Origin of the sequence: Caproicibacter sp. BJN0012, assembly GCF_035986805.1 — a bacterium.
GTDB lineage: Bacteria > Bacillota > Clostridia > Oscillospirales > Acutalibacteraceae > Caproicibacter.
The window spans coordinates 226,057-337,980 of the sequence record NZ_CP142518.1; the positions used below are offsets into that span (position 1 = coordinate 226,057).

A 111,924-nucleotide genomic window follows, 5' to 3' on the forward strand; every position below is an offset into this window, starting at 1 on the left:
GTGATCTGCTCCGACAAAACGGGCACGCTGACGCAGAACCGCATGACGGTCGTGGAGCTGCAGAGTGCAGCGGGCAGGCTCGCGGCGGATTCGGCGGAAGGCCGGCTGCTGCTGGAAACAGCTTCACTTTGCACGAACTGCGTCAGTTCCGGCGGCAAGCTCCGGGGGGATCCCACCGAGACCGCCCTAGTCCGCGCGGCGTCCGCCGATCCCGGCAGGCTGGAGCAGCGGTTTCCCCGCGTCAGGGAGTTCCCGTTTTCCAGCGAGCGCAAGCGGATGACCACCGTGCACCGTCTGCCGGGCGGGCGCTGCCGGATCGTCACTAAGGGCGCGCCGGACGTCCTGCTGCGGTACTGCTCGTCCGGAACCGAGGGGATGGAGCGCAGAAACGAGGAGATGGCGTCGCGGGCGCTGCGGGTGCTCGGCGTTGCCTGCCGTGACGCGGACCGCCCCCCGCAGAGTGCCGAGGAGGCCGAACAGGGCCTTGTTTTTCTGGGGCTGGTCGGAATGATCGACCCGCCCCGCCCGGAGGCGGAGCGGGCCGTCAGGATGTGCAAACAGGCCGGGATCCGCCCGGTCATGATCACCGGAGACCATGCGGCGACGGCTGCGGCGATCGCCGTCCGCCTCGGGATCGCGGAGAGCGCCGGAAATGTTGTGACCGGTCCGGAGCTGGACCGCATGTCCGACGCGGAACTGAGTGGAAAGGTCAGCCGTCTCTCCGTGTTTGCCCGTGTTTCTCCGGAGCATAAAGTGCGCATTGTCCGGGCGTTCCAGTCCCGCGGCGAGGTTGTGGCGATGACCGGCGACGGCGTCAACGACGCCCCGGCCCTGCGGGCGGCGGACATCGGCTGCGCGATGGGGATTTCCGGGACGGACGTGGCCAAGGCCGCTTCCGACATGATCCTGACCGACGACAACTTTGCCACGATCGTCGCGGCCGTCCGGGAGGGGCGCGGGATTTATCAGAATATCCGCAAAACCGTGCATTTTCTGATCAGCTGCAATATCGGGGAGCTTCTGACGGTGTTCGTCGGATTTTTGCTGAGGCTGCCCAGCCCTCTTCTCGCGATCCAGCTTCTCTGGGTGAACCTGGTCACCGATTCCCTGCCGGCACTCGCGCTCGGCGTGGAACCGATCGGCGGCGACGTGATGAACCAAAAACCCGTGCGCCGCGGCGAAAGCGTTTTTTCCGGGGGAATGGGTTACAATATTCTGGTGGAGGGCTGCTTGATCGGCTCGCTTTCCCTGCTGGCGTACAGCATCGGGCGCGCGTTTTTCGACGTGGACCCGGCGTCCCCGTTTATCGGGCGGACCATGGCGTTTGCCGTTCTGAGCCTTTCACAGGTGGTACATACGTTCAATATGCGCTCCGACAGCTCCGTGTTCCGCGCCGGTCTGTTTGCCAACCCAAAGCTGGTTCTGGCGGCCGTCGCCTGCGTCTTTCTTCAGGCGGCTGTCATCGCGGTGCCGCCGCTCGCGGCGGTTTTTAAAACGGCGGTGCTGACGGGCCGGCAGTGGGCGGTTGTGGCGGCGCTGTCGCTTGCGCCGCTCTTTGTGGTGGAGGCGGAAAAAGCCGCCCGGCAGCGTGCCGCTGCACCCGCGCCCCGCCGTTTTACCCGGAGAGAACCGAAAGTTTAGGCTGGCGGGAGAGTTGACAAATGCTCCCGAAACGGCAAAGTTGGGAACAGTCTGGAGAATTGTCCGGTGCTGCGGATTTTCCCTCTCAGAGAAAGCGCGGTCTCACTGGGCGGTTCGGAGAATTTGTTCGGCACTGCGGGTCCGCCCTCTCAGGAAAGCATGCCTCATTGGGCGGGACGGGGGATAAAAGCTCCCCTTACAGGACCCAAAAACGAACGGACCCCGCTGAAAGGGACATTGTCCCTTTCAGCGGGGTCCGCAACCATGAATGCCTCAGCGCTTGCGGTTGATATCCGCGGGTTCTTCAAATCCTCCGCAGCTGCCGCAGTCACCGCCGCAGCCGCCGTGACTCAGGGAATCCACCGAATGGAATCCCAGGAACGCGAGCGCGGCAACGATCAGACTGATCAGAATCCAGGCCGCCATTCGATCACCTCCCACGACAGAATCTGTATGATGAATTTTTCAGGGCGTTCCACGCGGGAACGCCCGCTGGTTAGCTTGAACTTACTGTCTGGATCCAGTGTATCACGGTTTCGTCCGGCTGTCAAGCGGAGGCTGTTTGGCGCCGGAGGAACTTTCGCGGTGCTCGAACAGGGTGGGAAGCTTTCCGGATTTTGTCAGCGTCTGGTACAGAATCATCAGCAGCGGAATATAGATCAGAATCCAGAAATTTTTGGCGACCAGGGCGAAATAGATGGCGGCCAGCATCGAAAGAGGGTGGATATCGATGGAGGACGAGACGATTTTCGGCTCGATGATCTGCCGGATGGCGGTGATGATCAGCCAGCACACAAGAAGGGCGCCGGCCGTGAAATAGTTGCCTGTGAAAAGGTAGAAGCAGGAAATTGGAATGTAGATCGTCCCAGGGCCGAGGACCGGCAGGATATCCGCGATGCCGGTGATTAGGCTGAATACGAGGGGATACGGCACGCCGAGCACGATAAAAACAATGAGTGTCTCCACAAACGTGATAAAATAGATCAGGAGATAGGAACCGATGTATTTTCCGCTGAGGCTGCGCCCGTTGCGGGAGTAATTGCGAAGGTCGTCCGCGCCGCCGGCCGTGAAAAGCCCAAGCAGCGAATTCTTGATTTTCCGCATGTCTTTGGAAAAAAAGTAAGTGGAAAAGATCATGACGATGAACATGGTGAAAATGGCGGGAAGGGAGGTTAGAAAGCCGAGGACGGCGCTGAGCGTTTTGGTCGCGAGGGAAAGGCCCGTCTGCGCCAGGTTCAGCATCTTCTCCTGGTTCTGCTGAAGGAATCCCGCGTCAAAATGATTGATGGCGTCGTTGAACTGCTGGATCAGGGAGCTGAACGGCGAGGTCAGAGGGCCCAGGTCCGACGGTTTCAGGGTGGAGATATAGGCGATCAGATTGCTGATTTCACGGATCAGCCACAATCCGATCAGGAACAGCAGGCCGAACAGGACCGCGTAGACCGCGAGAGTCGCCACCGCCGCGGCCGCGGTCTGGTGGAAATGAAGCCTGCGGCGCAGGCACTCGATCAGCGGCTGGGCCAGCAGGGCCAGCAGAAAGCCGGCGAGAAACGGAAAGGTGTATTTCAGTGTTGCCGCGAACAGAAGAAACCCGGCGGTATAACAGACCAGAAACACCAAAAGAGGCCTGATCCGGATCAGCTGGTGCTTGTCGAACAACGAAAAACCCCCTTGTCAATTGAATCGGAATAGAGTATATTCATTATAACGTACAAAAGCGGAAAAAGAAAGAAAAAAAGGGCGTTCCGCACCGGGCTGCGGAACGCTCTCACACCGGAACTTATTTTTCCCTGCCCAAAAGCCAATCCACAGAAACATTGAGGATATTGGCAAGCGCCGAAAGCTCGAAATCCGTCACATAACGAATCTGTCCTTCCAGTTTGGACAGGCCGGAAGCATTCATGTCGACTCCGTTGACCTGAAGCTGAGCCAAAAGCTCTTTTTGCTTCATACCCTGATTTTTGCGTGCCATTTCGACGCGCGCACCCACCAAGTTGCGGGTTCCAAGTGCTTGTTTGCGCAATCTCAATTCGTTCATCTCCTCGTAGCATATTTTGGTTTTGCATACACTTCTTTTTCACAAGACTGTGTTTGCCGGCAGGATTCGGCAAAACAGTTCTTTTCCGGGACCGAATCTACCAATTTTACCGACAGTGCTTAGTATAATATCTTTTTGTTATTATTGCAATAAAAAATGGATTTTTTTCACCTGATTCGCCATATTATTAGAAAAAGTTTATAATTTAGACTAAGTGCCAAAATACAATATTATTTTACCAGGGCATGATAAAATTATTCTTTATTAGGAACTTAAATTTGAGCTTTGCTTTGACTGGCCGGACACCGCAGAACGAACGGCCGTAAGTTCCGGCCATTTCCTGCTTACTGTCCTGCGGACGGCAGCCGGCCCGGCCGCAGGGGACCGGACGGACCCATGCCGCCGCTAAGCCTGTGACACGCCGCTGTGCGATTGTCTCAAGCTTTCGTGTCAATCTATAATATGTCGGCCTGAGGATTGGAAGTCACAGTAATTTTTGAATCATAATTTCGGGGGATGTTTTTTTGGAAAAGAACAGTGAAAAAAGTAAGAACCTGACCATGCTGACCGATTTTTACGAGATCACCATGGCGAACGGGTATTTCACGAACGGGTACCGGAACACCATTGTCTATTTTGACATGTTCTTCCGTGAAATACCGGACAGCGGAGGGTACGCCATTATGGCGGGCGTTCAGCAGCTTGTGGATTACCTGAAGAACCTGAAATTCACGCCGGAGGATATCGACTATCTCCACAACTGCAAAATCTTTAATGAGGAGTTTATCCGCTACCTGGAGAATTTCCGCTTCTGCTGCGACGTCTGGTCGGTGCCCGAGGGAATGCCGATCTTCCCCGGCGAGCCGATCCTCACCGTGCGCGGGCCGGTGATCCAGGCCCAGTTCATTGAGACCATGATCCTGCTGACCATCAATCACCAGAGCCTGATCGCGACAAAGGCGAACCGCATCTGCCGCGCGGCGGAGGGCAGGCCGGTCATGGAGTTCGGGTCCCGGCGCGCGCAGGGCGCCGACGGCGCGATCCTGGGGGCGCGCGCCGCTTACATCGGCGGCTGCTGCGGCACGGCCTGCACCATCTGCGACCGGGAATACAGCGTTCCGGCCCTCGGCACGATGGCGCACAGCTGGATCCAGCTCTTTGACACGGAGCTCGACGCGTTCCGCGCCTATGCGCGGGAATACCCGCAGAGCTGCACGCTGCTGGTCGACACCTACAATGTTCTCAAATCGGGCGTTCCCCACGCGATCCAGGTGTTCCGGGAGGAGATTCTGCCGCGCGGCTTCCGGCCCGCCGGCATCCGCATCGACAGCGGCGACATCACCTATCTTTCCAAGCGGGCCAGAAAGATGCTGGACGAAGCCGGCTTTCCGGACTGCAAAATCTGCGCCTCCAACTCGCTGGACGAATATATCATCCGGGATATGCTGATCCAGGGGGCGAAGGTGGACAGCTTCGGCGTCGGCGAACGCATGATCACTTCGTCCAGCCATCCGGTGTTCGGCGGGGTGTACAAGCTCAGCGGGGTGGAAAACAGGGACGGCGGCGTCACGCCGAAAATCAAAATCAGTGAAAATGTGTCGAAAATCACCACCCCGGGTTTCAAAAGGCTCTGGCGCCTTTACGACCGCGCGAGCGGCAAGGCGCTCGCGGATGTCATCACTCTTTCCGACGAGGTGATCGACGACACGCGCCCCTATGAAATTTTCGACCCGGATTTTGTCTGGAAGCGCAAGACTCTCCGGAATTTCAGGGCGGAGGACATCCGCGTTCAGCTGTTCCGGAACGGGAACAGCCTCACGGAAAAGCAGTCCCTGAAGGCTCTCCAGTCCTTCTGCTCCCGGCAGGTGGATACGCTCTGGGACGAGGTCAAGCGGTTTGAAAATCCCCACCGCTATTACGTCGATCTGTCCCGCAAGCTGTGGGATGTGAAGAGCAGGCTGATTTCCGAATATTCCTTCGAGCCGGACGCTTGACATTTTCAGCGGAATCGTTTAAAATACACAGTACTATGCGAGCAGGCCGGGCAGCCGCGGGCGCAGCGCGAAAGCGCGCGTGCGAGGAAAGTCCGAGCTCCACAGGGCGGAATAACGGCTAACGGCCGCCGGGGGCGACCCCAGGGAAAGTGCAACAGAAAGAAACCGCCGCATTTGCGGTAAGGATGGAAAGGCGGGGCAAGAGCCCACCAGCGCGCGGGAGACCGCGCGGCTCTGCAAACCCTATTCGGAGCAACACCGCAGAGGGACGTTGCGCGCCGGCCCGGCGCGTCCCGAGAAGGTGGCATCGAGCCGCGGTGGCGACACCCGGCCAAGATAGATGGCTGCTTAAGACAGAACTCGGCTTACAGGCCTGGTCGCATTCTTAAACACTGAAACCCCGCTGTTTTAGCGGGGTTTTTGTTGCTTCGGCGGTCTTCGGCCCGCGGCGTCGGGAAAAATACCGCCTTTTTATTGACACATATGTTCGATTGTGATATCATATCGCGTAGGATGGATGGAACGGAAAGGGGGATTGCGGCATGACGCGCTGCGGCTGGTGCGAATCGGACGATCTGTACCGCGCCTATCACGACGAGGAATGGGGAGTTCCCGTCCACGACGACCGGAAGCACTTTGAATTTCTGGTGCTGGAATCCGCTCAGGCGGGGCTGAGCTGGATCACCATCCTGCGCAAGCGGGAGGCTTACCGGACTGCGTTCGACGGGTTCGACCCGGAAAAGATCGCCGCCTACGGCGAGGATAAACTATTGGAACTGATGAAGAATCCCGGCATCATCCGGAACCGCAGAAAAATAGAATCTGCGGTGAACAACGCCCGCCGGTTTCTGGAAGTACAGAGGGAATTCGGAAGCTTCGACCGGTACATCTGGAATTTTGTCGGGGGAAAGCCGGTGGTCGGGCACTACGGGACGCTCGATGAAATTCCGGCGAAAACGGAGCTTTCAGAGGCCGTCAGCCGGGATCTGAAAAAAAGGGGGTTCCAGTTTCTCGGTCCGGTTATCGTCTATTCCCACCTGCAGGCGACCGGGCTGGTCAACGACCACCTGGATTCCTGCTTTCGGAAAAACTGTTCGGAACCGGCGGCAAAGCCGGGATGAACCGCGCGGGAGGCCTCTGCGGCGGAATATTAAGAAGGGGCGCGGGAGAGTTTCTCCCGCGCCCCTATTTTTCTGCGAGCCTCTTTTACCAGTCGGTCCGGTCCGGCGCGTCCGTTCCCCGGTCAGCCGGAAGAGGGGACAGCGGCATCTCCCAAAGCTGATGGTCCGTATGCAGCAGTTCGTGAGCCCGGTGCGACAGCGGTTTTTCCATGTAATCCCGGTACAGGCGCAGAACGGCCGGATTCTCATGGGAAAAACGGACCGCGTTGTTCCGGTCGAGACCGTAAAGGTTCTTCGCGCGCTCGCCGGCGGGTTCTTCCCCCTCCCGGATCGGCTGCCCGCCGCCGCCGGAACAGCCTCCGGGACAGGCCATGACCTCTACAAAGTCATAGCGGGCCCTGCCGCGCAGGACCGCTTCCACCAGCCGCCTCGTGTTCCCGAGACCGCTGACGACCGCGACCCGGAGCGGCGTGCCGTTCAGCTCGAAGGAGGCTTCCTTCCAGCCGTCCATCCCCCGAACCCCGCGGAACGCGTCCGGGTCCGGATTTTCCCCGGTGACCAGATAATACGCGCTGCGGAGCGCGGCTTCCATCACCCCGCCGGTCGCGCCGAAGATCACGCCCGCGCCGGAACCGGCTCCGAGCGGAGCGTCGAATTCCTCTTCTTCGAGCTCGTTTGCCCGGATGTGTTCCGCGCGGATCATGCGGTCCACCTCGCGCGTGGTCAGGACCACGTCCACATCCCGCTCCGTCCCCGCGCTGTTCATGGAGGGAAGGGCGGCCTCGTGTTTCTTTGCGATGCAGGGCATGATGGAGACGCAGCAGATGCGCTCCGGTTCCACATTCAGAAGCTTCGCGTAATAGCTTTTCGCAACCGCCCCAAACATCTGCTGCGGGGATTTCGCCGTCGAAAGCTGCCGGACAAGCTCCGGATACTGCGACTTGACAAACCGGACCCAGCCGGGGCAGCAGGAGGTAAACATCGGCAGGGGATTGTCCCCGCGCGTTTTCAGCCGTTCCAGAAATTCGCTGCCTTCCTCCATGATGGTCAGGTCGGCGCTGAAGGTGGTGTCGAAAATATAGTCGAAGCCCATATTCCGCAACGCGGCGACGAGCCGTTTGACGGTCGCCCGTTCCCGCGGCAGGCCCAGCGACTCGCCCCATGCCGTCCGCACGGCCGGGGCGATCTGCACGACCGTGACCATGTCCGGGTCCGCCAGCGCGGCGAACGCCTTCTCCGTATCGTCCCGCTCCCGCAGCGCGCCGACCGGGCAGTGCGTGATGCACTGTCCGCACAGCGCGCAGTCAGAATCCTCGATGCGGCGGTTGTAGGAAACGTCGACCGTCGTGCGGGACCCGGTGTTCGCGACGTCCCAGATCCCCATGCTCTGGATCCGGTCGCACACCTGGATGCAGCGCATGCATTTGATGCATTTGGAGAAATCCCGGATGAGGGGGAAATCCTTGTTCCACGGGGAATAAGGCAGCTCGCGCCGGTACGGCAGCTCCAGAATTCCCAGGTCGTTCGCCATGGCCTGCAGACTGCAGTTGCCGCTGCGCGCGCAGGTGGCGCAGTAGCAGTCGTGCTGGGAGAGGATCAGCTCCACATTGGTACGGCGCGCCTCCCGCACGCGGGGGCTGTTGGTGCGGATGACCATGCCCTCTTTTACCCTGTTGTTGCAGGCGGTCACCAGGCGGTCGGTTCCCTCCAGCTCCACCACGCAGACGCGGCAGGCCCCGATTTCGTTGATTCCCTTCAGATAGCACAGGGTGGGGATCGCAGCTCCGGCCGCGGAGGCGGCCGTCAGAATCGTGGCCCCTTCCTCCGCCTGAAAGGGAGTTCCGTTGATTGTGATATTTACCATTTCGCGATTCTTCCTCCCTTGAAAATCCCGTAGCCGAAGTGGTCGCAGCGCAGGCAGCGCGACGCTTCCTGCATGGCTTCCTCACTGGTCATGCCGTGTTCGATCGGCTCAAAGTCGCACGTCCTCTCCCCGGCGGGACGGAGCGTCATGTTCACCCTGCCGCAGGGGGGCCGGTCGCTGAGGTTCGGCTGGGGGATCTCCACCCCCGCCGTGATTTCGTGGTTGAATCCGAGATAGTTGTCGATGTTCGCCGCGGCGACCTTTCCGGCGGCAATCGCGCGGATCACGGTGGCGGGTCCGCTGGCGCAGTCGCCGCCCGCGAACAGATTGGCGACGTTTTCCACCTTGGCGCTGTTCTTTGCCTGGATGGCTCCGCGGCTGACCGGAACGCCGAACTCCGCGAACGGTTCGTACTCAATGCTCTGCCCGATGGCGACCACGATCAGGTCGCAGGGAAAGCGCAGCTCTCCAACGTCCGCGTTCCTCGGGGACGGGCGTCCGGCGGAATCCACTTTGCCGATGATCTGCGGCTTGAGCCACAGCGCGCAGGCGTTTCCGTTTTCATCCGCCTCTATGCGCGACGGGGCGTGCAGGCTCAGCACCTCGCATCCTTCCGCAAGGGCTCCCTCGACCTCCTCGGGCAGGGCGGTCATATCCTCCTGCCGGCGGCGGTACATGATCCCCACGCGGGAGGCCCCCAGACGCACGGCGGACCGGGCCACGTCCATCGCCACGTTTCCGCCGCCGATGACGGCGACGTTCCGGCCGCTGAAATCAGGATTGCGGCCGTTGCCGATTTCGCGCAGCATTTCGACAGCGGAAACGACCCCTCGGCTTTCCTCGCCCGGAATGCCCAGCTTTTTGTCGGAATGCGCGCCGATGGCGATGTAAACCGCGTCATATTGGCGCGTCAGCTCGGCGATCGGCAGACCGCGGCCCACTTCCACGCCTGTTTTCAGTTTCACGCCCGCCGACAGGATCGCGCCGATGTCCTGCTGAAGCATTTCGCGCGGCAGCCGGTAGCTGGGGATGCCGTAGCGGAGCATGCCGCCAGGCAGCGGCTGCTTTTCATAGACCGTGACGGAGTGACCCATCAGGGAAAGGTAATATGCCGCGCTGAGTCCGCCCGGCCCGGCGCCGACGACGGCGACCCGCTTTCCGGTGGAGTCGGCGCGCGCCGGCACGGGGACTTCTCCCGCATGGTCGGCCGCGTAGCGTTTCAGCCCCCGGATGTTGATGGAATCGTCGATCATGTTTCTGCGGCAGCGCGCCTCGCACGGATGCTCGCAGACGTATCCGCAGGATGCCGGAAACGGATTGTCCTTTCGGATCAGGCGGATTGCGTCCGCGCTTCTTCCTTCCGCCACCAGCGCGATATAGCCCGGGATATCCACCCCGGCCGGGCACAGCGCGACGCACGGCACGGGCTGGTTCAGGCTGCAGGTGCACCGGCCGTTCACGATATGCTCCACATAGTCCTCGCGAAAGCCGCGGACGCCGCGCAGCACCATTCCCGCCGCCTCCCAGCCGATCGCGCAGTCGGCGGTAGAGACGATCACGCGGGCGGTTTTTTCAATCAGGTCCAGCGTCCGCAGCGTTGCCCGGTGTTCCAGCACGTCTTCCAGAAGGGTTTCCAGCTGCGCCAGCCCAACGCGGCAGGGAACGCATTTTCCGCACGTCTGCGCCCGGCACAGTTTCAGAAAGGAAGCCGCCAGATCCACCGGGCAAAGCCCGGGCGGGCTTGCCACGATCCGGCGCTCCAGATCGCGGTAAAGTCCCTCCACCGCCGTCTGGGCTTTATCCGGCGTCGCTATCACCAGTCTGCTCAAAATTATTTCCCTCCAATTTTCCCCATCAATCCAAAAGCTCTAATTTGTTAAAAATGTAACGATTAATCCCGCGAATTTTTGTCAAAAAAATATCAAAGAATGTTTTAATTATAACGAATATCCCCAAAGATGTAAAGTATCGCAAAGAATTTTGTAACAAATCCAGGCATGCTAATTCTTCCATTTTCCCTGCGCGGACACGCGCCTGATGATTTTAAATCCGGGACATGATATAATTAAGGATCAGAAAGGGACAGGAGGAGATCGGAATGGCGGGAACAAGAAGAATGCCGGCGGAATGGGAACCGCACGAAAGGACGCTGATCCAGTGGCCGGTGCGCCGGTCGCTGATTCATCCGGAGAACAATGAGGAGGTCTGCGCCGGTTATGCGGCCGCGGCGCGGGCAGTCGCGGAGTTCGAACCGGTCACGGTCGTCGCGGCGGAGGACACCGCAGGGCGGGCCGAACGTCTCTGCGGCGGCAGGGCGGAAATCTTTACCGCGCCCCACAGCGACGCCTGGGTGCGGGACAGCGGCCCGACCGTCGTACTGGAAGAGGACGGCGCGCGGCTCGGCGTCCGCTGGCGCTTTAACGCCTGGGGCGGAAAATACGCTCCCTGCGAACCGGACCATGAGGCGGCGCGCGCCGTGCTGAAGCATTTGGGAATCCCGCGCGCGGACGCCCCGATCGTCCTGGAGGGCGGTTCGATCCACACGGACGGCGAGCGGACTCTTCTGACCACCGAACAATGCCTGCTCAATCCGAACCGGAACCCGGACCTCAGCCGCGAAATGATCGGGGAAACGCTGCGGGAATTTCTCGGCGTAAAGAAAGTGATCTGGCTGAATCGGGGCCTCGCGGGCGATGAGACGGACGGGCACGTGGACAATATCGCTTGCTTTGCCCGGCCCGGCACAGTCCTTTTACAGGTCTGCGACGATCCGGAAGACGAAAACTGTGAAATCACGGGGGAAAACCGTAAAATTTTAAATACCGCGCGGGATGCGGCGGGGCGCCCTCTGCAAGTGATCGAGATTCCCCAGCCGCCTGTGCGCTGCTTTGACGGGACCCGCCTGACGCTCAGCTACCTCAACTTCTATCTGGTCAACGGAGGGGTGGTTCTGCCCGTGTTCGGCGGGGATGCCAGGAAAACGGACGAGGCCGCGGTAAAGATCCTTCAGGAGGTTTTTCCGGATCGCAGAATCCGGACGGTGGACGGGATCCCGCTTGTGCGGGAAGGCGGGAATATCCACTGCATTACGCAGCAGATCCCGGCGGCGGGATCTGGCGGAGAGGAGAAGGCGGAATGAGAAATGTGACGGTGGCTGCGGTGCAGATGAGTTGCGGCGAATCCCCGGAAGAAAACCGGGACAGGGCGGAACGGATGGTGCGCCGCGCCGCGGAGCGGGGCGCGAACATCGTCTTGCTGCAGGAACTGTTTGAAACGCCCTATTTCTGTCAGTGCGAGGACGCGGCGGTGTACGGCTGGGCTGCGGAAACGGAGCGGAACCCCGCCGTGCGGCGTTTCCGCGCGGTTGCAAAGGAGCTTGGCGTGGTGCTTCCGGTCAGCTTCTATGAAAAGAAAAACAATGCCCGGTTCAACTCCGCCGCGATGATCGACGCGGACGGGAGCCTGCTCGGCGTCTACCGGAAAAGCCACATCCCGGATGGGCCGGGTTATGAGGAAAAGTTCTATTTCAGCCCCGGAGACACGGGATTTAAAGTCTGGGATACAAAATTTGGGCGCATCGGCGTCGGCATCTGCTGGGACCAGTGGTTCCCGGAGGCCGCCCGGTGCATGGCCCTTCTCGGCGCGGAGCTGCTTCTTTACCCGACCGCGATCGGTTCGGAACCGGAGGCCCCGGAGGTCGATTCCAAAGATCACTGGCAGCGGTGCATGGTCGGGCACGCGGCCTGTAATCTGGTGCCGGTCGCCGCCGCGAACCGGATCGGGAGGGAAACCTTCGGGTCCTCTTCCATCGAATTTTACGGCTCCTCTTTCATCGCCGGGCCGACCGGGGAAATCCTTGCGCAGGCTGGCCGCACGGAAGAGGCGGTTCTGACCGCAAAATTCGACCTGGACGCGCTCGAGGCGCAGCGGGCCGAGTGGGGCGTGTTCCGCGACCGCAGGCCGGAGCTTTACCGCCCGCTTCTGACGCTGGACGGCACGGGCGGAAGGGAATAATAAAAAACAGGGGGCGCGGCGAAAGCCGCGCCCCCTGTTGAAAATAATCGCGCCCTATTTTGCTTCCGAATATCCGAGAATGCCGGAAATCTCGTCGGCGGCCGCCTTGATGGCCGGCGCGTAATGCCGCACGAATTCGTCGCTGATGTGGAACACGGTGCCCGTCACGCTCAGCCCCGCCGCGATCTTCCCGGTGAAATCGCGCACGGGGAACGCGACGCACCGCGCCCCGATCTCGCATTCCTCGTTGTCGAACGTATAGCCCCTGCTGCGGGCCTGTCCCAGCGCGTCCAGGACGGCCTTAGGTTCCGTCAGCGTGTTTTTTGTGAAGCGCGTGAGCGTCTGTTCCCGAAAAAAGCGGTCGAGCTCTTCCGGCGAGCGGTTGAGCAGCAGCAGCTTGCCGACCCCGGTGCAGTGCAGCGGCGAACTGCTCCCGATCCTCTGGAGCGAGCGGACCAGATGGTCCGGCCCGTCCACCACCTCGACGTAAACCGCGCGGTTTTCCTGCTCGACGGCAAGACATACGGATTCCCCGCACCGCCGCGCCAGAGTTTCCATTACCGGCCTGGCGATCCGGTTGAGGGGACTCGCGTCGCGGATCTGCCCGGCCAGGCGGCACAGCCGGAAAGTGAGAAAATATTTCTGGCTCTCCGGGTCCTGCCGGACATAGCCCAGCTTCATCAGCGTGCGCAAAAAGCGGATCGCCGTGCTGGGAGGACAGCCGGTCAGTTCCGCCAGCCGCCTCAGCTGCACAGGCTCGCGGCAGGACGCCATCGTCTCCAGAATGAGGAAGACCTTTTCCACGGACTGGTTTTTTCCCGATGAGCCGTTGCGCTCAGAGAGTTCCTTTTTCATCAGATTTTGCAGAGATTTTCCGGTCTGCCGGCGAGGAAGGCCGTCACGTTGCCGAATTCGATCTTCGCTCGGCGCAGCATCGATTCCTCCGAGGCGAACGCGACGTGGGGCGTGAGAAGGACGTTCTTCGCGTGCAGCAGCGGGTAATCCTCCGGGATCGGCGGCTCCATGTCGAAGACGTCGATGCCCGCGCCCGCGATTTTTCCGCTGTTCAGCGCTTCGGCCAGCGCCTCGTTGTCCACGATCGCGCCGCGCGCGCAGTTGAGAAAGACGGCCCCCGGCCTCATTTGGCTGAACTGCTCTTTTCCGAAGGATTTTCTGGTTTCGGCGTTCAGCGGAAGATGAAGCGATACGATATCGCTGTTCCGCAGCAGTTCGCCGAGCCCGACAAACCGGATGCCGGCGGCTTTCGCCTCCTCCGACTCGTGGCGCGCACAGCCGAGCAGCTTTGCGCCGAACGCCCCGAACAACTGGGCCGTGCGGATCCCGATGCGTCCGGTGCCGACGATGCCTACCGTGCGTCCGCAGATTTCACGCCCGGTCAGCCCGGCCGAGGTTTTGCCGGTTCTGGCCGCCTGGTCCGCCGGGAGGATGTGGCGCAGGACGCCGACCGCCAGGCCGACCGCCAGTTCCGCAACGGTCTCGTTCGAGTATCCGGCGCAGTTGCAGACGGCGACGCCCTTCTTTTTGCAGGCCGCGAGGCCCACATGGTCGATTCCCGTGAAGGCTACGGCAAGCATCTTCAGCCTTTCGGCGGATTCCACCACTTCGTCGGGATACGGGTTGTTCGCGATCATCACGATGTCGGAGTCTTTGGACCGCTCCGCCAGCTCTTTTTTGTCGGTCGTCTTTTTGTCGTAGCAGACGAATTCATGTCCGGCCTTCGTCAGCTCCGAGGACAGCCCGCGGATTACGCTCTCCGGCACGCCAAGGGGTTCCAGCAAACTGATTTTCATGGTAGTCTCTTCCTTTTCATCCTTATTCGCCTTTGCAGTCAGACGTTTTAAGACCCCGCCGGTCTGATTGGATTCTGTTCCGCATACTGAAATTACATTCTGATATCTGCAATCATTGTAGCATGGCAGATTGATCCTGTCAATTTCCTTTCAGATCCGCGGTGCATATTTTCAAAAATCCTTCATAGAATACCAACGGGTGATGAAAATGGATTACTCTGGATACCATGAATTTCCTTTTCCCTCGAAACTGAGTGAAAACGAAGAGAAGCTGAAGACGTACTTTATGTCCCTGCCGGATGCGGAACAGCTGCGGCTGTTAAACGGGAGCCATTCCTATGAAGATTTTCGCGGCCGCGTCCAGAAAAGCATGCCCGCCGTATAAACGGTCCCCGGCCGCTTTTTGTTTTCTTCGTCCGAATCGGAACAGTCTTCGGCAAAAACCGCCGCCCCGGCCGTGCCGGGGAATTTTTTTTATCTTTTTTCCGGCAGCCGGCCCTATACCAGCGCGAAACGCCGGGGCGGATTTTCGGCGCTTCTGTTCAGGTAATCCGCCAGGATTCCGTCGAGGTTCATGGCGTCTTTCATTTCGTAAATCCCGGTTTTGTCCTGAATGAATTCCGCCGCATACAGCGCTCCCTCCGCGAACGCATCCCGCGAAAAACTCTGGTGCGAAATCTCGACCATGTCGTTCTTGCCGACCAGCATGACTTTGTGGCAGCCGACGATCCCGCCGGCACGCACGGAAGCGATGGGGACTTCGAGTTTTTCGCCGGGGGGCGAGGTTTCGCGAAGGCGGTCCGCAAGCTTTGCGGCGGTCCCCGATGGGATATCCGCCTTGCGGTTGTGGTGCATCTCAATGATTTCGACGTCGTAGCCGGTCAGGATCCGCGATGCAAGCTCGGTCAGGAACATCAGCGTGCTGACGCCGCGCGTGATGTTCGGTGCGTAGATCAGTCCGGCGCCGTACCGGTCCGCGAGCGCATAAAGCTCCGCTTCCTCCGCCTTGGAAAATCCCGTGGTCCCCATCACGACGCGGACGTTCAGGGAAAAGAATGCTTCCGCGTTCGCCAGCGCGGCGGACGGCGTGGAGAAATCAAGAACAAGATCCGGCCGGGTATTAAAAACGCAGGATTCGATCCGGTCGGAGGGGTAAACCTGAATGCCGGCGCTGCGGCAGCCGACGACTTCTCCGAGGTCCCGCCCGGCTTTGACGCTTCCGGGACTGCAGATCGCGGAGACGGGCTTTGCCTGATCTCCGGCAAGCAGATATCTGGCGATTTGGCTGCCGGCCCGCCCCAGCCCGGAGATACATACCTTCATCATTCCAAACGCTCCTTTCAAATTCAACAATTCCATTAAAAGTTGCAGGTTGTCTGAAAAAATCCAACAGTTCTCTCTTTTTGAAGCGATCGGGAAGAGAAGCCTGTTATTAACATGAATTACAAAAATTTACAAACAACTTTTTTATGAATGGTAAGTTGTCAATTGATATTATACGGGGATTGGTTTGAATTGTCAAATGAAAAAATTTCCATGATTTTGAAAAAACATTAAGATAGTCAAAATACATAGAAGCGGAGCGGGTAAATTTACCGCGCTCCGCCAGGATTGAACTCAAAAAATTACTCCGGAGTACCGGTCATCGTAATCCGTTTGTTTTTCGCAAAAGTGAGATCGTCAAATGTAAGATATGTTCCAATAACGTCATAATTTGATGAAAATGTTACGCTGTATTTATCTGACGACACAGACGATTCCGTCGAAATATTATCTGTCCTGACGTTTAACTCGGTAAGGTTTTCAAAGTCCATCGTATCATAATCAAACGACAAGGTTGGATCAGAGCATCCTGTAATTTTACCGGTAGTGAAATTATAGGTAAATGATGCGCTTAATGTTACAAAGCATTTTATTTTTATTTTGTCATCGTATACGGAAGACTTTGCAGACGCAATATAACTGTCTTCTTTTGAAATATGTCTGGTTGTAAATGCGTTAGGAACCCCCAAATTTGCTGCTTTGGTAATTGTGGTTTTAGAGAAACAGGATACGTTTTTTAAGGTATAAGATTCAATAGAATTATAATCTGAGGATTGATAGCTTTTGATGTTGTCGAGATAAAATGCATTACTGATGTCATCGCCGTTTTTATTGATAACAGCGTAAGAATTAGTTTCAGCAAAATAATCATTCATTAAAGATCCAAAGTTCTTTGTAGTTGACTTTGGTATTGCCGCAAAGACGGAAGTTCGTACAACTATTAAAGTGAAAAGACAAAAAATTGTAGATATCAATATTTTTTTCATTATAAATCCTCCAAATTCTAAATTGGTCGAATCTTTCTCCATATAATTTGAGAACCTTCCAGGAGGAAAAGCCAAATTACCGTGAAAGCAAGGCGAGCAGCGTAATCCAATAGAACAACAGACAGGTAGGGTTGAAAGGCAAAATGGATTAGCATGGAAAATATCAATGGACAGAATGTTCCGAGGGCGGCGTAGTGAAAGGCAATGAATTCGTGGACAATCAGCCAGCCGATATAACAGAGGAAAAGGAAGAAGAGTACCCGCCATCCCACTTCGCCGATTTGGTTGAGCCTTCCAAGCAAATGCATTTTTTGATAAATGCTTTTTGGCATGGATTTGTCGGCATATGGTTGCCCCATCGCAATAGACCACGTGCGGACCCACTGTGTCATGAATTCAACCAAAGCAAGTAAAATGGCGGCGACTGAAAACACAACGATTTGTTTCTTTTTCATTTGTTCTTCCCCCTTCAATTCAAGATAGTTATTCAGGAGTTCCTTCCAACTCGTCATAAACATGGCCGTAATCGTAAATTACCCCGTATGAAGTTCCTTTGACATCGAAACTACCTGTAAAGGTAACTGTGTATTTATCTGAAGATAAATGAGCTCCAGTAGACGTATTCTCGGTATACACACTCCATAACCGGTATTTTGAAAATCAACATGGAGCTTTGGGCTTGAGTATTCGGAGATTTTTCCGGTATTAGCATTGTAAACATAAGTACCAGTAATTGTATCCCAAACTTCAACAAATCGGTCACCTATATCAGCTGTTAGGGGGTGATAAAAGATATCAGAAATCGTTTTCTTCACAAATGATGAATTTGGTGAGGCACTACTATCGAATTTTTTAATTTCAGTATGCTTGCAAACAGAACTTACTTTATCACAAACAAATATTTCTATTGCTTTGAAATCTGATGAATGATAGTAATTTAAATTATTCTTATAGAAACTTTCGTTGATATCATTTCCTGTTCTATCCAAAACGCTAAAAGAGCTGTGATTCTTGAAATAATCTGTAAAAAAATCAATAAACCTTGTCGAAGGATTTGGGATTTTTATATTATCTATGGAAATTCTATTTTTTTCCGCAGCAAATGCCGGGGCGCAGGCCGTTATGGACAACGCGAAAACCAGAAGCAAACTGATTGATTTCTTCCAAGTCCTTAGCATTTTTCTACCTCCTAAGTTTTTAAGTAAATAGGTGTACAAAAAGGTGGTTGCTAGGGGAATAGTGTCATCTTTTTTTATGACCCATCGGTGTCATCCTCTTTCATATATGCACATTGAAATCGGTATGTATGGGATATGTAAATTTCCCCTTCTGCTTACATACCGTTTAAGAAGCCTGATTTGTTACACTTTTTTAAAAATTTTTATAAAATAATTTTTATAACCAAAATGGCACCGGCGGTTTTTAAGCCGCCGGTGCATGAGTGTATGTAAGAGAAATGAACGACTCTTATAATCAGATAAAAGATGGAAGGATAAAGATTATCCGCAATAGTCGCTGTCGGATTCAGTGATGTATTCCACGGTCCCGTTCCGGTACACCTGTGCGTTGATTTCGAAAATATAAGTGTATCCGCTGGAGACGTAATATGATTTATCAAAGTAGAAATTTGCTCCGCTTGCGCTCAGGCCCGTCCAGGCTTTGACCGTCGTCGTCCCGTTGCTGTTGACCCGTTTCAGCAGCGCGGTGGCGGTGATCTTGGATGTGCCGTCCTTTCCATGAATCGTAGATGTGCACTCAGCACGGTCGCCGTAGAAATTGACATTTGCAGTCGCAATATCTGTGTTCGTCCACATAATATGGATTCCCGAATCCGTTGTAGATGTGGTTGCTTTTGTTTTTTCCGAAGCGAATGCCGGAACTCCCGCCGAGAATACCATGGAAACAGCCAGAATCAGCGCGAAGATTTTCTTTTTCATAATGATTCTCCTTTTCTTTTATTTTTGGCTTCCTATAGTATTACCGTTTGAGACCCCCGATTTGTTACACTTTTTTCTAAAAAATTTTTAAAAATTTTTCCTATTCCATGCTTTCCGCTATTTTGACCAGTTCTTCAGGAGCAATTTTGGAACTTAATAAAAAACTTCTGGAATCATAGCTCCAGATCAAATAGGATTTATCATCAGGGGAATTGGCGATAAACAAAGATGCATTTTCGCCTTGAATTTTAATTTCTTTCCGTGTGGTATGTTCCGTATCGATCCCGGTATTTCCCCCTTCCGGCATTGGATATTGCCGCAAAAGGATGGTGTCGCCCTGAGTGTTTTGGTAGGTGACTTCGGTTTCAGAGCCGGTTTCCACCGTCCCCGCTTCAAAAAAGCCCTCCGGCAAATATTTGGGCTTTACGGCGGCAACGCCGGAAGACGGCTCGGAAGAGGAGTTTCCACCCTCCTGATAATGGATGTCGATATGGTCGGATTTCCAGTCCATGAAAGCGTTGAAAATGGCGTTCCGCGTGGCTTCGACGCTCAGAAGGCTCCCGAGGGCGACCGGGATGATGACGGCGAGAAGGACGGCGACCCGCTTTGCCGTTTTCCCGGCACGCCGGGCGATGGAACGGCGATAACTTTGATGGATTGCCTTTTCGATTTTGCTTTTGGCGGCGGGGGAAAGCTCGCAGCCGTCCGTCAAATCCTTTTCCGAAGGCAGGTCCCGCAGTTCCCTTTCAAAATCCTCGTTGACTGCCGCTTTCAGCATGGCTTCGAAAATCTGACGATTCAGTTCTGATCTATTCATGGCGGTTCCCACCTTCCTTCAGCGCGCGCAGCAGGGCCGTCTTTGCCCTGTGGACCCGGACCCTGACATTCTCCTTTGAGATGTTCAGAAGCCGGGCGATTTCGTCGTCGGAATATTCATAAACATATTTCAGCTTTAAAATATGACTCGATTTTTCGTTCAGCCCGGAAAGAGCCTCCACCAGCGTTTTGTAATTTTCCGCCGACAGCAGGGATTCATAAGGAAAATCTTCGGAGCCCGAGGGCAAATCGAATTCTTCCAGGTCGACCGGCCTCTGGCGCGCATCGGCCCGGAGCATGTCATAGCAGATGTCTTTCACTAATATACCGATGAGACCCCTCGTTTTGTTACAGTCTTCGAAAGAAAATTTCTGAAGTTTGTCAATAATCCTGAGAAAAGCCTGCGAAACGGCGTCCTCGGCTTTGCTCTGATCTTTCAAAATTCCGATGGCTATGTACATCATTGTTTTGTAATTTTGCCGATATAGCCGCTCCACCGCATCGCGGTCCGTTTCATTCTGGATTGTCATGCATAACAACATGGCTTTCTCTGCCTTTCTTCGGCATTATTATACCATCTTCGCGAAATATTTTTAAAAATTCTGATAAAAATCCCCGCGTCACGGAAATGCGGGACGCGGGGGAAAAACCGTATTGAACAAAAAAAAGAACGCTTCTCAGGAAATGCCGTTGACGAAAGCGTTGAACCGTTCGATCACGTTTTCATCGCCGACGATCAGCACCCGGTCCGACTCGCAGAATTCGTAATAGGGACCCGGCGAAAGGATGATGTCCTTCTGCTGCACCACGCCGATGATCGTCGCGCCGGTATTATGCCAGATCTCCAATTCCCCGATGCTTTTCCCGATGAGCGGGGATTGGCGGGGAAGGGGGATTTCCACCGGCGTGATCAGATCGGACCGCTTGTAGCGGTACATGTCGATGATCTGTTTGGTCAGGGTCAGAATTTCCTCGTCCATGCTGTTGCGCTTTTCCATCAGCTGGGCGAGCTTCAGGCGCAGATCGGCGACGCGCTCGTCATCCTTGAAGCTTTTGACGAACTTGATCGCGTTTTCCTTGGATAAGATCACGATTCCGCTGCCCAGCAGAATTTTCAGCACGCTTTTATCGGATAGGATGGACGTGGACCGCCGGATTGTTTCGGGCGAAACGTTATATTCCGTCGCCAGTGTGGACCGCCCCTTCAGGCGGGAGCCTTCCGGAATTTCACCCGACGCGATCCGGGCCGCCAGGTCCATTGCAATTTTCAAATATCTCGGTATGGTGTAGCTTTCCCAACCCGCCATGTTTCTCAGTCCTCCGTTTGGGTCCGGTTGATCCGCGATCCGGCTGTGCAACTGGAACCAAGACCGATTATAGCATGATTCCGCCCGGCGGGCAAATGATTTTTCATATTGCCGGAAAAACAGTCCGTTCTTGAATGGGCGGGGCCTTTATTGAGAGACGGTCGGCAGGCTTCCAAGGTTGTTGTCCTCCGAGCCGTCCGGAAGGGAACGCAGGTATTCGGTGCCTTTTTTCACGGCGACCGCGACGCCGCGGATCTGGTTCTCCCTGGTCATCCGCACGCCTTCCTCCCGGGTGATCTTTCGCCCGTCGGAAAGCTGGTACCCGGTGATTTTGCCGGAAGACTTGACCAACCCCGTAATGGAGAGCGCGTCCGCCTTCGGGTCCGGCGTGAATTCATTGATGGATTTCGGCAGCGGCCCGCCGCCTTCCATGTGGTCCTGTGCCATATGCAAACCTCCTTTTTTGGTACTGCTATTTTGTGCGGAAGCGGTGCGGTTTATTCCCGGCGGCGGAATTGCGTGCGGGCCGTTTCGGAGGGCATCTTGAAATTGCGGAGGAAAACCTTTACAATTGGGATATAATATCTATATAAAGAAAAGCAGCATCGCTGCGGTCCTGTCCGCTTTGAAAAGCCGTTCAAAGCGGCGCGTTCAGAATGAGAAGGAGGTATTTTCAATGTCCGATTTTCAGGAAATCCCGGTTTCACAGCTTTCGTTCAACCCGTTCACCATGATCGACAAGGAATGGATGCTGGTTTCCGCCGGCAGCGAGGAAAAGTGCAACACCATGACCGCCAGCTGGGGCGGGCTCGGCATCCTGTGGAACAAGCCGGTTTCCACCATTTATATCCGCCCGACCCGCTATACGCTGGAGTTTTTGGACCGGGAGCCCCGCTATTCGCTCTGCGTGCTCGACGAATCCCACCGCGCGGCGCTCAACTACTGCGGCAGCCACTCCGGGCGCGACGGCGACAAGATCAAGGCGGCGGGACTGACCCCGCTGTTCCAGGAAGCAGCCCCGTATTTCGCCGAGGCAAAGCTGGTCTTTCTCTGCCGCAAGCTCTATCAGCAGAATATGGACCCCGCTTGTTTCCTCGATCCGGCGATCGACAAGGCCAATTATCCGAAAAAAGACTACCACAGAATGTTCATCGGCGAAATTGAAAAAGTCCTGAAAAGGGTGTGACCTTGTCCGCCCTGAAAAAAGGTTTCCCGCTGAAACGGCTCTGGACGGCGCTGCTTTGCGCCGCGCTGGCGGTCCTTTCCCCGGCGGAGGCTTCCGCAAACTCCGGGCCCGTCCGGATGCAGGCTTCCCCGTCCTTTGCCGTTACCCCGCTTTCGGATTGCCCTGTGGCCGTGACGGGGGAAGACCTTTCTTTCGATTTTTCCTCACAGGAGAGAAGCGATTACAGCCCGCTGGCAAAAGCCTCCGCCCGCTATGAGATGAAGAATCCGTCTTCCGGCGCGCTGAACGTGCAGATGGCGTTCCCGATGATCGCAAGCCTTTCCGATCTGTCCCGGATGCAGGGAATCGGGATCCGGTCGGACGGCAAAGACCTGCCGTTCCGATTTTCCATCGGAGAGGAGCAGTCGGTCGATTCGCGCCCCCGCGCGTACTTTTCGGACGACGGGACGCTGGATTCGGCGGTTCTGCCCTCTTTCGGGGAGATTTTAAAAAGCGCGTCCAAGCCTTCCGGGACTCCGGAAGCGTTAAAGGGTCAGGGAACGCTGTACCGCTTTTCCTGCGCCGGTCTCGTCCGCCTGAAAGTCGGCCTGAAGGAGATGGGACAGAACGCCGCGGTCCTGACGACAGGCGTGAACGGTTATTCCCGGACGGATTCCGGCATCCTGCTGGACGGCATGTGCGAACCGGGGGCCGGCATGTCCGTTCTCGCGGTGGGGGATGTTTCCAGGCCGGACGTGAAAACCTACACGGAAAACGGGGAAAAGGAACTCGACGCCGAGGTGCGGACCACGGCGACAGAGCAGGACGCGGCCTCTTTCCTGCGGGAAAAGCTGAAAAACACCGAAGCCTATCGGGCGTATCCGACGGAGGAATTCCTATCCGAGCTGACCGCCGCGGCGCTGCGGGCCGCGGGAGACATCGCAAAGCAGGGAATCGCGTTCGGGGACGGGGAGCTGTACGACTTTCTGGCGAAGCAGCGGATTCTTCTGCTGACCTATGAGGTCCCGTTCCCCGCCGGAGGCGCGCGGCAGGTCTCTGTCCAATATCCGGTGAGCGGCGAAATGAACGCGGAAAAGACCGCTTCTCCGGTTTATTCCTACGGATACCTGCTTGATCCGGCGAAGAACTGGGCCAGATTCCAAAACCTGTCCGTCCGGGTCGTTCCGCCGAAGGAAGCGCCTTACGTGGTGAGGAGCAGCCTCCCCATGACCCGCTCGCAGGACGGCTCCTACACGGCAAAGTTCAATTCCCTGCCGGACGGCGACCTGACTTTTTCGCTTTATCCATCGGAAAAGCTCACGCCGAAGAACGGAGGATACCACACGGGACGCCATGTTCTTTTCCGGGCTTTCACGCTCGCGGCCGTGTGCCTTCTGTCATTCCTCTATTTCCGCTTCTTCCGCAGGCGAAAGAGAAAAACATAGAAAACCGGACGGCGTTTTCGCCGTCCGGTTTTCTGCGGTCCCGCTCCGATTTTTACGCCGCCTTTTGCTGCCGCACCTGTTCGGCCAGCCATTTTGCGCCGTCGATGACGGTATCGCCGTCCGAACCCGTTCTCTTTGCCGAAAGGAACGCCTCCGGCATTTTGGCTTTGAATTCGCTCTCCGTCAGGCGGTTGCCGCTGAAATCCACCCGATACGTTCCGTCGTCCTTCTCCGGGGAAAGATTGGTCCAGCCCCAGCTTTTGAAATCCGGCAGGGAGGAGAGCCGGTTGCCGGAAGCGTCCAGGCAGACCAGCCCCTTCCCGTTCGTCCCGTCTCCCTTGATTCCCTTGATAAAGTTCAGATCCGTCAGATCGTTGTCCGACAGATACAGCTGCGTGAGGAACGTTCCCGAAAGGCTTTGAACGCTTTCGATCCGGTTGTGGGAAAGGTCGAGGTAGAACACGCCGGTGTCGCAGCTTCCGATCTTTGCGATCCGGTTGTAGGAAAGATCGAGGACCTCGAACATGGTCCCGTTCAGCAGCGCGTCGACGTTCTCGACTTTGTTGTGGCTCAGGTTCAGATTTTTGATTCCCGCGTCTTTCAGCAGGCCGAGCGGCGAGACATCCGTGATCTCATTCCCCGAAAGGTCGAGCTGGTCGATCTGGATGCCCATTTTGCTCGAAAGCAGGATCGGGGCGGTCAGGGAGTACAGGTTATTCACCTTGTTTCCGTTCAGATACGCGCAGACCGGGTCCTCGCCGGTTTTTACCTTCAGGGCGCGCTTCACCAGCGGGGAAAGATCGGTGATCCGGTTGTTTTCCAGATGGATTTCGACGGCGTTCAGCCGGTCGATCCCCTGGACCGACCCGATCCCCTTTTTCTCCCAATGCGCGATGTAGGGCACGGACTGTGCCTCTTTGACCTGCAGCTTTCCATCCCCGTTTTCGTCCACGGGTGTCTTTCCATTTTCTTGGGGCGTTTTCAGAACCGCCTGGTAAAAGGCCTTGTCGGGGATTCCGTTCGCGTCGTTCGAGATGACCGAATCGGGGGATCCGGAGGAGGATGCCCCTCCGCTCTGCTGGCCGGAGGAAACAGGGACGGACGAGGACGATTCCTGCGCCGATGCGCTCGTGGAAATGGGCTGCTTGCCGCAGCCTGACGCCAAAACAAGAAAAAGAGCCGAAAAAACCATGGAAAAGCTGACGCGGACGATTGCTTTCATGGCGTGCGCCTCCTTGCAAAATCAGAAAAAGGCAGCGGTCCGGGCGCTCCGAAGCACCCGCCCGATGCCGGTTCGCCGGCCGGAACGCGGCTTGCTGCACCGATCTTTTAGATTACAACTGTTATCGCTTTTATCTGAAAACTTCCTCTCACATATACTTCGCACGTCCCGACCGGCGGGGGCGGCGTGATGCCGCACCCAACGGCCCGCCGTTCGGCGAACAGCAGAACAGTCGGCTGAGACGGGCGGGACGGAGGGAAGACACTCCCGTTTTTGGGAGATTCCTAGACCGTCCTGCGCCAAACTGAGCCTCCGGTTTTCGCCGTTCCGTATGGCAGGTCGAAGATGCGGCGGCACGCTGCCGCCCGCAAGGTTCAAAAAAGCGCCGGTACGGAATTGTGTCCCAATCCATACCCGGCGCCGACGTGCGAAGCAGGCTTTTCTCTCCCCTGTACAAAGATGAAAAAAGGAAGTATAATAACCTTGCATCGCGCGGTATTACCGCTGCGTATGGAGGGTGGCTCTCCGTATGCAGGGGACAGGGTGTTCCCGCACCCTGTTCCTGCTTTGCACTTTTTATTTTGCCTTGCAGGTACATTATACCTCCGTTTCCAAAATATTGCAAGGAGGCAAAGCCTCTTTCGCGGCTCCGCCGGGCACGGTTTGAGAAATTTTTGATTTTTTGAGCGTATCGCTGTCCCGCGGGGGAGGCGGACGGATAACAGGGCGGGCTCCGCCGGGCGGAACGGTGCGGGGAATCTCCCAAAGGCGCGCCGAAAATTTGGCTGACAGGCCGCTGTTCCAAGGAGGAATCAATGGATGACCGAAAAAATGACTCTGAATAAATTACGGGAAAATTTGGACTTTTTTAACAAAATGTATGACGCGGTGCGCCTCGTGGACCCGATTCGGAAGCGGGTAATGGAATGCCGCGGCAACAGCACGGGAGAAACCTGCGAGGTGTGTTACGACTATTGGGGAAACGGACGCATCTGCGAAAACTGCGTCTCGGTAAGGGCTCACCGCGAGCAGAAGAGCTTTATGAAGTTGGAGCACAGTCCCGGCGCGGTCATGCTACTGACCGCCCTGCCGGTTGAATCCGCCGAGCCGCCCGTGGTACTGGAGCTTTTGAAGAACGCGACGGACACCATGCTGATCGGTTCGGGCGAGTACAACAAGGGAGAGAAATTCTTCGACGCGGTCCGGGACATCAACAATATGGCGATCCGGGATGAACTGACATCCCTGTACAACCGCAGGTTTCTGGATGACCGCCTGCCGGTCGACATTGTAAGCGCCGTGGCGGAACAAAAGCCGCTGTCAGTGATTTTCGCTGACATTGATAACATGAAAACCGTGAACGATACGTATGGCCACGCGGCGGGAGACAAGCTGCTGCGGCGTGCGGCGGACACCATTCGGACCTGCATCCGGACCGGCGCGGATTGGGCGGCCCGCTACGGCGGAGACGAATTCGTGATCTGCCTGAAAAACACCGGCGGTGACGGCGCCCGCCGCATTTCAGAACGGATCTATCGTGATTTGGAAAAAACCATGATGTCTATAGGGGACTGTGATATTACGGTTATGGTTTCGCTGGGCGTTGTAACCATGCCGGCTTCCGGCCTGACCGCGAAAGAGCTTGTAGAGATGGCGGACAGGGAGATGTATCGGACAAAAGAGCAACATAAAAAGTCATCGTCCTGATCCGGGCGACGGCCGAATTGCCTGTTGCGGCGGAACGGTGCGGGAATCTCCCGGAGAACGGAAAAAACAGAGGAATATGCAGATGCAGAAAAATCGCCCGGCGCCGCCGAGGGCGATTTTTTATATAGTTATACATAATTAGAATTATTTATCTGAATTATTTTGTGAAAATTGATTCTTGATTGTCATTATAATAGGTGTATGATAATTCTTAGTTGATATTCGAATATCAAACAAAAAGCAGAGGGGACGTTAAAGAAGGTATTTGCTTAAAAAAGAATAAGCCATATGTGCCATTCATCTCCGATTCAAAATAACGAATTCAAGGGAGAGTAGTCTCATGATCACTTTTTTCGTATCTCTCATATTGCTGATCGTCGGATATTTTACATACAGCAAAGTAGTCGATAAGGTGTTTCAGCCTTATCAATCCCCGACCCCATGTGTTGCGCATCCCGACGGGGTGGACTTTGTGCCGATCAGCACGCCGAAGGCGTTTCTGGTCGAACTGCTCAATATCGCCGGCCTGGGGCCGATATTCGGCGCCCTTCTGGGCGCGCTTTGGGGACCCGTCGTCTATTTTTGGATTGTGCTCGGCACCATTTTCGCCGGCGGCGTGCACGATTTTGCGAGCGGAACGCTTTCCATGCGGCAGGACGGCGCTTCCATTTCCGAGGTTACCGGCAGGAACCTTGGCAAGGTGATGCTGCAGATCATGCGTGTCTTTTCCGTCATTCTGCTTGTCCTGATCGGCGCCACCTTCACCACGGGGCCCGCCGGTCTCTTTGCGCAGCTTACCCCGGCTTCCCTGACGAAGAACTTCTGGGTCGTGATTCTGCTGATCTATTATTTCCTGGCGACGCTTTTCCCGATCGATAAGATCATCGGTAAGCTGTACCCGATTTTCGGGGCGCTGCTTATTTTGATGTGCCTTGGCGTCATGGGCGGCATCCTGTTTACGGGGAATTATACCGTGCAGGAGATATCGATTGCCAACCAGCACCCCGCGAAGACGCCGATCTGGTCCATGATGTTTATCACGGTGGCGTGCGGCGCCTGTTCCGGCTTCCATTCCACGCAGGCCCCTCTCATCGCGCGCTGCGTGGATGACGAGCGCAAGAACCGCAAGATTTTCTACGGCGCGATGGTGGCCGAGGGCGTCATCGCCCTGATCTGGGCGACGGTCGGAATTGCCTATTACGGCGGGACGCAGGGCCTTTACGACGCGGGCAACGCGATTCACAACAATCAGTCCGCGATGGTTTACAATATCGGCAAAGGGCTGCTCGGCCCGGTCGGCGCCGTGCTTACCGTTCTTGGGGTCGGCGTGTGCCCGGTCACTTCGGCGGATACCGCGTTCCGCAGCGCGAGGCTGACGATCGCCGACTGGTTCCATATCGACCAGAAAAAGGTTTCCTACCGCCTTGCGATTTCGATTCCCCTGTTTGCGGTGGGAGCGCTGCTGACGCAGCTGGACTTCAGCGTCGTCTGGCGCTATTTTTCATATTCCAACCAGACCCTGGCCATGATTGTCCTCTGGTCCGCCGCCGCCTATCTCTGCAAATGGAAAAAGAATTCCATGGCTTCGCTCGTCGCGGCCGTGCCTGCGACCTTTATGTCGGCGGTGACCTGCACTTATTTCTTCATGGCGCCCGAATGTTTGCACCTTTCCACCGCGATCGCCTATCCGGTCGGAATCATCTTTGCCGTAGTCTGCGCGGGCATTTATGTCGTCAAAGGCGTGATTCCGAACTGGAACGGAAAGGAGACGCCTGCCGGCAGCGCCGAGGCCACCTGACAAAATTTATTTTCTTAACAGCTTGGGCCTGCTGAAAGACGAGCGGAGCGTGCCCTCACGGGACACGGGATTCGCCTCCGTCTTTCGGCAGGTTCCTTCTGCTTTCGGAGGGATTCCGACGGGGACATGCTCCGACTCGTATTTTTTTATTTTTTCGGTCAAGATCTGTGGACCTCGGTGGTATTACAGGTGAAAGGAGGGTGAGGGAATGGCGTTTTTGATGGAGCCGGAAATGGCGCTGGAGCGGTATGGAAGCATGGTGTACCGGCTCGCGCTTGCGCGGACGAGAAATTCGGCGGATGCGGAGGATGTCTTTCAGGAGGTCTTTCTGCGGCTGGTCCGTTCCGAGCCCCGGTTCGAGAATGAAGAACATCTGAAAGCCTGGCTGATTCACACGGCGGTCAACTGCGGCCGCAGCCTGTGGAAATCCATCGCGCGGCGCCGGGAGGAACCCCTTCCGCCGGATGGGGAGCTTCCGGCGCGGGAGGCGGAGGAAAACGCCGGGGTCTATTACAGCGTCATGCGCCTGCCGCCCAGGTACCGCACCGTGATTCATCTGTTTTATTACGAGGACATGCCGATCGAAGAAATCGGCCGCGCGCTGCGCATCAGCTATTCGGCGGCGGCAAAGCGGCTGAGCCGGGCCAGAGAGCTTTTGAAGCGCGACCTGATGAAAGGAGAAGAATATGAGGAGTTTTCGGAGCGAATACAAGACGGAGGCCAATCTCCGGCCCATTCCAAATGATCTGTTCAGCCGGACGGGAAAAGCGATGCGCCAGGCTCCGCGCCGCGGGAAAATCCGCTGGGGCATTCTGATCCCGGCCTGCGCGCTGGTCGCGTTCGGCTCCGTCACCGCCGTCGCTTACGGCATCCGGCAGTTCGCAAAGTTTCCGGAACCGATCTATCAAAAGAAAATCACTTCGTCTGTCCCGGCGGAGGTGGAGAACGCGGTGGGGAAAAGCATTCAAATGACGGCACAGGCGGACGGCCTCACGATCACCGTGAACCGGACGGCCTGCGACAACCAGAGGATGTATATCGCCTTCACGGTAAAAAGCACGGATTCGACGCCGCTTCAAGAGTCCACCGCGACCCGCAGGTCGCGGCTGCAGGAATTTGCCGAAGCGAGCGTTGGCGCCGGAGAAAAACAGTATAACTGCTTTACCTTCCGCACGGATGACGCCTCCGTTCCGGACACCGCGCAGTTTGAAGCGATTGCGGAAGGGGATTTTTCAGGACAAAACGGCAAGCAGGTGACTCTGTCGCTCAAGGATTTTACCGATGAGGTGAATTCCTGCGAAGACGCCGGGTTCCTGTTCAAGAATCTCGGCGAGCTGTACCGGAAAATGTCGCCGGAGCAGCCGGAGCATTTTCTCAAGACGGGACTGTTCGACGTTTACGCGGACAAATCACTGGTTGCGCCCAGCTGGACCATTCCGGCGGGGAAGCAGCATGTCGGATTTTCCAGCCTTTACCCCGGATCCTATCTTGACAACATCGGGTTCCACGAAACCGGGGAGTACGGCTGCCAGCAGAATCTGCTCTATCTCAGCATCACGCCCGGAAACAGCACGGAAGCATCCGGGCTGAAAGAGCTCTGCTTCCAGAACACGGAGACGGGAAACCCGGTCAATTTCGAGGATGAAATTATCACCGGGAACGGCGTGGAGCATGTGGGCTTTGACAGCGAGGAAGCCTATCAGAACGCGGTAAAAAAGGATAAGGACCAGAAACTTGCCCTGAACAGAGGGAGAATCGTCCTCGCGCTGAATCCGAGGCTGGACGACAACCGTCTGACCGGCGACTGCACGGTGAACGACCTGGACCATTACAGGATCGCCCGAAATTTCAAATCGAAAAGGCTGACGCGTTTTCCCGGCAAATGGGAAATTCCGTTCACACTTTCCTTTGCCGACACGTCGCGGACCTTCCATCCGGCTCAAAGCGGCACGACCCCGAACGGGCTGCATCTCACGGTCCAAAGCATCACGATTTCCGACCTGTCGATCTCTTTCTCCGGAACCTGCGCGGAGGGAGGGCAAAAAGCACTTTTTCCGAACACGCCCATCAAACTCTTCCTGAAAGACGGCTCGACCGTGACGGAGAGTGAAAATAAAATCGGCGGAAGCGTGGATCCCGACGGAGATTTTGAATTTTCCGGCAGCCTCGAAACGCTGGTCGACGCGAAGCAGATCGAGTCGGTCGAACTGTTCGGAGTCCGCGTGCCGCTCACAAAATAACAGCAAAGCCGTACAGAAAGCAAAACGAACTCCCGGAATTTTGTTCCGGAAGTTCGTTTTTTCATTTGGGCCGGCCTCTATGATTCAATTTTGAATTTGCCGACCAGCGATTTCAGTTCCCCGGCCTGGCCGCTCAGCTCCTCGCTGGAGGCCGCCGCCTCCTCCGCGGTCGCGGAAGTGGTCTGCACCGCGGAGGAAATCTGGTCCAGTCCCTGCCGGATCTGCCGGATGGAGCCGGTCTGCTGCGCGGTGATTTCCGCGACTCCCGCCATCAGCTCCGAGGTCCTGTGTACGCTGTCGCCCGCTTTGGAAAAGGCTTTCCCCGTTTCCTCCGCGACGGACGCGCCGTTGTTCACGCTGCGCAGGGAGGCTTCGATCAGAGCCGAAGTGCTCTTTGCCGCCTCGGAACTTTTCGCGGCAAGGCTGCGGACTTCATCCGCCACAACGGAGAATCCCTTTCCGGCCTCCCCGGCGCGCGCCGCTTCCACCGCCGCGTTCAGGGCGAGAATGTTGGTCTGGAAGGCGATGTCGTCGATGGTTTTCAGAATCTGGCCGATCTGCCCGGAAGAATTCCTGATCTCCTCCATCGCCTTCGTCAGTTCCGCCATCCGTTCGTTTCCGGTCCTCATTTGTTCGGAAGCGGCATCCGAAAGCAGCTTTGCTTCTTCCGCGCTGCCTGCGCTGCGCTCCACGCGCTCCTCCACTTCCGTGACGGAGGCGGAAAGCTCCTCCACGGAAGCAGCCTGCCCGGCGGCCCCCTGCGAAAGGGACTGGGAGCCGCCCGCCAGCTGCGCCGAACCCGCCGCGACTTCGTCGGCCGCTTCCGCAATGCCGGCGAAGGTATCCGAAAGCGTGCCGCGGATGTGCAGCAGAGACTGCCTGATTTTGGAAAATTCACCCTCGTAATCGCATTTCAGGTCGTAAATCAGATTTCCTTCGGCGATCCGGTCCAGCACGGAGGAAATTTCGTCGATATAACGGATGTACTCCCGGAGCCTGCCGACAATGTTGGAAATGGCGGAACCGACCTGTCCGACTTCGTCGGAAGCGTGAAGCTCCACGGAGACGTCCAGGTCTCCGTCGGCAATTTTCTGCGCCGCGCTTTGCAGCTTTTTCAGCGGCCTGACGATGGTGAGCGAAAGGAAAACCAGCAGGATGAGAAGCAGGAGAAGCGAAATCCCATATACGGCGGCCATGGTTGTCTGAACGGAGGAAACCGAGCTGTTGTACTCGTTTTCCGGCAGCCCCGTCGTAACCGCCCAGCCGGTTTTTCCGACCGCCGCGACATACCCGTAATTTTTGCCGCCCAAAGCGTCGTATTGGACGATTTCCGAAGTCCCGCCCAAGATGGCGGAGATCAGATTAGCGGGAAGCCCGGTTTTCGATATGCTTTTGTTATTCCAGTCCTGATTAGGCGAGCTGACAACCGTTCCGTTTTTGGAGGTCAGAATCAGAAATCCGTTCCGGCCCAGCTTGTATCCGCTCACAAGGTCGTTGAGCCTGTCCAGGGTGACGTCAAGTCCCGCAGCGCCGATGACCTTGTCGGTATCTTTCTGATAAACCGGGCATACGACGCTGACAATCTGCCGGTTTGTCGCCGCGTTCTGGTAAGGCTCAGTCAGGACTTCCCCTTTTTCGCTGGTCATTTCCCGGTACCACGATGCCTGTTCCAGATCAAACCCGGATGAGACCACCTGCCCGGTGGATTCCATCATCTGGTTCGAGTCGGCGTCGGCCACCCACGCCGCCACGATGTTATCCTGGTCCGTGTCCTGAATGTTCTGCAGCGTCTGCAGAACCGCCATGTATTCTTCGCTCTGCATGACGGAGGTCCCCTCCACCGTGTCGAGAAACAGAGACTTTACCTGCGTGCTTGCCGCAAGGCTTTCCGCCGATTTCATGTAGCCGGTGAAAAATTCGCTGATTTCACTGGAAACCGACTTTGACTGCGCGGAAAGCTGGACGCCGATGATCTGTGCAACGGATTGCCGCACGCTGTTCAGCACGAGCAAAGCGGCGGCGCAGAAAAAGCACAGTACGGGAATTCCGATCCAGGCCAGCATTTTAACCGTCAGACTTTTTCCGCCCCCAAAGTGGAATCTTCTCTTTTGCTTCAATTTTGAGTTCCGCTTTTTTTCCCTCTTCCATTTTCCCTTCATGGCTGGTTCTACTCCTTTTAGACTGAAATCAAGTTCTGCTCTTTCTTGAATTCTGTTACGGCAATTTTAAATGGATAATTATTTATCGGTTGAAGGGGAGAAAAATTTGATAATTTATCCAAAATAAGTGCTTTATTATAAGCCGGACACGCTTAAAAGGTGGGGGGCCTGCGGAAAAAAACACTCCCGCGAAGGGGAAAAAGGACCGATTTTCGTCGATATAAAATGGAATTCTGCTTGGCTTCAAAGCTGTTCTATGCAGGATGCTGAATTTTAAGAAAAACAAAAAAATCAGAAAAACCTCCGCGAGAAATCGCGGAGGTCACATTGAAATTCTTTATTCAATTAAAAACCGGCTCAAGACCCCGGAAAGCCCGGGCGGAATGCTCGCGGTCAGCATAAAGCCGTTTTCGGTGTATTCCTCGCTTTCCACGTTGCCGCTCTTTCGGATTTCGGCTTCCAGGCCGGATTCGGTGAAGGGAAGCAGCAGCCGGACCCTTAAAGACGGTTTCGGGAGCTTCTCCTCCATTGTGGCGAGGAGCTGATCCAACCCCTCGCCCGTCCGTGCGCTGACGCGCACCGCCTGACCGATCATCGGGATATCTCCGATGTCCGGGATCAGGTCGCATTTGTTCAGGACCGGGATGATGGGGCGATCCCCGCAGCCGAGTTCCGCGAGAAGCTTTCTTGTCACTTCCAGGTGGGCGGGAGCCTCCGGACTGGAGGCATCGCAGACGTTCAGGATGATGTCCGCTTCCACAGCCTGCTCCAGCGTGGAGCGAAACGCCTGCACCAGGTGATGGGGCAGGCGGCGGACAAAGCCGACGGTGTCGATCAGCATCACCGTTTCGCCGCCCGGCAGCCGTAAGGTGCGTGCCGTGGGGTCGAGCGTGCAGAACAGCATGTCTTCCGCCGGTACCCCCGCGCCGGTCAGCGCGTTCATCAGCGTCGATTTTCCCGCGTTTGTGTAGCCGACCAGCGCCGCGGTGACAAAGCCATCCTTTTTTCTTCGCCGGCTGATCTGTCTGCGGTGCAGTTCCACGTCGTGAATCTGCCGCGTCAGGGAATCGATCCGGCGGCGGATGTGCCGGCGGTCGGTTTCCAGCTGGCTTTCTCCGGGGCCCCGCGTTCCGATTCCGCCTCCCAGGCGGGAAAGCTCACTGCCGTGCCCCCCGAGGCGCGGCAGCAGATATTTCAACTGGGCGAGTTCCACCTGAAGCTTGCCTTCCCGGCTTTTTGCCCGCGCCGCGAAGATGTCCAGAATCAGCATGGTCCGGTCGATCACGCGCACTCCGCTCAGCCGCTCGGTGTTGCGGATCTGGGTGGGGGACAGCTCGCGGTCAAAGATGATAAGGTTCAGTTCGTATTTTTGTACAAAATCGGCGATCTGGCTCATCATTCCGCTTCCCACGCAGGTGGCGGCGTCCGGCGACGGCCTTTTCTGCGTCATCGCGCCGAATGGCTGCGCGCCCGCGCTGCGGGTCAATTCGTACAGCTCCGCCAGAGAGGACTGCGCGTCGTATTCCCCCGTGTCCACTTCAACCAAAAGGGCGCGTTCCTGTTTCTCCTTGTTTTCGTGCATTTTCGATCAGCCGCTCCTTTTCTGCGGTTTCTTCGTCCGTTTCCCTTGTCTTTTCTTCTGTGTCTTTATCAAAATACCGCAGTTTTGGGGAAATTGCAACCAATTTCTGTCGAAGCGGACGCTTCCCCGGGAATACGGTTATTGTTTCACGAAACGCCGGTGAAATCCGATTCGGCCGTCAAATGCGCGGGAAAAAATATTTCCAGCTTTTTTTGTGCCTCCGCTTCCCCGCAGGCTGGCAAAGAGAGAAAATGCGCGATGATTTTTGAATCCGCCGGGTCTTCCTCCAGACGGACCGAAAGGCCGAACGCGGAAAGCGCGGCTTCCAGACCTTCCTTCGTGCAGGTTCCGGGGAACACCGCGCAAAGCTTGAGCAGCGCCCCGCGCCGCGCCTCCGCGTCTCCGGAGGGCGGCAGCGCGAACGCGCGCTCCTTTTCCCGAAGTCCGTAATCGGAGGCCGTCGCGGCGTAGCTTTCGGCCTGCAGACTCAGAAGCTCCGCACACAGCGGGTTCAGCCCTTCGGCGTAGGCAGCGAGTTCAAAATCCACCGTCGTCGTCCCGTCCAGCCGGTAAAGCCCGGTTGGGGCGAGCTGGTTTTTCATCGATTCCAGAGTATCCAAAAAGCTATCCCCCCTGCGTCACGGTCACCGTTATGGTCCCGCAGACGGCCATCTGATTCTGTGAAACGGATGCCGTACCCACGCTGAGCGTGCAGTTGCGGATCATGCCGGTGGAAAACAGCGCGGCGTTCAGCGCGGCGGGGACGACCGGCTCCGAAACGCCGAGGCCGTCAAAATAATTTCGGACCGCCGTTTCGCACGCCGCGCTTACTTCGGAGGAGTCCAGCCCGGCTGCCGCGGTCACCGAGGCCGTCACATTGACCGGAAGCATTTGCGCCGCCGCCACGGTCACCTGCGTGCAGATTTCCCTCGCGGCGTTCAGGTCCCCCGAAATTTTGGCGACGACGGCGTCCGACGGGGCGCATCCCCTGCCGCCCAGATACAGCGCGACCGTCCCGGCGCCGTTTGCGCGCGGCACGACGCTGGCGGAATCGACCCCGTCGCAGGAGAGCGCGTAATCCCGGTAGTACGCCGCGTTCGCTCCGTTGGAAGCGGAGGCGCTGCTTTGCAGCAGGCGGGACCGCAGCGCGCTGTCACTCTCCTCATCCTCTCCGCCCGCAAAGGCGGAGGCATTGTTCACGGCCTGGATGCCGGTGGGGATCGTGACGGCGACCGTAATGCTTCCGGCCTCGGCGTTTCCCGCGCTGCCGCCTTCCTCCGCCTGGGCGGGCACGTCCACGCTCAGCGTGTTCGCTTTCAGGACGGCGGCCCCGGTCGTCACATACCGCACCGGGTTTGCCCCTGCTGTGGAGCAGACTGTTCCGGCCGCGACCGGCACGTCGAACCAGATCGCCGAGTCGCGGGAAAAGGTCAGGATGCCGTGCGCCTGCACCGGGTTTTTGCGCGAAAGCCCGCGCTCCTGCGCGCGGTATTCCAGCTCCTGCCCGTTCGCGGTCTGCGCGAAGGACTGGCGCTTGAGCCAATCGACCGCGGTCCCGATCGAGTAGATCTCTCCCGCCAATAACCGGATTCGGATTCCGATATCCGACGCGTCGTCGGGAGAGTACCCGGCGAGGTCCGTGAATTTTTTCTTCATGCGGGACAGAATCGCATCGTAGCTGTCCGTCAGAGCTTCACCTCCACATCGCGGCTGTCGCCGCCGTAAATCAGCGTGATTTTAACCTTGGAAGGGTCGTCCTCCGGAAAGGACGCCTCCGCCACGGCGAGCTGCGGCAGCCCCCGCAGCGCTTCCTGTGCCATGGAAAGAGCTTTTTCCTCCCGCAGCGGCGTGTCGGCCGTCAGCGTATGCAGACGGCTGCCGAGCGCGGGGTTGCAGGCAAACGACCCGAGCGGCACGGACAGCCGGATCCCGGCGCGCTGGAACAGCTCCTCCGCCCCGGTGACCGTTTTGGGCCTTCCGCTTTCGTCCGCGGCGAAATCGCCGCCGGAAAGTTCAAGATCCATCTTCCGCCTCCTTCTGAAAGACCTGCCCGTTGATGACAATGTCTCCGTTGTTCTTTAAATACAACTCCGCGCCGCCGGAGGAATACAGCAGCAGTTCCCCCGGCTTTAAGTCCCGGCCGGCAGCCATCGTCCCGATGCAGGCGTCCCCCGCGCTGGTCGAGACAATCACGGCCTGAGCCGCGTTCGGCGGCTGATAGGCGATTCCCCACGGCCCGGCGAACGGCAGACCGCGGTATTCATTCACGCCCTGGGCCGCGGCGCTTCCGGTCATTTTCGCCAGTTCGGCGGAGGGCTTCGCCGACTGCGCGGCGATGATTTTCTGCGAGATCCACATGGTCATTCCCTCCTCAGGGTAATTCTGGTGTGTTCTCCCTCCGCGTCGAGCAGGTAGCGAAGGGCAGAAACGCACAGGCTTTTTTCAAAACCGGACGGGGGTTCGGTGATCCGCGCCGGAGAAAGCAGCGGCGCGGAAACGGCGCCGGGGCAGTCCAGAACGCAGGTGAACGCGCTTTGCCCCGCCTTTTTCAACACGGCGGAGACGTCCGTTCCTGCGCTCAGGAAACGTCTGCGCGCTACGCTGAGCGCCGCCGCGTCATCGCTCCTTGCGGACAGCGTATAGGTTCCGCCGTCCGGGTCCATCATATACAGCTCCGAATACAGTTCGCAGTACCGGCCTCGTGCCAGCCCGGAGCTGAACCGGATTCCGCTTTTTCCGAAAACAAATTCATACTCCGGGGCGGAGCCGGAGGCGTCGAATATTCCGTTTGCGATTCTCGGCTCCGTTTTTAAAAAGCGGGAGCAGAAAGCCGCGGCCGCGGCCCATTCGCTCATTCCTTTGGTCACGGCCAGCGTTCCCGTAAAGGACTTTTCGTCCCCCAGGAATCGGGTGAAGCCGTAGGGGCGGATATGCCGGTCAAAAACGGTCGCGAGCGACGGATTGACATAATTCTGCGGCAACGCCTCGTTATCCAGCAGCAGCGCCGCGCGGCTGCGGCCGGACAGGGAGAGAGTGCCGCCCGTCAGATCCTCTTCCTGTTCGTCGACGATCCCGTCGAAGAAGATATTCCCCGTCTCGTCGTAAACCGTCAGCCCGGTCATTTGACCGCCGCCGGCAGGCAGCGGAAAGGTCCCCTCAAAACCGTCGGCCGGCGCGTCCGCGTCCCGGTCCAGCCGGATGCGGACAGGCGAGGGGAGAGTGATTTCTCCCGCGGGTCCGGTTGCAAGATAGATCACGGCACGATCACCGCCGTTCCCTCCCCGGGAGCGTTCGGCCACTGAATGTCCGGGTTGCACGCCTGAAGGGCATCCACGCTGATTCCGAAGGAAGCCGCGATGGAGAACAGGGTGTCCCCCGCTTTGCAGAGGTAGGTCTTCGGGTCGCTGACGACCGATTCCGACTCCGGGGCCGAGCCGTCCTCCCAGAATTCAAATTCGTAGCCGATGCGGTCCGGGCGCGGGTCCCCCTTCCGCGTCAGCGAGGAGAACACCGCCGAGAACGGCGCCATGCCCGGCAGAAGAAGCTGTCCCACGCCCTCTTCGGCGAAAACGGCGGAAAGCTTCTGAAATTCCTCCGCGCACCCGGAACCGGAGAAAGCGCCGCTTCCCCTGACGGTGCGGCTTCCCATCCCCAGATCCTGCAGCACATTCCCGGCGCGGGGAATCGGATATTTGCCGATGTTTTTCGCGCGAGCCACCGTCACGGTCTCCGGGTTGCGCGGCCAGATATAGTCCTTATAGCTCATCGGTGTCAGCCGCATTTTCACCCTCCTCCAGACTCAGATTTCGCGGAAACCTCAGACAGTCGCGCTCGATGGCCCTTGAAATTTCTTCCGCCGCGTTTTCCGTCACGATACCGCCTCCTCTGTTTTTTCTGCCGCCAGAATCAGAAGAGAGCGATGCGGCGGAAGAAGCCGTCCTCCTTTTTCCGTTTCGTCCTTCACCCGGCAGCCGGAATAGGCTTCCGTGCGCGCGGTCCCCCTGATCTCCACCAGAAATTCCCCCAGGCTTGAAAAAGAAATCCCGTTCTCCGGCAAAACATCGTACAGCGTCAGTTCATAGGAGGTTTCCCCTTCTCCGATCTCCGCCGGGCTTCCCTCGCCCCAGGAGCGGATTTCACATCCGTCCCTCAGAATTTTTGATTCGTAGCCCTTCGCGTGCGCCAGCGCGGTCCCGTCCGTGGAAAGCAGGACGATCTCCGTGTCCGCCGAGACGGGCAGCTCCTTCAGTACCGCCCATTCGTACAGCGCTTCTCCTCCCAGCACCGCGGTGCCCGACCGGCGCACGCTGTACGTCAGGCCGTCGGACACCAGGGTATCCCCGCTCGAAAGCCGGCAGCCCGCCGGCCCGGTGTAACGGTAGCAGAGCCCTGAATCTCCGCCGGTCAGGCTGCTGTCGGCACCGGACTGAATCTGAAGGGGACGGATGACCGCCTTGACCTGCGTCCCGTTCAGACTTGCCGTGGAACCGTACTTTTTCAGCATGGTTTCCACAGCCGAGTGCCTGCTCACGGCCGGATCCTTCCAAACAGAAAACATCCCGTGTCCGTAAGATAAGGGGCGGCTGCGGCCGCCGCCCCTTCCCATAGTCTCCGTGCGGATTCGGTGTTCCCGGTCCCCGAGGTCACCTTGACGTCCCCCGCGGAGAAAGACTCCACCCCGGTTCCCGCGTATGCCAGAATATACCGGTAAAACGCGAGAGCCGCGGCTGCCGCGGTGAGAACGTCGCGGCTTTCCTCTCCGCAGGATGCGCGCTCGCCGGCCCTGATTTCGGAAGCGGCGTCGGAACACAGCGCCTGATACGCGCCGGTGTCCTCTCTGCCGCACAGCATGGAGAACCGGGCAAACACATCCTCAGTGCGAATTTCAATCACAGTCAGGCTCCATAGGTCAGAATGCGGACCGCGCCGTCAAACAGCCTGGCGAAACCGGCCGTCACGCTGATGGCGGTACGTTCAAGCTGACGGTCGATCAGCCGGTCGGAATCGGTTGTCACGCCGCCCGCCTGCACCATTTCGAGCGCGCAGGTTTTGTCAAGGCCAATGACTTTACCGGATTCCATCTGCGGCGCGTGCAGCAGCTTTGCCCCCAGAGGGCTGATCAGTTTGCCGGTGCCCTGGAAGTTCAGCCCCGCGACCGCGTCCTTGAATTCGGATATGGACAGCAGGTCCTTTGTCGCGGCGGTCGACACGAGCAGCGTGTTCAGAGTATAGGGGGAAAGGCTGCTCCACAGGTTCACCAAGTCCCCGTAATCCGGAGCCGCGCCAGAGGCGGCTACCGTACCGGCGGGTTCGTTTCCGTCGTCGCCGTTGAGCAAAACGCCGATCGCGTCGGAAAGCTGGCTGCGCGCGATGGCCGACCCGATCTGCCGCAGCGTCACGGTGAACAGGTCCAGACGCTGGAAGCGCAGCGCCTCGTAACTCGCCGTCAACATCCTGCCGCGCTTGTTCAGGCGCACGAGCTGGCTTTTGATTTTGATATTGGTCTGCGGCAGCTGTGCGCCTTCCGCGACGGGCTTCAGGCTTTTGTCGTCCTCGGAGGGGTCCGACTCGATCGTCCGGTAATCCATCGAGTCGATCTGCGTCGTGGCCGCGACCAGTTCGGGCAGCAGGTTTGCCTGCTCCATGCCCTGACTCACCGCGCGGGAGATATATTCGGGGAACAGCGCGGAGGAGTCACCGGTCTGAAAGAACTTTTCGATTTTATCGGAGGCGGGGCCGCCCACCCTGATATCGAAGCGCTTGAGCTGGCGCTGGTAGGCGTCCAGACCCTCCAGCGGGGTGCCCGCGTAGTCGGCGGAGGGGTCCAGACCCTCCAGAGTCTGTGTAAAGGATTTTCCCGGTACGCCGTACATGCCTTTTTCCAGACGGATGGATTCGTATTTCACTTCACATTCCTCCTTTTAAAGAATAATGCCGCAGGTTTGGGCGGCTTCGTCCACGTCGGTGACGAGCAGGTTTCTTCCGCCGGTTTCCGCTGTCTTGATTTTGCCGCCCGCCGCGGCGCACAGGTTCTGGTACCCGACCGCCGGAGCCGTCCCGTCATAGGGCAGGCAGGCGTAGCCGGCGAGCTGAACCGCCGCGAAGCCGCAGCGTTCGTTTGCCGCCACGCCGCAGAATACGTCCCCATCCGCGCACGGGCCGGCGGTTCCGTTTGCCGTCAGTTTGACCGGAACGCCGGCCGTAAGGCCGTCTTCCGCTTCAAAGGTCACCATGGATTCCCGGAATCCGTTTAAAGACACGTTCATTTTTGTATCCTCCTTTATATTTTAAAAGCCGAGTTGCCGTCTGCCGGAATCTGTCTTTCCGCCCCGGCCAGTTGGGGCGTCAGCGGCACCAGACGCTCCGCGTCCCGGCGGAATGCCGCCGCAAAGCATTTCAGGTCGTCAAGGTCCATTCCGTCCGCCGCGCGCCGGAGGGCGCCGGTCGGAATTCCGGGCTTGGACAGCGCCGCGCTGCGCACAAAATCCTTCGTCAGCTCCTCCCGGTAAACGCGCCCGCAGGCGGCTTCCCGTTCCAGAACCGCGATTTTTTCCGTCAGCGCCTCTGCTTCTTCCCGCGTCAGCGAGACGGGCCCGCCGCGGCGCAGGGCCTTAAAAAGATCCTCCGATCCGGTCCCGGCCGCGTCGGAATAACTCTTGACGACGCCCGCTTCCCGCTGGGCGGGCACGGCGACGAACGACCATTCGTAGGCGTCGGTCGGGTCGTCCAGTATCGTGCAGCAGAGGGAGCCGCCGTAAGAGCGCCCGCGCTCGTGTTCACAGGAACCGGTTTTCAGGTCGGCGCCGCAGATGCTGCATGTCGCGCTTCGGACGGCGCACCCGACGCTGACCTCCTTTTTGATGCCGCTTTCAAGCCCGGCGATCAGGTCCGCGTTTTTTTCCGTGCGGGGCAGGTAAGCGCTTGCCTTCAGGTAAGTATAGGGCTCGCCCGCCGAGGTCCTGCGCGAGGGGTCGTTCTCCACGAGGCAGTCGAAGATACGCGCCGCCTGGTCCTCTGCCTTGCCGCTGTGGTTAAAGATTCCCGTCTTGCCTACGAACAGCCGAGAGAGCTTTTCAAGCGCGGGAATGGAAAAGCGCTCGCCGTCCCGGTCGATCTCGTTGTCGCACAGAACGATTGGAAAGATGTAGAGCTCATCCGCCGAGAAATCCCGGCGTGTAAAGCGATTGACCTTTTCAAGCGCGTCCGCGTCCGGAACCGATTTGTTTCCGGGCGTTTCCGAATTTTGCGCATAAGATTTTGTCAGAATACGAATTCCTCCTTTTCATAAAATAGAGTGAGTTTTAATAACCTGTCGTTGTTGAGATTTAACCCTTCAATTATTGTTGTTTTCTTTTTCGCCCTCAAGCCTTGACGACGAGGGCTGGATGGGATTTTTGCCGCTTTTGGTCGTGCTTTTTCAAATTCCGTTAAAGAAAGGCGTTCCTGTCGGGAGTGTCCCAAGACAGTCCCGTCAAACACAGAGAAGGCTTTGCGATGTTCTAAATGACGGGCCGTTCCGGCCGGATGGTCCGCTCAAGCTGGGCGGCGCGGGCGTTCTGATAGCGCGCCGCGGCGAGCTCGGTTGTGTCCTGGAGCGTGATGTCGTCCCACTCGACGGAAAATTTCGGCGGAAACCCGTTCAGCCGCAGCCACATGCTGCAGATTCTGTAAATAACGGGATTCAGAAGCCGCCGGTACGATTCCAGCTCGCTTGTCAGGATATCCGCCTGCTGGCTGGACATCCTTTCTGTGGAAGACCACGTCAGGCCGAGCAGGAACGGCGGAATCCCGAGCTTGGCGATAATCTGCTCCAGAATCTGCCGAACCGGGACCTCGCTGTCCGGAATCTTCACATCCGAGCCGATCGCCCGGATACTCACGTCGCCGACCGCGATAAAGTCGCTCACACTGTCTCCGCGCATCGCCCGCCCCCATTCCGTGGCGATCTGCTCCGCCCGCTCCCTGGCGAACGCCTGGTCCGCCGCGTCGGAATCCGGCTTGTAGGTCACCGCGAAGCGGACTGCGCCCAGACGTTCCCAGTTCACCCCGACGGTGTGGAAAATCTGGACCAGGATCCGGCTGACGAACGGCAGCCCCCGCAGAAGAGAGACCCCCTGCGCGCTGCCCGGCGGGGGGTTCAGCGCGGAGCAGAAAACCAGTTCCGGAAATTTCACCGGCACGCCGACTCCGTTTTCCCGTCGGCGCACCTCTACGGCGAGCGGCGACGCGGCGCGTAGCTCCACGTCGTCCAGAGAAGCGTTGTACAAAGCGCGCAGTTCCCCACCCTGCACCACCATCTCCCCGACCGCGTTCCCGTAGGTCAGAAGCTGGTCGAGATAAGTGGACAGAAAGCTCGAAATCCCCTGCCGGGCCCCGCCGGCCTGCACGGATTCAAGAAACCGGTTCAGTTCGCGCTGCGCTGTGCCGTCCGGGCAGAGGACCGTAAAATTGCCGACCAGGCGGAGGATCTTTTCAATCGCCGCGTCGATGATCGGCACCGCCTCGCGCAGCGCGTCGTACAGGCGGCGCTCCCCGGCGCACAGAGGCACATAGCTGGTCAGATCCGAGAACGGAGCGTTCCGCTCCGCCGTTTGGACCGCGCGAACCGCCGCGCCGTTTTTCTTATGGGAAAACAGCATGTTTTCCCTCCTTTTCTCTCGGTGCCGCGACGGCGAAAAATCCGTTGTCCGCGCGTGGAAGAGACGTGACAAAATAGCGTATGTCGTCCATCGCGTGGTCGTTTTCCTTCACCGGCACGTCCCCGTTTTTTCTTTCATCCCAGCGGTACAGCCCGAATTCCCGCTCCGCGTCCGCGCAGCAGCGGCAAACCCTGATTTTTCCCTGCTTGAGCGCGGCGGCGGTCCTGCGGATGCCGTCCAGCACGGCGTTGTCCGCCTTCCGCGCGCGGTATTTCCCGTGCCGTCGGATGACCTCCAGAAAGCTCGCGGCGGAAGGGTCGACTACCACGCGTTCGATGGTTCGGTTTCCGCAAAGCCGTTCCAGAGCGGCGTAATGCTCTTCGTCGGTGCGCTGCTCTCCGGTTTTTCGGGAGTCGTAATAGGACTCTTCGATGCGGTACCAGACGCCGTCCCGCAGCCCCCAAAGTCCCATGGAACAGGGGTTCGAGGTTCCGTAATCGCACGAGACGGCATAGCGCGAAAAGCCGCCGTCCGGCACGCCGTAGAACATGTTTTGCGTCATAAAGGGATAGATCAGCCCCTCTGCCGCAACCCATTTTCCAAGGACAAACCGCTCGTAAAAGGTGCCGGTGTAAAGAGACCGGTACCGCGAAAGAATTTTTCGGCTGAGGGACGGGTTGTCCTCCATTGTGAAATGCAGGCGCAGCGCGTTTTTTTCTTCCGCCTTTAAAATCCATTCCCTGTAGAACCAGTGCCGGGGGCTTTCCGGGTTGCAGCTGAACCAGAATTTGGAACCATCCACCGAGCAGCGCGCCAGCGCCTGCTCCACAAATGAACGGGGCATCAGCGCGACTTCGTCGAACAGCACGCCCGCGAGCGTCACCCCCTGAATCAGCGCCGCCGAGCCCTCGTCTTTTCCGCCGAACAGGTAGAACCGGTTTCTGCTTTTCCCAAAGGAAATGTCGATTCGATTTTCTCCCGCGTGGAGGACGCAGGAGAACCCGGCTTCCGTCAGCGCCGGCAGCAGGGTCGTCACCAGGTTCCTCCGCAGCGAGCGGATGGTCTTTCCGCAGAGCGCGAACGACCGCCCGTCGAACCGGGCGGATGCCCACAGCACGAACGAAAGGCCCAGGCAAAGCGTTTTTCCGCTGCGCACCGCGCCGTCGCAGATCACCGCGTCCCGCCCGGCGTGCGGCGATCCCGGGCACCACCAGCAGAGCGCTTCCCGCTGGCGCGTGGAAAAGGAGTTAAATTCCATCCTTTTTTTCCTCCCGCGTCTCCTGCGCGCATTTCTGCAGCGCGCGGTACAGTGGGGAATCCCCCGCGCCCTTTTCGCTCAGGCTGCGCAGACAGTCCAGCGCCCGGATTCGGTCGTAAAACTTGATTTCCAGACCGCCGTCCTTCAGGCGCCGGATCTCCGCGATGTTGCTGAAATCCATGGACTCCAGCTCCTGCGGGTCCGGCTCTTCTCCAAACAGCAGACGCACCGCGTCGTTGACGCTGCCGAACGCGAGCTTTTCGTACCCGCTTTTCAGGCTCGCGTGTTTTTTCCCGTTCCGAGTCAAAGATCAGGCCTCCTTTCATTCCACCGCCGCATCTCCTCCGACTTTTCGCTGAAAAGGCCAAATCGAAAAAAATTTCTTGACTTTTTCAATTACAGATGATACTGTGTATATATGATATATACAGTTAAAATACGCGGGCGGTGATGCGCACTGGACATCGTAATCAGCAATTCCGATGCAAGGCCAATCTATGAGCAGATCACCGCGCAGGTCAAAAACCAGATTCTTTCGGGCTCGCTGCGCCCGGGGGATCCTTTGCCGTCCATGCGGCTGCTCGCGCGCCGGCTTCACGTCAGCGTCATCACAACGCGCCGGGCCTATTCCGACCTAGAGGCGGAAGGATTTGTCGAGACGGTCGCGGGAAAGGGCTGTTTCATTGCTCCGAGGGACGTCGAATCCATCCGCGCCGAACAATGCCGCCGGGTGGAAGAATTGCTTCGCCGGGCGGTGGAGCAGGCGAGGCAGAGCGGAATTTCGGCGGAAGAACTGCGCGGGATTTTGGACCGCCTGTACGGCGGAGAAGATTAAAAGGAGATTTTTTATGGAACCGTTGCTGGAACTGAAGGGCGTGTGCAAAAGCTATCCATCGTTTTCGCTTCAGAATGTCGGTTTTACCGTTCCGGAAGGCAGCATTATGGGTCTGATCGGGGAAAACGGCGCGGGCAAAACCACGACCATCCTCCTGATTTTAAACGAGATTCGGCGCGGGGGCGGAACCATCCGGATTTTCGGGAAGGATAATATCGAGGACGAAACCGCCGTCAAGGAGCAGATCGGCGTCGTGCTGGACGAAAACTGCTTTTCCGGGGAATTCCGCGCCAGGGATGTCAATCTGATTCTGAGCAGAATATTCAGAACCTGGGACCGCGATCTGTTTTACCGGTATTTATCCGACTTTTCGCTTCCGGACGACAAAAAGATCAAGGATTATTCCCGAGGAATGCGGATGAAGCTGAATATTGCGGCGGCGCTCGCGCACCGGCCCCGCCTTCTGATTCTGGACGAGGCGACCAGCGGGCTGGACCCGGTCATGCGGAGCGACATTCTCGACCTTCTGCTCGACTTCATTCAGGATGAACGCTGCGGAGTCTTGTTTTCGTCCCATATCACCTCCGATCTGGAGCGTGTGGCGGATTCCATCACCTTTCTTCATGAAGGGAAAATTGTATTCAGCCGCGCGAAGGATGAGTTGGAAGAGCATATGGGTCTCCTGAAATGCGGCGCCTCCCAGTTTGAGCGGCTGGACCCGGCCGATTTTCTGCGCGTGCGCCGGGGAGCTTTTCAATGCGAGGCGCTGGTGGCCGACCGGGCCGCCGCCGGGAAAAAATACCCGGACCTTTTGATCGAGGCCGCGCCGCTCGATGAGATTATGCTTTTATATGCGAAGGGGGAAACGGCATGACCGGACTGATTCTGAAAGACCTGCTGTACTTGAAACAAACGGCGAAAGTGCTGATTTCCCTTCTCGTCTTTTATCTGGCTCTTTTTACCGCGACCGGATCGAAGGACTCCGCGTCCGGCATTCTTTCCGGCGTGGTTATCATGCTCACCATCATCCTGTCCTCCAACGCATTTGCTTACGACGAGGCCGCCAAGTGGAGGGTTTACGAGCTCAGCCTCCCCGTCGCGAAAAGCCGCATTGTTCTGGCGCGCTATCTGATCACGCTGATTTTTTCCACGGCTCTGGCTTTGCTTTCCCTGTTTTTGGAGCTGATTGTTTTCCGCGGCGTCACCATGGAAACCGCCGCCGCGCTGTTGGCCCCGTGGAGCCTGTCCCTGCTGTTCTGCGCCATCCTGTTTCCGGCGATGTACAAGTACGGCACTCAGAAGGCGCGCCTGCTCTTAATGGCGATCGTTCTTCTGCCGGTTCTGGGCCTGATGCTGCTTTCGAAGGCGAACCTGCCCGTGCCGAGTGAATCCGTTCTGCTGCTCGGAATCCGCCTGATTCCGTTTCTGTCTGTCGCGGCGTATTTTATTTCTTACTGGATTTCCTGCCGCGTCTTCGCCCGAAAAAAGGAGGGCTAAGGCATTCCTGGCTTTCCGGCAGAACATGCCGAAAATCGCGCGGATCAAGATTTTCCCACGGCGGGATCAAGCCGCGCCGGCTGCAAAGGAGGAAACGACGTGACCGGACTCATTCTGAAAGACCTGCTGTACCTGAAACGGACCGGCAGAGTGCTGATCGCCGTGACCGCGTTCTATCTGATCGTGTTCCTGGCCACAAGTTCGGGAAATGCGGCCTCCGCCATCCTGTCCGGCTTCATCGTGATGTTGCCGGTCATCCTCTCCGTCAACGTGTTCGCCTGCGACGAGTTTGCCAGATGGCGGCGGTACGAAGGGAGCCTCCCCGTCTCCGGGAGCCGGGTCGTCCTCGCGCGCTACCTGTTTGCGCTGATCTTTTCCACCAGCCTCACGCTGCTGTCGTTTGCGCTGGAGCTGTTCGTCGGCCTCACGCAGAAAGCCGCCCTGGCTTTTCTGGTTTCGTGGGGCGCTGCTCTGCTGTTCTACGCCGTCCTGTTTCCGATCTTTTATCGGTTTGGAACGCAGAAGGCCCGGCTGGTTCTGATCGGCGTCGTTCTGCTGCCGACCTTCGGCGTCGCCCTGCTCAGGCAGATGAACCTGCCCTTGCCGGGCGGGGCCGATCCGGAGCGTTGGCTGCCCCTGCTCCCGCTGCTCGCCGCCGCCCTGTTCCTGCTCTCCTTCCGGTTTTCCTGCCGCGTCTTTGCCCGAAGGGAAGACTGAACGGAAGCATCCCGGCTGCCGCCCGATTGCTATTTTATTAGACGTCACATCGTCTTGAACATAATATTTTCTGATTTTAAAGACTATTATTTCCAACGAAATAAGACAACAATTGCATAATCCGTCAAGCGGTGATAGAATAATAAAGATATCATATTTTAGATAACAGAGGAGAAAACAATGGCGGATTATGTGATTGTTACGGACTCTTCCTGCGATTTGCCGGACAAGCTCGCCAAGGAGCTTGAAGTGGTCGTCCTGCCCCTTTCCTTTCATATGGACGGAAAGGACTACCGCAATTACCTGGATGAGCGTGAAATGCCGATTTGTGAATTTTATTCACGCATCCGCGCCGGCGGGATGTGCACCACTTCCGCCGTGAATGTCGATGCCTATAAAAGCGCGATGGAGCCCCTGCTTCAGCAGGGGAAGGACATTCTGGATATCGCGTTTTCCTCCGGCCTTTCCGCGACGTATGGGTCCGCGAAGATCGCCTGCGAGGAGCTCGCCGAAAAATATCCGGACCGAAAGGTTTTCGCCGTGGACACCCTCGCCGCTTCGCTTGGCCAAGGTCTGCTGATCTCCCTCGCCGTGGAGCAGAAGCGCGCGGGCAAAAGCGTCGGGGAACTTCGGGACTGGGTGGAGCAGAACAAGCTGCATATCTGCCACTGGTTTACCGTGGATGACCTGAATCATCTCAAACGGGGCGGGCGCATCTCCGGCGCGACGGCGCTGTTGGGAACCGTGCTGAGCATCAAGCCGGTCATGCACGTTGACGACGAGGGCCACCTGATCCCGATGGGGAAAGTCCGCGGCCGCCGCGCCTCGCTGGACGCGCTTGCCGACCACATGGAGGAAACCGCGGTCGATCCTGCCTCCCAGACGGTTTTTATCAGCCACGGCGACTGCCGCGAGGACGCGGATTACCTCGCGGGGGAAATCAAGCGGCGCATGGGAGTCAAAAATTTTGTAATAGGAAACTGCGGCCCCGTCATCGGGGCGCATTCCGGCCCCGGAACCATGGCGCTCTTTTTCTTCGGCACCAGGCGCTGACCTCTCCCCCCTCTGCGGCGGTCTTTGGCCGTGCCTTTCCAAAGCCGTTTTTTCCCCGGAAGCGCAGCGCGCGCTTCCGGGGAATTTTTGTAATACGAAAACTCCCGGCTGTGCCGGGAGTTCCCAAAAAGCTTTAGCGGTGATAATAGTAAAAAACCTCCTTTTGATATAATAAAAGCTGCGGTCTGCCAACTGCAACAAAACATATCAAAAGGAGGCACATTCGACATGAAGACGAATGACATAGATAGTTTAAACCATACGAGCTGGAATTGCAAATACCACATAGTGTTTGCACCCAAGTATCGTAGAAAAGTAGCGTACGGAAATATGCGGGCTGAGATAGGAAAAATACTGCGGGAGTTATGTAACTGGAAACAGGTGGAAATCATGGAAGCAGAGGTGTGTCCGGATCATATACACATGTTGGTAAAAATACCACCGAAGATGAGCGTTTCCGGATTCGTAGGATTTATCAAAGGAAAGAGCACTTTGCTGATATTTGAGCGGCACGCGAATTTGAAGTACAAATATGGGAACCGGACATTTTGGTGTAGAGGCTATTTTGTAGATACGGCAGGGAAAAATGACAAAGCAATAGCTGAGTACATTAAAAAATCAATTGGAAGAAGATCAGGTTGAAGACCAGATGACGCTTAAGGAGTATGCAGACCCGTTTACGGGTAGCAAGTAACAAACTTTTGCAATTGGCAGACCGTACCAGCGCCTTGAGGCGCAGCCAGTAATACAGGGCTTTGCCCGCATATGAAGAACCCCCGGCTTTGCCGGGGGGTAACTATTTGCCGTCTGAGAAGATTCCTCGGCGTAAAGCCGGAGACCGGGTGAAACTGTAAAATTCATCCCACATTTACCCTGTATTTTTATACAAATCGCAGAAGTGAATAAATATGCAAAAATCACTTGATTTCTTGTATAATCGGCGTATAATAAAACACAGGAACGAACAGACGATGACGAGAGAAAAGGTGGCTGTGCACAATGAAACATAAAATCAAAAAAGTGGTGCTCGCGTATTCTGGCGGGCTGGATACCTCGATTATTATCCCGTGGCTGAAGGAGAATTTCGACGGATGCGAAGTAATCGCCGTCGCGGCCGATGTGGGGCAGGGCGCGGAGCTTTCCGGCCTAGAGGAAAAGGCGAAAAAGACGGGAGCCTCCAAGCTGTATATCGCGGACTTAAAAAAGCAGCTGGTGGAGGATTACATCTGGCCGACGCTGAAAGCGGACGCGAAATATGAGGAAGAATATCTTCTGGGCACGTCGTTCGCCAGGCCGCTGATTGCCAAGCGCCTGGTGGAAATCGCCAAGGCCGAAGGCGCGGACGCCATCGCGCACGGCTGCACCGGCAAAGGCAACGACCAGGTCCGGTTTGAGCTTGCCATCAAGGTGTTTGCGCCGGACATGAAGATCATCGCGCCGTGGAGAATCTGGAACATCAAATCCCGCGACGAAGAGATCGACTACGCGGAAGCGCACGATATCCCGCTGAATATCACGAGAGCGACCAACTATTCCAAGGACAAAAACCTGTGGCACCTGTCCCATGAGGGCCTTGACCTGGAGGACCCGGCAAATGAGCCGCAGTACGACCGGATTCTGGAGCTCGGCGTTTCGCCGGAACAAGCTCCCGATCATCCGGCCTATGTGACGGTCACGTTTGAAAAGGGAGTTCCGGTCAAGGTGAACGGCGAAAAGCTGTGCGGCGTCGATCTGATCGCAAAGCTGAACAAGGTCGGCGGGGAAAACGGAATCGGCATCATCGACCTTCTGGAAAACCGCCTGGTCGGCATGAAGTCGCGGGGCGTGTATGAGACTCCCGGCGGCACCATCCTGTACCATGCGCACCGCAAGCTGGAGGAGCTGTGTCTCGATAAGGACACGTTCCATTTCAAGCAGATTGTCGGTCAGAAATTTTCCGAGCTGGTCTATGACGGAAAATGGTTCACCCCTCTGCGCGAGGCGCTCTCCGCCTTCGTGGATTCCACGCAGGAACAGGTGACGGGAGAAGTCAAGCTGAAGCTGTACAAGGGCAACATCATCGACGCGGGAGCAACTTCCCCGTATTCGCTGTATGACGAGGAGATCGCCACATTCAGCGAGGACCACGTCTACAATCAGGCGGACGCGGAGGGCTTCATCAATTTGTTCGGCCTGCCGATCGCGGTTCAGGCGATGAAAAAGCAGCAGCGGTGACGCTGCACCCAATGGCCCGCTGTCTGGCTCAGAAAAATAAAATTAGCTGAGTTTGGCGGTACGGGGACGCTCCCGGAGCATCGCTCCGCCGAGCGGGCATATAAAAAATTTTCCGGCGCTTCCGGGGAGGGGCTGTTCCCCCTCCGGCTGCGCCGGACATGATTCTTACACCGGGGAGGCAAATCCATTGAAGCTTTGGGCGGGCCGGTTCCACAAGGAACTCGACGGCAAGGTCAACGATTTCAACTCCTCGATTTCTTTCGACAGCCGCATGGCCGAGGAGGATATCGAGGGGAGCATCGCGCACGCGGCGATGCTCGGCGAATGCGGCGTGATTGAACGGAGCGAAGCGGAAAAAATTCAGGCGGGCCTGAAGGGAATCCTCGCCGACCTGAAAAGCGGGGCGCTTTCGGTCGATCCGGCGGCGGAGGACATCCACACGTTTGTGGAAGGGGAGCTGACCGCCCGCCTCGGCGACACGGGCAGGCGGCTGCACACCGCGCGCAGCCGGAACGACCAGGTTGCGGTGGATCTGCGGCTCCACCTGAAAAAGCAGTGCGCCGGGCTGAAAAAGCAGATTGACGGCCTTGTTGCGGTCCTCTGCAAAAAGGCGCTGGAGCACAGCGGAGACGTGATGCCCGGTTACACCCACATGCAGCGCGCGCAGCCCGTCACGTTCGGGCATCATCTGCTCGCCTACGCGGAGATGTTCCTGCGCGACGCCGGCCGCCTTCAGGACGCGGCAAAGCGCATGGACTTCTGCCCGCTCGGCTCCTGTGCGCTGGCGGGAACCACTTACCCGATCGACCGGGAGCGCACCGCCTCTCTGCTCGGCTTTTCCGGTCCGACGCAGAACAGCCTGGACGGCGTTTCCGACCGGGATTTCTGCCTGGAGCTCGCCTCCTGCATCGCGATCGCGATGGTACACCTCTCCCGCTTTTCGGAGGAGATCGTTCTCTGGTGTTCGTGGGAATTCAAATTCATCGAACTGGACGACGCGTTTTCGACGGGGTCCAGCATCATGCCGCAGAAGAAGAACCCGGATATCGCGGAGCTGGTGCGCGGCAAGAGCGGACGCGCCATCGGCGATATGACCACGCTGTTCGCCATGATGAAGGGCCTGCCGCTTGCCTACAACAAAGATTTGCAGGAAGACAAGGAAGCGATTTTCGACGCGGTCGACACGCTTCGGATGTGCCTGACGGCGTTCACTCCGATGATCGAAACCATGAAGGTCCTTCCGCAGAATATGCGCGCCGCCGCCGCGAAGGGCTTCATCAATGCGACGGACTGCGCGGATTATCTGGTCGGCAGAGGGATGCCGTTCCGCACCGCGTACAAGATCACGGGGGAGCTGGTTGCCCTGTGCATCGAAAAGGGCCTGACGCTGGAAACGCTTCCGCTGGAGGAATACCAAAAGCAAAGCGGTTTATTTGAAGATTCGATTTACGGCGCGATTTCTTTGGAGCGCTGCGTGAACGGCCGAAAGGTCCTCGGCGGTCCCGCTCCTCAGAACGTGGAAGCGCAGGCGAACCGGATTTTGAAACTGCTGGAGGCGAACGGGGATGATTAAGGCGGGAATCGTCGGTGCAACCGGCTACGCGGGCGCGGAGCTGGCGCGGCTCCTCACGCAGCACCCGCAGGCAGAGCTTGCGGCGGCAAGCTCGGTCAGCTTTACGGGGAAGTGCCTCAGTGAAATCTATCCTGCGTATACCCGGCTCTGCGACATTGTCTGCGGCAATCAGGAAGAAGTCATTGAAAAAAGTGACGTTGTTTTCGCGGCCCTGCCGCACGGGCTTTCACAGGAGCTTGCGGCGGACTGTTTTGAAAAAGAAAAGGCGTTCATCGACCTCGGCGCGGACTTCCGGTTAAAAGACGAAGAGGGTTACAAAAAGTGGTATAAAGGGACATTCACACACCCGGAGCTGCACGAACAGGCGGTTTACGGATTGCCGGAGCTGTTCCGCGAGCAGATCAAAGGGAAAAAAATCATCGCGAATCCGGGCTGCTTCACCACAGCGGTCCCGCTCGCGCTGGCTCCGGCTCTCCTGGCCGGTTTCATCGAGCCGGACGGCATCGTCGCGGACTGTAAGAGCGGCGTGACCGGCGCGGGGCGCGGCCTCACGCAGAACACACATTTCGCGGAGCTGAACGAGGGTTTTTCGGCCTACAAGGTTGCAAATCACCGGCACAATCCGGAGATGGAACAAACCCTGCGCCTGATCTCCGGCAAAGACGTGGCGATCACGTTCGTGCCTCACCTTCTTCCCGTGAACCGCGGTATCCTCGCGACGTGCTACGCGCGCATCAGACCCGGCGTGACGGCGGAACAAATCCGCGCGGCATATGAGGCGCGGTATGCGCACGAATATTTTATCCGTCTGCTGCCCGATGGAAAGGTCGCGGATATCAAAAACGTCCGGTTGTCGAACTTCTGCGATATTTCTCTCCATTTTGACCCGCACGATTCCATGCTGATCGCAATTTCGGCGATCGACAATATGGTCAAGGGCGCGGCGGGGCAAGCGGTGCAGAACATGAACCTGCTCTTCGGTTTGGATGAGACAACGGGCCTCACGGCCCTTCCCCCCGCTTTTTAGGCGGGAAGACTCCTGAACGCAGAACGTGTGTCCCGGTTATTTCGCCAGACGCCGAATTAACATACTTAATGGTAGATACAATCATAGATTTATACAGATATTAATATATTCAGTCGGTTTCTGGGACGTCGGTGAGCCTTTCCGTGCGGTCAGGGATCGTACGGGAGGCAGTAAAAATGGCAGTACAGTTTGTGGAGGGCGGCGTCGCCGCCGCGCAGGGATTTACCGCAGGCGGAGTCCACTGCGGCATCCGGAAAAACACATTGAAACCGGACCTTGCGATGATTTTTTCTTCAGTTCCGTGTTCGGCCGCGGCGGTTTACACGCAGAACCTGGTCAAGGGCGCGCCGATCCTAGTGACAAAAGAACATCTGAAAGACGGGAAAGCCCGCGCGGTGATCGTCAACAGCGGCAACGCAAACACCTGCAACGCGGACGGCGTGGAAAAGGCGGAGCGGATGTGCAGAGCGGCGGCAAAGGCACTGTCCGTAGAGGACGGCGACGTGATCGTGGCCTCCACCGGAGTCATCGGCGTGCCGCTGCCGGTTGAGCCGATTGAAAGCGCCGTGCCGGAACTGGCGGCGTCTCTGTCGAAGGACGGCTCTCTCGATGCGGCGAAGGCGATCATGACGACCGACACCGTGGTCAAAAATCTGGCGGTTTCCTGCACTCTGGGCGGCAAAACCGTGAAGATCGGCGGCATTGCGAAGGGTTCCGGCATGATCCACCCGAACATGGGCACGATGCTCTGCTTCCTCACGACCGACGCGGCGGTTTCCGCTCCCGTGCTGGATGCGGCGCTGCGCGCGGCGGTGGACAAAAGCTTCAACATGGTCAGCATCGACGGGGACACCTCGACGAACGACACCTGCGCGGTCATGGCCTCCGGTCTTGCGGGGAATCAGGAACTGACGCAGGCCACCGGAAAAGACTATGAGACTTTTGCGGATGCCCTTTTGCAGCTCTGCACCACACTCGCGCGGATGCTGGCAAAGGACGGGGAAGGCGCTTCCCGGCTGCTGGTCTGCACCGTGACCGGCGCGAAAGACGAAGAGAACGCAAAAATCGCGGCGAAGGGCGTCATCCATTCCACCCTGTTCAAGGCGGCGATGTTCGGTTCGGATGCGAACTGGGGCCGCGTACTCTGCGCGCTCGGCTACTGCGGCGCACAGACGGATATCTCGAGGGTCGGGGTTTCGTTCTCCTCGAAGGCGGGCAGCATCGCAGTCTGCAAAAACGGCGCGGGAATCGAATTCAGCGAGGAGTCTGCGAAGAAAGTTCTCTCCGAGGACGAAGTAACTATTTTGGTGGAACTGGGAGACGGAGACGCGCAAGCCACGGCGTTCGGCTGCGACCTGACTTATGACTATGTGAAGATCAACGGGGACTACCGCACCTAAGCAGGCGCGTCTCCGCTGCCAACAGCCCGCCGCCCGGCGCGGGGGAGACCGTTCGCTTTGTTTGGCGGGACGGAGGTTAGAACCCCCCGAAAGCGAAAGTCAGGAACGCCGTAGGCGTGTCCCGGCTGGATGGTCGTCATTCATCGGATAATACCCCAAGTCTTAAAACGGAGGACAAAGCGACATGCAGATTTCAAATACGGACCGGGCGCAGGTGCTGGTGCAGGCCCTGCCCTACATCCAGACTCACGCCGGGCGTACCGTCGTTGTTAAATACGGCGGCAGCGCGATGGTGGACGAAACGCTGAAGGAAGCCGTCATGAGCGATATCGTGCTGATGCAGCTCGTGGGCATCCGCGTGGTCGTGGTCCACGGCGGCGGAAAGGAAATCAGCGCGATGCTGAAAAAGATCGGCAAGGAAAGCCGGTTTGTAAACGGCATGCGCTACACCGACCGCGAAACCGTCGATATTGTCCAGATGGTGCTGGCCGGCAAGGTGAACAAGGATCTGGTCCAGCTTCTGGAGCGGCACGGAGGGCGGTCCATCGGCCTGTGCGGGCTGGACGACGGAATGCTGACCGCAAAGAAGCTGGAGGAGGGGGAAGACCTCGGCTACGTCGGGGACATCACGAAGGTGGACCCCGCGGTGATCCGCAACGCGACGGAAAACGGCTATATTCCGGTGATTTCGACCGTCGCGGGCGGCGAAAACGGCGAGGTTTACAACATCAACGCGGATATCGCGGCGGCCCGCGTTGCGGCGGAGCTGAAAGCGGAAAAGCTGATCCTGATGACCGATGTGCGCGGGCTTCTCCGCGATCCGCATGACGACGGCACGCTGATTCCCGTCGTCAACGTCAGCGACGTGCCGAAACTGAAAAACGAGGGAATCATCGGCGGAGGAATGATCCCGAAAATCGACTGCTGCGTGGACGCCGTGCGCAGGGGAGTCGCGCGGGCCCATATCATCGACGGCCGGATTCCCCACTCGATTTTGATCGAGCTGTTCTCCGACGAGGGGATCGGGACCATGCTGTGCTGAAACGGAGGAAATTAATATGACCTTTGAAGAAATCGAACAGCAGGAACAGCGGAACATGATGCCTGTTTTTTCCCGTTTTCCGGTGGCGCTCGTCTCCGGAAAAGGCGCGACGGCAGTCGGTGTGGACGGGAAGGAATACGTCGATTTTACCGCCGGCATCGGCGTCAATTCGCTCGGTTACTGCGACCCGGAGTGGTCCGCGGCCGTCGCGGGGCAGGCTTCGGCCATCCAGCACCTGTCCAATCTTTATTACAGCCCCGTTCAGACGGCGGCGGCGGAAAAGCTGTGCGAACTCAGCGGCATGTCGAAAGTGTTTTTTGCGAATTCCGGCGCGGAGGCCAATGAATGCGCCGTCAAACTCGCACGCAAATACGGCCGGGATTTTCTCGGATCGAGCTGCACGGAGATCGTCACGCTGAAAAATTCATTTCATGGCCGCACCGTCACGACGCTTGCCGCGACCGGGCAGGATGAGTTCCACGCGTGTTTCACTCCGCTGACCTCCGGCTTTTCCTATGCGGAACCCAACATGGAAAGCGTCAAGTCCGCCGTGACGGAAAAGACCTGCGCCGTCCTGCTCGAGCTGATTCAGGGCGAAGGCGGCGTGGTGCCGATGCCGGAGCCGTTCGTCAAGGAGCTGCGCGCGTTCTGCACGGAGAAAAAGATCCTGCTGATGGTCGACGAGGTCCAGACCGGCGTCGGCCGAACCGGGGCTTTCTACTGCTACCAGAATTACGGCATTCTGCCGGATGTCGTCACCAGCGCGAAAGGCATCGCCTCCGGGCTGCCGCTCGGCGCGTGCCTGTGCGCCGAGCCGTTCGCAAACGTCCTCGGCCCCGGAACCCACGGCTCGACCTTCGGGGGAAACCCGGTCGCCTGTGCCGGCGCGCTGGTGGTGCTCCGCCGCCTCGCCTCGCCCGAATTCCTGAGCGGCGTAAAGGCGAAGGGAAAATATCTTTCCGAAAAGCTCGCGGAAATGCCCGGCATTGCTTGTGTGCGCGGGATGGGCATGATGATCGGCGCGAAGCCGTCGCACGGCGCCCCCGGCGAAATCGCCGGAAGATGCGCGGAACGCGGGCTTTTGATCCTGACCGCGAAGGACGTTCTGCGCCTGCTGCCGCCGCTGGTCATCACCAAGGAAGAGGCGGACCGGGGGCTGGCGATTCTGAGGGAAGTGCTGGACACATTCAAATCATAAATACGACAGGAGGGACCGTTATGAACCATTTACTGAAAATGATGGATTTGACCGCCGGGGACATCACGGAGATCCTGAACCTTGCGGATCAGCTCAAGTATGAACAGAAGCACGGCATCGCGCATCCGCGCCTTGCGGGCAAGACGCTCGGCATGATCTTTGAGAAGGCGAGCACGCGCACGCGCGTCTCGTTCGAGGTCGGCATGTATCAGCTCGGCGGGCTGCCGATTTTTCTTTCGTCCGACGACCTGCAGATCGGCCGCGGGGAGCCGGTGCAGGACACGGCCCGCGTACTGTCGCGGTATTTAAGCGGCATCATGATCCGCACCTACAAGCAGTCGGAGGTCGAGGCGCTGGCCGCCAACGGCACGATCCCGGTCATCAACGGCCTGACGGATTATTCCCACCCGTGCCAGGTGCTTGCGGACCTGATGACCATCCGCGAATACAAAGGCGCGCTCGAGGGGCTGAAGCTCTGTTTCATCGGCGACGGAAACAACATGATGAATTCGCTGATCGTCGGCGGACTCAAAATGAAGATGGAAGTCGCGGTCGCCTGCCCTTCCGGTTATAAACCCGCGCAGGATGTCCTGGACTTTGCCGTGACTCACCCGGCGTTCAGCATGACGAACGACCCGGCCGAGGCCGCGAGGGGCGCGGACGTCGTCATTACGGACGTCTGGGCCTCGATGGGGGAAGAAGCCGAGGCAGGAAAGCGCCGGAAGGATTTCGCCGGATACCAGATCAATGCGGAGGTTTTGAATGCCGCCAAGCCGGACGCGGTCGTTCAGCACTGCCTGCCCGCCCACCGCGGGGAGGAGATCACGGAAGAGGTTTTTGAAAGCCACGCGAAAGAGATTTTCGACGAGGCGGAAAACCGTCTGCACGCGCAGAAGGCCGTGCTGGTCAAGCTGCTGGGGAAATAGCTTCGGAGGATAAGGCCGGACCGGCTTCGGCCCGATTCCTGTCTGTGAGGTGACTGCGATGGAAATCAGACAAATGCGGATTCAGGACTATGAGGAGGTCCGCCGCCTTTGGGCCGGCACGCCGGGGATCGGCCTGCGCGGGCTGGACGATTCAAAAGACGGAATTTCCGGATTTCTTGCGCGAAATCCCAAAACCTGCTTTGTCGCTTTGAACCGGGGTGAAGTGATCGGAGTGATTCTCTGCGGAAACGACGGCAGAAGAGGGTATATTTACCATCTTGCGGTTTGTCCCTCCTGCCGCGGAAAAGGAGTCGGCCGGTCCCTGGTGGGTGCCGTGGTCGGCGCGCTGAAAGAGGAGAGGATCAATAAGGCGGCGCTTGTCGTGTTCCGCTCGAATGACCTTGGGAACCATTTCTGGAGCTCCATCGGTTTTGAAGAGCGGGAGGACCTGATCTATCGGGATGCGGTCCTTGACGAATCGAGGGATATCTGACGGGGATGTCCCCTGCGGCGGCTTTCCACGCTGCCCGGACAAAAGAACAGAACCCGCCCGGTCCGTGCCGGAAGCCGCAAAAGAGCGGAACGCAGAAAATGCGCTCCGCCCTTTTTTCAGGTTTTCCGCGTGTCACCGCGCCAGCACGCCGTTGTCGGACGACTCCAGAATCAGGATGTCTTCCTCGTAGCCGGTCTTGGCGTTGACATACACCAGGACGCGGTCGCCGTTTTTGCCGGTGCACTGGAATTCCCAGCACAGCACTTCATTCAGGCCGGGAGTCGGGATCAGCGCCAGCCGGCTCAGGTTGACCGTCAAATTCGGGCTGACCTTTTTCTGCGCGTCGGCTGAGGAAAGCGATGCTTTCAGAGTGCGGGAAGTGTGGTTCATGAGATAGCCCGTCGCCTGAAAGCGGACGATATCTCCGTTGTCCAGTGCGACCCCCACCTTGACCAGGTCCGGATAGCACAGAACGCCGTCCTGCAGATAGGCGTAGTTGATCATGCAGATTCCGTCGTTGATCACGTAATAGCTTTCCTTCATGTTCTGGATGCCCCTGCCGTCCAGAAACGCGCGCGCCTTTTCGGAGGCCGCCTTGTAGTCGAGCGTCTTCGTTCCGACCGCGCGGGTGTTCGCCATCTCGGAGACATAGCCGCCCGCCTTGGTGACGGAAATCCGGATGCCGCCGTCGTTGGCCGTAAAATTATAGGTCGGCATGTTTCCCGCCGTATCCTGCGAGTGGGACAGTCCGGACTGCTGCAGGCCGGTAAAATCCGCCGCGATATTCTGCGCGTTGCCCTGCGGGATCGTCTGTTTCCCCTGCGTCAGTTTCGGTTTCATCTGGCTGACATGGTCGGAAAACGGGCCGTCGTAAATCAGCGACGGGAAATTCGTAAAGTCCTGCTCCGTATTTTTCAGGGAATCGTTGAAGTTTTCAGAGCTGAAATCCGGGTCCACGTCCTGAAGGTCTTTCTGCAGCTTTTTTGCATAGGCCTCCAGATTTTCCATCGATTTGAATTCATCGGAGCTGATCGGCTTTCCCTCCGAGATCTTTTTCGACAGGCTCATCGAAAAATCGCCGACCTGAGTGATGAACCTGCTCACATTGTCGATGGAGTTTTCCGTCAGCGGCAGAACGGAGATCGCCGCTTTCGCCATGCCGGATTCCCGCATCAGCTTCGCGGCCAGGCCGTTCTGTTCTGTCGCGGTGTTGGCGTATACCGCCTTGTTCAGAGTGATCTGGATATTGTCCACGCAGTCGCGCAGGTCGCTCAGTGAGCGCGTGTAGCCGTACTGTAAATCCCTTCTGTAACGCTCCGCCTGGGAATAGCCGTATACCGTCGCTCCGCCGAGAGCGCAGATGATGGTCATGACAATCGCAAGCGTCGCGATCCGCTTTTTTTTCATAGTTTCACCCCTGCGCTTATTTTCAGACCGAAAGGCTGCAAATATACGCTTTTTGTGAAGGAGCCGGCAAATCTTCCTGACTTCACAGCTCCTTTCGTCTCTTTAGTCAAATCCGATAATTTCGCTGTTGGGCTTTTGAAAATCCTTGTGGTTGTTCCTGAATCTTACTGTTTTTAATTTTTAGCACTGTACATTCCCTGATTGCTGGATTATAATGGATGTTGTTAATTATAATAAAAATTAATATTCTTTCAAGTATGTTTTATACAGGATGACTGTGTTTACCCCGATAGGGCCGCACGCGGGGTGACGGGGCCGGAGCTCCGGCGTCCGTGACCTGCGGCGGTCCGTTCTTCGCAGGCTGTGTTGTAAGAAAAAACTTTGGGAAGTGATTCTGATGCCGGATTCAGAAAACAGTCAGTCGAGGGACGGCCTTTCCGGGCGGCTGTTTTATGGTGCGGGCCGGAGCGGCAGGGAGCGGCGCCGGTTGGAGGAATGGCTGAACGACGCGATCAAAAACGATCGGTTTGAGATATATTACCAACCCCTTTACACCGTGTGCGACGGCAGCTTTACCGAGGCGGAAGCACTTCTGAGGCTCAAGGGCCCCGACGGCGAATATATCCCGCCGGACGAATTTATTCCCGTGGCGGAGGAGACCGGCCAGATCATCGAAATCGGATGGATGGTTCTGAAACGCGTCTGCAGCTACATTAACTATTTGCTGTCCTGCCGCATCGATGTCGACACGATTTCCGTCAACCTTTCCGTCGTGCAGCTGATGGGCGAGGACGCCGTGCCAAGCCTTTTGAAAATCATCCGAGACAGCGGAATTTCGCCGAACCGCATTCTGTTTGAAATCACGGAAAGCATTCTCATCAGCAATTATACGCTGATCGCGGAGAAAATCCGCGAGCTGAGCCGCACCGGCATTCAGTTCGCTCTGGACGATTTCGGGACGGGGTACTCCAACATCACCAATGTGATCGACCTGCCGTTCGACGTGGTCAAGATCGACAAAAGCCTGATCTGGGATTCGATGAAAAACCGCCGGTGCAACATCATGATCCGGGAACTGACCCGCACGTTCCGCAACATCAATCTGCTCGTGACGGCGGAGGGCGTGGAGACCGAGGAGCACGACCGATTTGTCCGCCAGTGCGGATGCGATAAAATCCAGGGCTTCCGCTACGCGAAGCCGATGCCGGTCAGCCGCGCCGCGGACTATTTCGGGCGCTGCGCCGTTTAGCGGGGATAGTCAGGATGCCGCTCTTTGGAGCGGCGTTTTTTTCCCTATGCGGATTGTTTTTTCCCGGCCCGTCGCCCGTTTTCCCTTGATATTTCCATCGCTCGCAAGTATAATAAAAATAATTGCCTATCCAATCTTTGGAGGAAGTGGAACAATTCTTATGGATATTCGGAAATTTTACCGGATGATAAAAGGGAGGACCGTCGCGTTCTGCGGCATCGGCGGAAGCAACCTGCCGCTTGCGGTCGCGTTTGCGAAGCAGGGAGCCGTTGTTACGGCGAGGGATAAACGGACGGAGGACAAGCTGGGCGAAGCGGCTGAAAAGCTGACGGAAGCCGGGGTCCGGCTCAGATGCGGCGAGGACTATCTGAAAGACCTCGATGAGGAAATCGTTTTTCGCACGCCCGCCATGCGTTACACCCTTCCGGAGCTGGATGCCGCGCGCGCGCGGGGGGCCGCCGTCACCTCCGAGATGGAAATTTTCTTCGAGACCTGCCCGTGCCAAATCTTTGCCGTGACGGGCAGCGACGGAAAGACCACGACAACGACCGTGATTTCAAAAATTCTTGAAAGCGCCGGAAAAAGGGCGCACCTCGGCGGAAATATCGGCGATCCCCTGCTGCCCCGCGTGGAGCAGATGGCGCCGGAGGACGCCGCGGTCGCGGAGCTGTCCAGCTTCCAGCTCATTTCGATGCGCCGCAGCCCTGATGTTGCTGTCGTGACGAACGTGACGCCGAATCATCTCGACGTACACAAGGACATGCAGGAATATATCGATGCCAAGCGAAATATCATTCTGCATCAGGACGCGTTCGGCCGCGCGGTTCTGAACGCGGACAACGAGATTACCGCCTCGTTCGCACGGGATGTGCGCGGGCAGTGCCTGCTGTTCAGCCGCAGGCATCCGGTGGAACACGGCGCTTATATGGATCCCGACGGCGAGATCTATTTTGTGAACGGGATGCAAAAAACGCGCGTCATGAACGCTTCCGACATTAAAATTCCGGGAAAGCACAACATTGAGAATTACCTCGCGGCGATCTGCGCCGTCTGGGGTTACGCGGGGGTCGACGACATCGCCCGCGTCGCGAAGAATTTTGCCGGCGTGGAACACCGCAACGAACTGGTCCGCGAATTCGAGGGCGTGCGGTACTTCAACGATTCCATCGGCACAACGCCGAGCCGCACGATCAGCGGCGCGCTTTCGCTGTTCGATCAGCGCATTCTGCTGATTGCGGGCGGCTACGACAAAAATATTCCGTTCGAACCGCTCGGGCCCGTCGTCGCGGATAAGGTCAAGGTTCTGGTGCTCATCGGCCAGACGGCGGACAAGATCGAAAGGGCGGTGGTTTCCGCGCCGAATTACAGACCGGAAAACCTGAAAATCTTCCGTGCGGACACGCTGGAAGAAGCGGTGAATCTCTGCCAGAGAGAGGCCGAAAGCGGCGATGTCGTTTCTCTTTCCCCGGCCTGCGCCAGTTTCGGCATGTTCCCGAATTACGAAACGCGCGGCGAAATTTTCCGCGAGCTTGTCAACGCGCTGAAGTAGGGAATCCGAACGATGGGAGGAGTGGCTTTTTGAAGGAGCTAGAACAGCTTGTGTTCCGCCTCTGCGCGGCCCCGGGAACTCCGGGCGGGGAACTGCCCGCCGCAAAGGCTGCGGCGGCGGAACTTTCGAAAATCGCAAAGGTGAGCATCAGCCGGATGGGCAATCTGACGGCTGAATTCGGCGACCCGGGCGCAAAGGAGCATGTTCTGCTCGACGCGCACCTGGACCAGATCGGACTGATCGTCACCGGGATCGATGAAAACGGATTCCTGAACGTCGGCCGGTGCGGCGGGGCCGACGCGCGCGTGCTGCCGGGGACCGCGGTCACTGTGTATGGAAAAGAGACGCTTTGCGGCGTCGTCTGCTGCACTCCGCCCCATTTGCAGGAGGGCGGGGAGGACAAGGTGGAGCCGGTCGATAAAATGGCGGTGGACGTCGGCCTGACCCGCGGCACGGCGGAAAAACTGGTCCGCCCCGGAGACCGCATTCTGTTTTGCACACAGCCGAAGCGCCTGCTCGGCGCGCGAGTTTCCGCGGCGGGGCTGGACGACCGCGCCGGCGTTGCGGCTTTTGTCCGCTGCGCGCAGATTCTGTCCGGTGAACCCCTGCGCTGCCGGGTTACCGTCCTTTGCAGCACCCAGGAGGAAGTCGGGGGAGCGGGCGCGAAAATCGGCGCGTTTTCCGCGGAGCCCACGCAGGCTGTTGCAGTGGACGTCAGTTTCGCTTCTCAGCCCGGGATTCCGGACGTCAATCTTGGAAAACTCGGCGGAGGGCCGATGATCGGCATCGCCCCGGTTCTGGACAAAAAGATCACGGATTCGCTGATCCGGCTGGCGGAAAAGAAAAAAATGCCCTGGATCCGCGAGGTGATGGGAGGAAACACCGGCACCAACTCGGATGAAATCGCGACTTTGGGGCGGGGCGTGCCGACCGGCATGGTTTCCATTCCGCTGCGGTACATGCACACTCCGGCGGAGGTCGTCGATCTGAACGATATTGAAAACACGGCGCAGCTGCTCGCCGCGTATCTGCGGGAGGTGGGGAAGTGAGCCGGTTTGAACTGCTCCGGGAGCTTTGCGCGGCGCACGGGATTTCCGGGCGCGAGGACGCGGTGCGGGAGATCGTCCTGCGGGAGATCGGGCCGCTTGCCGATTCGGTCGAGGTCACCCCGCTTGGGAATGTGATCGCGTTCAAAAAAGGAGAAAAAAGGCCGAAAACCACGCTGATGCTTGACGCGCATATGGACGAGGTCGGGCTGATGATCACCGATTATACGGACGCCGGACTGCTGAAATTCGCGGCGGTCGGCGGAATCGACCGCCGCGTTCTGCCGGGAAAAACGGTCTGGATCGGGGGCAGGCTTCCCGGCGTGATCGGCATTAAGCCGATCCATCTCCTGGAGGGGGACGAAAAAGGAAAGAGCGTTCCGCTCAAGGATCTGTACATCGACATCGGCGCGGGCAGCCGGGAGGAGGCCGAGAGACAGGTCAGGCCCGGCGACGCGGCGGTATTCGACTCGGTGTTTGACCTTTCGCACGGCATGGTGAAAAGCAAGGCGCTGGATGACCGTGCCGGCTGTGCGCTTCTGATCGAGCTGATGAGAGACGGGCTCAAATACGATACGACGTTTGTGTTCTCCGTGCAGGAAGAGGTAGGATTGAACGGCGCAAAAACCGCTGCATTCGCAGTCGCGCCGCAGGCGGCCATTGCGGTGGAATGCACCACGGCGGCAGACGTCGCGGGGGTCGAGCATGGCAGGGATGTCTGCCGGCTAGGGGACGGCCCGGTCCTATCGTTTATGGACCGCCGAACCGTCTATGACCGGGACTATTACAGGATGGCGTTCGAAGCGGCGGAAAGCGCGGGAATCAATTGCCAGCCCAAGCGCGCCGTCGCCGGGGGCAACGACGCGGGGGCCATTCATTCCTCTCGCTCCGGCGTCCGGACGGCGGCTGTGTCACTGCCGTGCCGTTACCTGCACTCCCCGGTCGGCGTCATCGCGCAGGAGGACTACGAAGAAGCAAAAAAGCTGCTTGCCGTTCTGGCCGAAAGGATCGCTGAAACAGATACCGTATGATAAAACTCATAGAATCAAAAAATGACATCACCGCTTCCGAGGACAATCCATTCGGATGTAAAATCCGGTCCGTGGCGGAGGCCTATGGGATTGAAGAGGCTTTTGCCCAGTTCTGGGTTCAGGACGGCGGCTCCTCTCTGGCGAAGCTGGACGATACCGCCGTGCTGGAAGACCGGGAATCGGACTGGGACGAACTGGCCGGATTCCTTCGGATGCTGGACGTGAAGACCGTTTCCTGTTCGGAAAAGGCCGCCGGATGCCTGGGGTTCCCGGTGTCATCACGGGGGGAGATTATGCTGCTGCGCGGGACGGCTGACAAAAACCATTCGTCAGAGGCGGAGCGAAACCCGGGTCCGCGCGAGATTTACGCTCTGCTGTGCGCGGCGCGCAGCGATACCTTTGTTCCGCCGGAATTTGAGCCGTTTTATATGGATCTGTCCTATCGCACGCGGCACGGCGCCGCCATGTCCATTGGAATCCGCTCCGGCGGAGTGCTGGTGGCCTGCGCTCTCTGTTCTTCCATGACGGAACGCGCCGCGGTTCTTTCCGCCGTTGCTGTCCTGCCGCAGTTCCGGCACAAGGGATTTGGCCGCTCGGCGGTCACCGCGCTGACGGGCCTGCTGAACCGCGAGAGGATCTTCCTTCTCAGGGCGGATGGCGCGAATGAGGAATTTTACCGGTCCATGGGCTTTGTACCCAGCGGAAGATGGGCCGAGATACACTTTTAAGGAGGATTCATGAAAGAAAAACGCTTTGAAGTTGTTTATTCCCAGGGAACTCTGGAAACGCTGAAAATCATTCGGGATACCCGGACCGGCGTGCAGTACCTTGCGATGCAGTCCGGCTATGCGGGTGGGCTGACGCCGCTTCTGGACCGCGAAGGGAAACCGGTTTTGACTTCCCCTGACGCGGAGGGCGAACACTGAAAAGTGGGAGACACACGAAGAAATAGAAATAGGAGTCGATCTTTTGTATCCTTTTTTTAAAATCAGTCAGAGAATTCTTGATTCGGCGGAATGTGCTGAAAAAATGATCCGGCCGCAGGTGGAATGGATCGACCGGACGACGGAGTACAATCAACAGAAAATGCTGGCCGCGTTTATTAAAAACGGAGTGAGCGAAAGCCATTTTGCCGCTTCTACAGGATATGGCTACGGGGACCGCGGACGCGACGCGCTGGACCGTGTCTTTGCGGACGCGCTCGGCGCAGAGGACGCACTGGTCCGCCACAATTTTGTCAGCGGCACGCACGCCCTGACCGTTGCGCTGTTCGGCGTGCTCCGCCCCGGCGACACGATGCTGAGCGTGACGGGCCTTCCCTATGACACCCTTCGCTCGGTCATCGGTCTGACCGGAAACGGGATCGGATCGCTGAAAGAATTCGGCATCCGGTATGAGCAGGTCGAGATGACTCCGGACGGAAAGCCGGATTATGGAGAGATCGAACGCAGGGTTCACCCCGGAATCCGTATGGTTTATCTGCAGCGTTCCCGCGGGTACAGCCTGCGTCCGTCGCTGTTTGTCGAGGAAATTGAAAAGATAGCGAAAATTGCGAAAAAGAAGGCACCGGACTGCATTGTAATGGTTGACAACTGTTACGGGGAATTCGTGCAGAATGAAGAGCCTGTTTCTCGTGGGGCAGACCTGATGGCGGGTTCCCTGATTAAGAACCCGGGCGGTGGGGTCGCGCCGACCGGCGGGTATATTGCCGGGAAAAAAGAGCTTGTGGAAAAATGTGCCTACCGTCTGACCGCGCCGGGCGTCGGCCGGGAAGTGGGGGCAACGCTAGGCAACAACCGGGAACTTTTCATGGGTGCGTTCCATGCTCCCCATGTGACGGGAGAGGCACTGAAAACCGCGGTATTCACCTCGGCATTGTTCCAGCTTCTGGGGTATGAAGTAACGCCGAAATGCGATGAGCCTCGCGCGGATATCATTCAGACGTTGCTTCTGGGAAGCGAGAAAGCTTTGGTTGCCTTTTGCCGCGGCGTACAGCGCGGCGCGCCGGTGGATTCGTTTGTGATTCCGGAGCCGTGGGATATGCCCGGCTATGACTGCAAGGTTATCATGGCGGCGGGAGCGTTTACGCTGGGCGCCTCGATCGAGCTTTCCGCAGATGCTCCGCTGCGCGAGCCTTATGCCGCCTGGATGCAGGGCGGACTGAATTACCACAGCGGCCGTCTCGGCGCGATGCTTGCCGCTCAATCAATGTTGGACGAGGGCGTATTGAAGGATTGACCCCTTGCCAAACCGCTGCTTTTGCGGTATAATACAACAATCCGGTTTTTCCGGGCCTTACGCGGGTGTGGTGGAATTGGCAGACACGCAAGATTTAGGTTCTTGTGGATTATTCCATGCAGGTTCAAGTCCTGTCACCCGCACCATGCGGAGTGTCCTTATAGGATCTGAGTATCCTTATAAGGACACTCCGTTTTTTATCCGGCTTTTGCTTGGGAGTAGCTTAGTGCTACTCCTTTTCTCGTTTTTAGGCGTACATCCGCTTCTGGGATGCTCTCGCGCTCCGGTACGGTAAAAGCTCCGATGCAGTTGTAAAAAATTGTGATGCGTTGAACAGTCTGCCCTCCGACCTTTTCGGCGTGATATACGTCGATGTGGTCGATCAACTCCGTCACCATCCGCTGTGAAAGCTCCCGGGCGTCGGTATACCGGCGAATTGTTTCCAAGAAATTGTCGGCGGTCATGAGCTGCCCGCCCGCTTTCCGCAACTCCGATTTGAGCGCCTTAACTTTGGCGGCGTTCTCTCCCTGCTCCTGCTCATACCGTTTGGCCATTTTGGAAAACCGTGCATCGTCGATCTTGCCAGACACGTTATCTTCGTAGAGGCATTCAAAGAGCACATCCAATTCCTTGTCTCGCGCCAGCAGGCCGTCGAGCTCCCTTTGCCGCAGCGAGCGTTCACATGCCGCCGTCTTTGCCGAATGTCCGATTATCTCTTTTACGAAATCATCTTCATACTCGTCGGCAAACTGTGTGAGACGGTGTATTTCCTGCAAAACCACCTGTTCCAGAAAATCCAACCGAATGTAATGGGTGGATGTACATTTCCGGTATCCGGTGTTATGGTTGCAGCAGCTAAAAAATTTGATGTCGTGGTTGCCCTGATTGAAGTGATAGTTGAGATTGCCGCCGCATTCAGGGCATTTCAGCAGTCCCGAGAATATGCTTCGTTCGCCGCTGACCGTCGGTTTCTTCCGACGGGTGCCGCGCCATAAGCTCTGAACCTTCTCCCATGTTTCCCGGTCAATGACGGCTTCGTTGACGTTGGAAAATACGACGCGGTTTTCCTCGTCGTTGGCGATACGCTTTTTCATCTTGTACGACTTGGAATAGGTTTTGAAGTTGATTACATCTCCGCAATACTCCTGCATGGTCAGAATTTTTCTGATTGTGGTATGCCCCCATTGCGTGGGCGGAACGGAGCTTTTCGTCCCGCCGCGATTGATTCCCTTGCTTTGCCAGTAAGACATGGGATTGAGGATTCCGTCCCGCGCCAGCGCGGCGGTGATTTCAGAAAGGCCGTATCCGTCAAGCGCCATCTGGTAGATGCGGTGAACGACAACGGCTGCTTCCTCGTCCACAAGCCAGCGTTTCGCGTTATCCGGGTCTTTCATATACCCGTAGGGCGGGGGCGAAAGCGGAACGCCGGAATTGCCTTTGAGCTTATTGACAATGCGGCGCTTTTTGGAAATATCTTTCGCGTACCACTCGTTCATGATATTGCGAAACGGGGTAAATTCGTTATCGCCTTCGTCGCTGTCCACCCCATCCGAAACGGCAATCAGCCGCACATCGTGGGCGGGAAAGAATTCTTCAGTATAATAGCCGACTTTCAGATAATCGCGTCCGAGGCGGGAAAGGTCTTTCACAAGAACAGCCGAGATATAGCCCGCTTCAATCGCTTTTATCATTTGCTGGAATCCGGGGCGGTCAAGGGTCGTTCCGCTTATCCCATCATCGGTTATCGCATCATAATTGATACAATGTAACGATAACACCTGAACTCCCATAACGATGCACCCGCACAGGGTGCAAAAAATGCACACCCCTATTAACGATACCGTGTGCAACGTTACGGGGTAAGATAGAAGAATATTTCACAGTTTGTGCGTGAAGCAATTCCGTGTTGTAGAGGTCTTGCTCTTATAACAAAAAACACCCGGCCGCAGCCGAGTGTCATGCTAATCCATATTTCGTTATGCCCGTACCTCCGTACCGTCCCGGAAAGTGACCGTGATTTCTTTGTTCCTGCCGACCCTGACGTACTCGACCATGCAGCCCCAAAGACCGCTGTCAAATTCGAGAAGAACGCTATCCTGTGATTTCAGCATTTTGATAAAGTCCGACAGCCGCTCATCCTGCGCCTGCTTTGCGGAAATGGCGGACACCACCTCATCGTACCGTGCCTTTGCCGCTTCGTATCGCTGAACCAGCCCGTCGTAGCGTTTCTGGTACTCGTCCTGGTCCTGCGCCACACGAGCATTCTCCGCCACGATGTGCTGCGTCATTTCAACAATCACCGACATCTCATCCTCCAGCTTGCGTTTTTCATCCTGCAGGGTATCGGTTGAGCAGAGCGCACTGCGGATGGTTTCCGCGTTAGAGATAATTTCTTTTTTCTCCGTCACCAGCCGGTTGTATGCCGACACAAACGCCGCTTTGACCTCGTCCTCTGTGACGTGGGAAGTCTGACATTTTCCATCCTTGTACTTGCGGTTGCAGCGGTAAATGACTTTGCGGTAGCGGTCTGTGGAATGCCAGACCTTCGCGCCATACCAGCCTCCGCAGTCGGCACATTTTATCTTGTTGGAGAAAATGCTCACGCCGCTGTACCGTTCGCCGCCGCTCGTCCGCCTTGCAATCTCCGCTTGCACCATATCGAAGACTTCCGGGCTGATGATTGCCTCGTGATTGCCTTCCACATAAAACTGCGGGACTTCGCCCTCGTTTCTTTTCAGCTTCTTCTGCAGAAAATCCACGGTGTAGGTCTTTTGCAAAAGGGCGTCGCCTTTGTATTTCTCGTTTGAAAGAATTCGCCGCACCGTCTGCCGGTTCCACACATCCTTGCCCCCGGGCGTTTTAATGCCGCGGTTCGTCAGTTCCGCCGCGATGGAATGCGGCGTCATGCCCTCCAGGAACAGTTTAAAAATCAGTCGGACAATTTTTGCCTGCTCCGGGTTGACCACGATTTTCCCCGTTTCCTTATCCTTCTCCAGACCAAGAAAGCGGCTGTAGGCAAAGCTGACTTTGCCGTCCGCCATGCGCTTTCTCTGTCCCCAGGTAACGTTCTCAGAAATGGAACGGCTCTCTTCCTGTGCAAGGCTCGACATGATGGTGATGAGCAGCTCGCCCTTGGAATCCAGCGTCCATATATTTTCTTTTTCAAAATAAATCTCGATGCCCTCGTCCTTCAGTTTCCGCACCGTGGTAAGGCTGTCCACGGTGTTTCGGGCAAAGCGGCTTACGCTCTTTGTCACGATGAGGTCAATTTTCCCGGCAAGCGCATCGGCTATCATCGTCTTAAAGCCTTCGCGTTTTTTGGTGTTCGTTGCGCTGATTCCTTCGTCCGTGTAGATGGAAACAAATTCCCAGTCGTCACGGCTTTTGATGTAGCGGGTGTAATAATCCACCTGCGCTTCATAGCTGCTCTGCTGGTCCTCATGGTCCGTGCTGACCCGGGCGTAAGCGGCAACCCTGCGCTTTCTTTTGCTTGACAGGGGCGCCGCCGTGTACCTGCTCTTTGTGGCAGGAATGGTTATCACGTTCTTCGCCATTTTGCTGTCCTCCCTCCGAAAAAGCGGTACACAAGGCTGCCGTCCGCGAGAACGGTGATTTCTTCTATTTGCTCGGTGAATGCCCGCTCGTCAAACGCGTCCAACCCAAGTATGTGTGCAGAAATCTGCCGCAGCTGAAAATCGGTGTAGTTTGGGCTGTCGCAGGACGAGCCTTTTTTCTTTTTGCCCATGCAGTACCAGTACACCCATCTGTTCGCCGAATTGACCCGGTGATAGGTTTTTCCGCACTTGGCGCATCGGATTTTCCCTTGAAACGCATCGGTCAGCGTCACGGTGTGTCTTGTATCATTCAGATGAAGGTTTTTCCACCTTTTTGTTTCGCCACCGACAAGATGGAATTCCACATCGCCGTCCTCCAAAACAACAATGTCCTTGACCCGGCTCTCGAAAACCTCCTCGTCAAAAGCATCCAGATCCAGGATTTCAGCACAGATGTTTTTGAGTTCTTCCTCACTAAAGTTAATGCTGGAGCAGGTTGTGCCAGTCTCTTTTTTGCTTCGGCAAATCCAATGCACATAGGTCCTGCCTTTCACGATTCCTTTCTTCCGGGCATAATTCGCTCCGCAGATGCCGCAGTGAATTTTCGCGGTGAAGCAGTAGGTGGGATTGACGAGGGAAGCTCTGCGCTTCATTTCCGCCTTGACTTTGGCGTAAGTTTCGCGGTCAATGATTGCCTCGTGGCAGTCGGTCATGTAATACTGCGGCAGTTCCCCATGATTTTTCACCTTGTTTTTTTGAATTGGGTCGGCTATGTAGCATTTCTGCCGTTTCATATCCCCAGCATAAACCTCATTGAAAACAAGCTGCCGTACCGAGGCTTCTTGAAATGTGTATCCACGAATTGAGCGTATTCCCGCTCTGTTCATCCTGTCGGCAATGTCCCGCAGGGTGACGCCGTCAAGATACATTTGAAACATCCACCGCACCGATTCGGCTTCCTCGGGGACGATGAGGTATTTTTTCTGCTCCTCGTCGTATCGATAACCGAGGATGCGCTTGTTCGCAACGCCAATCTCGCCGGACTGGAACCGCTTGCGGATGCCCCATTTGCAGTTTTCGGATATACTGCGGCTTTCCTCCTGAGCAAAAGAGGCGAGGAGCGAAAGCATCAGTTCGCCGTCCTCCGAAAAGGAATGGATTTTTTCCTTTTCAAACCGCACTTCCACGCCGATGGATTTGAGATGGCGGACGGTTTCCAGAAGGTCGACCGTGTTTCTCGCAAAACGGCTGATGGACTTGGTAAGTATGATATCGATTTTTCCCGCTTCGCAGTCGGAAAGCATTTTTTGAAATTGCTCCCTCTTCGCTGTGCGTGTTCCCGTTATTCCGTAGTCGGCGTACACACCTGCGTACTGCCAGCCGGGATTCTTCTGAATCAGAGAACTGTAATAGCTGATCTGTGCGGATAGGGAATGGTTCATGCGTTCCGATTCCATCGAAACACGGGCATAGGCGGCGACTTTCTTTTTCGTCTGTATCACCGGCACTGCCTGTTCAATTTTTATAATTTTCGCCATGAAATCACTCCTTTCCGATACTATACATCACTCTTTACAGATCAGAAGTCAACGAAATATCCGAGAATAATGTGCCGAAAACGGGGCGGTATTTTTCAAGAAAAATTGTATCAATCCGACGATACTCTTCCTCCGAAATGATGCCCTCTTGAAGCATTTTTCGTGCAATGCTCATGGTAGTCTGGTATAGCTTTTCGTTTCGGAATTCCTCCTTACGCATTGCCGCCACCAGCCTTGAAACGGTCGGCGATGTAGCAGGCGTGGCTGCAGTATTTTCTTCGCTTATCCCCGTAAACATGGAACTCCTTACCGCAGTGCAGGCATTTGAAATGATAGACCGCCTTTCGCTTCACCTGGTCGAGATGATTGTTCCACCAGGCGTTGCGGCATTTGTCACAGCAAAAGCGTTTTTTCTTCTGCTTCTCAATCTGCCGGATGGGCTGTCCGCAGTTCTCACAGCAGGTCGTTTCGCCTGTAAATGCCAGGGCAGGTTCGACAGAAAAGTTGCTGCCAATATCGTTCCTGCGGCAGAAGGATTTTACAGTGTTCAGCGATATGCCAAGGGATTTGGCAATTTTCCCGTAGCCGTTTCCGTCCGCGCGGAGTTTTATGATTTGTGCTTTCTGATGATCGGTCATCATTTTCCGGCTCCTTCCAAGGGAGTGGTCTTGCTGTATCTCCCTCACTGGCTACCGAAAAATTCAACCCCATCGTTATGGCACACAAAAAAACAGCCCGCAGGCTCTCCGAAGAGATGTCTGCAGGCTGTGCTGATAAAGAGAAAAGTCGAGTGAAAACCAGTCGTGTCAATGTGATATTGTTTTTACTATGCGATAGATCATTCCGTAGTTATTGCAGAATTTTCATATTTCCGTACATAATATTTCCGTTACCGTCTACGAATTCCTTATCCGCATGAACTTTTTCTACAACTCCAATAAACATCTCGTGTGAACCCGTGAGCACAGAATTCACAACTCTGCATTCAATATTTACCGGACAATCCGCAAGTAAAGGTGCGTTAACGCAGTCGCCGTTTACGGTTTTAATATTGAGCTTTGCAAATTTGTCCTCGTCTCTGCCGCTGACTTTACCAAGGTAATCATATATTTCTTTGTTTTTAGCAACCGCGATATTTACGACAAAACAGCCAGTCTCCTTAATAATATGATAGGAATACCGCGTAGGCACGATTCCTACCATAATCATAGAAGGCGCGTAACTGCAATTGCAGGCATAACCCACAACCAAGGCGTTATCTCTGCCATCCTTGTCTCTGCACGATACGATAATTGAGGGCATCGGCTGCATACACGATTTTTTATTTGCTTCTATTTTATCCATATTTGTACTCCTGTTTTTATAATGTTCGAATCTTCGTTCAAACTTTTTTAGGAATCGGACTTACACCCAAAGACATTCCCAACCGTCTTGCAGGAACAGGTCCGTAAATATATTGATATTCCGCCATCTTATTTTATTCGCACTCATCGTGGTGCTGATGCTCGTGGCAGACGCTGCCGGTGGATTTCAGTTCGCCTTTCAGGTAACGCTCCGCCGCCGTCCGCGCATCGCCGGAAGCGCCCGTCACGACCTCCACATCCCGCTCATTGAAAATATCCACAGCGCCCTGACCCATGCCGCCGCTGATGATGACCTTTACGTCCCGATCGGCGAGAAAGTTGGGCAGAAAGCCGGGCTTGTGGCCGGGATTGTCCACGGATTCCTCTTTCGTGATCTGATTGTTTTCCACGTCAAACAGCATGAAATTGACACAGTGACCAAAATGCTCCGTTACTTTTTTGCCTTCAGCGGCAACCGCGATTCTAAACATACTTTTTTCCTCCGATTCATTGAATGGATTGATTTGTCCTGCCAGTTTTTCACCAAAAGCATCGAACCAGCTTCCGTCAAACAGCTCGATCATCCCGGCATCGCAGGCGGCCGAAATCTTGGGGTCGATGGGGAGCTTTGCCAATACCTGCAGCCCGTGTTTTCCGGCAATCTCGTCAATATGGCTTTCTCCGAAAATTTTGTAGTCCTTCCCGTTGTCCGGGCACCGGAAATACGACATATTTTCCACCAGCCCCAGCACGGGGATTTTCATCATCTCCGCCATCTTCACTGCCTTGGAGACAATCATGGAAACCAGTTCCTGCGGCGAGGTGACAATGACGATGCCGTCTACGGGGATGGACTGGAATACCGTCAACGGCACATCGCCGGTTCCGGGCGGCATATCAATAAACAGAAAATCCAGGTCACCCCAAATCACGTCCGTCCAGAACTGCTTGACGGTGTTCCCAAGAATCGGGCCGCGCCAGATGACCGGGTCGGTATCGTTTTCCAAAAGCAGATTGACGGACATGATTTCAATTCCGGTCTTGCTTTGCTTCGGATACAGCCCCAATTCGCTTCCCTCGGCTTTTCCGCGGATACCGAAGGCTTTGGGAATGGACGGCCCCGTCACATCCGCGTCCAGTATGCCGACCTTGTATCCAAGCCGTTGCATCGTAACCGCCAGCATGGCGCTGACCGAGGATTTCCCCACACCGCCCTTTCCGCTGACGACGCCGATGACTTTTTTGACATGGCTCAGCGCATTAAGCGCCGCCCGGAAATCATGCTTTTCTTCCTTGCGGTCCGCGCAGTCCTCGCCGCAGCTTCCGCAGTTGTTGTCACAGTTTTCACTCATATTTTTTCACCTCTTACAAATTGATTGCCAGCCGGCTCCCGGCTGACAGATAACCAATGCGGGTTCCCATCACGGTCTTTAAGCGCTGATACGCTTCCTGCCCCGTACAGTGGCAGGTGCAGTACTGCGCGCCGGTTTGCAGAAGCTCCCGCGCCAGCGCATCCACCGCCTCCGGGGCTTCGCTCTTTCCCGTGCCGCGGCTGTGGAGATGGAAGCCGCCGATGACCACGTCCGGAAAGCGCCCGTAGTCCGATTCAAACATCCGGACAATGTTGAGGATTCCCCGGTGGGCGCAGCCGGCAATCAGAACGGCTCTTTTGTTCTGCCAAATGACCAGATTCTGCTCATGGGCAAACTCATCCGGCACAAAGGCTTCGCCTGACTTTTGGAACAGCTCCGCGTTGCCGGAGGGGACGGGCGTGATTTCCCGCACTTCCGAAAACAGTTCCAATTCCCCGTCAATCTTCTGATGCCCTTTGCAGAAAACAAAGCGTTCATTGGGCAAAAGCGCGGGGTCGAGACCGATATCGGCTTTTATGCCGCCAGGGCGATTGGAATAATGCGGCTCAAAGGCTTTTTCCTGCATATAGACCTTTGCCCGTTCGTTTTTCGCCAGAAAGGTTTTCAGCCCCCCGCCGTGGTCGTAATGGCCGTGGGACAATACGGCGACATCCACCGCAGACAGGTTGACACCCAGCTTTTCGGCGTTTTCCGCAAACAGCCCGCTCGCTCCGGTATCAAACAGCAGCCGGTGCCGGTTCGTTTCCACATACAGACTCAATCCATGTTCACATCCAAATTCGTCCGATGCTGCCGTGTTCTCCGACAAAACCTTTATCATCATATCGTTTCACCTCCCGAAAGCAAGTTCATGACTTTCCCGTAAACGCTCCGCACCGCCTGACCGGACGGGCAGTCTGCCTCCGCGATGCTTTTGCCGCTGTTGACGGCCTTCACCGCCTCCGGGTCAAAGGGAATGACGCCGGCAAAGGGAATCCTGTTTTCCCCGCAAAACGTTCGGATTTCCTCCGTTTTGGCAGGATTTACGTCCGCCTTGTTGACGCAGACCACCGTCTTTGTGCGGAACGTTTCCGCCGTTTTCACAATGCGCTCCATGTCGCTGATGCCGGAAAGGGACGGCTCCGCCACAATCAGCACCATGTCAACGCCGCTGATGGAAGCGATCACCGGGCAGCCGATGCCGGGGGAACCGTCAATCACCGCCAGCTCCGCATTTTCAGCGGCGGATGCCATCCGCTTTTTCACCTCGGTCACCAGCTTGCCGGAAGTGCCACTGCCCATCACAAGCTTAGCCGTAGAGAAAACGCGGGAATCTTCCCGGTACAGCGCCAATTCTCCTGCTATGGCGGATTCCATAGAAATCGCCCCCGTCTGGCAGACCGCCGCACAGACCCCGCAGCCCTCGCAGGCAGAGGGTTTCACACTAAATGGCGTTCCGGCTTTGATAGCGTCAAACCGGCAATGGGAAAGGCAATCCCCGCAGCCGATACATTTGTCGGAATCAATTCGGGCTTTCGGCATTCCGAAATAATCGGCGCGCTCAGGCGGGCGGCTCGGGTGGGAAATCAGATGCAGGTTGGGCGCGTCCACGTCGCAGTCGGCATAGGCTTTTGCCTTGGAAAGGAAGATAAATGCCCCGGCGACGGTGGTTTTTCCCGTGCCGCCCTTACCGCTGAGAATTAGAAGCTGCTTCATGCCGCGCCTCCTTTCCGATTTGCTCCAGCAGGGAGCCAAACAGCGCGTGGTACCGCTCGCTTTCCCGTGCGGCAATCCTGCCGTCCGAATTTAATGCACCCAGCTCGGCGTCAAATGGGATGCGACCGAGAATGGGAATCCGGTGTTCCGCACAGAATGCCTCCGAAGGGTTTTCCCCCGTCTGACATTTGTTGAGCACCGCGCCGAAGGGCTTATGAAACAGCGAAACCAATTCATAAACCATGGCCAGATTGTGCGCGCCGAAGATGGTAGGCTCCGCCACCAGAACGCAGAAATCCGCATCCTGAATGCTCTCCATCACGGCGCAGGCGCTGCCGGGGGGACAGTCGATGAAAACAGGGCGGTTCCCGCTCTTTGGGATTTTGCTCAGCAGCCGCTTAATGACCGCAATGCCGGAGGCTTCGCCAATATTGAGTTTCCCCGTAAACACGTTTACACCGCCCGATACACCGGAGGATACCGTTCCCACATCCTTGTCCGTTTCCCAGATGGCTTTGGCGGGGCAGAGCAGGGCGCACCCGCCACAGGAATGACAGACCTCGTCAAACAGCATGGGATGGTTTCCGGTAAAGGCCAGTGCGTGAAATGCGCAGAATTCCACGCATTTTCGGCAGGCAGTGCAAAGGGCCGCGTCAATTTGCGGGATTTTGACCGCAACGGTTTCCTCTTCTGCTGCTTCGGGCTTAAAAAACAGATGGCCGTTGGGTTCCTCCACGTCGCAGTCCAGATACACCGCGTCCCCGGCCGCCGCCGCGAGATTGACCGACACCAGCGTTTTCCCCGTGCCGCCCTTGCCGCTGAGCACCGCTACGGTCAGGGGCTTATCCGCCATGGCCGTGAAAGCCCGCGTGAAATTCGGAAAGCGGCGAAAGCTTTCCCGCAATCAGCGCATCAAGATTTTCCTGTGCCGTTCCGTCTGCGGAGCGGTAAACCTTGATTTTTGCGCCGCTTAGCACCTTTTCCGCGTTTTCTCCGCAGCGGGGTGTAATCAGAGCGTCCGCGCCGCTGTCCGCCAGAAGCTGCGCCGCGGCGATGCCCGCCCCTCCGGCGTTTTCCGCCGCGCTGTTTACAATCCACTGGCTCTCGCTTGTATCAGTATCATAGAGCAGGAAATACGGCGCGCGTCCAAAGGACGGGCATACGCCGGATTCCAATGTTTGCTCATTCATGGGAATCGTGATTTTCATAAGGTTCCTCCGTTTCTTTTTCCATATTTTCAAAGTGCCTGCCGCACCGGTGCCTGCGGCATCCGTTTCCGCCGCAGCCGTGCCCCTGCCCGTCACAGAGGCGGTATTCTCCGCCCTCGATTATGAGCGCCTTGCCGTTTACCAGCGACTGTGCCAGTTTCTTCCGGGCGCTGTCGTAAATGCCCTGCACCGTGGTGCGGGAAATATCCATCTGCGCAGCGCACTGCTCCTGGGTGAACCCTTCTACATCCATTAAGCGAATCGCTTCAAATTCGTCCACCGTCATGGTGACCGTGTCCTCCGCTTGCGCATCCAGCGGGCCGAAGCGGTTGTTTTCGGGCAGGCAGCAAACCCTTCTCCATTTTCTTGGCCTTGGCATTCTTTCACCTCGCTTAGAGACAGAAACAAACCGGAGCGTCCCCCGGTTGTTTCCGTCTGTTTTACAGACTTTCCAGCTGACGGTCAATGTCCGTAAGCCGGTTCTTCAGCGCGTTCTTCTGCTGCAAAAGCAAATCTTTGCGGTTCTCCGCCGGCAATTCATTCCCGGCAGAAAGCCACCGAAAGCCGCGGCCAAAGCCGCGCCTGCAGGCCATGCCCAGTCCAAGACCAAGCCCAAGACCTGCGCCTTTGATGAGTTTCCCTGTGCCGGCGCATGGCCCTAAGCCCCGTCCGGTCATGGTTCCGGCGCCCATAGGGCCGGTTCCGTTTCTTCCTGGCATATGATTCACCTCCTTATAGTTTCCGGCATATGTCGTTTATGATTCTCATTATAGCATATTTCGGGCATATGTCAATAACTTTTGAAAATTTTTTTATTTGACGTCGTGCCGGACTGAATGAGGGTGACTTTTTTTATCAGCCCAAAAGATTGCGTTCCGCCATAACGGAGATCTGTCTCAACAAAAATATAGGATTGAACTAATACAAAAGCTTTCTTCAATACCCACTGGAGATAAGCAACGCCTTTTGAGGAAGATAAGCATAAAAAAACAGCCCCTCACCATCCGAAAGTGGACAGCGAGGGGCTGACTGGCAGACATATTCACTTTTTCGGGATTTTCAGCTTCTGTCCAGTATAGATGGTGTCCGAGGACAGGCCGTTCAGCGTCTTGATTTCCTTATACCGCACGCCGCTGCCGAGCTTTTTGGAAGCGATGCCCCAGAGCGTGTCGCCCTTGACCACGGTGTAGGTTTCATAGGCTGCCGTAGTTGAAGCGCTTTTCCCGGAAAGAATCTCGTTAACCTTTGCCTGCACAGCGGCGTAGTCATATCCGGCGGCGGTCAGGCAGTTTTTTCGCTCCGCGCCGTTGCCCCAATCCCCGCGGATGACCTCGGCGGCAAGTTCATCAACGGATTTCGTGTGGGTTGCAGCGGCACTCCCTTTACTCCAGCCGTTAAAGCCGCCGTTCTTGATGATGGACGGATAATCGATATATCCATAGTCCATATCCACATTGCCCTTGATGCCATCGACCTTGCCAGTGGAAGAATACTGCCAGATACCGTATTCGCCGGAGTAGGTGCATTTGTCGGCGTACTGCGCTACCCAGTGGGAATAGGCCTTGAGCTTGCTGTCGTCCATGCGCTCCTGAAAACCGGAGACAGCAGAGCCGTAGATACCGACAAAGTATCCGGCGGCCTCCATTGTCTCACAGAAAGCGATGGCGGCTTCCGTAATACCGGCTTTGGCAGAAGCAGGCTGCGCTTCGTTATCCATGTAGACAGGATACTCCAGCTGCTTGCCCTTCAGGATTTTGATGAAGCGTTCTGCATCAACTTTTCCTGCAGCGGCAGTAACGCAGTCCTTGCCGACAAAATAATATGCGCCGATAGGGATGCCTGCTGTCTTGGCTCCCGTATAGTTTGCTTCCCATTTGCTGTCGGTGTAAAAGCCTGCGTCAGAGCCTCCGGCTTTGATGATGGCAAACTTGATGCCTGCCGCTTTGACCCTGTCCCAGTCAATCGTTCCCTGCCAGTGGGATACGTCAATTCCTTTGATTCCTGCCATAGTTATTGTTCCTCCTCATCATTGCGGTCGTGAAGCTGTTCCAGAACCGCCTTCAGTTTTTCGGGGATGGGAAGTCCCAGATGCCCCGTGTTTTCCAGAATGGACACACCTTCGTTGGACAGATAAAAAAAGATAACCGCCGTGCGCACCGCGCCGCCGTCGCCCAGCACCTGGCTGTCAATGATGTTTCCAACGCCCACCAGCGCGAAAATCAGCACCTTGCGGGAGATGCCCTTAAAGCCGATTTCGCTGGAAAGCTTTTTGTCGGCAATCGCGCACAGCACGCCTGTCAGATAGTCGAGGACGACAAACGCCAGCAGTGCGTAGAGAAAGCCGTCCCACCCGCCGAGGAACCAGCCGAGTGCGCCGCCGACAGCCACCAGCGCGGCCTGAATCCAGACCCAGATTTCCTTCATATCGATACCTCCTGTTTTCATTTTTTTGTATGAAAAAAGCGCTCCCGCGCAAAGCGGAAACGCTTGAATTTGTGAGTGTTACAGCGACAGAATCAGTTCGGCAAGCTGGTTCATCACCACCGCCCGGGGTCTGCCCGTGCCGAGTTCTTCCCAGTCCGGCTCCGGAACGGCGAAGCCCGAATCGGTGCTGTACTGGTTGATGAGCGTAATGACCGGCTCCACGGCTGAGCGGATCTCCAGAATGTGCAGCGGCCAGTTCTTCACTTCCGTTCTGCCCGCTGTGATTTCCTCGCTCCATGAAACCGGCGCAAGGCCGTAGTAGTTTCGCACGATGTTGATGGCGGTGCGAAGCGCCGTGATATGGCTTGCTTTGACCTTGGTTTCATTGGCCGAAATCTCCTCAAACGGAGAAGCCAGCACCGTAAACGAGCGGGAAACCTCCGCACTGGGCGCTTCAAAGTCCGTGTTCACGCACCGCACCGTGAGTGTCTTTACTCCCGCCGTCTGTGATTCAGCCTTGAACATCACCGCCGCACTGCCGCCGACCGCGCCGCTGGGGGAAAAGAGGGACGGATTGTTCACACCATCCTGCCAGCTTCCCGTGCCGATTTTCACCTGCGCCACCTGCTCATTCGGCTGTGCGCCGGTGGTCAGCAGCACGCGGGGATTCGGATTGTAGGTAGCAGAGCCGTTTTTCGGCGCTGCGATTGCCGGCTCGTCGCAGGCGGCCGCCACGCAGAGAATGGTGTTGGACACCTGCTCGGCGGAATAGACGTCCAGCGTGTCAATGGTCCACAGGCCGTATTTCGTGTAGGTGCCGGGCGTGGTGGAAGCCGCCGCCGTGCGCGTACCGGAGGACGCCGACAAATTGAAGGTTTCCAGCACATTCCACGATGTCCATGTCGAACCGTCGGTGGAGGTTTTGCTTGCCAGCATGTAGCCTTTGATGGGACTGGTGCCGCCGGACGCGCCGCTCCATGTCAGGGTAATCGGCCCTTCGCTGTAAACAGAGGGAGACGCCGTCAAAACGGACGCTTTTTCGGGCGGCGTGTTTTTCCGCACAGAATTGGAGGAAACTGTCCAGCCCGAATAATAGCCCGAGCCGGCCGCGCCCTGCGTCCGTATCCGAAACCGACGGTAACTGCCCCTTGTGGCGTGCGGCGAAACCGACAGACTTCCGGAGGAAGCCGATGTACTGACGGTAGTCAGCGCCGTCCAGCTTCCCCAGTCGGCGTTGTTGGAGGAATCGCTGTACTGGATTTCAAAGCCGGTAATGGCGTTGTTCGTCCCGGCGGAAGCGCCGCTCCACGAGAGCGCGGCATTTCCTTCCACCACCGTCGGGGAAACGGAACAGGAGGTAGGCGCTCCGCAGGCGGTGGTCAGAAGCGCCGAGCTGGTTACGGTGTAGGAGGAGTTGTCAATTACCCCAGAACTCAGCGACATACGCCCATCCGACACCACCCGGAAGCGCACACCCTGCGCGGCATTGCCGGTGGTGGACGAACAGGTCACCGTCACGTAGCGGTAACGGGGCGTGGTGCCGTCCCAGTTGTCGTTGTCGGCCGCCTTGATGCGCACCTGCCCGGACGAGCCGTTGACGGTGATGGTGCATAAAAGCGCGTAGCCGCTGTGGATGTACGAACCGGACGAACCCAGCGCCGCCGCAATGGTAAAGTTGTAGGTCATCTGGCTGTTGTTCGGCCGGCTTTTCGTATAGGTGATGGTGTAGTGAACCGTGGGGCCGCTGCCCGCGTTCAGGGTTACGCCGTTGATATCCGCCACTTTAAATTCCCCCATTTCATGAAGATAACAGATGTTTTCGTATAGCTACAGAATATCAAATGGTTTAATTATTCAACTGAATGTTGAAATAAAGGCGTGAAAATTCAAATATGCTTCCATTGCGGCCCTTCCGGGTATCGGGTATACTGATACTCAGGAAGGGCCTTTCTCAAGAAAGCGAGGAATCAGAATGGAATTATTGATTGGGAAAAACATTCAGAATAAAAGAAAAGCCATGGGGATGACGCAGGATCAGCTTGCCACGGCGCTCGGCGTGTCCATCGCAGCCGTGTCGAAATGGGAAACGGGCGGCGCGTATCCGGACATTACCCTGCTCGCCCCGATTGCCCGGCTGCTCGATGTCACGGTTGACGACCTGCTGGGCTTCGAGCCGCAGCTGTCGGAGGATCAGGTCATGGAACTCTGCGGTCGGTGCACAAAACTGTTTGAATCCTCCGATTATGAAAGTGCGGTTTCTCTTGCCGAGCAAAGCATCCGGGAATACCCAAACAGCGCATTTTTAAAGCTGCGAATGGGCAGTGTTTTCATGATGCACACGCCATGCGCGCGAACAGAGGACGAAGCGACCCATTTATTAGGCCGCGCGGAATCTCTGATGCGGGAGGCGTCCGGAAGCGAGAACATTAAAATCCGCGAGACTGCGCTGTCCGGTCTGAGCGCCCTTTTAATGCAGCAGAAACGGTACGAGGAAGCGTTGAAGGCGCTCGACGGTATCCACAGTCCGGAAATCGAACCAAATCAGATGAAGGTATCCATCTACTACGCCATGGGGGATTACGAAAAGTCAAAACAGGTGGCACAGTATCTGCTTGCCACGCACGCGTTCGGCTGCAATATCGCGCTCCACACGCTTGCCAATTTTGCAAAGAAGAAGAAAGATTATCCGCTTGCGCTGCGGATGGAAAACCTAAACCTGCAGCTTTCCAAGATGTTTGACCGGGATCGGATTTACGGTCAGGATTTGAATCATTACCTGATGATTGCGCAATGCCACGCGGAGCAGAAGCAGGAGCGGGAGACGCTGGACGCGCTGAAAGCATTTTTGAAGTGCGCCCAGATGCCCGCGGATCATGATGCGGTTAAGGCAAGCCCGTTTTTCGACAGCATCGAGATGAGCGAAACACTTCAATCAAAAAGCTATTTGAATCACTGCGCCCGTGAGATGATAAACGGAAACTCGGCATTCGATTTTTTGTGGAGAAATCCGGAGTATCAGGAAATTCTTTCGGCGCTGGAACAGCTTCCGGGATAAAAGTCTAAAAAAGCAGGTGAACCATTTGAACTATGGCTAACCTGCTTTTTTGCAGACTTTACAAAAGAACTGTATGTACCCTCATTCATAAACCGCCGTAATCAGCGAATTGACCGTGCCGCACAAAGATGTGTCCAGCCGCCGGTCGGTGATGTCCCCGGCGGCAAGGCTGACTGCGCCTGCCGCGACGGCAATATCCGCCAGCGCCAGTTCATAGATGTTGTCGCTCCGGGTCAGCGATGGAGCAGAGGGAGAAGCCGCCGCCGTTCCCGTCAGCACCGCCGCGGAAATTTGGCGCGCCACCGCGTCCCAGCGGACAACCACTCGGTCGATACGGGGGTTCACGCCGTCCGCCGCCGCAAGCGTCAGGTTCAGCGTTTCGGTATTCTCATAAGCATAGCCGTTGATCCACGCGCTGCCGGCGAGAGTATTCACCGACAGCCCGCCGCCCGGCGTCACGCGCAGATTGTCGGCGTTTGTGTAGAAGATGCCGTTGGACACCAGCTTTGCAAAATATCCCGTGAAGTCGGATGCGTCGTACATCCGGTCGCCGCTTGTGCTGTTAAAAAATCCGCTTTTCTCCATCGTATCACCCTTCCTGTTTTAATTTTTGAGCCAGCGTGAGCACGCCCTTGCCGAACGTGATGTCCAGACTCTGCCCGGTGCTGTCATAGCTTTCCTCAATCTCCGTAATGCGGGTGGCAAGCGTCACACTCCATTTCTTTGACACCACCTTCACGCTTTGTCCAAGGTCGAAATCCGTGCCGTAGGTCAGATTGCCGTGGGGATTGACGGACGCGTCAAAGGACTGCGCCATTGCAAGCTCGCTCAGCCTGCTCTGCCCCTGAAAGAGCAAGGCGGCGGTGTACTCGTCCCCGAAATCCTCAGAGCGCAGGCTTTTGGCGTCCACGAATACCTCCCGGCGTTCGGTGCCCTCGCTTTCCCCGTACACGGCAAAGACGCGCTCCACGCCTTCGCCCTCACCGCCGATCAGCGCCACGTTGGCATAGTCCGATGCGCTTTTGGTAAAGGTCTGGGACGTGAGATTTTCATACTCCCACGAGAACACCGCCTGTGATTCTGCACCTTTGTACAGCGTGATGGTGAAGATTCCACCTGCCGGACTGAACACCGCCTTGATGCCGGCGTCCGCCGCTTCGCACAGGCCGGTTACCGCATCCATGAGATTCTTGTAAGAAATCTGGGTGCTGACCGGGTCCGCCAGCCCTCCGCCGTCGTAGGCGATAAAGTCCATCCGCCGGTCGGTATTGCCCGGGCTGATAAGGTGGTTGTTCACCAACTGCCCCGCGCAGTTGGCGAGGGTGCCGTTTAGAATTTCCGTGTCCCATACGATGCGCCGGGCGAGATAGGAAACGGCGAACCGTCCGCTGACGGTGATGAGTTCTTTTTCGTCCTGCGAGATTTCCACATATTCAATCACGCCGGCTTCCTCGCCGCCGCTTTTCCAAAGAAGATTCCCCAGCGTCAGCAGAGCGAGGTTTTCCGCCGTGGCGATGGCCTTGAGTTCAAAGCTCCCGCACCGGGAATACCGTCTTGTCCAGCGCAGATATTCAAAGGACTCCACCACGCCGGCGGGCCGGCGGTTCGCGTCAAAAACATACAGTTCCATCAATCACACCCCTAAATACTGCGGGCGGTAGTACAGGCTGACCTCCAGCAGTTCCTTGCCCGCCGCTGCGTCATAGCGCAAGGTGGTTTCCCCCGGCGAAAGCTGCAGGAAGGTCGAGCCGGTGTCCAGCAGACTGAACACGCTGATTTCCCCGCCGCTCTGCACCCGCACCACCCGCTTGCCCGCAAAATGGGTGTAGACGCGGATTTCCTCCCCGGCGGTCAGGACGGTGTTCAGACGGACATATTCGCCAGTGGAAACGTCCATCAGTTCGGGATTTGTTACTTCACCCAGCGCCCGGAACACGATTCGGCATCCGCAGGACACGTCCCCGGGATTTTCCACCGTGATAATCTGGCTGGGCTGGCGGGAGCCGAATTCCACGCCTTCCTCTGGGATTTCCAGCACGAAATGAAAGAGCGGCGTCCAGCGTGCCAGCTCCGCGCGGATTTCCGACAGCGCCTCGAAAAAGGGAGAGGGGCACAACAGACTGACGAAAAAGCCCGGCGTGCGCTCCCTGCCGGAGGCGGTGAACCCGGCTTCCTCCACCACGCAGGCAATCTGCCGGCTCCGGTAGGTCAGCGTGCCAGTTTGCTTTGGTGTGAAGATCTTCAAAAACTGCCTGCGGTACTCGTAGGCTTTGTTTGGTGTCCCCGCCGCAATCGTGCCTTCAATGGTAATATTCCGCATATCCAGCGCGGAGGAAATGAAAAAAGCGCCGTCCTGCTGGGGCGCTTGGAAGGTATTGACGGTCTGGCGGACGTTCCCCACGCCGTCGAGCTTCGTCAGAAAGAACGGCTTTGCCTGCCGGAGCGTCAGCTTGCCGCCCGTTTCGTTGGTATAGGTCAGTTCCATCATTATTTCATTTCCTCCATCAGATGCTCGGAGTTTGTGGCGTCAGACACAAACTCTTGAAAATAGCGGTGCGGCTTGCCGCAGGAGGAGCTGTGCTCCGACAGCTATTTTTCCCTCCTCTTAAAATTCCAGCGCCAGCTTGCGCGAAAGGTTCTTAAATTCCCGGGCAAGCTCCTTTTCGGACAGCGCCTTAGGGCTGACCACCGAGATGTTCTGCGTGATGCTTGTTCCCGCGGAAATGCTTCGCCCGGACGCGCCGGCGTTTACGGAAAAACCGGTGGGGATGGCGTTTTGCATCTCACGGGAGACGGAAGCCATAGCATCCTCGAACCCCACGCCGATACCTTCGCCCATGTTTCGACCAAGGCCGGCGAACAGCGTCGAGGGTGAATGGATGCCGAAGAAGTCCTTGATGCGGTCCACAATGCCGCCGAAGAAGCCGCTGATTTTGTTCCACAGCCATGTGCCGGCGTCCGAAATGCCCTGCCACAAGCCCTTGATGAGGTTGCCACCCACCTGCGCCATCTGTCCAATGTAGCCGGTGAACGTCCGGACAATCCCCGCCACAATCTGGGGTACCGCCTTGACGATTTCCACGATGATGGACGGCAGATTGGCAATCAGCGACACCAGCAGCTTGACGCCTGCCGTGATGATTTTCCCGGTGTTCCCGGCGAAGGCGCTCGACAGCGCGGCGACAATCTGCGGGATGGCGGAAACCACCGTCGTGATGATGAGCGGCAGATTCTGAATCAGCGCGATAAGGAGTTTCACGCCCGCATCCACAATGAGGGGGATGGAGAGAATCAGCGCGTTCACAAGGCCGTCCACAATCTGGGGAATCGCCGCCGTCACCGCTTCGATAATCTGCGGCAGGGCGGCCACCAGAGAGGTCAGAAGCTGAATGCCGGCCTCGATAATCTGCGGAATGGAGCCAATGAGGAAATTCATCAGCGCGGTGATGATGGCAGGGAGCGCCGCCACCAGCTGCGGAATGGCGTTGAGAAGACCCTGTGCCAGACCGAGGATAAGCTGCAGCGCCGCTTCCAGCAGCATCGGGAGATTATCAATCAGCCCCTGCACGATGGTAGTCACGGCGTTTACCGCCGCGGGAATCAGCTGTGGGAGCGCATTTCCGATGCCTTCCACTAAAGCCGTCACCAGCTGTACCGCCGCATCAATGAGCAAGGGCAGATTATCAATCAGTGCGCCTACAATAGTCAGCACCGCGTCCACCGCCGCCGGAATCAGCTCAGGCAAAAGACTGAGGAGTGTTTCGAGCACCTGTGTAAACAGGTCGACCACCGTGGACAGCAGCGTGGGGAGCAGTTCCCCCACCGCCTGCAGAATGCCGTCCAAAGCGGCAGGCAGGGCGGCGACGATGTTCTCAATCACCGGCGTGATGTTTTTGACCACGTTTTGAAACGCTTCCACCACGTTGCCGATCAGCAACTGGATATCCGCGTCCGCGTCGCCCAGCCCCGCCGTCAGGTTGCCGATGGCCGACTGCATCCCGGCGATGGAGCCGCTGATGGTCTCGGTCGCTTCCTTGGCGGTCGTGCCGGTGATGCCCATTTCCGTCTGGACCACATGGATGGCCGCATACACGTCATTCAGATTGCTGATATCGTATTTCTGCCCGGACAGCTTTTCGGCGTCGGCAAGCAGCCGCTCCATCTCGGTTTTCGTGCCGCCGTAGCCGAGCTTGAGGTTGTCGAGCATCGTGTAATTCTGCTTGGCAAAGCCTTGATAGGCGTCCTGAATGGAGGAAATGCTTGTGCCCATTTTGTTGGCGTTGTCCGCCATATCGGTAATCGCCGTATCCGCCGCCTTTGCCGCTTTGGCGGTGTCGCCGCCGAGGGACTGAATGAGGCTGGCCGAAAAGCTGGTGACCGTTTCCATGTACTCGTTGGCGGACATGCCGGCGGTTTGGAAGGCGTTGGCGGCATAGCTCTGAACAGCCGCGCTGGAATCTTTGAACAGCGTGTCCACGCCGCCCACCAGCTGCTCGTAATCCGCATAAGCGGCGACGACTTCCTTGCCGAGCTTGACGGCGGCGACACCTGCGGCGACCACGACCGCGCCCATCGCCACGCCGACGCCTTTGAGGACGCCACTCAGCTTTTCAAACTTGGAGCCGGACTTTTCCGCCTCGTCGCCGCTTTCCTTGAGTTCATTCCCCAAATTATCCGCGCCCTCGGTGGATTCTGACAGCTCGCGCTCCATGCCGTTCAGCTCCGCCTGCGCCTTGTTCAGCTGAATCTGCCAGTTCTGGGTGCGGCGGTCGTTTTCGCCGAAGGAGTCGGAGGCGTTTTGCAGGGCGGCGCGCAGGGTTTCAATTTTCGCCTTCTGTGCGTCAATCTGCTTATTGAGGACTTCATTCCGGGCGGCGGCCGCCTGCACGGATTTGTCCTGCTTGTCAAACTGGCTGGTGACCAGCGTCATTTCCGAGCCGAGAACCTTGAAGCTTTGGTTGATGTCCGAGAGCGCTTTTTTAAATTCCTTTTCGCCCTCCACGCCGATTTTTAAGCCAAAATTATCCGCCATCTGCCTCTCACCTCCCTTCAAATCCCCGGCGGGATGATATCGTCAATGGAAAAGGTCCGTTTCGGCTTTTCCATGCCGAGAAATTGTTTGTGACAGGCCCATAAATCCAGAAACAGCCCGATGGGCATCAGCCAGAATTCCTCCGCGCCCATGCCCATCTGCACTGTTCCGTAATACAAAAGTCGGGTAAACAGCTCTTCTGTGTTTACCCGACTTCCGCGTTTTTTGAGGAGGTTTCCTCCTCGCTTTCCACATTCCGCGCCGTTCCCTTGAACATCGCCTCGGTGATGGCGTTTTTGTATGCCGCCAAATCCAGCGGCGAGGTCAGCAGTTCCACGTCCTCTTCAGTCAGCAGTTCCTGCGGCGCGTCCTTGTTTTTGAGGTTGTGGATGAGGATGGACTGGTTCGCCAGCAGGGTAAGAAGCCAGACAATCTCATCCAGCGCCATCTCGAAATTCTCGGACTTCATCAGCTTTTCCCCAAGGTTCTCCAGCCCGCCGTAGCGGCGCGCGATTTCCTTGGTGGCGCGGGTGGTGAGAATCAGTTCATACACTTTTCCGCCGATTGTAATTACGGCACTTCGTTCGTTTTCCATGCGTCAGCCCTCCTTATTCGCCTGCCGGCGCTTCGGTATAGGTGGGTTCGTACACCTGCCCGAACCAACCGGAAATGGTTTCGGTCGTCACACCAGAAGCGCCCTCGGAAACCTCCGCTTTCCACGGGTGCGTTCCCTTGGCGTCCGGCTTGTTGCGGCGCATGACCGTGCCTTCAATGCTGGGCGTTTGAAAGGTGATGGAGTCGCCTTTGGTCTGCAGGTTGGTAGACGGGATGCCGAAAATGACGCGGTACAGCCAGAAGTACCGGTACTTGCCGTTTGCACGCAGGGCGCGGAAGCCGATCGCCACCGGCGGAGCGATGTTCTCGCCCGCTGAAATCAGTACGCCGTTGTCGTCCGCCAAAGCGCCGGTGAGATTCTGCGCCGCGGTGATGCCGATATCGTCCACGCCCAGCGTCAGCTTGCCGGACTTGAAGTCCTTGACCACCTCCGACGCGCCGTCATCGGCATAAAGAGTCGCCTCGGCAAGCTCCACGGACAGTTCCGCCGAGATGGCCTTTGCGAGAATTTCCGGGGTATCATAGGTTTCCTCACCGTCCTCGGCTTCGGTGATTTTTGCGTAATAGAGCTTATCCATTCCAATGGTAGCCATGTATTATTCCTCCGTTTCATAAGACTGCGCGATGTCAATCGCATAGTGGTGATAACCGGTATCATCCTCATGCCCGACATAGGTGCGTGCCGTGATGGTAAAGCCGGCGTTCAAAAGCGCCTGTGTAATCTGTCGTTTTCGCAGAAGATAATTGCCCTTGGAAAAGAGCGAAATGCGTACCTCGGACACATCCATCAGCGGCGTGTTGTCGCCGAACAGGGAGAAATCATCCGTCAGCGGCGTCAGCACCAGATATTCATCGGGCGGGATACCGGAAAAAACGCCCGTTTCCACCGGGAGAATGGGCGAAAGAATCGTATTGAGTTCCGAAAGCACGCTCATATTTTCCGTACCTCCTCATCCAGCTTTGATTTCATCGTTTCGATGCAGGCCTTGCGGCTCTGGGTTTTGGCCGGCTTTAAAAAGGGCTTGGGCGGCTGACCGTGTTTGCCGTACTCGAGAATATTGGCAATCTTGGCGTTGCTGCCGCCGCCCGAGCGCGGCTCGGAAAAGCCGACCTTGATGTCCCAGCCGGAGCCGTCCCGCTTTGGTTTGGCGGGCGAAAGCCCCAGCGCGCTTTCCAGTTCGCCGGTGGAGCGGCTCGGAATTTTCGTGCCTTTGCCGATGACAGCGGAGAGGTTGGACTTTACCCGCTCCAGCACCACCTGCCCGCCGGCTTCCAGCACACGGGGCAGGATTTCGTCCGTCTTTTCATTCAGTTGGGAAACTTTCAGAAGAAAATCCTCCGGCATCTTTAATGAACAGCGTCCCATATTAGTTCATACTCCCTTCCATCAGCTCGCACAGGCATTCGACATACATCCCGCGCCCGCGCACGTCCTCCGCGCTGGTAATGTGGTAGCGCTTCTCCTCGCAGACGATAAAGAGAGCCGGACTGACCTCGACGCCGGGGATTTTACGGAAGCGGAACAGCACGGACGCTTCGGAAAAGACCGCCATGTTTGCCCAGCGCTCCGAGCCGTTGCGGTCCTCTTTGTAGGCACGGACGGAAGCAACTATATGGTCACCGTTGATAACAAAGCCGTCCGCGTCCTTGACAGGCGCGTTGGAGATGAGGTCGATAAAGCTGTTCATTTTTCCAAAAGACAATTCAAACACTCCTTATCTGCGATGTTTTAAATTTTCCAATCCCGGTCAAGCCGCAAAAGCAGATTGACCGTATCCCACACCTGCCGGCCCGCCTGCACGGAATCGGCAAAAAAGCCGCCGGTGGAGCCGTCACGGCTTTCATAAAAATGGCTTGCCAGCATGATGACCGCCTGCTCGGTGGTTGCCGGCATCGTGTTTTCCGTGTAGAACCCCTCCGGGATATGCTGATAGCTTTCGGCATAACGGACGGCGGCGGTGATGTACATCTGCAGAAGTTCGTCGTCTTGTGTATGCGAGAGAATCAGATTGGCTTTGACTTTTTCAAGCAGGGTGTCCATTCCCGCCGCCTCCTTCCTTGATTATGAGCCTGCCTTCATTTGCAGAAGCTGTATGCCTTCCGTCAGAATCACCTTGCCGTCCACGCGCTCCGTAGCCACATAGCCGATCTGACCGTTGGTGGCATACAGTTCGTTCAGACGCTGAACGGTACGGCCTGCGCGGTCGCCGATCCAATAGTTCTTGAAATCGCCGAACGCCACGGTATAGGCGCCTGCCGCAATTGCCGGCGCGTAAGGAGAGGTGTATAAATCGTAGCCGAGCAGCTTGTCAGGTTCATCCGCCTGCAGGGAGGGCTGCCACAGATACACGCCGTTGCTGTCCTTCAGCTTGCGGATGGCGGAAATGGTCGCGTCGTTCATGAGGAAATTGGCGTTTCTGCGGTACGGGGATTTCAGCGCATACACGAGGCTGATCAACTCGTCCGCCGTGATGGCGTTCTGCGCCGCCGCAGTCACACCGACTGCACCGCCGTTTTCGGTAAAGATCCCTGTGGGCTGGTTCGTTCCGGTGCCCACGCAGAAGGCTTCTTCCTCGGCGATGCCGAAGGCTCTGGCAAATTCATTCATGAGGTATTCTTCAATATCAAATGCGGAATCCTGCAGAAGCTCCACGCTGACGCGGCAGAGGTCGGTCAGCTTGAAGGCGTCAATCTGTTTCTGCCCGAAGGTCGGATTGCTCTCGGTGTAGGCGGCGTTCTCCGCCGTCCACTGCGCGGTGGAGTGGCCTGTGGCAATGGGAATCTTGCGTTCGTGCTGTGTGGTGATGACCTTGGCGAGGGAGCGGATTACGTTCTCTGCTGTAAGGGCGGTGACAATCTGGGCTTCAAATTCCTCCGGCACCAGATAGCCGCCGTCCGCGTCCACACCCTCGGACAGGACGTTGTGCAGCTGGATTTTGCCGCGCAGGTGGCGGTCAAAGTCCTCTTTGTAGGCGTCGGAGGCTCTGCCGGCTTTCTCCGGCTTGAGGGACGCGGTGCGTTCGGGTGCTTCAGTAATAGGGCTGTTCACAGGCTTGTTCAGTTCCGCTTCGATGGCGTCCCGGCGCTCCATGCGCTTGATTTCGTTGGTGAGGCTGTCCAGGTCATGCTCCATCTTGGTATAGGCAGCGTCATCCTCCGCGGAAAGCACGCCCATTTCGTTCCTGTGGGTATCGAGGAAACCCTCCATCGTATTCCACAGCTTGGCTCTTTTGTTTCTCATTTCGGTAATCGTCATGATAAAAATCCTCCTTGCTTTACAGCAGTTTTTTGTAAAGGGACGCCTTCAGTTCCTCGACCGGGCGCCCTTTGGGTTGTTTTTCCGGCCTGCAGAACGCTTTGCCGGAAAGCTTATTCATGAGGGTGCGTTCCACCGCTGAGGCGGAGAACGCATATCCCTCGGTGTCCGCTGTGGATCCGCGCTTTTCATCCGTCAGGATATCGTCCGCAAAGCCGAGTTCAATGGCCTTTTTGGCGTTCATCCAGGTGGTATCGTCCATCATGTGAGAAAGCTGTGCGTGGGAAAGCCCCGTCTTGATTTCATAGGCGTTGATGATACTTTCCTTGACTTCGGAGAGCATATCAATTGCCTTTGCCATGTCGGCATGGTCGCCGAATGCCATCGTCGCCGGGTTGTGGATCATCATCAGGGCGGTGGGCGCCATCAGCACCTGCGTTCCCGCCATGGCAATCACCGATGCCGCGCTTGCCGCGATGCCGTCGATTTTGACCGTGACCTCGTGCGGATAATCCATGAGCATGGTGTAAATCTGGCTGGCGGCAATGCAGTCTCCGCCGGGCGAATTGATCCAGATGGTGATGGGCCCGCTTCCCGCAAAAAGCTCTTCCTTGAACATTGCCGGCGTGATATCGTCATCGAACCAGCTTTCGTCCGCAATGGTGCCGTCAAGATATAGGGTGCGGATACCGGTGTTTTCGTCATTGTCCCAGTCCCAGAAATGCGTTTTATCGCGTGCCCGGGCGGGACTTCGCTTTGTTTTGTCCATCTGAGGTTTCCTCCGTTTCTGCTGAAGTTGTATTGGCGAAAGCGCCGGCATCGGCAAGCTTGGTCATGGCGCCGTTGATGAGGTATAAATCGCCGCCTTGTTCTGCGGGGATGCGGTCGAGGTTCTCCAGTTCCCGGATATCGTTTGCCGACATCCAGCCGTTCTGCCTTGCCGTCGCGTAGCCGTTCATGCGGCTGGCATAGTCGCCGCGGAGCAGGCCCTCCACATTGAATTTCACGAAATAGGCTTTCTTTTCATCGGGAGTCAGGAGTCGCCGCTGAATGGACTGCTCCCAGCGAATCACCCACGGGTCCAGCGTATACTTCACAAACTCCAGACTCTGCTGTTCAATGTTGGAGAAGCTGGACTTTTCCAGGTCGCCCACCATATGCGGCGGCACACGGAAAATACGTGCAATCTCGTTGATCTGGAACTTGCGTGTTTCCAGAAACTGCGCCTGCTCCGGTGAAATGGAGATGGGCGTGTATTTCATGCCTTCCTCCAGCACGGCGATCTTGTTGCTGTTTGCCGAGCCGCCGAAGGTCTGCTGCCAGCTTTCACGCACCTTGCTGGGGTCTTTGATGGTGCCGGGATGCTCCAGGACACCGCTCGGCGCCGCGCCGTTGGCGAAGAACTTGCTGCCGTATTCCTCTGTGGCAATCGCAAGCCCGATGGCGTTCTTTGCCATCGCGATGGGCGAATAGCCCACCAGCCCGTCAAAGCCAAGCCCGGGGATATGCAGCACATCGGAAGGCTGAAGAATCACCGTACTGCCTTTCATGGTCTGCGCCTCATCGGAGGACCGCTGGTACTGGTAATACAGCTGTCCGTTCGTGTCCCGGTTGACCGTCATTTTATTCGGCATCAGCGGATACAGGGCAATGACCTGTCCTTTGCCGTTGCGGATAACCTGGGCATAGGCGTTTCCCCATAACAAAAGATGAGTCATCAGCGTTTCACGGAATACGAATGAACTCATCTCCGGATTCGGCTCGTCATGGAGCAGAAGGTATAACGGATGGCCGATGGCTTTTTCCTTGCCGCCGTCCTCCTTGTAACGATAGAGGTGGAGGGGAAGCCCCGCAATCGCCTCCGACAGGATGCGCACGCAGGCATACACCGCCGTCATCTGCATGGCGGAGCGCTCGGTCACCAGCTTGCCGGAGGAAGAACCGCCGAGATAAAAGGCATAGCTGCTGCCCGGGGTTCTGTTTTCCGGCTTATCCCTTGAGCGGAATAAGCCGCTGAAGATTCCCATAAAAATCATGCTCCTTCCTAAAACACCAGAAGTCCTCTGGTGTCGTATACGCTCTCGCCCGTATCATTGCCGCAGCGGATGGCACGATCCAGCGCCATAATCGTGGCGACCGCACCGTCAATCTTCTCGGTTGATTTTTCCTTATCCGCCTTGATGTTGCCGGCGGGGTCGGTGCGGATGAAGATGTTATCCATGTTCCATCTAAGAACAGGGTTACCGCCGTGGGCGATTTTTTCTTCCAGCACCAACTTCATCAGTTCCTTGGTGGGCGGGGACATATCCTTGAAGCCCTGCCCGAACGGAATAACCGTAAAGCCCATGCCCTCAAGGTTCTGCACCATCTGCACAGCGCCCCAGCGGTCAAAGGCAATCTCCCGGATATTGAAGCGCTCTCCGAGCCGCTCAATAAAGTTCTCAATGTAGCCGTAATGCACCACATTGCCCTCCGTCGTCATGATCAGTCCCTGCCGCTCCCATAAGTCATAGGGAACGTGGTCCCGGCGGACACGCAGAGCGACCGTTTCCTCCGGGATCCAGAAATATGGGAGAACGCTGTATTTGTCCGCTTCATCCTGCGGTGGGAATACCAGAACGAAAGCCGTAATATCCGTTGTACTGGAGAGGTCAAGCCCGCCGTAGCAGACGCGCCCTTCAAGACTTTCCTCATCGACTGGGAACGCGCAGGCATCCCACTTGTCCATCGGCATCCAGCGCACCGACTGTTTCACCCACTGATTGAGCCTTAGCTGTCGGAACGCGTTTTCCTCGCCGGGATTCTGCTTTGCGGAATCGCAGGCGGCTTTCACCTTGTCGATTCCGACCGTGATGCCGAGGGAGGGGTTGGCTTTCTTCCAGACTTCCGGATCCGTCCAGTCCTCATCCTCCGCCGCTCCGTAAATCACGGAATAGAAGGTGGGGTCTACCTTGCGCCCCGCCTGGATGTCCAGGGCTTTCTGATGCACCTCATAGCAGATGGAATTTGTATCATTGCCCGCCGTCGTAATCAGAAAATACAGCGGCTGCATCCTTGCGTCGCCGGAGCCCTGCAGCATGACGTCAAACAGCTTTCTGTTGGGCTGAGTGTGCAGTTCATCGAATATCACGCCGTGGGTGTTGAAACCGTGCTTGTTCGCCACATCCGCCGAAAGCACCTGGTAGAAGCTGTTGGTTGGCTTATACACCAGTTTCTTCTGCGATTCCAGTATCTTCACGCGCTTGGCAAGCGCCGGACAAAAACGAACCATATCCACGGCAACATCAAATACGATTTTCGCCTGATTTCGGTCGGAGGCACAGCCGTACACCTCGGCGCGCTCCTCGCCGTCCCCGCAGGTGAGGAGCAGTGCAACCGCAGCCGCCAGTTCCGATTTGCCCTGTTTCTTCGGTATCTCGATGTATGCCGTGTTGAACTGCCGGTAGCCGTTCTTTTTCAAAATGCCGAAGATGTCCCTTACAATCTGCTCCTGCCAGTCAATGAGTTCAAATGGCTTTCCCGCCCATGTGCCTTTTGTGTGGCAGAGGGATTCAATGAACAGGACGGCATAATCCGCGGCTTTTTCATCGTAGCGCGAGGTTTTTGCCATGAATCTGGTAGGCTTGTATTTTTTCAGCTTTCGCACGGCGCACCGCCTCCTTTCCGTAAAAATGCGCACAAAAAAGGCGGCGGACTGTTTTGTCCGTCACCTTTTGGCTGAACGATTTTGTTGATGCTACGCGCAGAAAATCTGTACCGCATCCCTTAAAAACACGGCGCATCCGGGCGCGATGGCGTCATAATACGCGGTGAACCGCGGGTCGTCTACATACATCTGCGCAACGCCCATGTGCGCTTCTTTGCTGTAATGGTCCCAGTAAAAACTAAGCCACTTTTTGTGGAGCGCGCAGGCTTTCTGTGCCAGTTCGCCGCCGGGGTCGCCCTGCTCGAAGGCCGCCTGCAGGGTGTTGTTCAGTTCCTGCGTCAGGGTTTCCAGTTCGCCGTACTGCTCTTTCGTCATGTTCTTGAGTTTGGCGTTCGAACGGCCGACGGCTTCGTCCCCGTATTTTTCCCGGATTTCCCCGCCGTATTTTTGCTCGTTGTCCAAAATCAGCTTTTCCTTGAAGCCCTCGAATTTTTCCTCATCTGTCATTTCCGTTTCTCCTTTCATTGCCGAAATGCTTTTCTGTACATTGCCGATCAGTCGGTCCAGCCGGGTGCGTTTCTCCCGCAGAGCGGCGAGATGGTTCTGCAGAGCGGACAGTCCGTCAAAGTCCTTCTCCGCCAAAATGCGCTCGATTTCCGAGAGTTCTACGCCCAGTTCCCGGTAGAATAAAATCTGCTGGAGCCGGTTTACTTCCGTTTCCCCGTAAATCCGGTACCCGTTGGAGCGCACGGCCTTGGGCGGGAGCAGGCCGCACTGGTCATAATAGCGAAGCGTCCGGGTGCTGACGCCTGCCAGTTTTGCAAGCTGGTTGATGGTGTATTCCATTGACGTTTCCTCCTTGAATCTTATTGTAAACTATGACGTAACGTCAATGTCAATACCTTTTTGAAAAATATTTTGAAACGAGAGACAGCCCCGTATGGGGTGTCCTCGGCTGTTTTCGTGGTTAGTTGTACTTTTCAAGGATGGCGGCGTATACCGCCTTGATCTCGTAGTCGTCAGGACAATGCACGTCCCAGCCCCTGTCGTAGTTCACGACGTCGTGGCTGTTGTTCAGCTTGCGGATGGTGAGTTTGCTTATTTTGCCGCCGTCGATGCCGAACGCCTCGCTCGGCTCTTCGTAGTGCTTTACCCAGTATTTGTACCTATTGCCCGTTGCCGGGCCTGTGAGAATGCCTTCGCTCCACATGGCCGCGTCCTCCTTACGGTTTCTCGGTCAGCTTCCCGTCGACCAGAATGTAGCGGTGCTCCCGTCCGGTTTCGTCCGCCGCAATGATGCGCATCTCACCGCTTTCAAAGGCGTTGTATGCTTTGATAAAGCGCCAGCCTTCGCCAAGCTGTTCTCGAATCATCTGCCTGTAATCCATCATGGGTTCCTCCCTGAAAAAGTGTTGTGTGCCTTTCGGCATGTACATATATCACTCTGAACGCCCGGAATAGCAAGTCATTTCCGAGAAATATATGTGCCGGATATCCGCTGCGGAAATTGTGTATATTACTCCTCCCCGCCAGTCAGAATGAAACGGACATATTCCTTCCGGTGTTCCTCTAGCCATGTAACCAGTTCGTAAAAATCACGCTCATAGGCAAGTCTCTGCACCATGTTCACATCGAACATATTTGTAAGCCCCGTGTCGCGGATTTCGAGTATCTGCTCCTTAATCGTCTGCGTCATCGCTGCACACCTCCAGTCCCGATACCAGCTTGGTGTAGATGGTGGTATAGCGTTCGCATTCCGCACCTTCCGAGCCTGCGACAGCCTCAAGGAAAAAATCGGCGGCTTCCTTGCGGGAATCCCATACCTTTTTCTCCCTGCAGCAGATAGTCGTGACGGTATTGAGCTTCTTTACGACATCCTCGCCGTAGACCACGTTCAGACCGCTGCCGTTGTCCCATCGCATGAGGAGAGAACCGGTGTCATCCACGCCCATAACCGTGCCTTTTGTGCCGGCGGGCGGGGCCTGCACATCGTCCATTTTAATAAGTTCCACGCGGGTGCCTGCGGGATATTCTTTGCGCACACGGTCGACAATTTCTTTACTCGGAAAGCGCATGGTCAGCACCTCCATTTTTAAACGCTGAGGAACCCGTGAGGTTTTTCAGCAGGATTTTTCGTTCTGATTTGTATTCCGTTCCGATGAATCCCAGCCGGAGGAGAAAACAGCGGAATGCGTACTTCTCGTTGGTGACCTCTTTTTCTGTGGCAGTCACACGCTTGGCGTGCCTTGCCATTTCGCAAAGCGCCGCAACAAGGTGGGTATATGCCTTTACAGAATCCCCATCCGTCTGTGCGAACCAGGGGAAGGACACCTGCTCATCGGATACTTCAATCCGAAGGCTGTCTGTTCCGAGCGCCTTTTTCAGCAAAGCGGATTTGGAAGCCACAATTCTTTTTAGGTTCTCAATGGCCGTATCCGAAAGGGTATCTCTCGGAACCGTCACTGTAAGCCCCGACGTTTCGCCCTGCGGCGCATTTCCTGCGGCTTCGTCCGCTCTTTCGGATATGTTCCCGTCCTCTGTTTCTGCGGCAGTGTCGGGCAGCCTTTCGGCAGTAAAGCCCTTGTACGCAAGGGAGTGGAGGAGAGCTTCAACATCAGCGCCGCATTGCCGCTCATCAAAGGAAACCGTTCCGCTTTTGTCAACATTAAAAGCGCCGATACGATAGGCCGCGCTCGGCATTCCACAGTATTTCGGCTTCATTTCTAAAATTTCTCCGATTGCCGTGACCAGTGCTTTTCGCTCCGCGCCGGTTACGTTGAAGCTTATTTCCATTTTCCATCCCTCCATCCAAGTAAAAATTGCACCGCGTCGGAAAATCCGGCACGGTAATAGCAGTTTGTCGTTTCACCGTCAACCAGTGAATACGCATCCTCCAATTTCACAAACGTTTTTGCTTGTTCGGGGGTGAGCATGGATTTGAGTGTGCGCACCGCCTGCTCAAACTGCTGATAAGCTTCCTGCAGGCTGTCACTGCCGCGCATTCCGCAGTCGGCAATCCGCTGTGCCATGAAACTTTCCACTGCTTTTTCAAAACTTTCGTTTTGCATGAACGTTACCACCTTTCTATTTGGTAGTAACATATATCACTCTAAAAGCACGGAATAGCAAGCGTTTTTCGCACATCTCTCTGTAAAAGAACCGCCGGATCATTCGCCCTCAATCTGTGCGTAATACACAATGCCTGAAAGCACAAACACCACGTTGGGAAGCGCCACGCCATTGCCCCACATCTTGTATTCAGCGGAATCGGAGTGCGGATTTTTCAGCCATTTGATAATCTGGTTGTCCGATTTCATTTTACAACCGTTGATATCGGCGTAGGTTTTCCATACACCTCTCCAGAACTCCATATCTTCATCCGTAGGATTTTCCGTGCCAAGGTCACTGCACCACCAGTCCGGGAATCCCTGCAGTCTTGCGCACTCGGTCGGTGTCAGCCTGCGGACGATGTAACAAGGCTCTGTTTCGTTGACAACAGGCGGATCCTTAAAATCCCGCGCCATCAGTGTTGGGGATTGCTCCTTTAATGCCTGAGCATAGGAGCCGGTGGTCATGCAGTATGCCACAGCGTGACGGTCGGCGGCGTCCAGCGTAAAAGACACATCTTCATTCACACCGCTGCCCTGGGGACCGTTTTTGTCAGATCTTCCAATCATGGAACCCTGCACCGACACCACCGCCATGCCGCCTTGATTGCAGGCAGGATTGCCGCCGCCGGAATCCAGAGTCCGTGAAGTTTCCGCTTCATAAAAACCGCTGTGAGGATTATCCGACAGCATGGAGTGACTCTGCTTGGAGCAGATGCCGTAAACCTTGACTGCCAGTTCGTTGCATCGTGATTCTCCGACATCGTGTGTGTTCAGCGTGTTCGCCGTATCGGAATTTTTCCACTGCTGACCCTCATCGGGAGAATGCGGACGGGTGCCTTTCACAAACGGCACAAAGGCCGCATTCGGAACATCCTCCACCACAAAGGGCTGGTTGTTCCCACCCGTACCGTAGGTAGCATTTACGGCAGGCGCAATGTCCAGCGGCCCTGTGTATCTCGTGTCCTGGCTGTGGTTCTCATAAACCGCCGCTGGAACGGTTCCGGCACGGAGCGTAGGGGATGTTTCCTCTTCATAGCCGATGCTCCGCGCGTTTGCCGAGTGTTCCGTGCAAAATCCCGCAGAACCCATCACGCAAGGCGGGTGATGCGCCTCCGCCCGAAGCGTACAGGTAACATTCTCCGTTATGTCCAAGCGTTCTCCGGGTCTCACCTGTCGGTTCGGTCGGTGCTTCTGCTCCGCAGAGGTGTCCACCGGACACCCGCACCCCTGGTCGTTTAAGCAGATTGTGCCTGCCGCTCCAGCGCCGCCTTCAAAATCTCCGGTAGTTCCTTGCCACGAGCGGAAGCCCTGCGGAGTATACCCAGACACGCCTTCGGACTCAAATAGTATTTTTCCGGCACATCCGCCTGCAAAATCTGCGACAAGATAGATGCGTTTTCTGCGCTGGGGCACTCCCCAGTACTGCGCATCAAATACCCGCCATGCGAGACTGAAATCGTCCGCCATGATCTCTCCGGCGGTCGGCCACTTCTCAGGTCGAGGAGTATCAATTTTGTATCCCTTGACCGAACAGATTTCTTCGAGGACGGACTGGAAGTCCGCGCCCTTGTTTGAACTGAAAGCGCCGGGGACATTCTCCCAGACGATGTATCGGGGATATTTTCCATCGGTTGCACACCTCATTTCTTTTACGATTCGGACGGCTTCATAGAAAAGCCCGGAGCGGTTGCCGTCCAGACCTTCACGCTTGCCCGCAATGCTCATGTCCTGACAGGGCGAGCCAAAGGTGATGATGTCCACGGGAGGAAGTTCTGAGCCGTTAATAGCGGACACATCGCCGCAGTGTCTCATGAATGGCATCCTTTTGGTGGTTACCCGAATAGGAAACGGCTCAATTTCCGAAGCCCACACAGGGGTAATGCCGGAAATCAAGCCGCCCAAAGGAAACCCGCCCGAACCGTCAAAGAGACTGCCGAGCGTCAGGTTAGGTTTCATCCGGCAGTTCCACCTCCTTGACAAGGTCTGCATACATCAGCTTTTTGCCGTTTCGGACTACATACACATTTTCCGTGTCGGACGTGTTTTCCACATACCGGCGGAGAATGACGGATGCGTATTTCGGATCAAGCTCCATCATCATGCAGGTGCGGTTCAGCTGCTCGCAAGCCATCAGCGTGGAGCCGGAACCGCCGAATGTGTCGATGACGACGGCATTTTCCTGCGTGGAGTTTTGAATCGGGCAGCCGAGCAGGTCAAGCGGCTTTGACGTCGGGTGATCCTTGTTCCGCTTTGGCTTGTCATAATTCCAGATGGTGGTCTGCCTGCGGTCTGCGTACCACGGGTGCCTGCCGTTTTGCAGAAAGCCGTAAAGCACAGGCTCGTGCTGCCACTGATAATCCGAGCGTCCCAGCACCAGGGAATTCTTCACCCAGATGCAGACGCCTGCCAAATGAAACCCGGCATCAATGAATGCCTTTCTGAAATTCAGCCCCTCGGTGTCCGCATGAAAGCAATAGGCCGCGCCGCCCTTTTCAAGATGGTCCGCCATGTTTTTGAAAGCCGAGAGCAGAAAATTGTAAAAATCTTCGCCCTTCAGACTGTCGTTCTGGATGGTCAAGCCGTCCGATGCCTTGAAGGAAACGCCGTAGGGCGGATCGGTCAGGATGAGGTTTGCACGCTTTCCGTCCATGAGTTTTGCCACATCATCGGCGGAGGTGGCGTCGCCGCACATCAGCCTGTGCCGTCCGACTGTCCAGATGTCGCCCGGCGCTGCAAAGGATGCCTTTTCCAAAGCGGCACTCAGGTCGAAGTCGTCATCCTCGATGTCTTTATCGGTTGCGCCGCCCAGTAATTTCTCAAGCTCCTTTTCATCAAAGCCGAGAAGCGAGAGGTCGAATGCGCTATCCTGCAGGTCGGATAATTCGACCGACAGCATTTCCTCATCCCATCCGGCATTCAGCGCCAGCTGGTTGTCGGCAAGGATATACGCCCGCTTTTGCGCGTCCGTAAGGTTCTCGGCGAATACGCAGGGAACGGTTTCATAGCCTTCCTCGCGGGCAGCAGTAACGCGACCGTGGCCGACGAGGATGTTGTAATCCGCGTCAATGACCGCAGGGCTCACAAAGCCGAACTCCCTGAGTGATGCTCTCAGTTGCGCGATCTGTTCTTTACTATGCGTCCGGGCGTTCCGGGCATAGGGCACCAGCTTATCAATGGGCACCTGTTCTAATCTTTGTGTGTTCATCTATATTCCTTTCCGGGCGCGGAGCAGGCGCTCCATCGTGTCATTCGGATTTCCCTCAAAATCTTCCGTGCAGTTCTGTTTCACCACGTCAAAAATTTCGTACCAGATGAGATTTGCTGTTTTCTGATACTGCTGCGACATCTGCACAAACGGAGATGTCACCACGCCGCCGGTCGTCGGATGCTTTCCCAAAAGACCGAAAGTGCTGATTGCGTCCTCACACTGGATATACCGGGCAAACGCCTGCGCGTAAGATTCGATGAGCCGTTTGTTTACAAGGTTCTCACAGCGGCGTTCCTTCAGCCACAGCCAGGTTTCCTTGTAGATGATGTCCGCACCGAGCGGCTGGCCGTTTTTCTGCTTTGCCGACAGGTATTCATCGGGCTTTGGCATATCCGCGCCTTCGAGCACCGCGCCTTCCGGCAGGTCGACCGCTTCAAGCTCGTCGTAATCAAGCTCCGGGACATCGTTGTTCATGATTCTTGCTTTGTGTCCGCTGTTGATTTTCTCCGCGGCAGGTGCCGGCTTGTCGCCGGCCCGGACACGTCTGCCGCCTCGGTAGGTTCCGTCTTTTGCCACAACCCGCACCTCCTTTGCTGGCAGCGTTAAGCCGGGCAGGGGGTTAATCCCCTGTTTGAACCGGAATTTTCGCACACGAAGCCCCGCGCCGCTGTCCGCTTGAAGCAGGTTTAGAGATTTTGATACCCCCGCCGGTCAGCCGCAAATCTGTCTGTCGCCCATTTCAAGATGAATCTTGGTGTGGCAGGACTGGCAAAGGCTCATGAGGTTGCTTTCTCTGTGGTCACCGCCTTGGGAGACGGGAACGATGTGATGCACCTCTTCCACGGGTGTCAGCCGGCCTTCCTTCAGACACCGCTCGCACAGCGGATGCGCCGCGGCATAGCGGTCGCGGATTCGTTTCCAGGCTCTGCCGTATTTCCTGTTGCTGTCGGGACTGCGTGTGTATTTGTTGTACTGCTGTGCGGCAAGCCGCTGATGCTCCTCGCAGTACTGTCCGTCCGTGAGGTTGGGGCAGCCGGGGTAGGAGCAGGGGCGCTTTGGTTTTCTTGGCATCGCTTCACCTCCTTGGGACATAAGAAAAGCCCTCACAGGATCGCTCCCATGAAGGCCGCTCTATATTCTTCGCTATTGTAATGATACCACAGGAGGGGTGTGCCATACTGTGCCAAACCGTGCCAACTTTCAATCCGGGACAGAAAAATTCTGCAAAGCCGCTCCGTGTATGCGGTGCACCGTGCGAAGCGACACGTTCAGCATCCGTGATATCTCCTCCCAAGAGCAGTTGTCCAGGTAGCGGTAACGGAGTACCAGCTGCTCCTCACGGCTGGTGAGCCTGTCGATTGCCGTGTTGATGGTTTCCTTGAGACAAACCAGATACGCCACCTTTTCCGCTACATCCCTTTGGATTGCATCGATTTTCTCAAGACATCGGACGAAAGATGCCTCTGTCGGCTTGTTTGGATTGTAGTGCGGTTCAAAATTACTGCCTGAGATGCCGCTCGATAGTTCCCTCCAGTAGTCAATCTCACGCAGGCGGCAGTTGATGAGTGCGTCCAGGTGCCGCGCCTGGTTCAGATATTCTTTGGCTGTCATGCGTCCGCCTCCCTGTTCAAGGAGCGGATCAGCATCCCGCCGTCTACACTCGTAAGTACCGAAAACCAACTCGAACGAAAAAATCTTTCTATTTCTCCCTTGTCCGCCAGCGCGGATTTGTTTCTCGGATTTGCTTTGAGACATTTCAAAGCCATCCGATAATCCTTGACCGCCTGCAGAATGATGGCGTTCGCAAGGTTCTCATAATTTGTAATGTCGCTCATATGCGATACCTCCTGATATTGGAAATTGGCATCGTTGCATCGGAGCGATGTATCTTCGTATCAGCGCAGAGAACCGTTTACCGCGGTTCGCACCTCGTCCACCGAACGCACCACCAGCACAGTGCCGCCGGCCGCGAGGATTTTTCGGATGGTCGCTTCCTGAAGCTTCGTAGGCCTGCCGCTGTCGGTCTTGACCTCGAAGCCGAAGAACCGTCCGTTAATGCAGGCAATGATATCGGGAATGCCCGCCGTCCCGTACATACCACCGTGCTCTTTCCAGCAGAAGCACCCAGGCACGGTCTTAAGGTACTTCATGATTGCCTTTACGATTTCCGCTTCTATCATCTGTTCCTAAAACCTCCGTGTTTTCAACACTTGGAACACATGGAACACGAGAAATCCCATTTTACTGTATTTTTTATAATGAAAAACAAGGGGTATATAAATTTGTGTATTATATATAGAGAGATAGGATTTTGGTGTTCCAATGTGTTCTCGTGTTCCGGCGATGCTTGTGGCAGGCACCGCCGGAATCCTTTATCCAAGCACTTCTCCGAGCCTTATCCCCACCAGAATGCGCCTTTTCGCCATGCGGTCAATGTCCCGCGTCACATTCGGGTACGCCGCTGTGATCTGCTGCACGAAGTTCTTCTGTGAGTACGGCTTTAAGCCGCATTCCTCACAGTATCCCTTGTATGCATTGAACAGTTCCGTAGAGCCGACTGAATACGCGGCATCCAATTCGCAGTATTCTTTCAGGAAGGATAACACGGAATCCGACTCTTCCCGGTACTGCTGCAGCTCGTTTGCATTGACCTGCGTTTCAGAGAACAGATAATGATGGTTCATCAGCCTGCGCAGACCTTCCAACGCGAACAGGAAAATGCCGTCCGCCTCCATGCGGAATTTCTCCAACAGTTCCGGGTCGCGTTTTTCCTTCGGTACGGTGTGATTGAACCGTATGATAATGAGCCTGCGGTAGAAGCCCTCGGAACGGTCGCCGTAATTTTTGGGAATGCTGTTGCAGGAGAATAGAAGCCTTGCGCTCGACTGGAATGAGAACGGATTCTTGTTCTTTTTTTCCACCGTCAGATAGTCCTCGCCCACAAGCGCCTTGAAAATGCCGTTATCGTCGATGTTCTTTGTGGGCAGATCGGCGAAGATGTTCGCCAGCTTGCCGAAAAGCTCCGCCGTCTTAAAGCGTTCGTTCAGCGCCTGCCATGACACATTGGACACGTTCTGCTTGCCGAGCAGCACATCGTTCAGCACACGGAGCAGCACGGACTTGCCTGCTGACGCAGCCCCCACGATAACAAAGCACTTCTGTGCCGAGTTGACGGGGATCAGGAAATAGCCCAGCATCTCCTGTATCAGGCCGACCTGCTCCATGTCGCCGCCCATCGACTCCGCAAGAAACTTTTTGAACCGAGGGCAGTCCGCCTTTTTATCGTAGGTCACATTCAGCTGCACCGTAGAGTAATAATCCGGTGTGTGTTCCGTCAGCGTATCTTCCAGGACGTTGTATAAGCCGTTGCGGACGTTGATGATGTACGGATTGGCATTCAGTTCACGAATATCCCGCTGAATCAGGAGCCGCCACTGTTTTTCCGCGTCAACGATCTGCGACATTTTTGTTTCCCGCACCAGCATTCTTTCCTGCACGAGCCGCTGCGCCTCCATTTCGGACATTTCCAGATAAACGCCGCCGCGATAATGAAAATGCTGCTCCGCGGCATAGAACACCTGTTGTTCCTCCGCCAGGCTTTTAGCAAGCACGCCCGGCAGAAAACGCAGGCCCTTCTCGTTTGGCTCGTACCAATCCGGTACCGCCGCACCCGCTCTGGCTCTTTTTGCGCTTTTGCTTGCTTGGTACGCCTTGCTGACATCCTTGAATACGGTGTTCAGCGACTTTAAAAACGTCGTTTTCAGCTTAAAATGATCACGGATCTCAGAATTGATGATCACATCCGCTGTCACTGCGTCCTGGTTATACAGATATTCCGATATGAATTGCTTCGCTGCCTGCAGGTCCTTGATTGCTTCCCCTGTAACAGGGAGTCCCTGCAGGATGTCCAGCAGGAGGTCCGCAACCATCGGCTGATAGCACCACGCCGCCGGGGACTTCACCGGGCATTCGCCGGCCGCGAACTTTGGACACTGGAAGCCCTTCTCGCAAATGGTCTTGCAGGTGATGGGACTTGTGCCGCTTTCCAGGAAATGATTGATTTTTTTCTGCGTGTTGTTTTCTGTGTACCCGGGATAGGGAGCCGAAAGGTCGTGTATCATCTTCGTGCCGCCATCGAAGGGGGCGAGGTTCGTTATCATGGCATACCAGTCGTGTTCCGACAGGGATGCCGCGTCATCACGGCAGTGCTGAAGGAAAACGCATGAGCGCATGACCTGCTCGATGCCCTTTTCCGTACCGCTCTTGCGTTCTACGGGCGTAAAGTCCACTTCCGGCAGGATATCCGACAGCTGATCCTGCGTGTATTTGCGTTCTGGATGGAAGCTGACGCAGGTTACCTCTACGGGAGTATCCTTTTTGCAGTGCATAAATCCGGGCAGCCGCATCACCCTTGACTCGTTGACGCACATGGGATCTCCGTCAAAATGCTTTACAAGCTGTGTCTGTATCATACGGAAACGTCCAACCTTGGCGGTGGAATCCATAAACCAGTATGCGTGGAAGGATTTCTGCGTTTTGATAATCATGGACGGCGGGAGAGGGAATGCATCAATCTTTTTCTGCTGATCGCCAAAGCTGTCCCTGTCCATCTCTACAAACTGCGCGTTGATCCGCGTAATCGACTCATCGTCATGCCCACCGTAGTTAACCACAAAAAAGATGCCTCGGTTCATAGCGTTGTGGTTTTTGAGCGTTTCTTCTATGCTCTTGTATTTCCCGCATTCGCACGACAGCTTTGCCCCTTTGAACACACCGTCCTTCTTATCGTCAAAGACGCGGAAGCAGACGGTATCCGAGGGATTAAACAAACTGCCGAGAACATCGGTCGCCGTCGCGTTCATACGTCCGCCTCCTTAAAATATCGCAGCCTTTTTTTCAGCTGCTCCGCCTCTTCAATCTCCCGGGCGACACCCGGTGAAACCGCGCCGAATACCCATACTTCATCGCACAAGCTGAGTAGCGCCAGGCCAAACAGCAGTCCCAGTTCGCGTTCGTTTGGACTGTCGTCGTTCAGTATTTGTGGATACAGAAGATGGCTCGCAATCGGCATATGTCCCTCATCAATCACACGACGGCAGTACCGTATCGCCGCCGCAACATTTGCTTCCACGTCGCCGGCGTATCTGGAAGCCACATAGATTTTCCGGCGGTTCTTGTCGGCATAACGCTGTTTTTGTTGCTCCCGATATTCCTTCATAATCCGGCTGATTGCTGCTCCCGCGGTCGGATCGGCATAGCCTTCGCTGTTTTTATACATCATAACTCCTCCCGTTCTTCCATCCTTCCAAAGGTCGGTCCCGCGGAAGCCTCCGCGACCAGCGGAAGATCAAATTCCGGGAAGGGCTTTTCTTCCATACAAGCGCGGACGAAACCTACCGCTTCCGACAGCTTGTCCTCTGGGATAATGAAAGTCAGCTCATCGTGTATCTGAAGGATGGGCTTAAGCCATCTCCGCTCCGGCAGCCCGGCAAGTATCCTTGTGATAGCAATTTTCAGAATATCCGCCGCCGTTCCCTGGATAGGTGTGTTCAGTGAGCACCGTTCTGCAAAGGACTTCTGTCCCCAGTTGTCCGAAGCAATACCGGGAAGGTACCTGCGCCTGCCAAGCCAGGTTTCGGAATACAGTCGCCTTGCGGCATCCGCTTTCGTTTCCTCCTGCCATGCGGTCAAACCTTTGTATCCGTGTTTCAAGTTAAAGAGAATGTCCTCACATTCACTAAGCTGTTTTTCAACCCCCGCCTTAAATTTCAGCGTCTTTTGCAGCCCTCGTGGGAACAGCCCGTAGAATGTGCCGAAATTCACGTTTTTGGCAATCGTCCTGTGTTCCTTGTAGTTCTCCGAGTGCTTGTCCTGAGCTTCTTCATAACTTACACCGAAAATAACGCTGGTCGTGGCGGCATGGATATCGCCGTTTTTGCGGTAGGTTTCCATCATCATTTCATCGCGACAGTAAAATGCGCCAACCCGAAGCTCTATCTGCGAGAAATCGAGCGAGAGAATAAGACAGCCCTCCGGCGCCTTGATGAAGTTTCGGACACCAATGGGATCGTTGGTTTTACGCGGCATATTCTGCGCGTTGGGATTCCGGCAGTTCATCCTGCCTGTATCCGTGGACAGTGCGAACAGTTCCGGATGGATGCAGCCCGTCACGTGATTTACGTATTTTAGGTACCCGTCAATATAGGTGGATTTGATTTTGCCCCACTTGCGGTATTCCTGCACCAGAGTGAACAGCCCGGACAGTTCCGGCCGGTTTTCATCGCACCATTCTTTAAGGAGCGTCATGGTCATATCGTCCGCCGCTTCCCGGTTGGTCTCCGTGGTTTTTAAGATAGGCAGCCCCAAATCTTTATACAGATAATTTTTGAACGCTTGCGTAGAGCAGTTCGCGCCGATGTTCACATCGCCGATAATAAATTCGATTTCCCTACGGATACGCTCCATTTCGGCTTCCGCTTCAGTTTTGCGCTCCTGCATGAGAGAGAGGTTGACCGGGATGCCGTTGCATTTCATAATGCCGAGATACACCGCGGTAGGGCTTTCAATTTCTTCCACGATGTATCGGTGCTTTGGCAGATAGCGGTCGAACCACTCGTTGAATTTGTAATAAAGACGAAGGGCAAAATCCGAGTCTGCAGAGCCATAGCGGACAGTTTCCTCATCCTGTGCGTCCAGTTCGTCAAAGTGCCTTCCGTCCGTGACGCTTGAAAAAGAAGGGAGCGGCTCTCCGAACAGTTCCTCCGCCAGCCGCTTCAGACCGCTCTCGCTCAGCTTGCGGAACTCATATCGGCTTTTCAGGCTCATCTGCGATGCGCAGATTGTGTCGTACACGGGAGCCTGTATCGTGATGCCCCTCACATACGCCATTCCGGATTCAAAGGCGATGTTGTGGGCAATCTTTGTAATGGTTTTATTCAAAAGGAACGCTGTCAGGAATGTGAAAAAAGCGTCCTTGTCGATATTTGTGCCAATACGGTGGGCGACAGGAACATAAATGCCCGTGCCTGCCTTTACGGAAAAGGAGCAGCCGGTGATATGCGCTTTTGCCGGGTCAAGCGCTGCTTTCTCCTCCTCGCGGTACGGATCATCGGGAGCAGTCTCAAAGTCGAAAGCGACAATGCGGCTGCCGCCGATGTAATTCCGTATCCCGTCCACCGTGGTCACACATTTGTAATCTGTATTCATGCGTAATCACTCCTATGGAAACACCCGGAAGAGGCTTTCACCCCTCCGGGTATTTGTGCTGCTTACTTTAACGGTTCGATAATTTCTCCCGTTTCGGCATCGACCTGTGGCTCCTCGTCAATAAAGGATGCCGGCGAGAGGTTTGCAGCGTATGCTTTGACCGTATCCGATACGCCCTCAACAGCAGAGCGTTCCTCCGCACTCAGCATGCGTTCGAAGGCAAAGACCGCTTGAGAAAATGCGATGCCGGATGCGTTGGTTGCTTTCTTCAGCGTGATTTTCGTGACGACCTGGTTCAGTTTGCGTCCGCGGGAAAGCTGGCTCTTTACATAATGCGTAAAGGATTTGAGCGAGCCGGTCGGCAGGGAGAGCGTGATGGGGAACAGTTCTCCCTCGCGCAGGATGTAGAGCATACGCTTGTTTTTGCACAGCTTGCTCTGACCCTCGCCGCTTCCGAACTTGTTATACGGGCAGTTCTGGCAGTCCCCGCCGGGCGTACCGATGCCTGTTACGCCGTCAAAGGATCCGCAGTCCGGCGGATTGTTTCCGCCTGTGTACTTGTCATGGTAGTAGGCAAAGGCGGGATGGTTGTAGACGATAACGCCGGTGATGTCCTTTGCCATTTCCGATTCATCCCCTTCAGCGGAGGGGATCTCAAATGCCGTGCCGCCGCCGGCTGGCAGCTTAACGCGGTCGAAGGAAAACTCAAGCCCCTGGCAATCGTCCGCCATCGCTTCGTTCAGTACATCTCTGTTTGCAAGAGCAGCGAAACCCTTGTTCACTGCGATTTCCGTGTTCTTCTTATCTGACATAATCTATGTCCTCCTAATCAAATGAAATAAGTTGCGATTCAAGCATGGGCGCATTGAATCGGCGCTGTTACGATTTGCGGATTCCGACCGACACTTTTTCGTAAGTGCTGACGGTATCGCCGAGCCATGCCGGAACTTCTTCGCCCGTGGCTTCCCGCTGTTCCTTGATGAAGGATGCGAGTGTGTTTGCGTTGACCGTTTCCACGACCAGACTGCCGTAGCCATTCTCTTTCAAAGCCTGCAGCATCTCATCCCTGCGGCCGGATACCAGAGACGCGAACAATCTGCTTTTCAAATAGAACGTGCTGCCGTTACGGGAGAAACGGTCAAGTTCGGCTTCTATCATGGCATCGGAAAGCTGCTCGTCCAGTTCGGCGATCTCCGCGCCCAGAGCCTTGGTCTGCGTTTCGAGATCTTTCTTCTGTTCCTGCAGAGACTTGAGCCTGTCAGCCATTTCAAAGATTTTTGTGTTCTCCATCGGTGACTACCTCCTTTCACTTCCTACCGGGAAATTCAACCCCCTTAAGTGAAAGGTCAGTTTTTAAAGGGATTTCTGCCCTTGCGGTAATCGTCAACCAGCATTTTTGCGAGGTCCATTTTTTTACGCAGCGCGTACAGCACCTTGCGGTCGACTGTATTCCGGCATACGAGATAGATGTAATGGCAGTTTTCTTTTTGCCCGGCCCTATGGATGCGGGCCTTCGCCTGTTCAAAATTCGCCATTGAATAATCAAGGGAATAAAAGGCCATCGTGGATGCCGCCGTGAGCGTGATGCCCAATCCAGCCGCCGCAATCTGCCCCAAGAACACACGGCACTTATTGTCATATTGAAAACGATGAATTTCACTGTCACGATCTTTCACGCCGCCGCGAACCACGGCATAGCCGATCTTTTTCTTTTCGAGAAGTTCCTGAATATCGTCCAGTTCCGGTACGAAACGAGCCATAATGACAAGCTTTTTATCCTCAGCCAGACAGGAATCAATGATGTCGGAAAGTGCATCAAGTTTTGCCCTGCTCACGGTATTGACCACACCATCGTCGTCGGTCAAATGCCCGCCTGTAATTTGAGACAGGCGCAGGAGCCTGGTGAGGATGTTCGCTGTGGTAACCTCCGACTCGTCCAGTTCCGCATAGCTTTCATTCTCAATGCTGTCATATAATTTGGCGGCATCCCTCTCCAGAGCAACAGTACGGACTTCCTCGGTGATTGCCGGAAGATCAAGGCACTCCGCTTTCGTCACGCGGAACGCGACTGAGTGGAGCTTCCGCAGGAAATCCTCGGTCATCCATTTACGGAAGACAGGCGTGTGGTTGCCGTAGCCGCCCATATCAAAATACTGGTTGCGGAAAGAATAAAACGATGTGCCGAATATCTGAGGATTTAGGAAACGGTACTGCGAGAACACATCCAGTTCGCGGTTCGTGATAACCGTTCCCGTAAGGAGCAGCTTGTATTTCGCCTTATCGCCGATGTGATGCATTCCCTTGCTCTGGGAAGTGCGGTTCTCCTTCAATTTGTGCGCCTCGTCCGCAATCACCAGGTCGGCGTTGTATGCCAGCAGTTCTTTTTCGAGCCGCCACGCCGATTCGTAATTCACGACCACGACCTGCAAGCCCTCGTCCGGCAGCTTGGTCAGCTGCTCCTTTTTCTTCGCCGACGTACCCTTGAGAATGGTCATGGAATATGGGAAGTCAGCGAATTTCTCAAATTCCTCCTCCCAAACCCCGAGGATGGAAAGCGGCGCGACGACAAGCACCCGGTTGACCTTGCCGTACTGGTACATACAGCCCGCCACGGCAACGCTTACGATTGTCTTGCCGGTACCCATTTCCATCAGCAGAGCCGTGCCGCGGCTTTTGAGATGATCGTCAAACACGCCGAACTGGTTGCAGGCAAAAGCAAAGGCTTTCTTTTGGTGCTCATACGGAGCGGCCTTAATCGGCATCATCAGTTCCATGTTCTCAGGCATTTCGCTCACCCCGCTTATCTGTGCAAACTCCTTTTTGCGGGGAGCCTAACTCCTTGATCTCAATGCCCTGCACGGTTTTGCCCGGCTTCAGCACGAGGATTTCGCAAAATTCCCCGAAAAGAAAGGTGAGCAGCCTTTTCGGCAGGCTGATATGTTCGCTCTGCAAAACTTCCTTTTTATTGCCGTTCCTGTCGGCAATATTGATTCGTACTTTGTGTTGTATTTTCATGTATTGGTCCTCCTGTCCCTGATTGGCCTTGCTGAGGAGGATGAATGTATTTCCGTCCTCACTCACTGCCGAGAAATTCAATCC

General features: G+C 56.4%; 120 protein-coding genes, 1 tRNA gene, 1 other RNA gene and 1 pseudogene (1 of these 123 only partly in view). 36 read left to right on the plus strand and 87 right to left on the minus strand.

Features of this window, described 5'->3' with window-relative positions; all coding sequences use genetic code 11:
- A protein-coding gene (locus tag VA597_RS01120; protein ID WP_243112576.1) for a calcium-translocating P-type ATPase, PMCA-type crosses the window boundary here: on the plus strand, window positions 1–1,641 show its 3' portion. The gene continues 981 nt to the left of window position 1, outside the view; 1,641 of the gene's 2,622 nt are visible here — the last part of the coding sequence; the start codon falls outside the window, past its left edge; it ends in the stop codon at window positions 1,639–1,641.
- A gap of 273 nt (window positions 1,642–1,914) precedes the next feature.
- Here VA597_RS01120 and VA597_RS01125 read toward each other — a convergent pair whose 3' ends face one another.
- The 3 genes from VA597_RS01125 to VA597_RS01135 form a co-directional block, all read right to left on the minus strand.
- Window positions 1,915–2,067, minus strand: a complete 153-nt coding sequence (locus tag VA597_RS01125; RefSeq protein WP_128741218.1) for a FeoB-associated Cys-rich membrane protein — start codon at window positions 2,065–2,067, stop codon at window positions 1,915–1,917.
- A 102-nt stretch (window positions 2,068–2,169) separates the two neighbouring features.
- Complete coding sequence (gene ytvI, locus VA597_RS01130) at window positions 2,170–3,300, minus strand: sporulation integral membrane protein YtvI (protein WP_128741219.1); 1,131 nt, start codon at window positions 3,298–3,300, stop codon at window positions 2,170–2,172.
- A 121-nt stretch (window positions 3,301–3,421) separates the two neighbouring features.
- Window positions 3,422–3,679, minus strand: a complete 258-nt coding sequence (locus VA597_RS01135; RefSeq protein WP_321173055.1) for a helix-turn-helix domain-containing protein — start codon at window positions 3,677–3,679, stop codon at window positions 3,422–3,424.
- 560 nt (window positions 3,680–4,239) lie between these two features.
- On the opposite strand from VA597_RS01135, the gene VA597_RS01140 reads away from it, so the two are divergent.
- The 3 genes from VA597_RS01140 to VA597_RS01150 all read left to right on the plus strand — a co-directional run bounded on the left by VA597_RS01140 (window position 4,240) and on the right by VA597_RS01150 (window position 6,794).
- Window positions 4,240–5,673, plus strand: coding sequence for a nicotinate phosphoribosyltransferase (locus tag VA597_RS01140; protein WP_128744194.1), 1,434 nt, complete (start codon window positions 4,240–4,242; stop codon window positions 5,671–5,673).
- A 38-nt stretch (window positions 5,674–5,711) separates the two neighbouring features.
- Window positions 5,712–6,057, plus strand: an RNA gene (gene rnpB / locus VA597_RS01145) — RNase P RNA component class A.
- 158 nt (window positions 6,058–6,215) lie between these two features.
- Window positions 6,216–6,794 carry a DNA-3-methyladenine glycosylase I gene (locus VA597_RS01150; protein WP_128741220.1) on the plus strand — a complete coding sequence of 193 codons (579 nt, stop codon included), beginning with the start codon at window positions 6,216–6,218 and terminating at the stop codon, window positions 6,792–6,794.
- 85 nt (window positions 6,795–6,879) lie between these two features.
- On the opposite strand, the gene VA597_RS01155 is transcribed toward VA597_RS01150, so the two are convergent.
- Complete coding sequence (locus VA597_RS01155; protein WP_128741221.1) at window positions 6,880–8,658, minus strand: NADH-dependent [FeFe] hydrogenase, group A6; 1,779 nt, start codon at window positions 8,656–8,658, stop codon at window positions 6,880–6,882.
- Window positions 8,652–10,487 (minus strand): NAD(P)-binding protein, encoded by a 1,836-nt coding sequence (locus tag VA597_RS01160; protein ID WP_128741222.1) that lies wholly within the window; start codon window positions 10,485–10,487, stop codon window positions 8,652–8,654. The genes VA597_RS01155 and VA597_RS01160 overlap by 7 nt, the downstream gene beginning before the upstream one ends.
- A 269-nt stretch (window positions 10,488–10,756) precedes the next feature.
- On the opposite strand from VA597_RS01160, the gene VA597_RS01165 reads away from it, so the two are divergent.
- Window positions 10,757–11,797, plus strand: a complete 1,041-nt coding sequence (locus VA597_RS01165) for an agmatine deiminase family protein (RefSeq protein WP_128741223.1) — start codon at window positions 10,757–10,759, stop codon at window positions 11,795–11,797.
- On the plus strand, window positions 11,794–12,672 hold the full coding sequence (aguB, locus tag VA597_RS01170) for an N-carbamoylputrescine amidase (protein WP_128741224.1): 879 nt from the start codon (window positions 11,794–11,796) through the stop codon (window positions 12,670–12,672). The genes VA597_RS01165 and aguB overlap by 4 nt, the downstream gene beginning before the upstream one ends.
- A gap of 54 nt (window positions 12,673–12,726) precedes the next feature.
- On the opposite strand, the gene VA597_RS01175 is transcribed toward aguB, so the two are convergent.
- Entirely contained in the window at window positions 12,727–13,527 is an 801-nt protein-coding gene (locus VA597_RS01175; RefSeq protein WP_128741225.1) for an IclR family transcriptional regulator, read from the minus strand.
- Window positions 13,527–14,483 carry a 2-hydroxyacid dehydrogenase gene (locus tag VA597_RS01180; RefSeq protein WP_128741226.1) on the minus strand — a complete coding sequence of 319 codons (957 nt, stop codon included), beginning with the start codon at window positions 14,481–14,483 and terminating at the stop codon, window positions 13,527–13,529. The genes VA597_RS01175 and VA597_RS01180 overlap by 1 nt, the downstream gene beginning before the upstream one ends.
- A gap of 208 nt (window positions 14,484–14,691) precedes the next feature.
- Here VA597_RS01180 and VA597_RS01185 point away from each other — a divergent pair, with 208 nt between their 5' ends.
- Complete coding sequence (locus VA597_RS01185) at window positions 14,692–14,868, plus strand: hypothetical protein (RefSeq protein WP_164918907.1); 177 nt, start codon at window positions 14,692–14,694, stop codon at window positions 14,866–14,868.
- 113 nt (window positions 14,869–14,981) lie between these two features.
- On the opposite strand, the gene dapB is transcribed toward VA597_RS01185, so the two are convergent.
- The 9 genes from dapB to VA597_RS01230 all read right to left on the minus strand — a co-directional run bounded on the left by dapB (window position 14,982) and on the right by VA597_RS01230 (window position 21,299).
- Window positions 14,982–15,809 carry a 4-hydroxy-tetrahydrodipicolinate reductase gene (gene dapB, locus VA597_RS01190; protein ID WP_326974943.1) on the minus strand — a complete coding sequence of 276 codons (828 nt, stop codon included), beginning with the start codon at window positions 15,807–15,809 and terminating at the stop codon, window positions 14,982–14,984.
- Between the two features lie 299 nt (window positions 15,810–16,108).
- Window positions 16,109–16,792 carry a hypothetical protein gene (locus VA597_RS01195; protein WP_128741228.1) on the minus strand — a complete coding sequence of 228 codons (684 nt, stop codon included), beginning with the start codon at window positions 16,790–16,792 and terminating at the stop codon, window positions 16,109–16,111.
- 17 nt (window positions 16,793–16,809) lie between these two features.
- Window positions 16,810–17,247 carry a hypothetical protein gene (locus tag VA597_RS01200; RefSeq protein WP_128741229.1) on the minus strand — a complete coding sequence of 146 codons (438 nt, stop codon included), beginning with the start codon at window positions 17,245–17,247 and terminating at the stop codon, window positions 16,810–16,812.
- A gap of 78 nt (window positions 17,248–17,325) precedes the next feature.
- Window positions 17,326–17,970 (minus strand): hypothetical protein, encoded by a 645-nt coding sequence (locus tag VA597_RS01205; RefSeq protein WP_128741230.1) that lies wholly within the window; start codon window positions 17,968–17,970, stop codon window positions 17,326–17,328.
- A gap of 321 nt (window positions 17,971–18,291) precedes the next feature.
- Window positions 18,292–18,729: a hypothetical protein gene (locus tag VA597_RS01210; protein WP_128741231.1), complete on the minus strand. Its 438-nt coding sequence runs from the start codon at window positions 18,727–18,729 to the stop codon at window positions 18,292–18,294.
- A 100-nt stretch (window positions 18,730–18,829) separates the two neighbouring features.
- On the minus strand, window positions 18,830–19,546 hold the full coding sequence (locus VA597_RS01215) for a DUF4367 domain-containing protein (RefSeq protein ID WP_128741232.1): 717 nt from the start codon (window positions 19,544–19,546) through the stop codon (window positions 18,830–18,832).
- Window positions 19,539–20,075, minus strand: a complete 537-nt coding sequence (locus VA597_RS01220) for an RNA polymerase sigma factor (RefSeq protein WP_243112577.1) — start codon at window positions 20,073–20,075, stop codon at window positions 19,539–19,541. The genes VA597_RS01215 and VA597_RS01220 overlap by 8 nt, the downstream gene beginning before the upstream one ends.
- A 147-nt stretch (window positions 20,076–20,222) precedes the next feature.
- Window positions 20,223–20,852 carry a TrkA C-terminal domain-containing protein gene (locus VA597_RS01225; protein WP_128741234.1) on the minus strand — a complete coding sequence of 210 codons (630 nt, stop codon included), beginning with the start codon at window positions 20,850–20,852 and terminating at the stop codon, window positions 20,223–20,225.
- A gap of 147 nt (window positions 20,853–20,999) precedes the next feature.
- On the minus strand, window positions 21,000–21,299 hold the full coding sequence (locus tag VA597_RS01230; protein ID WP_128741235.1) for a DUF3892 domain-containing protein: 300 nt from the start codon (window positions 21,297–21,299) through the stop codon (window positions 21,000–21,002).
- Between the two features lie 229 nt (window positions 21,300–21,528).
- Between VA597_RS01230 and VA597_RS01235 the strand changes: the two genes are divergently transcribed.
- Together VA597_RS01235 and VA597_RS01240 are read left to right on the plus strand one after the other, a co-directional pair.
- Window positions 21,529–22,038, plus strand: a complete 510-nt coding sequence (locus VA597_RS01235; RefSeq protein ID WP_128741236.1) for a flavin reductase family protein — start codon at window positions 21,529–21,531, stop codon at window positions 22,036–22,038.
- Window positions 22,035–23,462, plus strand: coding sequence for a hypothetical protein (locus VA597_RS01240; protein WP_326974944.1), 1,428 nt, complete (start codon window positions 22,035–22,037; stop codon window positions 23,460–23,462). Before VA597_RS01235 ends, VA597_RS01240 begins: the two co-directional genes overlap by 4 nt.
- 52 nt (window positions 23,463–23,514) lie before the next feature.
- Here VA597_RS01240 and VA597_RS01245 read toward each other — a convergent pair whose 3' ends face one another.
- Window positions 23,515–24,684, minus strand: coding sequence for a leucine-rich repeat domain-containing protein (locus tag VA597_RS01245; RefSeq protein WP_128741238.1), 1,170 nt, complete (start codon window positions 24,682–24,684; stop codon window positions 23,515–23,517).
- Window positions 24,685–25,503: 819 nt separating this feature from the next.
- On the opposite strand from VA597_RS01245, the gene VA597_RS01250 reads away from it, so the two are divergent.
- From VA597_RS01250 to VA597_RS01265, 4 genes are all read left to right on the plus strand, one after another.
- The gene (locus VA597_RS01250; protein WP_128741239.1) at window positions 25,504–26,391 is read left to right on the plus strand and encodes a GGDEF domain-containing protein; all 888 of its coding nucleotides are present in this window, start codon (window positions 25,504–25,506) and stop codon (window positions 26,389–26,391) included.
- A 340-nt stretch (window positions 26,392–26,731) separates the two neighbouring features.
- A complete protein-coding gene (locus VA597_RS01255; RefSeq protein ID WP_128741240.1) occupies window positions 26,732–28,189 on the plus strand; it encodes a carbon starvation CstA family protein in 1,458 nt (485 codons plus the stop codon).
- 208 nt (window positions 28,190–28,397) lie between these two features.
- Window positions 28,398–28,934: an RNA polymerase sigma factor gene (locus tag VA597_RS01260; RefSeq protein WP_128741241.1), complete on the plus strand. Its 537-nt coding sequence runs from the start codon at window positions 28,398–28,400 to the stop codon at window positions 28,932–28,934.
- Complete coding sequence (locus tag VA597_RS01265) at window positions 28,876–30,429, plus strand: DUF4179 domain-containing protein (protein ID WP_128741242.1); 1,554 nt, start codon at window positions 28,876–28,878, stop codon at window positions 30,427–30,429. The genes VA597_RS01260 and VA597_RS01265 overlap by 59 nt, the downstream gene beginning before the upstream one ends.
- A 77-nt stretch (window positions 30,430–30,506) precedes the next feature.
- Here the strand turns inward: VA597_RS01265 and VA597_RS01270 are convergent, their stop codons facing one another.
- The 17 genes from VA597_RS01270 to VA597_RS01350 all read right to left on the minus strand — a co-directional run bounded on the left by VA597_RS01270 (window position 30,507) and on the right by VA597_RS01350 (window position 44,374).
- Window positions 30,507–32,546 (minus strand): methyl-accepting chemotaxis protein, encoded by a 2,040-nt coding sequence (locus VA597_RS01270; protein ID WP_326974945.1) that lies wholly within the window; start codon window positions 32,544–32,546, stop codon window positions 30,507–30,509.
- Window positions 32,547–32,925: 379 nt separating this feature from the next.
- Entirely contained in the window at window positions 32,926–34,170 is a 1,245-nt protein-coding gene (gene hflX / locus VA597_RS01275) for a GTPase HflX (RefSeq protein WP_128741244.1), read from the minus strand.
- A 146-nt stretch (window positions 34,171–34,316) separates the two neighbouring features.
- On the minus strand, window positions 34,317–34,790 hold the full coding sequence (locus tag VA597_RS01280) for a hypothetical protein (protein ID WP_128741245.1): 474 nt from the start codon (window positions 34,788–34,790) through the stop codon (window positions 34,317–34,319).
- A 4-nt stretch (window positions 34,791–34,794) separates the two neighbouring features.
- Entirely contained in the window at window positions 34,795–35,826 is a 1,032-nt protein-coding gene (locus tag VA597_RS01285) for a baseplate J/gp47 family protein (RefSeq protein WP_128741246.1), read from the minus strand.
- 29 nt (window positions 35,827–35,855) lie between these two features.
- Window positions 35,856–36,194 (minus strand): histidine kinase, encoded by a 339-nt coding sequence (locus VA597_RS01290; RefSeq protein ID WP_128741247.1) that lies wholly within the window; start codon window positions 36,192–36,194, stop codon window positions 35,856–35,858.
- On the minus strand, window positions 36,184–36,528 hold the full coding sequence (locus VA597_RS01295) for a hypothetical protein (protein WP_128741248.1): 345 nt from the start codon (window positions 36,526–36,528) through the stop codon (window positions 36,184–36,186). The genes VA597_RS01290 and VA597_RS01295 overlap by 11 nt, the downstream gene beginning before the upstream one ends.
- 2 nt (window positions 36,529–36,530) lie before the next feature.
- Complete coding sequence (locus VA597_RS01300; protein WP_128741249.1) at window positions 36,531–37,427, minus strand: hypothetical protein; 897 nt, start codon at window positions 37,425–37,427, stop codon at window positions 36,531–36,533.
- The gene (locus VA597_RS01305) at window positions 37,424–37,951 is read right to left on the minus strand and encodes a LysM peptidoglycan-binding domain-containing protein (RefSeq protein ID WP_128741250.1); all 528 of its coding nucleotides are present in this window, start codon (window positions 37,949–37,951) and stop codon (window positions 37,424–37,426) included. Before VA597_RS01305 ends, VA597_RS01300 begins: the two co-directional genes overlap by 4 nt.
- 87 nt (window positions 37,952–38,038) lie before the next feature.
- Complete coding sequence (locus tag VA597_RS01310; RefSeq protein ID WP_128741251.1) at window positions 38,039–38,701, minus strand: hypothetical protein; 663 nt, start codon at window positions 38,699–38,701, stop codon at window positions 38,039–38,041.
- Window positions 38,698–39,063, minus strand: coding sequence for a hypothetical protein (locus tag VA597_RS01315; RefSeq protein ID WP_128741252.1), 366 nt, complete (start codon window positions 39,061–39,063; stop codon window positions 38,698–38,700). The genes VA597_RS01310 and VA597_RS01315 overlap by 4 nt, the downstream gene beginning before the upstream one ends.
- Before the next feature lie 2 nt (window positions 39,064–39,065).
- Window positions 39,066–40,043 carry a phage major capsid protein gene (locus tag VA597_RS01320; RefSeq protein WP_128744195.1) on the minus strand — a complete coding sequence of 326 codons (978 nt, stop codon included), beginning with the start codon at window positions 40,041–40,043 and terminating at the stop codon, window positions 39,066–39,068.
- Between the two features lie 48 nt (window positions 40,044–40,091).
- The gene (locus tag VA597_RS01325) at window positions 40,092–40,436 is read right to left on the minus strand and encodes a hypothetical protein (RefSeq protein ID WP_128741253.1); all 345 of its coding nucleotides are present in this window, start codon (window positions 40,434–40,436) and stop codon (window positions 40,092–40,094) included.
- Window positions 40,437–40,450: 14 nt separating this feature from the next.
- Window positions 40,451–41,152, minus strand: a complete 702-nt coding sequence (locus VA597_RS01330; protein WP_243112578.1) for a hypothetical protein — start codon at window positions 41,150–41,152, stop codon at window positions 40,451–40,453.
- Window positions 41,153–41,430: 278 nt separating this feature from the next.
- Window positions 41,431–41,649, minus strand: coding sequence for a hypothetical protein (locus tag VA597_RS01335; RefSeq protein WP_326974946.1), 219 nt, complete (start codon window positions 41,647–41,649; stop codon window positions 41,431–41,433).
- Window positions 41,650–41,669: 20 nt separating this feature from the next.
- Window positions 41,670–42,809: a serine/threonine protein phosphatase gene (locus VA597_RS01340; protein WP_128741255.1), complete on the minus strand. Its 1,140-nt coding sequence runs from the start codon at window positions 42,807–42,809 to the stop codon at window positions 41,670–41,672.
- Window positions 42,793–44,067, minus strand: a complete 1,275-nt coding sequence (locus VA597_RS01345; protein ID WP_128741256.1) for a PBSX family phage terminase large subunit — start codon at window positions 44,065–44,067, stop codon at window positions 42,793–42,795. Before VA597_RS01345 ends, VA597_RS01340 begins: the two co-directional genes overlap by 17 nt.
- Window positions 44,057–44,374: a hypothetical protein gene (locus tag VA597_RS01350; protein ID WP_128741257.1), complete on the minus strand. Its 318-nt coding sequence runs from the start codon at window positions 44,372–44,374 to the stop codon at window positions 44,057–44,059. The genes VA597_RS01345 and VA597_RS01350 overlap by 11 nt, the downstream gene beginning before the upstream one ends.
- A gap of 150 nt (window positions 44,375–44,524) precedes the next feature.
- Between VA597_RS01350 and VA597_RS01355 the strand changes: the two genes are divergently transcribed.
- From VA597_RS01355 to VA597_RS01420, 14 genes and pseudogenes are all read left to right on the plus strand, one after another.
- Window positions 44,525–44,902: a GntR family transcriptional regulator gene (locus VA597_RS01355; RefSeq protein ID WP_128741258.1), complete on the plus strand. Its 378-nt coding sequence runs from the start codon at window positions 44,525–44,527 to the stop codon at window positions 44,900–44,902.
- 13 nt (window positions 44,903–44,915) lie between these two features.
- Entirely contained in the window at window positions 44,916–45,776 is an 861-nt protein-coding gene (locus tag VA597_RS01360; RefSeq protein WP_128741259.1) for an ABC transporter ATP-binding protein, read from the plus strand.
- Complete coding sequence (locus VA597_RS01365; protein ID WP_326974947.1) at window positions 45,773–46,399, plus strand: ABC-2 transporter permease; 627 nt, start codon at window positions 45,773–45,775, stop codon at window positions 46,397–46,399. The genes VA597_RS01360 and VA597_RS01365 overlap by 4 nt, the downstream gene beginning before the upstream one ends.
- Window positions 46,400–46,498: 99 nt before the next feature.
- Complete coding sequence (locus VA597_RS01370; protein WP_164918909.1) at window positions 46,499–47,116, plus strand: ABC-2 transporter permease; 618 nt, start codon at window positions 46,499–46,501, stop codon at window positions 47,114–47,116.
- A gap of 180 nt (window positions 47,117–47,296) precedes the next feature.
- The gene (locus tag VA597_RS01375) at window positions 47,297–48,169 is read left to right on the plus strand and encodes a DegV family protein (RefSeq protein ID WP_128741262.1); all 873 of its coding nucleotides are present in this window, start codon (window positions 47,297–47,299) and stop codon (window positions 48,167–48,169) included.
- Between the two features lie 228 nt (window positions 48,170–48,397).
- A pseudogene (gene tnpA / locus VA597_RS01380) lies at window positions 48,398–48,863 on the plus strand (IS200/IS605 family transposase).
- A gap of 305 nt (window positions 48,864–49,168) precedes the next feature.
- Complete coding sequence (locus VA597_RS01385) at window positions 49,169–50,383, plus strand: argininosuccinate synthase (RefSeq protein WP_128741263.1); 1,215 nt, start codon at window positions 49,169–49,171, stop codon at window positions 50,381–50,383.
- Window positions 50,384–50,570: 187 nt separating this feature from the next.
- Complete coding sequence (argH, locus tag VA597_RS01390; protein WP_128741264.1) at window positions 50,571–51,956, plus strand: argininosuccinate lyase; 1,386 nt, start codon at window positions 50,571–50,573, stop codon at window positions 51,954–51,956.
- Window positions 51,949–52,983 carry an N-acetyl-gamma-glutamyl-phosphate reductase gene (argC, locus tag VA597_RS01395; RefSeq protein WP_128741265.1) on the plus strand — a complete coding sequence of 345 codons (1,035 nt, stop codon included), beginning with the start codon at window positions 51,949–51,951 and terminating at the stop codon, window positions 52,981–52,983. The genes argH and argC overlap by 8 nt, the downstream gene beginning before the upstream one ends.
- Window positions 52,984–53,159: 176 nt before the next feature.
- Complete coding sequence (gene argJ / locus VA597_RS01400) at window positions 53,160–54,383, plus strand: bifunctional glutamate N-acetyltransferase/amino-acid acetyltransferase ArgJ (RefSeq protein ID WP_128741266.1); 1,224 nt, start codon at window positions 53,160–53,162, stop codon at window positions 54,381–54,383.
- 184 nt (window positions 54,384–54,567) lie between these two features.
- A complete protein-coding gene (gene argB / locus VA597_RS01405; RefSeq protein WP_128741267.1) occupies window positions 54,568–55,425 on the plus strand; it encodes an acetylglutamate kinase in 858 nt (285 codons plus the stop codon).
- A 16-nt stretch (window positions 55,426–55,441) separates the two neighbouring features.
- The gene (locus tag VA597_RS01410) at window positions 55,442–56,623 is read left to right on the plus strand and encodes an aspartate aminotransferase family protein (RefSeq protein ID WP_128741268.1); all 1,182 of its coding nucleotides are present in this window, start codon (window positions 55,442–55,444) and stop codon (window positions 56,621–56,623) included.
- Between the two features lie 20 nt (window positions 56,624–56,643).
- Window positions 56,644–57,549 carry an ornithine carbamoyltransferase gene (argF, locus tag VA597_RS01415; protein ID WP_128741269.1) on the plus strand — a complete coding sequence of 302 codons (906 nt, stop codon included), beginning with the start codon at window positions 56,644–56,646 and terminating at the stop codon, window positions 57,547–57,549.
- A gap of 58 nt (window positions 57,550–57,607) precedes the next feature.
- Entirely contained in the window at window positions 57,608–58,042 is a 435-nt protein-coding gene (locus tag VA597_RS01420; protein ID WP_326974948.1) for a GNAT family N-acetyltransferase, read from the plus strand.
- A 132-nt stretch (window positions 58,043–58,174) separates the two neighbouring features.
- Here the strand turns inward: VA597_RS01420 and VA597_RS01425 are convergent, their stop codons facing one another.
- Entirely contained in the window at window positions 58,175–59,449 is a 1,275-nt protein-coding gene (locus VA597_RS01425) for a PepSY1/2 domain-containing protein (protein WP_128741271.1), read from the minus strand.
- A 397-nt stretch (window positions 59,450–59,846) separates the two neighbouring features.
- Here VA597_RS01425 and VA597_RS01430 point away from each other — a divergent pair, with 397 nt between their 5' ends.
- The 8 genes from VA597_RS01430 (at window position 59,847) to VA597_RS01465 (ending at window position 66,708) form a co-directional block, all read left to right on the plus strand.
- Window positions 59,847–60,698, plus strand: coding sequence for an EAL domain-containing protein (locus VA597_RS01430; RefSeq protein WP_128741272.1), 852 nt, complete (start codon window positions 59,847–59,849; stop codon window positions 60,696–60,698).
- A gap of 160 nt (window positions 60,699–60,858) precedes the next feature.
- The gene (gene murD, locus VA597_RS01435; protein ID WP_128741273.1) at window positions 60,859–62,247 is read left to right on the plus strand and encodes a UDP-N-acetylmuramoyl-L-alanine--D-glutamate ligase; all 1,389 of its coding nucleotides are present in this window, start codon (window positions 60,859–60,861) and stop codon (window positions 62,245–62,247) included.
- Between the two features lie 29 nt (window positions 62,248–62,276).
- Window positions 62,277–63,296 (plus strand): M20/M25/M40 family metallo-hydrolase, encoded by a 1,020-nt coding sequence (locus VA597_RS01440; protein WP_326974949.1) that lies wholly within the window; start codon window positions 62,277–62,279, stop codon window positions 63,294–63,296.
- Window positions 63,293–64,324 carry a M42 family metallopeptidase gene (locus tag VA597_RS01445; protein WP_128741275.1) on the plus strand — a complete coding sequence of 344 codons (1,032 nt, stop codon included), beginning with the start codon at window positions 63,293–63,295 and terminating at the stop codon, window positions 64,322–64,324. Before VA597_RS01440 ends, VA597_RS01445 begins: the two co-directional genes overlap by 4 nt.
- Window positions 64,321–65,052 carry a GNAT family N-acetyltransferase gene (locus VA597_RS01450; RefSeq protein WP_128741276.1) on the plus strand — a complete coding sequence of 244 codons (732 nt, stop codon included), beginning with the start codon at window positions 64,321–64,323 and terminating at the stop codon, window positions 65,050–65,052. Before VA597_RS01445 ends, VA597_RS01450 begins: the two co-directional genes overlap by 4 nt.
- 9 nt (window positions 65,053–65,061) lie before the next feature.
- Window positions 65,062–65,250 carry a DUF6440 family protein gene (locus VA597_RS01455; protein WP_128741277.1) on the plus strand — a complete coding sequence of 63 codons (189 nt, stop codon included), beginning with the start codon at window positions 65,062–65,064 and terminating at the stop codon, window positions 65,248–65,250.
- Window positions 65,251–65,293: 43 nt separating this feature from the next.
- Entirely contained in the window at window positions 65,294–66,562 is a 1,269-nt protein-coding gene (locus tag VA597_RS01460) for a methionine gamma-lyase family protein (protein ID WP_128741278.1), read from the plus strand.
- A 61-nt stretch (window positions 66,563–66,623) separates the two neighbouring features.
- Window positions 66,624–66,708: transfer RNA gene (locus VA597_RS01465), tRNA-Leu, on the plus strand.
- A gap of 51 nt (window positions 66,709–66,759) precedes the next feature.
- On the opposite strand, the gene VA597_RS01470 is transcribed toward VA597_RS01465, so the two are convergent.
- From VA597_RS01470 to VA597_RS01545, 16 genes are all read right to left on the minus strand, one after another.
- Entirely contained in the window at window positions 66,760–68,352 is a 1,593-nt protein-coding gene (locus VA597_RS01470; RefSeq protein ID WP_326974950.1) for a recombinase family protein, read from the minus strand.
- Window positions 68,353–68,538: 186 nt separating this feature from the next.
- Window positions 68,539–70,116, minus strand: coding sequence for a recombinase family protein (locus VA597_RS01475; protein WP_326974951.1), 1,578 nt, complete (start codon window positions 70,114–70,116; stop codon window positions 68,539–68,541).
- Entirely contained in the window at window positions 70,101–71,654 is a 1,554-nt protein-coding gene (locus VA597_RS01480; protein WP_326974952.1) for a recombinase family protein, read from the minus strand. Before VA597_RS01480 ends, VA597_RS01475 begins: the two co-directional genes overlap by 16 nt.
- Before the next feature lie 34 nt (window positions 71,655–71,688).
- Window positions 71,689–71,952, minus strand: coding sequence for an SHOCT domain-containing protein (locus VA597_RS01485; RefSeq protein ID WP_442872783.1), 264 nt, complete (start codon window positions 71,950–71,952; stop codon window positions 71,689–71,691).
- On the minus strand, window positions 71,867–72,295 hold the full coding sequence (locus VA597_RS01490) for an RNA polymerase subunit sigma-70 (RefSeq protein WP_326974954.1): 429 nt from the start codon (window positions 72,293–72,295) through the stop codon (window positions 71,867–71,869). The genes VA597_RS01485 and VA597_RS01490 overlap by 86 nt, the downstream gene beginning before the upstream one ends.
- 208 nt (window positions 72,296–72,503) lie before the next feature.
- The gene (locus tag VA597_RS01495; protein WP_231086199.1) at window positions 72,504–72,998 is read right to left on the minus strand and encodes a flavin reductase family protein; all 495 of its coding nucleotides are present in this window, start codon (window positions 72,996–72,998) and stop codon (window positions 72,504–72,506) included.
- Window positions 72,999–73,131: 133 nt separating this feature from the next.
- Complete coding sequence (locus VA597_RS01500) at window positions 73,132–74,349, minus strand: iron-sulfur cluster carrier protein MrpORP (RefSeq protein ID WP_326974955.1); 1,218 nt, start codon at window positions 74,347–74,349, stop codon at window positions 73,132–73,134.
- 13 nt (window positions 74,350–74,362) lie between these two features.
- Window positions 74,363–75,193: an MBL fold metallo-hydrolase gene (locus VA597_RS01505; protein ID WP_326974956.1), complete on the minus strand. Its 831-nt coding sequence runs from the start codon at window positions 75,191–75,193 to the stop codon at window positions 74,363–74,365.
- Complete coding sequence (locus tag VA597_RS01510) at window positions 75,190–76,065, minus strand: ATP-binding protein (RefSeq protein ID WP_326974957.1); 876 nt, start codon at window positions 76,063–76,065, stop codon at window positions 75,190–75,192. The genes VA597_RS01505 and VA597_RS01510 overlap by 4 nt, the downstream gene beginning before the upstream one ends.
- Window positions 76,037–76,918 carry an ATP-binding protein gene (locus tag VA597_RS01515; RefSeq protein WP_326974958.1) on the minus strand — a complete coding sequence of 294 codons (882 nt, stop codon included), beginning with the start codon at window positions 76,916–76,918 and terminating at the stop codon, window positions 76,037–76,039. The genes VA597_RS01510 and VA597_RS01515 overlap by 29 nt, the downstream gene beginning before the upstream one ends.
- A complete protein-coding gene (locus tag VA597_RS01520; RefSeq protein WP_231086208.1) occupies window positions 76,908–77,273 on the minus strand; it encodes a NifB/NifX family molybdenum-iron cluster-binding protein in 366 nt (121 codons plus the stop codon). Before VA597_RS01520 ends, VA597_RS01515 begins: the two co-directional genes overlap by 11 nt.
- A complete protein-coding gene (locus VA597_RS01525; RefSeq protein ID WP_326974959.1) occupies window positions 77,248–77,652 on the minus strand; it encodes a DUF134 domain-containing protein in 405 nt (134 codons plus the stop codon). Before VA597_RS01525 ends, VA597_RS01520 begins: the two co-directional genes overlap by 26 nt.
- Window positions 77,653–77,713: 61 nt before the next feature.
- On the minus strand, window positions 77,714–77,992 hold the full coding sequence (locus VA597_RS01530) for a DUF5320 domain-containing protein (protein ID WP_326974960.1): 279 nt from the start codon (window positions 77,990–77,992) through the stop codon (window positions 77,714–77,716).
- Window positions 77,993–78,315: 323 nt separating this feature from the next.
- Window positions 78,316–79,281, minus strand: coding sequence for a GH25 family lysozyme (locus tag VA597_RS01535; protein WP_326974961.1), 966 nt, complete (start codon window positions 79,279–79,281; stop codon window positions 78,316–78,318).
- Between the two features lie 2 nt (window positions 79,282–79,283).
- Window positions 79,284–79,697: a phage holin family protein gene (locus VA597_RS01540; protein ID WP_326974962.1), complete on the minus strand. Its 414-nt coding sequence runs from the start codon at window positions 79,695–79,697 to the stop codon at window positions 79,284–79,286.
- Between the two features lie 78 nt (window positions 79,698–79,775).
- Complete coding sequence (locus VA597_RS01545) at window positions 79,776–81,494, minus strand: hypothetical protein (RefSeq protein ID WP_326974963.1); 1,719 nt, start codon at window positions 81,492–81,494, stop codon at window positions 79,776–79,778.
- A 175-nt stretch (window positions 81,495–81,669) separates the two neighbouring features.
- On the opposite strand from VA597_RS01545, the gene VA597_RS01550 reads away from it, so the two are divergent.
- Window positions 81,670–82,752, plus strand: coding sequence for a helix-turn-helix domain-containing protein (locus VA597_RS01550; RefSeq protein WP_326974964.1), 1,083 nt, complete (start codon window positions 81,670–81,672; stop codon window positions 82,750–82,752).
- An 81-nt stretch (window positions 82,753–82,833) separates the two neighbouring features.
- Here the strand turns inward: VA597_RS01550 and VA597_RS01555 are convergent, their stop codons facing one another.
- From VA597_RS01555 to VA597_RS01730, 36 genes are all read right to left on the minus strand, one after another.
- A complete protein-coding gene (locus tag VA597_RS01555; protein WP_326974965.1) occupies window positions 82,834–83,337 on the minus strand; it encodes a hypothetical protein in 504 nt (167 codons plus the stop codon).
- Window positions 83,338–83,341: 4 nt separating this feature from the next.
- Window positions 83,342–84,382: a siphovirus ReqiPepy6 Gp37-like family protein gene (locus VA597_RS01560; RefSeq protein WP_326974966.1), complete on the minus strand. Its 1,041-nt coding sequence runs from the start codon at window positions 84,380–84,382 to the stop codon at window positions 83,342–83,344.
- A gap of 3 nt (window positions 84,383–84,385) precedes the next feature.
- Window positions 84,386–85,240, minus strand: coding sequence for a phage tail family protein (locus tag VA597_RS01565; protein ID WP_326974967.1), 855 nt, complete (start codon window positions 85,238–85,240; stop codon window positions 84,386–84,388).
- 117 nt (window positions 85,241–85,357) lie between these two features.
- Window positions 85,358–87,784, minus strand: a complete 2,427-nt coding sequence (locus tag VA597_RS01570; protein ID WP_326974968.1) for a phage tail protein — start codon at window positions 87,782–87,784, stop codon at window positions 85,358–85,360.
- 17 nt (window positions 87,785–87,801) lie between these two features.
- Complete coding sequence (locus tag VA597_RS01575) at window positions 87,802–87,963, minus strand: hypothetical protein (RefSeq protein ID WP_326974969.1); 162 nt, start codon at window positions 87,961–87,963, stop codon at window positions 87,802–87,804.
- A gap of 26 nt (window positions 87,964–87,989) precedes the next feature.
- Window positions 87,990–88,379: a hypothetical protein gene (locus tag VA597_RS01580; RefSeq protein WP_326974970.1), complete on the minus strand. Its 390-nt coding sequence runs from the start codon at window positions 88,377–88,379 to the stop codon at window positions 87,990–87,992.
- Between the two features lie 13 nt (window positions 88,380–88,392).
- Window positions 88,393–88,992 carry a major tail protein gene (locus VA597_RS01585; protein WP_326974971.1) on the minus strand — a complete coding sequence of 200 codons (600 nt, stop codon included), beginning with the start codon at window positions 88,990–88,992 and terminating at the stop codon, window positions 88,393–88,395.
- A 3-nt stretch (window positions 88,993–88,995) separates the two neighbouring features.
- A complete protein-coding gene (locus tag VA597_RS01590; protein ID WP_326974972.1) occupies window positions 88,996–89,334 on the minus strand; it encodes a hypothetical protein in 339 nt (112 codons plus the stop codon).
- Window positions 89,331–89,765, minus strand: coding sequence for an HK97-gp10 family putative phage morphogenesis protein (locus VA597_RS01595; protein ID WP_326974973.1), 435 nt, complete (start codon window positions 89,763–89,765; stop codon window positions 89,331–89,333). The genes VA597_RS01590 and VA597_RS01595 overlap by 4 nt, the downstream gene beginning before the upstream one ends.
- 1 nt (window position 89,766) lies before the next feature.
- Complete coding sequence (locus VA597_RS01600) at window positions 89,767–90,102, minus strand: head-tail adaptor protein (RefSeq protein WP_326974974.1); 336 nt, start codon at window positions 90,100–90,102, stop codon at window positions 89,767–89,769.
- 26 nt (window positions 90,103–90,128) lie between these two features.
- Window positions 90,129–90,440 carry a head-tail connector protein gene (locus tag VA597_RS01605; protein WP_326974975.1) on the minus strand — a complete coding sequence of 104 codons (312 nt, stop codon included), beginning with the start codon at window positions 90,438–90,440 and terminating at the stop codon, window positions 90,129–90,131.
- 21 nt (window positions 90,441–90,461) lie between these two features.
- A complete protein-coding gene (locus VA597_RS01610) occupies window positions 90,462–91,658 on the minus strand; it encodes a phage major capsid protein (RefSeq protein ID WP_442872795.1) in 1,197 nt (398 codons plus the stop codon).
- 16 nt (window positions 91,659–91,674) lie between these two features.
- Complete coding sequence (locus VA597_RS01615; protein WP_326974977.1) at window positions 91,675–92,424, minus strand: head maturation protease, ClpP-related; 750 nt, start codon at window positions 92,422–92,424, stop codon at window positions 91,675–91,677.
- On the minus strand, window positions 92,384–93,682 hold the full coding sequence (locus VA597_RS01620) for a phage portal protein (protein ID WP_326974978.1): 1,299 nt from the start codon (window positions 93,680–93,682) through the stop codon (window positions 92,384–92,386). Before VA597_RS01620 ends, VA597_RS01615 begins: the two co-directional genes overlap by 41 nt.
- Window positions 93,683–93,699: 17 nt before the next feature.
- Entirely contained in the window at window positions 93,700–95,301 is a 1,602-nt protein-coding gene (locus VA597_RS01625) for a terminase large subunit (RefSeq protein ID WP_326974979.1), read from the minus strand.
- A 90-nt stretch (window positions 95,302–95,391) separates the two neighbouring features.
- Complete coding sequence (locus tag VA597_RS01630) at window positions 95,392–96,147, minus strand: MerR family transcriptional regulator (protein ID WP_326974980.1); 756 nt, start codon at window positions 96,145–96,147, stop codon at window positions 95,392–95,394.
- 121 nt (window positions 96,148–96,268) lie between these two features.
- Complete coding sequence (locus tag VA597_RS01635) at window positions 96,269–96,511, minus strand: DUF7678 domain-containing protein (protein ID WP_326974981.1); 243 nt, start codon at window positions 96,509–96,511, stop codon at window positions 96,269–96,271.
- A gap of 13 nt (window positions 96,512–96,524) precedes the next feature.
- Window positions 96,525–96,692 (minus strand): hypothetical protein, encoded by a 168-nt coding sequence (locus tag VA597_RS01640; protein ID WP_326974982.1) that lies wholly within the window; start codon window positions 96,690–96,692, stop codon window positions 96,525–96,527.
- Window positions 96,693–96,817: 125 nt separating this feature from the next.
- Window positions 96,818–96,997, minus strand: coding sequence for a DUF5049 domain-containing protein (locus VA597_RS01645; protein ID WP_326974983.1), 180 nt, complete (start codon window positions 96,995–96,997; stop codon window positions 96,818–96,820).
- Window positions 96,981–97,376, minus strand: a complete 396-nt coding sequence (locus VA597_RS17700; RefSeq protein WP_442872784.1) for a DUF4314 domain-containing protein — start codon at window positions 97,374–97,376, stop codon at window positions 96,981–96,983. Before VA597_RS17700 ends, VA597_RS01645 begins: the two co-directional genes overlap by 17 nt.
- Window positions 97,360–98,094 (minus strand): virulence protein, encoded by a 735-nt coding sequence (locus VA597_RS01655; RefSeq protein ID WP_326974984.1) that lies wholly within the window; start codon window positions 98,092–98,094, stop codon window positions 97,360–97,362. The genes VA597_RS17700 and VA597_RS01655 overlap by 17 nt, the downstream gene beginning before the upstream one ends.
- Window positions 98,085–98,369, minus strand: coding sequence for a hypothetical protein (locus VA597_RS01660; RefSeq protein WP_326974985.1), 285 nt, complete (start codon window positions 98,367–98,369; stop codon window positions 98,085–98,087). The genes VA597_RS01655 and VA597_RS01660 overlap by 10 nt, the downstream gene beginning before the upstream one ends.
- A gap of 99 nt (window positions 98,370–98,468) precedes the next feature.
- Window positions 98,469–100,367 (minus strand): DNA cytosine methyltransferase, encoded by a 1,899-nt coding sequence (gene dcm, locus VA597_RS01665; RefSeq protein WP_326974986.1) that lies wholly within the window; start codon window positions 100,365–100,367, stop codon window positions 98,469–98,471.
- Window positions 100,357–101,616: a site-specific DNA-methyltransferase gene (locus VA597_RS01670; RefSeq protein ID WP_326974987.1), complete on the minus strand. Its 1,260-nt coding sequence runs from the start codon at window positions 101,614–101,616 to the stop codon at window positions 100,357–100,359. The genes dcm and VA597_RS01670 overlap by 11 nt, the downstream gene beginning before the upstream one ends.
- Window positions 101,617–102,195: a P27 family phage terminase small subunit gene (locus VA597_RS01675; protein WP_326974988.1), complete on the minus strand. Its 579-nt coding sequence runs from the start codon at window positions 102,193–102,195 to the stop codon at window positions 101,617–101,619.
- Window positions 102,196–102,330: 135 nt separating this feature from the next.
- Window positions 102,331–102,690: an HNH endonuclease gene (locus tag VA597_RS01680; protein WP_326974989.1), complete on the minus strand. Its 360-nt coding sequence runs from the start codon at window positions 102,688–102,690 to the stop codon at window positions 102,331–102,333.
- Between the two features lie 129 nt (window positions 102,691–102,819).
- Window positions 102,820–103,230 carry a sigma factor-like helix-turn-helix DNA-binding protein gene (locus VA597_RS01685; protein WP_326974990.1) on the minus strand — a complete coding sequence of 137 codons (411 nt, stop codon included), beginning with the start codon at window positions 103,228–103,230 and terminating at the stop codon, window positions 102,820–102,822.
- A complete protein-coding gene (locus VA597_RS01690) occupies window positions 103,227–103,454 on the minus strand; it encodes a hypothetical protein (protein ID WP_326974991.1) in 228 nt (75 codons plus the stop codon). The genes VA597_RS01685 and VA597_RS01690 overlap by 4 nt, the downstream gene beginning before the upstream one ends.
- 60 nt (window positions 103,455–103,514) lie before the next feature.
- A complete protein-coding gene (locus VA597_RS01695) occupies window positions 103,515–103,799 on the minus strand; it encodes a VRR-NUC domain-containing protein (protein ID WP_326974992.1) in 285 nt (94 codons plus the stop codon).
- A 192-nt stretch (window positions 103,800–103,991) separates the two neighbouring features.
- Entirely contained in the window at window positions 103,992–106,481 is a 2,490-nt protein-coding gene (locus VA597_RS01700; protein WP_326974993.1) for a phage/plasmid primase, P4 family, read from the minus strand.
- Window positions 106,478–106,900 carry a DUF7768 domain-containing protein gene (locus tag VA597_RS01705; RefSeq protein WP_326974994.1) on the minus strand — a complete coding sequence of 141 codons (423 nt, stop codon included), beginning with the start codon at window positions 106,898–106,900 and terminating at the stop codon, window positions 106,478–106,480. The genes VA597_RS01700 and VA597_RS01705 overlap by 4 nt, the downstream gene beginning before the upstream one ends.
- Entirely contained in the window at window positions 106,897–108,825 is a 1,929-nt protein-coding gene (locus VA597_RS01710; protein ID WP_326974995.1) for a bifunctional 3'-5' exonuclease/DNA polymerase, read from the minus strand. Before VA597_RS01710 ends, VA597_RS01705 begins: the two co-directional genes overlap by 4 nt.
- 62 nt (window positions 108,826–108,887) lie before the next feature.
- The gene (locus VA597_RS01715; protein ID WP_326974996.1) at window positions 108,888–109,637 is read right to left on the minus strand and encodes a hypothetical protein; all 750 of its coding nucleotides are present in this window, start codon (window positions 109,635–109,637) and stop codon (window positions 108,888–108,890) included.
- A gap of 67 nt (window positions 109,638–109,704) precedes the next feature.
- Entirely contained in the window at window positions 109,705–110,115 is a 411-nt protein-coding gene (locus tag VA597_RS01720; RefSeq protein WP_326974997.1) for a gp33 family protein, read from the minus strand.
- A gap of 56 nt (window positions 110,116–110,171) precedes the next feature.
- Window positions 110,172–111,611, minus strand: a complete 1,440-nt coding sequence (locus tag VA597_RS01725; RefSeq protein ID WP_326974998.1) for a DEAD/DEAH box helicase — start codon at window positions 111,609–111,611, stop codon at window positions 110,172–110,174.
- Window positions 111,604–111,840, minus strand: coding sequence for a hypothetical protein (locus VA597_RS01730; protein WP_326974999.1), 237 nt, complete (start codon window positions 111,838–111,840; stop codon window positions 111,604–111,606). Before VA597_RS01730 ends, VA597_RS01725 begins: the two co-directional genes overlap by 8 nt.
- Window positions 111,841–111,924 lie beyond the last annotated feature (84 nt).

Excerpts from the sequence above, each read along its gene's own strand:
- VA597_RS01490 (WP_326974954.1), bottom strand. The coding sequence starts at position 72,295 with ATGATGACCGATCATCAGAAAGCACAAATCATAAAACTCCGCGCGGAC.
- VA597_RS01245 (WP_128741238.1), bottom strand. The coding sequence starts at position 24,684 with ATGAAAGCAATCGTCCGCGTCAGCTTTTCCATGGTTTTTTCGGCTCTT.
- VA597_RS01425 (WP_128741271.1), bottom strand. The coding sequence starts at position 59,449 with ATGAAAAAAAAGCGGATCGCGACGCTTGCGATTGTCATGACCATCATC.
- VA597_RS01385 (WP_128741263.1), top strand. The coding sequence starts at position 49,169 with ATGAAACATAAAATCAAAAAAGTGGTGCTCGCGTATTCTGGCGGGCTG.
- murD (WP_128741273.1), top strand. The coding sequence starts at position 60,859 with ATGGATATTCGGAAATTTTACCGGATGATAAAAGGGAGGACCGTCGCG.
- VA597_RS01295 (WP_128741248.1), bottom strand. The coding sequence starts at position 36,528 with ATGTGGATCTCGCAGAAAATCATCGCCGCGCAGTCGGCGAAGCCCTCC.
- aguB (WP_128741224.1), top strand. The coding sequence starts at position 11,794 with ATGAGAAATGTGACGGTGGCTGCGGTGCAGATGAGTTGCGGCGAATCC.
- VA597_RS01235 (WP_128741236.1), top strand. The coding sequence starts at position 21,529 with ATGTCCGATTTTCAGGAAATCCCGGTTTCACAGCTTTCGTTCAACCCG.
- VA597_RS01630 (WP_326974980.1), bottom strand. The coding sequence starts at position 96,147 with ATGGAATACACCATCAACCAGCTTGCAAAACTGGCAGGCGTCAGCACC.
- VA597_RS01640 (WP_326974982.1), bottom strand. The coding sequence starts at position 96,692 with ATGATGGATTACAGGCAGATGATTCGAGAACAGCTTGGCGAAGGCTGG.
- VA597_RS01685 (WP_326974990.1), bottom strand. The coding sequence starts at position 103,230 with ATGACAGCCAAAGAATATCTGAACCAGGCGCGGCACCTGGACGCACTC.
- VA597_RS01580 (WP_326974970.1), bottom strand. The coding sequence starts at position 88,379 with ATGGAAAACGAACGAAGTGCCGTAATTACAATCGGCGGAAAAGTGTAT.
- VA597_RS01530 (WP_326974960.1), bottom strand. The coding sequence starts at position 77,992 with ATGCCAGGAAGAAACGGAACCGGCCCTATGGGCGCCGGAACCATGACC.
- dcm (WP_326974986.1), bottom strand. The coding sequence starts at position 100,367 with ATGAAACCTAACCTGACGCTCGGCAGTCTCTTTGACGGTTCGGGCGGG.
- VA597_RS01730 (WP_326974999.1), bottom strand. The coding sequence starts at position 111,840 with ATGAAAATACAACACAAAGTACGAATCAATATTGCCGACAGGAACGGC.
- VA597_RS01265 (WP_128741242.1), top strand. The coding sequence starts at position 28,876 with ATGAGGAGTTTTCGGAGCGAATACAAGACGGAGGCCAATCTCCGGCCC.
- VA597_RS01595 (WP_326974973.1), bottom strand. The coding sequence starts at position 89,765 with ATGGGACGCTGTTCATTAAAGATGCCGGAGGATTTTCTTCTGAAAGTT.
- VA597_RS01555 (WP_326974965.1), bottom strand. The coding sequence starts at position 83,337 with ATGGAGAAAAGCGGATTTTTTAACAGCACAAGCGGCGACCGGATGTAC.
- VA597_RS01715 (WP_326974996.1), bottom strand. The coding sequence starts at position 109,637 with ATGTCAGATAAGAAGAACACGGAAATCGCAGTGAACAAGGGTTTCGCT.
- VA597_RS01720 (WP_326974997.1), bottom strand. The coding sequence starts at position 110,115 with ATGGAGAACACAAAAATCTTTGAAATGGCTGACAGGCTCAAGTCTCTG.
- VA597_RS01670 (WP_326974987.1), bottom strand. The coding sequence starts at position 101,616 with ATGAACACACAAAGATTAGAACAGGTGCCCATTGATAAGCTGGTGCCC.
- VA597_RS01480 (WP_326974952.1), bottom strand. The coding sequence starts at position 71,654 with ATGGCGAAAATTATAAAAATTGAACAGGCAGTGCCGGTGATACAGACG.
- VA597_RS01410 (WP_128741268.1), top strand. The coding sequence starts at position 55,442 with ATGACCTTTGAAGAAATCGAACAGCAGGAACAGCGGAACATGATGCCT.
- VA597_RS01200 (WP_128741229.1), bottom strand. The coding sequence starts at position 17,247 with ATGAAAAAGAAACAAATCGTTGTGTTTTCAGTCGCCGCCATTTTACTT.
- VA597_RS01645 (WP_326974983.1), bottom strand. The coding sequence starts at position 96,997 with ATGACGCAGACGATTAAGGAGCAGATACTCGAAATCCGCGACACGGGG.
- argF (WP_128741269.1), top strand. The coding sequence starts at position 56,644 with ATGAACCATTTACTGAAAATGATGGATTTGACCGCCGGGGACATCACG.
- VA597_RS17700 (WP_442872784.1), bottom strand. The coding sequence starts at position 97,376 with ATGCGCTTTCCGAGTAAAGAAATTGTCGACCGTGTGCGCAAAGAATAT.
- VA597_RS01495 (WP_231086199.1), bottom strand. The coding sequence starts at position 72,998 with ATGGATAAAATAGAAGCAAATAAAAAATCGTGTATGCAGCCGATGCCC.
- VA597_RS01690 (WP_326974991.1), bottom strand. The coding sequence starts at position 103,454 with ATGAGCGACATTACAAATTATGAGAACCTTGCGAACGCCATCATTCTG.
- VA597_RS01250 (WP_128741239.1), top strand. The coding sequence starts at position 25,504 with ATGACCGAAAAAATGACTCTGAATAAATTACGGGAAAATTTGGACTTT.
- VA597_RS01225 (WP_128741234.1), bottom strand. The coding sequence starts at position 20,852 with ATGGCGGGTTGGGAAAGCTACACCATACCGAGATATTTGAAAATTGCA.
- VA597_RS01215 (WP_128741232.1), bottom strand. The coding sequence starts at position 19,546 with ATGAATAGATCAGAACTGAATCGTCAGATTTTCGAAGCCATGCTGAAA.
- dapB (WP_326974943.1), bottom strand. The coding sequence starts at position 15,809 with ATGATGAAGGTATGTATCTCCGGGCTGGGGCGGGCCGGCAGCCAAATC.
- VA597_RS01195 (WP_128741228.1), bottom strand. The coding sequence starts at position 16,792 with ATGAAAAAAATATTGATATCTACAATTTTTTGTCTTTTCACTTTAATA.
- VA597_RS01180 (WP_128741226.1), bottom strand. The coding sequence starts at position 14,483 with ATGAAAATCAGTTTGCTGGAACCCCTTGGCGTGCCGGAGAGCGTAATC.
- VA597_RS01680 (WP_326974989.1), bottom strand. The coding sequence starts at position 102,690 with ATGCCAAGAAAACCAAAGCGCCCCTGCTCCTACCCCGGCTGCCCCAAC.
- VA597_RS01305 (WP_128741250.1), bottom strand. The coding sequence starts at position 37,951 with ATGCGGCTGACACCGATGAGCTATAAGGACTATATCTGGCCGCGCAAC.
- VA597_RS01535 (WP_326974961.1), bottom strand. The coding sequence starts at position 79,281 with ATGGCAGGAATCAAAGGAATTGACGTATCCCACTGGCAGGGAACGATT.
- VA597_RS01290 (WP_128741247.1), bottom strand. The coding sequence starts at position 36,194 with ATGGATCTTGAACTTTCCGGCGGCGATTTCGCCGCGGACGAAAGCGGA.
- VA597_RS01550 (WP_326974964.1), top strand. The coding sequence starts at position 81,670 with ATGGAATTATTGATTGGGAAAAACATTCAGAATAAAAGAAAAGCCATG.
- VA597_RS01140 (WP_128744194.1), top strand. The coding sequence starts at position 4,240 with ATGCTGACCGATTTTTACGAGATCACCATGGCGAACGGGTATTTCACG.
- VA597_RS01510 (WP_326974957.1), bottom strand. The coding sequence starts at position 76,065 with ATGAAGCAGCTTCTAATTCTCAGCGGTAAGGGCGGCACGGGAAAAACC.
- VA597_RS01655 (WP_326974984.1), bottom strand. The coding sequence starts at position 98,094 with ATGGAAATAAGCTTCAACGTAACCGGCGCGGAGCGAAAAGCACTGGTC.
- VA597_RS01525 (WP_326974959.1), bottom strand. The coding sequence starts at position 77,652 with ATGCCAAGGCCAAGAAAATGGAGAAGGGTTTGCTGCCTGCCCGAAAAC.
- VA597_RS01360 (WP_128741259.1), top strand. The coding sequence starts at position 44,916 with ATGGAACCGTTGCTGGAACTGAAGGGCGTGTGCAAAAGCTATCCATCG.
- VA597_RS01320 (WP_128744195.1), bottom strand. The coding sequence starts at position 40,043 with ATGTACGGCGTACCGGGAAAATCCTTTACACAGACTCTGGAGGGTCTG.
- VA597_RS01585 (WP_326974971.1), bottom strand. The coding sequence starts at position 88,992 with ATGGCTACCATTGGAATGGATAAGCTCTATTACGCAAAAATCACCGAA.
- VA597_RS01165 (WP_128741223.1), top strand. The coding sequence starts at position 10,757 with ATGGCGGGAACAAGAAGAATGCCGGCGGAATGGGAACCGCACGAAAGG.
- VA597_RS01455 (WP_128741277.1), top strand. The coding sequence starts at position 65,062 with ATGAAAGAAAAACGCTTTGAAGTTGTTTATTCCCAGGGAACTCTGGAA.
- VA597_RS01255 (WP_128741240.1), top strand. The coding sequence starts at position 26,732 with ATGATCACTTTTTTCGTATCTCTCATATTGCTGATCGTCGGATATTTT.
- VA597_RS01340 (WP_128741255.1), bottom strand. The coding sequence starts at position 42,809 with ATGCTGTTTTCCCATAAGAAAAACGGCGCGGCGGTTCGCGCGGTCCAA.
- VA597_RS01615 (WP_326974977.1), bottom strand. The coding sequence starts at position 92,424 with ATGGACAAAACAAAGCGAAGTCCCGCCCGGGCACGCGATAAAACGCAT.
- VA597_RS01520 (WP_231086208.1), bottom strand. The coding sequence starts at position 77,273 with ATGAAAATCACGATTCCCATGAATGAGCAAACATTGGAATCCGGCGTA.
- VA597_RS01285 (WP_128741246.1), bottom strand. The coding sequence starts at position 35,826 with ATGAAGAAAAAATTCACGGACCTCGCCGGGTACTCTCCCGACGACGCG.
- VA597_RS01540 (WP_326974962.1), bottom strand. The coding sequence starts at position 79,697 with ATGAAGGAAATCTGGGTCTGGATTCAGGCCGCGCTGGTGGCTGTCGGC.
- VA597_RS01710 (WP_326974995.1), bottom strand. The coding sequence starts at position 108,825 with ATGAATACAGATTACAAATGTGTGACCACGGTGGACGGGATACGGAAT.
- VA597_RS01155 (WP_128741221.1), bottom strand. The coding sequence starts at position 8,658 with ATGGTAAATATCACAATCAACGGAACTCCCTTTCAGGCGGAGGAAGGG.
- VA597_RS01700 (WP_326974993.1), bottom strand. The coding sequence starts at position 106,481 with ATGAACGCGACGGCGACCGATGTTCTCGGCAGTTTGTTTAATCCCTCG.
- VA597_RS01485 (WP_442872783.1), bottom strand. The coding sequence starts at position 71,952 with ATGTTTACGGGGATAAGCGAAGAAAATACTGCAGCCACGCCTGCTACA.
- VA597_RS01205 (WP_128741230.1), bottom strand. The coding sequence starts at position 17,970 with ATGCTAAGGACTTGGAAGAAATCAATCAGTTTGCTTCTGGTTTTCGCG.
- VA597_RS01125 (WP_128741218.1), bottom strand. The coding sequence starts at position 2,067 with ATGGCGGCCTGGATTCTGATCAGTCTGATCGTTGCCGCGCTCGCGTTC.
- argB (WP_128741267.1), top strand. The coding sequence starts at position 54,568 with ATGCAGATTTCAAATACGGACCGGGCGCAGGTGCTGGTGCAGGCCCTG.
- hflX (WP_128741244.1), bottom strand. The coding sequence starts at position 34,170 with ATGCACGAAAACAAGGAGAAACAGGAACGCGCCCTTTTGGTTGAAGTG.
- VA597_RS01150 (WP_128741220.1), top strand. The coding sequence starts at position 6,216 with ATGACGCGCTGCGGCTGGTGCGAATCGGACGATCTGTACCGCGCCTAT.
- VA597_RS01725 (WP_326974998.1), bottom strand. The coding sequence starts at position 111,611 with ATGCCTGAGAACATGGAACTGATGATGCCGATTAAGGCCGCTCCGTAT.
- VA597_RS01420 (WP_326974948.1), top strand. The coding sequence starts at position 57,608 with ATGGAAATCAGACAAATGCGGATTCAGGACTATGAGGAGGTCCGCCGC.
- VA597_RS01345 (WP_128741256.1), bottom strand. The coding sequence starts at position 44,067 with ATGGAATTTAACTCCTTTTCCACGCGCCAGCGGGAAGCGCTCTGCTGG.
- VA597_RS01620 (WP_326974978.1), bottom strand. The coding sequence starts at position 93,682 with ATGGGAATCTTCAGCGGCTTATTCCGCTCAAGGGATAAGCCGGAAAAC.
- VA597_RS01590 (WP_326974972.1), bottom strand. The coding sequence starts at position 89,334 with ATGAGCGTGCTTTCGGAACTCAATACGATTCTTTCGCCCATTCTCCCG.
- VA597_RS01365 (WP_326974947.1), top strand. The coding sequence starts at position 45,773 with ATGACCGGACTGATTCTGAAAGACCTGCTGTACTTGAAACAAACGGCG.
- VA597_RS01565 (WP_326974967.1), bottom strand. The coding sequence starts at position 85,240 with ATGATGGAACTGACCTATACCAACGAAACGGGCGGCAAGCTGACGCTC.
- VA597_RS01635 (WP_326974981.1), bottom strand. The coding sequence starts at position 96,511 with ATGTGGAGCGAAGGCATTCTCACAGGCCCGGCAACGGGCAATAGGTAC.
- argJ (WP_128741266.1), top strand. The coding sequence starts at position 53,160 with ATGGCAGTACAGTTTGTGGAGGGCGGCGTCGCCGCCGCGCAGGGATTT.
- VA597_RS01260 (WP_128741241.1), top strand. The coding sequence starts at position 28,398 with ATGGCGTTTTTGATGGAGCCGGAAATGGCGCTGGAGCGGTATGGAAGC.
- VA597_RS01660 (WP_326974985.1), bottom strand. The coding sequence starts at position 98,369 with ATGCAAAACGAAAGTTTTGAAAAAGCAGTGGAAAGTTTCATGGCACAG.
- VA597_RS01185 (WP_164918907.1), top strand. The coding sequence starts at position 14,692 with ATGGATTACTCTGGATACCATGAATTTCCTTTTCCCTCGAAACTGAGT.
- argC (WP_128741265.1), top strand. The coding sequence starts at position 51,949 with ATGATTAAGGCGGGAATCGTCGGTGCAACCGGCTACGCGGGCGCGGAG.
- VA597_RS01220 (WP_243112577.1), bottom strand. The coding sequence starts at position 20,075 with ATGACAATCCAGAATGAAACGGACCGCGATGCGGTGGAGCGGCTATAT.
- VA597_RS01505 (WP_326974956.1), bottom strand. The coding sequence starts at position 75,193 with ATGATGATAAAGGTTTTGTCGGAGAACACGGCAGCATCGGACGAATTT.
- VA597_RS01545 (WP_326974963.1), bottom strand. The coding sequence starts at position 81,494 with ATGGGGGAATTTAAAGTGGCGGATATCAACGGCGTAACCCTGAACGCG.
- VA597_RS01325 (WP_128741253.1), bottom strand. The coding sequence starts at position 40,436 with ATGAACGTGTCTTTAAACGGATTCCGGGAATCCATGGTGACCTTTGAA.
- VA597_RS01175 (WP_128741225.1), bottom strand. The coding sequence starts at position 13,527 with ATGAAAAAGGAACTCTCTGAGCGCAACGGCTCATCGGGAAAAAACCAG.
- VA597_RS01695 (WP_326974992.1), bottom strand. The coding sequence starts at position 103,799 with ATGATAGAAGCGGAAATCGTAAAGGCAATCATGAAGTACCTTAAGACC.
- VA597_RS01450 (WP_128741276.1), top strand. The coding sequence starts at position 64,321 with ATGATAAAACTCATAGAATCAAAAAATGACATCACCGCTTCCGAGGAC.
- VA597_RS01705 (WP_326974994.1), bottom strand. The coding sequence starts at position 106,900 with ATGATGTATAAAAACAGCGAAGGCTATGCCGATCCGACCGCGGGAGCA.
- VA597_RS01210 (WP_128741231.1), bottom strand. The coding sequence starts at position 18,729 with ATGAAAAAGAAAATCTTCGCGCTGATTCTGGCTGTTTCCATGGTATTC.
- VA597_RS01470 (WP_326974950.1), bottom strand. The coding sequence starts at position 68,352 with ATGGGAGTTCAGGTGTTATCGTTACATTGTATCAATTATGATGCGATA.
- VA597_RS01560 (WP_326974966.1), bottom strand. The coding sequence starts at position 84,382 with ATGGAACTGTATGTTTTTGACGCGAACCGCCGGCCCGCCGGCGTGGTG.
- VA597_RS01430 (WP_128741272.1), top strand. The coding sequence starts at position 59,847 with ATGCCGGATTCAGAAAACAGTCAGTCGAGGGACGGCCTTTCCGGGCGG.
- VA597_RS01135 (WP_321173055.1), bottom strand. The coding sequence starts at position 3,679 with ATGAACGAATTGAGATTGCGCAAACAAGCACTTGGAACCCGCAACTTG.
- VA597_RS01500 (WP_326974955.1), bottom strand. The coding sequence starts at position 74,349 with ATGAGTGAAAACTGTGACAACAACTGCGGAAGCTGCGGCGAGGACTGC.
- VA597_RS01570 (WP_326974968.1), bottom strand. The coding sequence starts at position 87,784 with ATGGCGGATAATTTTGGCTTAAAAATCGGCGTGGAGGGCGAAAAGGAA.
- VA597_RS01605 (WP_326974975.1), bottom strand. The coding sequence starts at position 90,440 with ATGGACACCCTGCTTGAAAAAGTCAAAGCCAATCTGATTCTCTCGCAT.
- VA597_RS01515 (WP_326974958.1), bottom strand. The coding sequence starts at position 76,918 with ATGGCGGATAAGCCCCTGACCGTAGCGGTGCTCAGCGGCAAGGGCGGC.
- VA597_RS01230 (WP_128741235.1), bottom strand. The coding sequence starts at position 21,299 with ATGGCACAGGACCACATGGAAGGCGGCGGGCCGCTGCCGAAATCCATC.
- VA597_RS01475 (WP_326974951.1), bottom strand. The coding sequence starts at position 70,116 with ATGGCGAAGAACGTGATAACCATTCCTGCCACAAAGAGCAGGTACACG.
- VA597_RS01375 (WP_128741262.1), top strand. The coding sequence starts at position 47,297 with ATGGCGGATTATGTGATTGTTACGGACTCTTCCTGCGATTTGCCGGAC.